110 protein-coding genes, 1 tRNA gene, 1 pseudogene and 1 riboswitch (2 of these 113 cut by a window edge) are annotated in these 112456 nt (G+C 58.6%); of the genes and pseudogenes, 75 read left to right on the top strand and 37 right to left on the bottom strand.

Features of this window, described 5'->3' with window-relative positions; translation table 11 throughout:
• The 4 genes from ABIE13_RS08720 to ABIE13_RS08705 all read right to left on the bottom strand — a co-directional run.
• Window positions 1–1336 carry the 5' portion of an aromatic/alkene/methane monooxygenase hydroxylase/oxygenase subunit alpha gene (locus tag ABIE13_RS08720; RefSeq protein ID WP_354442740.1) on the bottom strand. Its footprint begins 212 nt before the window's first position, so 1336 of the gene's 1548 nt are visible here — the first part of the coding sequence; the start codon lies at window positions 1334–1336; its stop codon lies off the left edge, out of view.
• A gap of 39 nt (window positions 1337–1375) precedes the next feature.
• A complete protein-coding gene (locus ABIE13_RS08715) occupies window positions 1376–1645 on the bottom strand; it encodes an MmoB/DmpM family protein (protein WP_354442739.1) in 270 nt (89 codons plus the stop codon).
• Window positions 1646–1713: 68 nt separating this feature from the next.
• On the bottom strand, window positions 1714–2712 hold the full coding sequence (locus ABIE13_RS08710) for an aromatic/alkene monooxygenase hydroxylase subunit beta (RefSeq protein WP_354442738.1): 999 nt from the start codon (window positions 2710–2712) through the stop codon (window positions 1714–1716).
• Window positions 2713–2781: 69 nt separating this feature from the next.
• A complete protein-coding gene (locus ABIE13_RS08705) occupies window positions 2782–3057 on the bottom strand; it encodes a phenol hydroxylase subunit (protein ID WP_354442737.1) in 276 nt (91 codons plus the stop codon).
• Window positions 3058–3319: 262 nt separating this feature from the next.
• Here ABIE13_RS08705 and ABIE13_RS08700 point away from each other — a divergent pair, with 262 nt between their 5' ends.
• On the top strand, window positions 3320–5005 hold the full coding sequence (locus ABIE13_RS08700; protein WP_354442736.1) for a sigma 54-interacting transcriptional regulator: 1686 nt from the start codon (window positions 3320–3322) through the stop codon (window positions 5003–5005).
• A 43-nt stretch (window positions 5006–5048) separates the two neighbouring features.
• Here ABIE13_RS08700 and ABIE13_RS08695 read toward each other — a convergent pair whose 3' ends face one another.
• Entirely contained in the window at window positions 5049–6050 is a 1002-nt protein-coding gene (locus tag ABIE13_RS08695; protein ID WP_354442735.1) for a LysR family transcriptional regulator, read from the bottom strand.
• 143 nt (window positions 6051–6193) lie between these two features.
• Between ABIE13_RS08695 and ABIE13_RS08690 the strand changes: the two genes are divergently transcribed.
• The 8 genes from ABIE13_RS08690 (at window position 6194) to ABIE13_RS08655 (ending at window position 15063) form a co-directional block, all read left to right on the top strand.
• Window positions 6194–7399 (top strand): muconate/chloromuconate family cycloisomerase, encoded by a 1206-nt coding sequence (locus ABIE13_RS08690; RefSeq protein WP_354442734.1) that lies wholly within the window; start codon window positions 6194–6196, stop codon window positions 7397–7399.
• Between the two features lie 87 nt (window positions 7400–7486).
• Complete coding sequence (catA, locus tag ABIE13_RS08685; protein ID WP_354442733.1) at window positions 7487–8422, top strand: catechol 1,2-dioxygenase; 936 nt, start codon at window positions 7487–7489, stop codon at window positions 8420–8422.
• A 288-nt stretch (window positions 8423–8710) separates the two neighbouring features.
• Window positions 8711–9487: a 1,6-dihydroxycyclohexa-2,4-diene-1-carboxylate dehydrogenase gene (locus ABIE13_RS08680; protein ID WP_354442732.1), complete on the top strand. Its 777-nt coding sequence runs from the start codon at window positions 8711–8713 to the stop codon at window positions 9485–9487.
• An 82-nt stretch (window positions 9488–9569) separates the two neighbouring features.
• Entirely contained in the window at window positions 9570–10397 is an 828-nt protein-coding gene (gene pcaD, locus ABIE13_RS08675; RefSeq protein WP_354442731.1) for a 3-oxoadipate enol-lactonase, read from the top strand.
• A gap of 15 nt (window positions 10398–10412) precedes the next feature.
• Entirely contained in the window at window positions 10413–10691 is a 279-nt protein-coding gene (catC, locus tag ABIE13_RS08670; RefSeq protein WP_354442730.1) for a muconolactone Delta-isomerase, read from the top strand.
• A gap of 95 nt (window positions 10692–10786) precedes the next feature.
• Entirely contained in the window at window positions 10787–12133 is a 1347-nt protein-coding gene (locus ABIE13_RS08665; protein ID WP_354442729.1) for an MFS transporter, read from the top strand.
• A 9-nt stretch (window positions 12134–12142) separates the two neighbouring features.
• Complete coding sequence (locus ABIE13_RS08660; RefSeq protein ID WP_354442728.1) at window positions 12143–13465, top strand: GTPase; 1323 nt, start codon at window positions 12143–12145, stop codon at window positions 13463–13465.
• On the top strand, window positions 13462–15063 hold the full coding sequence (locus ABIE13_RS08655) for a dynamin family protein (RefSeq protein WP_354442727.1): 1602 nt from the start codon (window positions 13462–13464) through the stop codon (window positions 15061–15063). Before ABIE13_RS08660 ends, ABIE13_RS08655 begins: the two co-directional genes overlap by 4 nt.
• Window positions 15064–15338: 275 nt before the next feature.
• On the opposite strand, the gene ABIE13_RS08650 is transcribed toward ABIE13_RS08655, so the two are convergent.
• Window positions 15339–16283 (bottom strand): alpha/beta fold hydrolase, encoded by a 945-nt coding sequence (locus tag ABIE13_RS08650; RefSeq protein WP_354442726.1) that lies wholly within the window; start codon window positions 16281–16283, stop codon window positions 15339–15341.
• Between the two features lie 65 nt (window positions 16284–16348).
• Here ABIE13_RS08650 and ABIE13_RS08645 point away from each other — a divergent pair, with 65 nt between their 5' ends.
• The 4 genes from ABIE13_RS08645 (at window position 16349) to ABIE13_RS08630 (ending at window position 19176) form a co-directional block, all read left to right on the top strand.
• Window positions 16349–17407, top strand: coding sequence for an aldo/keto reductase (locus ABIE13_RS08645; protein ID WP_354442725.1), 1059 nt, complete (start codon window positions 16349–16351; stop codon window positions 17405–17407).
• Between the two features lie 6 nt (window positions 17408–17413).
• Window positions 17414–17905: an aminoacyl-tRNA deacylase gene (locus ABIE13_RS08640; protein ID WP_354442724.1), complete on the top strand. Its 492-nt coding sequence runs from the start codon at window positions 17414–17416 to the stop codon at window positions 17903–17905.
• A gap of 288 nt (window positions 17906–18193) precedes the next feature.
• A complete protein-coding gene (gene plsY / locus ABIE13_RS08635; RefSeq protein WP_354442723.1) occupies window positions 18194–18826 on the top strand; it encodes a glycerol-3-phosphate 1-O-acyltransferase PlsY in 633 nt (210 codons plus the stop codon).
• Window positions 18823–19176, top strand: a complete 354-nt coding sequence (locus tag ABIE13_RS08630) for a RidA family protein (protein ID WP_354442722.1) — start codon at window positions 18823–18825, stop codon at window positions 19174–19176. Before plsY ends, ABIE13_RS08630 begins: the two co-directional genes overlap by 4 nt.
• Window positions 19177–19228: 52 nt before the next feature.
• Here ABIE13_RS08630 and ABIE13_RS08625 read toward each other — a convergent pair whose 3' ends face one another.
• From ABIE13_RS08625 to ABIE13_RS08610, 4 genes are all read right to left on the bottom strand, one after another.
• Entirely contained in the window at window positions 19229–19891 is a 663-nt protein-coding gene (locus ABIE13_RS08625; protein WP_354442721.1) for a retropepsin-like aspartic protease family protein, read from the bottom strand.
• The gene (locus ABIE13_RS08620; protein ID WP_354442720.1) at window positions 19888–20286 is read right to left on the bottom strand and encodes a GFA family protein; all 399 of its coding nucleotides are present in this window, start codon (window positions 20284–20286) and stop codon (window positions 19888–19890) included. The genes ABIE13_RS08625 and ABIE13_RS08620 overlap by 4 nt, the downstream gene beginning before the upstream one ends.
• A gap of 62 nt (window positions 20287–20348) precedes the next feature.
• Window positions 20349–20834: a YajQ family cyclic di-GMP-binding protein gene (locus ABIE13_RS08615; protein ID WP_354442719.1), complete on the bottom strand. Its 486-nt coding sequence runs from the start codon at window positions 20832–20834 to the stop codon at window positions 20349–20351.
• A gap of 21 nt (window positions 20835–20855) precedes the next feature.
• Entirely contained in the window at window positions 20856–21122 is a 267-nt protein-coding gene (locus ABIE13_RS08610; protein WP_354442718.1) for a DUF2164 domain-containing protein, read from the bottom strand.
• A 53-nt stretch (window positions 21123–21175) separates the two neighbouring features.
• Here ABIE13_RS08610 and murB point away from each other — a divergent pair, with 53 nt between their 5' ends.
• The gene (gene murB, locus ABIE13_RS08605) at window positions 21176–22249 is read left to right on the top strand and encodes a UDP-N-acetylmuramate dehydrogenase (RefSeq protein WP_354442717.1); all 1074 of its coding nucleotides are present in this window, start codon (window positions 21176–21178) and stop codon (window positions 22247–22249) included.
• A complete protein-coding gene (locus ABIE13_RS08600) occupies window positions 22203–23174 on the top strand; it encodes a bestrophin family protein (protein WP_354442716.1) in 972 nt (323 codons plus the stop codon). Before murB ends, ABIE13_RS08600 begins: the two co-directional genes overlap by 47 nt.
• A 143-nt stretch (window positions 23175–23317) precedes the next feature.
• Here ABIE13_RS08600 and ABIE13_RS08595 read toward each other — a convergent pair whose 3' ends face one another.
• Together ABIE13_RS08595 and ABIE13_RS08590 are read right to left on the bottom strand one after the other, a co-directional pair.
• Window positions 23318–23635 (bottom strand): pyrimidine/purine nucleoside phosphorylase, encoded by a 318-nt coding sequence (locus ABIE13_RS08595; RefSeq protein ID WP_354442715.1) that lies wholly within the window; start codon window positions 23633–23635, stop codon window positions 23318–23320.
• A gap of 180 nt (window positions 23636–23815) precedes the next feature.
• Window positions 23816–25042 (bottom strand): hypothetical protein, encoded by a 1227-nt coding sequence (locus tag ABIE13_RS08590; protein WP_354442714.1) that lies wholly within the window; start codon window positions 25040–25042, stop codon window positions 23816–23818.
• A 100-nt stretch (window positions 25043–25142) separates the two neighbouring features.
• On the opposite strand from ABIE13_RS08590, the gene ABIE13_RS08585 reads away from it, so the two are divergent.
• The 16 genes from ABIE13_RS08585 (at window position 25143) to ABIE13_RS08510 (ending at window position 40602) form a co-directional block, all read left to right on the top strand.
• A complete protein-coding gene (locus ABIE13_RS08585) occupies window positions 25143–25997 on the top strand; it encodes a GntR family transcriptional regulator (RefSeq protein WP_354442713.1) in 855 nt (284 codons plus the stop codon).
• Between the two features lie 47 nt (window positions 25998–26044).
• Complete coding sequence (locus tag ABIE13_RS08580) at window positions 26045–27211, top strand: ABC transporter substrate-binding protein (protein WP_354442712.1); 1167 nt, start codon at window positions 26045–26047, stop codon at window positions 27209–27211.
• Window positions 27212–27238: 27 nt separating this feature from the next.
• Window positions 27239–28174 (top strand): ferritin-like domain-containing protein, encoded by a 936-nt coding sequence (locus ABIE13_RS08575; RefSeq protein WP_354442711.1) that lies wholly within the window; start codon window positions 27239–27241, stop codon window positions 28172–28174.
• Between the two features lie 38 nt (window positions 28175–28212).
• Complete coding sequence (locus tag ABIE13_RS08570) at window positions 28213–29145, top strand: hypothetical protein (RefSeq protein ID WP_354442710.1); 933 nt, start codon at window positions 28213–28215, stop codon at window positions 29143–29145.
• Window positions 29146–29169: 24 nt separating this feature from the next.
• Window positions 29170–30042, top strand: a complete 873-nt coding sequence (locus tag ABIE13_RS08565) for a branched-chain amino acid ABC transporter permease (RefSeq protein ID WP_354442709.1) — start codon at window positions 29170–29172, stop codon at window positions 30040–30042.
• 3 nt (window positions 30043–30045) lie between these two features.
• On the top strand, window positions 30046–31116 hold the full coding sequence (locus tag ABIE13_RS08560; RefSeq protein ID WP_354442708.1) for a branched-chain amino acid ABC transporter permease: 1071 nt from the start codon (window positions 30046–30048) through the stop codon (window positions 31114–31116).
• Window positions 31097–31867: an ABC transporter ATP-binding protein gene (locus tag ABIE13_RS08555; protein WP_354442707.1), complete on the top strand. Its 771-nt coding sequence runs from the start codon at window positions 31097–31099 to the stop codon at window positions 31865–31867. Before ABIE13_RS08560 ends, ABIE13_RS08555 begins: the two co-directional genes overlap by 20 nt.
• Window positions 31860–32573, top strand: a complete 714-nt coding sequence (locus ABIE13_RS08550) for an ABC transporter ATP-binding protein (protein WP_354442706.1) — start codon at window positions 31860–31862, stop codon at window positions 32571–32573. Before ABIE13_RS08555 ends, ABIE13_RS08550 begins: the two co-directional genes overlap by 8 nt.
• A 252-nt stretch (window positions 32574–32825) precedes the next feature.
• The gene (locus ABIE13_RS08545) at window positions 32826–33758 is read left to right on the top strand and encodes an alpha/beta hydrolase (protein ID WP_354442705.1); all 933 of its coding nucleotides are present in this window, start codon (window positions 32826–32828) and stop codon (window positions 33756–33758) included.
• Window positions 33755–34144: a RidA family protein gene (locus ABIE13_RS08540; protein WP_354442704.1), complete on the top strand. Its 390-nt coding sequence runs from the start codon at window positions 33755–33757 to the stop codon at window positions 34142–34144. The genes ABIE13_RS08545 and ABIE13_RS08540 overlap by 4 nt, the downstream gene beginning before the upstream one ends.
• A 55-nt stretch (window positions 34145–34199) precedes the next feature.
• Window positions 34200–35129, top strand: a complete 930-nt coding sequence (locus ABIE13_RS08535) for an alpha/beta hydrolase (protein ID WP_354442703.1) — start codon at window positions 34200–34202, stop codon at window positions 35127–35129.
• A 154-nt stretch (window positions 35130–35283) separates the two neighbouring features.
• The gene (locus ABIE13_RS08530) at window positions 35284–36057 is read left to right on the top strand and encodes an RNA methyltransferase (RefSeq protein WP_354442702.1); all 774 of its coding nucleotides are present in this window, start codon (window positions 35284–35286) and stop codon (window positions 36055–36057) included.
• A gap of 231 nt (window positions 36058–36288) precedes the next feature.
• A complete protein-coding gene (locus tag ABIE13_RS08525) occupies window positions 36289–37146 on the top strand; it encodes an FAS1-like dehydratase domain-containing protein (RefSeq protein ID WP_354442701.1) in 858 nt (285 codons plus the stop codon).
• Window positions 37147–37175: 29 nt separating this feature from the next.
• Window positions 37176–38366 (top strand): CaiB/BaiF CoA transferase family protein, encoded by a 1191-nt coding sequence (locus ABIE13_RS08520; protein ID WP_354442936.1) that lies wholly within the window; start codon window positions 37176–37178, stop codon window positions 38364–38366.
• Window positions 38367–38382: 16 nt separating this feature from the next.
• Window positions 38383–39225, top strand: a complete 843-nt coding sequence (locus tag ABIE13_RS08515) for an HpcH/HpaI aldolase/citrate lyase family protein (RefSeq protein ID WP_354442935.1) — start codon at window positions 38383–38385, stop codon at window positions 39223–39225.
• A 24-nt stretch (window positions 39226–39249) separates the two neighbouring features.
• Window positions 39250–40602 carry a class-II fumarase/aspartase family protein gene (locus ABIE13_RS08510; protein ID WP_354442700.1) on the top strand — a complete coding sequence of 451 codons (1353 nt, stop codon included), beginning with the start codon at window positions 39250–39252 and terminating at the stop codon, window positions 40600–40602.
• A gap of 234 nt (window positions 40603–40836) precedes the next feature.
• Here the strand turns inward: ABIE13_RS08510 and ABIE13_RS08505 are convergent, their stop codons facing one another.
• Complete coding sequence (locus tag ABIE13_RS08505) at window positions 40837–41763, bottom strand: LysR family transcriptional regulator (RefSeq protein ID WP_354442699.1); 927 nt, start codon at window positions 41761–41763, stop codon at window positions 40837–40839.
• 117 nt (window positions 41764–41880) lie between these two features.
• Here ABIE13_RS08505 and cysE point away from each other — a divergent pair, with 117 nt between their 5' ends.
• On the top strand, window positions 41881–42651 hold the full coding sequence (gene cysE, locus ABIE13_RS08500) for a serine O-acetyltransferase (RefSeq protein ID WP_354442698.1): 771 nt from the start codon (window positions 41881–41883) through the stop codon (window positions 42649–42651).
• 180 nt (window positions 42652–42831) lie between these two features.
• Here cysE and mog read toward each other — a convergent pair whose 3' ends face one another.
• A complete protein-coding gene (gene mog, locus ABIE13_RS08495) occupies window positions 42832–43422 on the bottom strand; it encodes a molybdopterin adenylyltransferase (protein ID WP_354442697.1) in 591 nt (196 codons plus the stop codon).
• Window positions 43419–44102 carry a ribosome biogenesis factor YjgA gene (gene yjgA, locus ABIE13_RS08490; RefSeq protein WP_354442696.1) on the bottom strand — a complete coding sequence of 228 codons (684 nt, stop codon included), beginning with the start codon at window positions 44100–44102 and terminating at the stop codon, window positions 43419–43421. The genes mog and yjgA overlap by 4 nt, the downstream gene beginning before the upstream one ends.
• A gap of 73 nt (window positions 44103–44175) precedes the next feature.
• Between yjgA and pmbA the strand changes: the two genes are divergently transcribed.
• The gene (gene pmbA, locus ABIE13_RS08485) at window positions 44176–45558 is read left to right on the top strand and encodes a metalloprotease PmbA (protein WP_354442695.1); all 1383 of its coding nucleotides are present in this window, start codon (window positions 44176–44178) and stop codon (window positions 45556–45558) included.
• A 155-nt stretch (window positions 45559–45713) separates the two neighbouring features.
• Here pmbA and ABIE13_RS08480 read toward each other — a convergent pair whose 3' ends face one another.
• The 3 genes from ABIE13_RS08480 to rpsU all read right to left on the bottom strand — a co-directional run bounded on the left by ABIE13_RS08480 (window position 45714) and on the right by rpsU (window position 48591).
• On the bottom strand, window positions 45714–47561 hold the full coding sequence (locus ABIE13_RS08480) for a DUF6600 domain-containing protein (RefSeq protein ID WP_354442694.1): 1848 nt from the start codon (window positions 47559–47561) through the stop codon (window positions 45714–45716).
• Window positions 47562–47841: 280 nt separating this feature from the next.
• Window positions 47842–48285, bottom strand: a complete 444-nt coding sequence (locus ABIE13_RS08475) for a GatB/YqeY domain-containing protein (RefSeq protein ID WP_354442693.1) — start codon at window positions 48283–48285, stop codon at window positions 47842–47844.
• 93 nt (window positions 48286–48378) lie between these two features.
• Window positions 48379–48591, bottom strand: a complete 213-nt coding sequence (rpsU, locus tag ABIE13_RS08470) for a 30S ribosomal protein S21 (protein WP_007833691.1) — start codon at window positions 48589–48591, stop codon at window positions 48379–48381.
• 324 nt (window positions 48592–48915) lie between these two features.
• Between rpsU and ABIE13_RS08465 the strand changes: the two genes are divergently transcribed.
• Both ABIE13_RS08465 and ABIE13_RS08460 read left to right on the top strand, forming a co-directional pair.
• Window positions 48916–50058 (top strand): metallophosphoesterase family protein, encoded by a 1143-nt coding sequence (locus ABIE13_RS08465; protein WP_354442692.1) that lies wholly within the window; start codon window positions 48916–48918, stop codon window positions 50056–50058.
• Entirely contained in the window at window positions 50055–52697 is a 2643-nt protein-coding gene (locus ABIE13_RS08460; protein ID WP_354442691.1) for an AAA family ATPase, read from the top strand. The genes ABIE13_RS08465 and ABIE13_RS08460 overlap by 4 nt, the downstream gene beginning before the upstream one ends.
• Window positions 52698–53339: 642 nt before the next feature.
• Here ABIE13_RS08460 and ABIE13_RS08455 read toward each other — a convergent pair.
• Genes ABIE13_RS08455 through ABIE13_RS08440 form a run of 4 tightly spaced genes read right to left on the bottom strand, consistent with a single transcriptional unit; the run spans window position 53340 to window position 56685 of the window.
• Window positions 53340–54602, bottom strand: coding sequence for an NAD(P)/FAD-dependent oxidoreductase (locus ABIE13_RS08455; protein ID WP_354442690.1), 1263 nt, complete (start codon window positions 54600–54602; stop codon window positions 53340–53342).
• 54 nt (window positions 54603–54656) lie between these two features.
• The gene (gene ybiB, locus ABIE13_RS08450; RefSeq protein WP_354442689.1) at window positions 54657–55562 is read right to left on the bottom strand and encodes a DNA-binding protein YbiB; all 906 of its coding nucleotides are present in this window, start codon (window positions 55560–55562) and stop codon (window positions 54657–54659) included.
• A gap of 51 nt (window positions 55563–55613) precedes the next feature.
• A complete protein-coding gene (locus tag ABIE13_RS08445; RefSeq protein ID WP_354442688.1) occupies window positions 55614–55970 on the bottom strand; it encodes a thioredoxin family protein in 357 nt (118 codons plus the stop codon).
• A 19-nt stretch (window positions 55971–55989) separates the two neighbouring features.
• A complete protein-coding gene (locus ABIE13_RS08440; RefSeq protein WP_354442687.1) occupies window positions 55990–56685 on the bottom strand; it encodes a substrate-binding domain-containing protein in 696 nt (231 codons plus the stop codon).
• A gap of 131 nt (window positions 56686–56816) precedes the next feature.
• On the opposite strand from ABIE13_RS08440, the gene tsaD reads away from it, so the two are divergent.
• Window positions 56817–57863: a tRNA (adenosine(37)-N6)-threonylcarbamoyltransferase complex transferase subunit TsaD gene (tsaD, locus tag ABIE13_RS08435; protein WP_354442686.1), complete on the top strand. Its 1047-nt coding sequence runs from the start codon at window positions 56817–56819 to the stop codon at window positions 57861–57863.
• Window positions 57864–57943: 80 nt separating this feature from the next.
• Here tsaD and ABIE13_RS08430 read toward each other — a convergent pair whose 3' ends face one another.
• Entirely contained in the window at window positions 57944–58315 is a 372-nt protein-coding gene (locus ABIE13_RS08430; protein WP_436278396.1) for an Hsp20/alpha crystallin family protein, read from the bottom strand.
• 407 nt (window positions 58316–58722) lie between these two features.
• Between ABIE13_RS08430 and ABIE13_RS08425 the strand changes: the two genes are divergently transcribed.
• A complete protein-coding gene (locus ABIE13_RS08425; RefSeq protein ID WP_354442684.1) occupies window positions 58723–59679 on the top strand; it encodes a DUF2242 domain-containing protein in 957 nt (318 codons plus the stop codon).
• 19 nt (window positions 59680–59698) lie between these two features.
• Window positions 59699–60976, top strand: a complete 1278-nt coding sequence (locus ABIE13_RS08420; protein ID WP_354442683.1) for a branched-chain amino acid ABC transporter substrate-binding protein — start codon at window positions 59699–59701, stop codon at window positions 60974–60976.
• Window positions 60977–61045: 69 nt separating this feature from the next.
• Here the strand turns inward: ABIE13_RS08420 and ABIE13_RS08415 are convergent, their stop codons facing one another.
• The 9 genes from ABIE13_RS08415 to ABIE13_RS08375 all read right to left on the bottom strand — a co-directional run bounded on the left by ABIE13_RS08415 (window position 61046) and on the right by ABIE13_RS08375 (window position 70877).
• Window positions 61046–61969, bottom strand: coding sequence for a LysR family transcriptional regulator (locus ABIE13_RS08415; RefSeq protein WP_354442682.1), 924 nt, complete (start codon window positions 61967–61969; stop codon window positions 61046–61048).
• A 112-nt stretch (window positions 61970–62081) separates the two neighbouring features.
• Window positions 62082–63572, bottom strand: a complete 1491-nt coding sequence (locus tag ABIE13_RS08410; protein ID WP_354442681.1) for a sulfatase-like hydrolase/transferase — start codon at window positions 63570–63572, stop codon at window positions 62082–62084.
• Window positions 63573–64541, bottom strand: a complete 969-nt coding sequence (locus ABIE13_RS08405; protein WP_354442680.1) for a tripartite tricarboxylate transporter substrate-binding protein — start codon at window positions 64539–64541, stop codon at window positions 63573–63575.
• Between the two features lie 101 nt (window positions 64542–64642).
• A complete protein-coding gene (locus tag ABIE13_RS08400) occupies window positions 64643–65059 on the bottom strand; it encodes a Na+/H+ antiporter subunit G (RefSeq protein ID WP_354442679.1) in 417 nt (138 codons plus the stop codon).
• Window positions 65056–65334, bottom strand: a complete 279-nt coding sequence (locus ABIE13_RS08395) for a K+/H+ antiporter subunit F (RefSeq protein WP_354442678.1) — start codon at window positions 65332–65334, stop codon at window positions 65056–65058. The genes ABIE13_RS08400 and ABIE13_RS08395 overlap by 4 nt, the downstream gene beginning before the upstream one ends.
• On the bottom strand, window positions 65331–65822 hold the full coding sequence (locus ABIE13_RS08390) for a Na+/H+ antiporter subunit E (protein ID WP_354442677.1): 492 nt from the start codon (window positions 65820–65822) through the stop codon (window positions 65331–65333). The genes ABIE13_RS08395 and ABIE13_RS08390 overlap by 4 nt, the downstream gene beginning before the upstream one ends.
• On the bottom strand, window positions 65819–67528 hold the full coding sequence (locus tag ABIE13_RS08385; RefSeq protein WP_354442676.1) for a monovalent cation/H+ antiporter subunit D: 1710 nt from the start codon (window positions 67526–67528) through the stop codon (window positions 65819–65821). Before ABIE13_RS08385 ends, ABIE13_RS08390 begins: the two co-directional genes overlap by 4 nt.
• On the bottom strand, window positions 67525–67866 hold the full coding sequence (locus ABIE13_RS08380; RefSeq protein ID WP_354442675.1) for a Na+/H+ antiporter subunit C: 342 nt from the start codon (window positions 67864–67866) through the stop codon (window positions 67525–67527). Before ABIE13_RS08380 ends, ABIE13_RS08385 begins: the two co-directional genes overlap by 4 nt.
• A complete protein-coding gene (locus ABIE13_RS08375; protein WP_354442674.1) occupies window positions 67866–70877 on the bottom strand; it encodes a monovalent cation/H+ antiporter subunit A in 3012 nt (1003 codons plus the stop codon). The genes ABIE13_RS08380 and ABIE13_RS08375 overlap by 1 nt, the downstream gene beginning before the upstream one ends.
• Before the next feature lie 62 nt (window positions 70878–70939).
• On the opposite strand from ABIE13_RS08375, the gene ABIE13_RS08370 reads away from it, so the two are divergent.
• The 4 genes from ABIE13_RS08370 to ABIE13_RS08355 all read left to right on the top strand — a co-directional run bounded on the left by ABIE13_RS08370 (window position 70940) and on the right by ABIE13_RS08355 (window position 77414).
• Window positions 70940–71644, top strand: a complete 705-nt coding sequence (locus ABIE13_RS08370) for a response regulator (protein ID WP_354442673.1) — start codon at window positions 70940–70942, stop codon at window positions 71642–71644.
• 11 nt (window positions 71645–71655) lie between these two features.
• On the top strand, window positions 71656–73056 hold the full coding sequence (locus ABIE13_RS08365; RefSeq protein ID WP_354442672.1) for an ATP-binding protein: 1401 nt from the start codon (window positions 71656–71658) through the stop codon (window positions 73054–73056).
• 70 nt (window positions 73057–73126) lie between these two features.
• Window positions 73127–74656 (top strand): Do family serine endopeptidase, encoded by a 1530-nt coding sequence (locus ABIE13_RS08360; protein ID WP_354442671.1) that lies wholly within the window; start codon window positions 73127–73129, stop codon window positions 74654–74656.
• 391 nt (window positions 74657–75047) lie between these two features.
• Window positions 75048–77414 (top strand): hypothetical protein, encoded by a 2367-nt coding sequence (locus ABIE13_RS08355; protein ID WP_354442670.1) that lies wholly within the window; start codon window positions 75048–75050, stop codon window positions 77412–77414.
• Window positions 77415–77457: 43 nt separating this feature from the next.
• On the opposite strand, the gene ABIE13_RS08350 is transcribed toward ABIE13_RS08355, so the two are convergent.
• Window positions 77458–77745, bottom strand: a complete 288-nt coding sequence (locus tag ABIE13_RS08350; RefSeq protein WP_354442669.1) for a hypothetical protein — start codon at window positions 77743–77745, stop codon at window positions 77458–77460.
• Window positions 77746–77823: 78 nt separating this feature from the next.
• On the opposite strand from ABIE13_RS08350, the pseudogene ABIE13_RS08345 reads away from it, so the two are divergent.
• From ABIE13_RS08345 to ABIE13_RS08230, 24 genes and pseudogenes are all read left to right on the top strand, one after another.
• A pseudogene (locus tag ABIE13_RS08345) lies at window positions 77824–79014 on the top strand (pyridoxal phosphate-dependent aminotransferase); the annotation flags it as partial.
• Window positions 79015–79154: 140 nt separating this feature from the next.
• Window positions 79155–79421: a 30S ribosomal protein S15 gene (gene rpsO / locus ABIE13_RS08340; protein ID WP_354442668.1), complete on the top strand. Its 267-nt coding sequence runs from the start codon at window positions 79155–79157 to the stop codon at window positions 79419–79421.
• Window positions 79422–79629: 208 nt separating this feature from the next.
• Window positions 79630–81915, top strand: a complete 2286-nt coding sequence (gene pnp / locus ABIE13_RS08335) for a polyribonucleotide nucleotidyltransferase (protein WP_354442667.1) — start codon at window positions 79630–79632, stop codon at window positions 81913–81915.
• 73 nt (window positions 81916–81988) lie between these two features.
• Window positions 81989–83008, top strand: coding sequence for an NAD(P)H-quinone oxidoreductase (locus ABIE13_RS08330; protein WP_354442934.1), 1020 nt, complete (start codon window positions 81989–81991; stop codon window positions 83006–83008).
• Window positions 83009–83030: 22 nt separating this feature from the next.
• A complete protein-coding gene (gene tpiA / locus ABIE13_RS08325; protein WP_354442666.1) occupies window positions 83031–83777 on the top strand; it encodes a triose-phosphate isomerase in 747 nt (248 codons plus the stop codon).
• Window positions 83778–83813: 36 nt separating this feature from the next.
• Window positions 83814–84263, top strand: coding sequence for a preprotein translocase subunit SecG (gene secG, locus ABIE13_RS08320; RefSeq protein WP_354442665.1), 450 nt, complete (start codon window positions 83814–83816; stop codon window positions 84261–84263).
• Between the two features lie 126 nt (window positions 84264–84389).
• Window positions 84390–84474: transfer RNA gene (locus ABIE13_RS08315), tRNA-Leu, on the top strand.
• A gap of 48 nt (window positions 84475–84522) precedes the next feature.
• A complete protein-coding gene (locus tag ABIE13_RS08310; RefSeq protein ID WP_354442664.1) occupies window positions 84523–84882 on the top strand; it encodes an NADH-quinone oxidoreductase subunit A in 360 nt (119 codons plus the stop codon).
• 46 nt (window positions 84883–84928) lie between these two features.
• Complete coding sequence (locus ABIE13_RS08305) at window positions 84929–85408, top strand: NuoB/complex I 20 kDa subunit family protein (protein ID WP_231693005.1); 480 nt, start codon at window positions 84929–84931, stop codon at window positions 85406–85408.
• A gap of 2 nt (window positions 85409–85410) precedes the next feature.
• Window positions 85411–86031, top strand: a complete 621-nt coding sequence (locus ABIE13_RS08300; protein ID WP_354442663.1) for an NADH-quinone oxidoreductase subunit C — start codon at window positions 85411–85413, stop codon at window positions 86029–86031.
• A 30-nt stretch (window positions 86032–86061) separates the two neighbouring features.
• Entirely contained in the window at window positions 86062–87312 is a 1251-nt protein-coding gene (locus ABIE13_RS08295) for an NADH-quinone oxidoreductase subunit D (RefSeq protein ID WP_354442662.1), read from the top strand.
• Complete coding sequence (nuoE, locus tag ABIE13_RS08290) at window positions 87309–87842, top strand: NADH-quinone oxidoreductase subunit NuoE (protein ID WP_354442661.1); 534 nt, start codon at window positions 87309–87311, stop codon at window positions 87840–87842. Before ABIE13_RS08295 ends, nuoE begins: the two co-directional genes overlap by 4 nt.
• A complete protein-coding gene (gene nuoF / locus ABIE13_RS08285) occupies window positions 87839–89191 on the top strand; it encodes an NADH-quinone oxidoreductase subunit NuoF (protein ID WP_354442660.1) in 1353 nt (450 codons plus the stop codon). The genes nuoE and nuoF overlap by 4 nt, the downstream gene beginning before the upstream one ends.
• Before the next feature lie 17 nt (window positions 89192–89208).
• Entirely contained in the window at window positions 89209–91389 is a 2181-nt protein-coding gene (gene nuoG, locus ABIE13_RS08280) for an NADH-quinone oxidoreductase subunit NuoG (RefSeq protein WP_354442659.1), read from the top strand.
• Window positions 91386–92462, top strand: coding sequence for an NADH-quinone oxidoreductase subunit NuoH (nuoH, locus tag ABIE13_RS08275; RefSeq protein ID WP_354442658.1), 1077 nt, complete (start codon window positions 91386–91388; stop codon window positions 92460–92462). The genes nuoG and nuoH overlap by 4 nt, the downstream gene beginning before the upstream one ends.
• A gap of 165 nt (window positions 92463–92627) precedes the next feature.
• Window positions 92628–93137 (top strand): NADH-quinone oxidoreductase subunit NuoI, encoded by a 510-nt coding sequence (gene nuoI / locus ABIE13_RS08270; RefSeq protein WP_354442657.1) that lies wholly within the window; start codon window positions 92628–92630, stop codon window positions 93135–93137.
• 35 nt (window positions 93138–93172) lie between these two features.
• The gene (locus tag ABIE13_RS08265) at window positions 93173–93853 is read left to right on the top strand and encodes an NADH-quinone oxidoreductase subunit J (protein WP_354442656.1); all 681 of its coding nucleotides are present in this window, start codon (window positions 93173–93175) and stop codon (window positions 93851–93853) included.
• Window positions 93850–94158 carry an NADH-quinone oxidoreductase subunit NuoK gene (nuoK, locus tag ABIE13_RS08260; RefSeq protein ID WP_354442655.1) on the top strand — a complete coding sequence of 103 codons (309 nt, stop codon included), beginning with the start codon at window positions 93850–93852 and terminating at the stop codon, window positions 94156–94158. The genes ABIE13_RS08265 and nuoK overlap by 4 nt, the downstream gene beginning before the upstream one ends.
• A 1-nt stretch (window position 94159) precedes the next feature.
• Window positions 94160–96193: an NADH-quinone oxidoreductase subunit L gene (nuoL, locus tag ABIE13_RS08255; RefSeq protein WP_354442654.1), complete on the top strand. Its 2034-nt coding sequence runs from the start codon at window positions 94160–94162 to the stop codon at window positions 96191–96193.
• Between the two features lie 16 nt (window positions 96194–96209).
• Entirely contained in the window at window positions 96210–97685 is a 1476-nt protein-coding gene (locus ABIE13_RS08250; RefSeq protein WP_354442653.1) for an NADH-quinone oxidoreductase subunit M, read from the top strand.
• Between the two features lie 10 nt (window positions 97686–97695).
• Entirely contained in the window at window positions 97696–99183 is a 1488-nt protein-coding gene (nuoN, locus tag ABIE13_RS08245; protein WP_354442652.1) for an NADH-quinone oxidoreductase subunit NuoN, read from the top strand.
• Between the two features lie 4 nt (window positions 99184–99187).
• A complete protein-coding gene (locus ABIE13_RS08240; protein ID WP_354442651.1) occupies window positions 99188–99493 on the top strand; it encodes a DUF2818 family protein in 306 nt (101 codons plus the stop codon).
• 15 nt (window positions 99494–99508) lie between these two features.
• On the top strand, window positions 99509–100120 hold the full coding sequence (locus tag ABIE13_RS08235) for an NUDIX hydrolase (RefSeq protein WP_354442650.1): 612 nt from the start codon (window positions 99509–99511) through the stop codon (window positions 100118–100120).
• Window positions 100117–100596: a DUF1178 family protein gene (locus ABIE13_RS08230; protein WP_354442649.1), complete on the top strand. Its 480-nt coding sequence runs from the start codon at window positions 100117–100119 to the stop codon at window positions 100594–100596. Before ABIE13_RS08235 ends, ABIE13_RS08230 begins: the two co-directional genes overlap by 4 nt.
• Window positions 100597–100655: 59 nt before the next feature.
• Here ABIE13_RS08230 and fnr read toward each other — a convergent pair whose 3' ends face one another.
• Window positions 100656–101396: a fumarate/nitrate reduction transcriptional regulator Fnr gene (gene fnr, locus ABIE13_RS08225; RefSeq protein WP_354442648.1), complete on the bottom strand. Its 741-nt coding sequence runs from the start codon at window positions 101394–101396 to the stop codon at window positions 100656–100658.
• Window positions 101397–101909: 513 nt separating this feature from the next.
• Between fnr and hemN the strand changes: the two genes are divergently transcribed.
• Window positions 101910–103292 carry an oxygen-independent coproporphyrinogen III oxidase gene (gene hemN, locus ABIE13_RS08220; protein WP_354442647.1) on the top strand — a complete coding sequence of 461 codons (1383 nt, stop codon included), beginning with the start codon at window positions 101910–101912 and terminating at the stop codon, window positions 103290–103292.
• A 106-nt stretch (window positions 103293–103398) separates the two neighbouring features.
• Window positions 103399–104079, top strand: coding sequence for a sulfite exporter TauE/SafE family protein (locus tag ABIE13_RS08215; RefSeq protein ID WP_354442646.1), 681 nt, complete (start codon window positions 103399–103401; stop codon window positions 104077–104079).
• A 19-nt stretch (window positions 104080–104098) separates the two neighbouring features.
• Here ABIE13_RS08215 and ABIE13_RS08210 read toward each other — a convergent pair whose 3' ends face one another.
• The 3 genes from ABIE13_RS08210 to ABIE13_RS08200 all read right to left on the bottom strand — a co-directional run bounded on the left by ABIE13_RS08210 (window position 104099) and on the right by ABIE13_RS08200 (window position 105939).
• The gene (locus ABIE13_RS08210; RefSeq protein ID WP_354442645.1) at window positions 104099–104917 is read right to left on the bottom strand and encodes a sulfite exporter TauE/SafE family protein; all 819 of its coding nucleotides are present in this window, start codon (window positions 104915–104917) and stop codon (window positions 104099–104101) included.
• A 441-nt stretch (window positions 104918–105358) separates the two neighbouring features.
• On the bottom strand, window positions 105359–105706 hold the full coding sequence (locus ABIE13_RS08205) for a cell division protein ZapA (protein ID WP_354442644.1): 348 nt from the start codon (window positions 105704–105706) through the stop codon (window positions 105359–105361).
• Entirely contained in the window at window positions 105703–105939 is a 237-nt protein-coding gene (locus tag ABIE13_RS08200; protein ID WP_354442643.1) for a DUF904 domain-containing protein, read from the bottom strand. Before ABIE13_RS08200 ends, ABIE13_RS08205 begins: the two co-directional genes overlap by 4 nt.
• A 52-nt stretch (window positions 105940–105991) precedes the next feature.
• Window positions 105992–106246: riboswitch (cobalamin riboswitch) on the top strand.
• Window positions 106247–106335: 89 nt separating this feature from the next.
• On the opposite strand from ABIE13_RS08200, the gene ABIE13_RS08195 reads away from it, so the two are divergent.
• The 7 genes from ABIE13_RS08195 to ABIE13_RS08165 form a co-directional block, all read left to right on the top strand.
• Window positions 106336–108159 (top strand): TonB-dependent receptor domain-containing protein, encoded by a 1824-nt coding sequence (locus ABIE13_RS08195; protein ID WP_354442642.1) that lies wholly within the window; start codon window positions 106336–106338, stop codon window positions 108157–108159.
• A 103-nt stretch (window positions 108160–108262) separates the two neighbouring features.
• A complete protein-coding gene (locus ABIE13_RS08190; RefSeq protein ID WP_354442641.1) occupies window positions 108263–108850 on the top strand; it encodes a bifunctional adenosylcobinamide kinase/adenosylcobinamide-phosphate guanylyltransferase in 588 nt (195 codons plus the stop codon).
• 56 nt (window positions 108851–108906) lie between these two features.
• A complete protein-coding gene (locus ABIE13_RS08185) occupies window positions 108907–109785 on the top strand; it encodes an ABC transporter substrate-binding protein (protein WP_436278395.1) in 879 nt (292 codons plus the stop codon).
• The gene (locus ABIE13_RS08180; RefSeq protein WP_354442640.1) at window positions 109782–110765 is read left to right on the top strand and encodes a FecCD family ABC transporter permease; all 984 of its coding nucleotides are present in this window, start codon (window positions 109782–109784) and stop codon (window positions 110763–110765) included. The genes ABIE13_RS08185 and ABIE13_RS08180 overlap by 4 nt, the downstream gene beginning before the upstream one ends.
• On the top strand, window positions 110762–111562 hold the full coding sequence (locus tag ABIE13_RS08175) for an ABC transporter ATP-binding protein (RefSeq protein ID WP_436278386.1): 801 nt from the start codon (window positions 110762–110764) through the stop codon (window positions 111560–111562). The genes ABIE13_RS08180 and ABIE13_RS08175 overlap by 4 nt, the downstream gene beginning before the upstream one ends.
• 14 nt (window positions 111563–111576) lie before the next feature.
• Complete coding sequence (gene cobO, locus ABIE13_RS08170; RefSeq protein WP_354442639.1) at window positions 111577–112158, top strand: cob(I)yrinic acid a,c-diamide adenosyltransferase; 582 nt, start codon at window positions 111577–111579, stop codon at window positions 112156–112158.
• Window positions 112159–112264: 106 nt separating this feature from the next.
• Window positions 112265–112456, top strand: the beginning of a protein-coding gene (locus ABIE13_RS08165) for a methylated-DNA--[protein]-cysteine S-methyltransferase (RefSeq protein WP_354442638.1). It continues 351 nt past the right edge of the window; 192 of the gene's 543 nt are visible here — the first part of the coding sequence; its start codon is at window positions 112265–112267; its stop codon lies beyond the right edge, outside the window.

The following is a 112456-nucleotide window of genomic DNA, read 5'->3' as shown; positions in this document are numbered from 1 at the left end:
CCGGCTCATAGTCAAAGATGTCCTTGCAGCCGTCGGAGCAGAAGTGATACTTCTGGCCACGCCAGTCGCTTTCGCGGAAAGCGATTTTTGTCGGATCGTCCGGTTCTGTGAAGAACATGGGAATCTGGCAGGTCTGACACAGCATGGGTAAGGTGCTGTTGTAGAAGCGACGTCCTTCCTTCTGTTCCGCTGAGAAGTGTTCCCACAGAGGGCGGTAGTTCTCATCGAATGTGTCGGGATACTTTTCGCTCAGCCATTTCATTTCGCTTTCGCTGGGTGCCCATGTGTGGAAAGGAGCAGCAGCGCCGTAGTTGTAGAACACGTTCCACGCCTGGTGACTCAGGTGGTCTTTCTCCTTGCATGCTTGCTCCCATCCCTTGGGCGGGCGCAAGCCGTAGCGAGCCAGATCGGCGAACAGGGCGCCACCGTTATCTTCAGCGTAGACCTCCCACGCTTCCTTCCAGCTCATCACACGCTTGGGCAGCATGTAGTCCATCATCATGGCGACCAAGGTCAGCACGCGATACCCACGCCAGAACCATTTGTCGATCCAGCGTTGAACAATGGGCAGGTTGTCCGGGTCTTGCTCGAGGATGAACTTGATCATCTCCAGCCCCAGGGTCATGTGGCGCGATTCATCAGACTGCGCCGAAAAGCCGAACGCCATGGCACCCATGTCGCCGTTGTAGGCTGCTCCGCTGATGAACGGCACGAACAGCAAGTTGGTCAACACGTATTCGAACGCGAAGCCAATGGCGATCATGAACTCGAACGGGCCCGAGCTGACGGCGTCGTCAAAGAACGATTTCGGCACGCTGAGGTACCACACGCGGTCGTGCTGATGGCGCCAATGCTGGAAGCCGTTGTAGTGCTTGTTGTAATTGGAAAGAGAATGCAGCTGGGTTTGCGCGTGGCGCATTTCGTCCAGACTCTGCATGAGGCATGCCACGCGGGGACCCGCACCTGCAAGCTGCCTGCCCACATGCGCGAAGCCACGGTGCGCCATGTATTCAAGTGGGCTCACGCCTGTGAGGAAGAGCTTGAGCGCGTTGATGTAGCGCGCATCGGTGACGCCCAAATGGCCGTTGTTCTGCGTGAACGCGTCCATGATCGCGTAGAGCTTGCGCTCTTTCTCTGCCTGGTATTTCCAATAGGCATCCATCGTCATGCGGAACGGGTCTTCGAACTTGTCCCAGTCATGAATCTTGATCCCCTCGTACTCGGTGTACGGAAATACATCATTCACGGCCTGGTAGGTAGGCGTCCAGGCCAGGTCTCTCGTCATCAGGTTGTAGCGGTCTTTCAGACTCAGCTTCTTGTTGACTTTCATATCCATGTTGGTCTCCTTTGATCTGTAATTCAGTACAAGAGTCGGTCAGCTGTTCCAGCTGAGGGTGAACTCATCGTCGGTCTCGTCGATGTAACCAGACAGGGTTATCAGGTTCACCTGCATCTCCTGCAGGTCGAATGCGCGGCCCAGCTCTTCTTCGATGGTGCTTTTGCGGATAACCATGCAGTGAGGCACGTCGATCTTCACCATCGCTGGTTGCTCATTGACGATGGCGCCAGGGTTGTCCGCCACGATGGCGTTGACGACGGCGCGCGTTTCTTCGTTGCGCTGGAAGGCGATGAATACGTTGGACACAGGCACTCCTGTTCAAGCGTTTGGAAATGGGAAATTTGAGGGGGTTGGGCTTGGAACGTAAGCACGTTCTAAGCCGAAACCTGCAAGCCAGCCTTGGCCATGCGCGTATCGAGTGCGGCGGCCACGCGCTCCAGCGCTGCGTTCGCTCCTTCTCCCAGGCCCAATCTGGCAACAGGCTCAAGCGCTTCAAGCGAGCGAGTGCGCCAATGGGCGTACCACTGCAATAGCAGGGTCTTGTTTTCAGGGTTCTCCGCTGCCGCTGTTTTGACAATGGAGTCGACCCACTTGCACGCATCCTGAAACCACTCGGCCTGAAAGCGCGTGAGCATGGCCACTGCCGGGCCTGCTCGCTCAACCAGGGCGTTGTCGACTTCCTTGTAGGCCAGTCCGAACAGCAAACCGTCCAGCACAACGTTTTGCGCCATATAGAGTTCGAACCAATCTTTCACGACCAAGGTGTCTTCCACCAGACGCCGCAGGCCTTGCCATGCTGGAGCTTCCATCCAGGCATGTTTGGCGGCCTCCAGATCGCCCTGTTGGCCAAGGAGCAGACCCAGGCGTGTGAGGTATTGCGCAATGCCTAGTTGGTCCATCGCTGCATAGAGGCAGGGCTGGGTGATGGCGGTGCCATAACCGTAAGCGCATTGGGAGGCGCCGTTCAGATTGGCACCCCAGGCCACATGGCGAAGCGGTACATAGAAGTCCAGCGCAGTGCGGCGTGCGGCGTCATCGTATTGGTCCGCGAGTCCACGTGTTTCGACGAACTCGAAATCAGACTCGGCGGTTTCCTGCATGCGAGCGCGGGCTTGTGTGTAGGTGCCGTAGTAAAGCTGGCGCGGGTCCTTCAACGCGTACCAATCTGTCATGGTGATCCTGGTGCGCGTGGGATCGAAGATCTCGTGTTCTGGATCCCAGGTGGGGCGGTAGTGGAAGTTCGCGCTGGCTTGAACATCCATCGTGCCCTCCAGGTAGCGTGAAGCGGCTTTGTCCGCGCCCAGGCGCTCGGCAATGTTGGCGTAGGTCTGCCGCAAGGGCATGATGCTGACGGTTCTAAGATCGATTTGCATGACAAGATGTCTCCTTCTTTGGTTTTGATGACGGTTCCGATTCAGCAGGGCAGGGCCCTTCGAATCTGTTCACGGCTCGTGGCGAAAATGCTGGTCTCGCGCTTCCCGCAAGCTCCAATCCCATTCGTGCGCAGTAGTGCCAGCAGCGTTTTCTGGAAGAGCGCCCTCGGTTGGCGTCACTTGCTGGTCTTTGCAAAACTGCTCAAACTGCGCCTTCGGAAGCACCAACTCCACGAACAGCTGCGGCTCGCCCAAGGCGAATTCCAGCTCGACCATTCCGTCGGCGCGAGCTTTGATCACGCGAATGAAGCGTCGGTTGGGATTGAATGCAAGGGCTTCGATCATGGTGGTTTGACTCCTTGCCCAGGACAGTTGCATGCCTCATGCCACTGTCGCCATGAAATGAAAAAATATCGATAAATCTAGGGAAAACCATGAAAAGATCAGTGGTCTTGAGGACGATCCCCCTGAGAAACTAACTATCCTGAGAAGCGACTTCCATCTCAAATTCATGATTTGAAGCAATGCTGCTATCCGCATTTCATGATTTGATGAAGTTTTGGGATGATTGATTTTTTGCTTCGTCTAAAAAAATATCGATAAAAATATGGCTACCCCACAATTGCCCAGTGATCGTGACTTGCGTCGGTTGGTTCAGTTTTCAAGCGGCGACGGCCGTATCTGGCTGGCCGGGCAGCGCATGGTGTTGGTACACGCCGCGGCCCTTAGCTCGTTACGGCGAGAGCTGATCAACACGATCGGACCCAATGCCACGCGGAGGTTGTTGCTTCGCGCGGGGTTTGCCGCTGGGGAGCAAGATGCCGCTCTGGCCCGCCAGATCCGCACAGGCCGGCCGTTGCAAGAGATGTTTGCGGTGGGGCCTCAACTACATATGCTGGAAGGATCGGTTCAGGTAACCCCGGAGTTGTTGAACCTTGATCCTGAAGCCGGCAGCTTTCACGGAATTTTTCGTTGGGATCACTCGTGGGAGGTGGAAACCCACGTGCGAGATTTCGGTCCGCAAGCCGAACCCGTATGCTGGATGTTGCTGGGGTATGCCTCCGGATACACAAGCGCTTTTATGGGGCGTCCCATCCTTTATAAGGAGGTGGCTTGTGAAGCCTGCGGCGCAGCGAGTTGCCGCATAGAAGGGCGACCGGTAGCCGAATGGCCTGATGGCGAACAGCTCTCGCGTGATTACGATGCGGACTCCTTGCTGCTCAAGCTGGAAAGCTTGGCATCAGAGGTGCAGTCACTGCGCAGCAGCCTGCAGGCTGCTGATGATCTGGGGCCGTTAGTGGGCCATTCGCGTGCTTTCAATGCGGCCTTGGATTTGCTCCGCAAAGCCGCTGCTACCAACGTCACTGTGCTGCTCACTGGCGAGACGGGGGTTGGCAAGGAGCGCTTCGCCCGTGGCTTGCATGCCATGAGCGCCCGTAAAGATAAACCTTTCATTGCCGTCAACTGCGCCGCGTTGCCAGGCGATCTTATCGAGTCAGAGCTATTCGGCGCAGAGAAAGGAGCCTATACAGGCTCAACAGGCAGCCGGCCTGGCCGGTTCGAGCGCGCTGATGGTGGCACTCTGTTTTTGGACGAATTGGGAGAGTTGCCCCTGCCGGCACAGGCGAAGCTGCTGCGTGTATTGCAAGATGGCGCAGTCGAGCGGCTGGGCGCCACGCAGGTCCGCAAGGTCAATGTGCGCATTGTGGCTGCCACCAACCTCGACTTGGTGGAGGCCGTGAAAAGCGGGCGCTTCCGTCAGGACCTGATGTACCGCATAGATGTCTACCCCATCCCCATACCGGCACTGCGGGAGCGTCCAGAAGACATCGAACCATTGGCCTTGCATCTTCTGCAACGCTTTACGAGCTTGCATGAGAAGGCCGTTCCGGGATTTACAGATCGCGCGCTGGATGCGTTGCGGCACCATGATTGGCCTGGAAACGTACGCGAGCTGGAAAATCTGGTGGAGCGGGGGGTGATCCTGGCCGGTGCTGGTGAGATGGTCGATGCATGTCATCTGTTTCCATCCCTGCCACGCCGCAGCGAGATGACGGTGAATCAGGCGGGGCGGCTGGAGCGGAGCGAGGGAGGGCCGGCTGCCACGGTGGCCCGAGAGGCGCTTGGCAAGGGCGTCAACCTGGAGGATTTGGAGTCAGAGCTGATTCAAGCGGCTATGCAGGCCAGCGAAGGCAACCTCTCTGCGGCTGCGCGCATGTTGGGGCTGACGCGGCCGCAGATGAGTTACAGGCTGGAGCGCATCAAGGCCAGGAATGCAGATTCAGCAGAGTAGTGCGGTCTGCGTCCGACGCCTGGATTGACTCAGGAGTTGGCAGCTACGGTGAAAACGGCGGTGAATTCAATGGAGGGCCCAAAGGTGAGAGCATGTGCTCGTCATTTTTTGCAATCTCTTGAATCGGCGAGAAGCCATTGGTCTCAAAGACGAGCCATGACGGATTTTGAGCGTACATCTCTGCTATGAACTGCTTGATCGCCACCACATACCAGGAGTCATCGTTCAGCCGATGGCTGAGGATGATGGGCGAGGTGGCCTGCTCATCTGCGATCAACCGGTAGACCACGTCCGAGCGTAATCGTGCAGCCGCTGGCACGATGCACACGCCCATTTCCGCTGCGACCAGGCCCAGGGCCGCTTGCAGTTCGCGCACTTCGTGTATTTCAGCCAGCGGTATACCTTGGTCGTGCAGCAGGCTGATGACATGGTCAGCGAAGCTCGGACGTGGCTCTTTCGGGTAGACGATCAGCCTCTGATCTCCCAAGTCCCTCAGAGTCAGGTTCTGCGGCGTGGTCGCCAGTGGTGAGCTGGGTGGCACGGCCAACACCAGCCTTTCTTCGTGCAATACCGTGCGTGCCACCGAGGTGTCGCGGCTGCGGATGCGGCCAAAGCCCAGATCGATGCGGCCAGATTTCAGCTCGGTGATTTGCTGTATGGAGCCCAGCTCTACAAGATGAACGTCGGTCTCCGGGTACCGCTGGCGAAACATCCGGATTAGCATGGGAAGCCCGGCATAGAGAGTAGAGGCAACAAAGCCTATTGAAATGGACTGACGCAGGCTGAGTGCTGACTGCTTGGCACTGTTTTTCATTTGCTCGACACGGTGCAGTACCTGCAACGCCTGCTCGTGAAAAATGCGGCCAGCTTCAGTCAGGCGCACGGGCCGGCTGTTGCGCAATATCAGTTGAATGCCTAGTTCTTCTTCAAGCAACTGGATCTGCCGACTCAGCGGTGGCTGAGCGATATGCATCTGCTCCGCAGCACGGGTGAAGTTCCTCGTGGCGGCCACGGCGACAAAATAACGTAGTTGGCGTAGATCCATAAGGGAAAACCACTAGGACCTGTATCCTGAGATCGCAAGTCCTTGTTCTTTAGATATTAATTGCCAAAGAATACCAAAAAGGTATCGAGCTAGACCAAATTGGTGTTGGATTGCATGCGGGGTGCTGGCGTCCAATTCGCTTCATGCAACAAAATTCATGTCAACCGGAGAATCCAGGCTTTGCCGCCGCTACCGGGTCCGTCGTCATTGACAAGGTCGAAACCATGCTGGTTGACCTGCCCACCATCCGCCCGCACAAATTGTCGATGGCGACCATGAGCGGCCAGACACTGATGCTGGTCCGTGTTCGATGCTCGGACGGCACGGTCGGTATCGGCGAAGGCACGACCATTGGCGGTCTGGCCTATGGCGGCGAGTCGCCTGAAGGCATGAAGCTTGCCATAGACACCTACTTTGCACCGGAAATGATAGGCGCCGACGCCAACCGCGTACCTGCATTGATGGCGCGCCTGCATAAGGGCATACGCGACAACCGTTTCGCCAAGTGCGCCGTTGAGACGGCATTGTTCGACGCGCTCGGCCACCGTACGGGCTTGCCTGTCTCTGAACTGCTGGGCGGGCGGCTTCGTGATCGGCTGCCAGTCGCCTGGACACTGGCCTCCGGCGACACCGGCCGCGATATCGAGGAAGCGATGAACATGCTGGCTACGCGCCGCCACCAGATCTTCAAGCTCAAGATTGGTCGTAAATCTGTACGCGAAGACGTCGCGCACGTGGCCGCCATCAAAAAAGCGCTGGGTGATCAGGCCTCGGTGCGTGTGGACGTCAACATGGCCTGGACAGAGCTGGAAGCCCACCATGGTCTGCCCGGCCTGGTTGATGCCGGCTGCGAACTGGTCGAGCAGCCGGTGGCCAGTGTCGATGCGCTTGCACGGCTGACAGGCAAGTTCCCCATCGCCGTGATGGCAGACGAATCCTTGATGGGTCCGGCCACGGCCTTTGCCATCGCCCGCAACGCTGGCGCAGATGTCTTTGCCATCAAGACCGAGCAATCGGGCGGGTTGCAGGCGGCGCAGCACGTGGCGGCCATCGCCGATGCAGCGCAGATTGAGCTTTATGGCGGCACCATGCTGGAGGGGGCTTTCGGTACCATTTCATCTGCGCACGCTTTCTCGACTTTCAGGCAGCTTCAATGGGGAACGGAGCTGTTCGGCCCGCTGCTGCTGACGGAGGAGATCCTGACGCAGCCCCTGGAGTACAAGGACTTCCATCTGACAGTGCCCACAACGCCAGGGCTGGGCATCCAGCTCGACGAAGACCGCGTGCTGCACTTTCGCCGCGACCGGCCACGCAAGGTGGTTGGACCCGCAGCGACACCGGCTGTCTGAGCGCAGCGGCGCCATTGGACACCGTCCACATCACAGCAGCCGACCTCACGACCTCTCAAGCATTTACCCCACGAAACGGAGACCATCATGACGACTCGAATCTTCAACACACCCGAAGTGCAGGACTTCCTCCGCCTGGCCAGTGGCCTGAAGCAAGACGGCGGAAACCCGCGCACCAAAGAGATCATCCACCGCATCTTGTCCGACCTGTTCAAGACCATTGAAGATCTGAATATCACATCGGACGAATACTGGGCGGGCGTGGCCTACATTAACCAGCTCGGCACGCGCAGCGAAGCAGGACTGCTGTCACCTGGCCTGGGTCTGGACCGCTACTTCGACATGCGCATGGATGCCGAAGACGCAGCGCTAGGCGTTACAGATGGCACGCCGCGCACCATTGAGGGGCCGCTGTATGTGGCAGGTGCCCCGGTCGAGCAAGGCTTTGCACGTTTGGACGACGGCAGCGACAAGCAGGGTCACACGCTGATCATGCACGGCACTGTTTACGCAGCAGATGGCAAGCCGGTGAGCGGCGCCACTGTGGAAGTCTGGCATGCCAACACCAAGGGCTTCTACTCGCACTTCGACCCCACCGGAGAGCAGCAGCCTTTCAATATGCGCCGCACCATCGTCACAGATGCGGACGGCCGCTACAAGTTCCAGAGCATCGTGCCCATGGGCTACGGTTGCCCACCAGACGGCCCAACGCAGGCGCTGCTTAACCAGCTGGGTCGCCACGGCAATCGTCCGGCGCACATACATTTCTTCGTCACAGCCGACGGACACCGCAAGCTGACAACGCAAATCAACATCGACGGAGACCCGCTGGTGTATGACGATTTTGCTTACGCCACCCGGGACGGGCTGGTGCCACCACTGGTAGAGCAAACCGATGAAGCGCGCATCAAGGAAGAGGGTTTGACTGGCCCATTCTCCGAGATCGTTTTCGACATCAAGCTGAGCGCATTGGTCAACGGCGTAGACAACCAGATCGTCGACCGCCCGCGCCTGGCAGCCTGAGGCTGAAGCGGCTTCAACCCGCCGGATTTTTTGGGTCAACCAGGAGCTCGCACGGCCTATCGAAGGTGAGGACTTGTCGCCCGGAAGTGGGCGGCTGGACGCGGCTACGCGCTGCTATCTGATTGCTCAGTAGCTGCGTGTTCACATCTGCCTTCCCTTGTGCGACGGCGGCCCACGGTGTCCTCGGTGCCAAGGGTTTCGAAGTTTCTGAACATCAAACCCGCGCATTTCTCGCTACGACCTTTTTGCCGCCAACGATTCATAGGCGGCCCGAACTGAAGAAAAAATATGAGCAAGACTTTTGAAGGCCAGGTGATGATCGTCACCGGGGCCGCGCAGGGCATCGGACAACGCGTGGCCGAACTCGCCGCCCAGCAGGGCGCACGCCTTGCGTTGGTGGACCGTTCCCCATTGGTGCACGAAGTGCGTTCAAGCCTGGAGAAGCTCACGGACGTGATTGCCATCGAGGCCGACCTGGAGCAGTTCGAAGGCGCCGAGCGAGCGGCAGCCGAGGCCCACGCCAAGTACGGCCGCATTGACATCCTGGTCAACAACGTGGGCGGAACGATATGGGCCAAACCCTATGAACATTACGCGCCAAAAGAAATAGAAGCTGAAGTGCGTCGATCGTTGTTCCCCACGCTCTGGGGTTGCCGGGCAGTGCTTCCCTACATGCTCGAAGTGAACAAGGGTTCCATCGTCAACGTGTCGTCCATCGCTACGCGCAGCGTCAACCGCGTTCCTTACGGTGCAGCCAAGGGGGGAGTGAATGCATTGACCGCATGCCTGGCGCTTGAAAACGGCGACCGGGGCATTCGCATCAATGCGGTGGCAGCAGGCGGAACAGAAGCACCGCCGCGCCGCGTGCCGCGCAACCCGGCCGAGCAGAGCAGCCAGGAGAAGATCTGGTACCAGGAGATCGTGGACCAAACCGTCTCCAGCAGTCTGATGAAGCGCTATGGAACGCTGGACGAGCAGGCCGAAGCGATTCTGTTCCTGGCCTCGGACCGCGCGTCCTATATCACCGGCACCGTGCTTCCCGTGGGCGGTGGCGATCAAGGTTGACCAGGACAAGTGCAGGCGCCTGCCGATGCATTCACCTGCAGCTGTGATCGCTCCGTGAACACTCGCCAAAAGACGGCAAACCATGACGATTGAACAACACGCATCACCTTTCTTCTTGCCCACGGTTCGCGGCCAGTTCCGTGTCGCCATCAATGGCGATGCCTCGTTGCCCACATTAATCCTGAGCAATTCGCTGGGTACGACGCTGGAAATGTGGGAGGCACAGGCTGCGACGTTTGCGGAGAATTACCGCGTGGTCCGCTACAACACACGGGGCCACGGTGGCAGTCCGGTGACCCCTGGGCCCTACAACGTCGACGATCTGGGTGCGGACGTGTTGGCGATTCTCGATGCCTTGGACATCGAAAAGGCTTCGTTTTGCGGCATCTCCATGGGAGGTCACACCGGACTCTGGCTAGGTGTGCATGCGGGCCACCGTTTCGATGCCATCGCTGTCTGCAACAGTGCGGCCAAGATTGGCATAGCTCAGGGATGGAGCGAACGCGCTGCCACGGTACGTGCCAATGGCGCAGGCGCGATGCAAACCCTTGCTGATTCAGCGCCTGGCCGATGGTTCACTGAAGAATTCATACGCAGCCATCCAGAAGTCGTTCGGCTTGCGCAGGGCTGGCTTGGCGGCATCGCGCCAGAGGGTTATGCCGCGTGTTGTGAAGCTTTGGCCTTATCCGATCTGCGGGGCAGCATCGGGCGAATCGCCACGCCAACCTTGCTTCTCGCCGGCGCATCAGATCCGGTAACGACCGTGGCCGACGCCGAGGCCATGTGCGCTGTCATATCAGGCTCAAAGCTTGCCGTAGTACCGGCATCGCATCTCTCAAATCTCGAAGCGCCGCAAGCCTTTGAGCATGCCCTGGCAACTTTCCTCGCCGAATCGGTGCCTTCCATTTAACTACTCAAGACATTCATGCTCTACCTCGTTCACATGATCGTTGACATACCGGCATCTCTGCCGGCCGAAGAAGCCGCGCGCATCAAAGCAGAAGAGAAAGCTTATTCGCAGGCTTTGCAGAAATCGGGCAAGTGGCCACACCTCTGGCGCGTGGTGGGCGAGTATGCCAACTACAGCGTGTTCGATGTGGCCAGCAATGACGAACTGCACGACACGCTGAGCAAATTGCCGCTGTTTCCCTTCATGAAGATCACCGTGACGCCTCTGGCCAAACACCCATCGTCCATCTTGTGAGCGTGGCTTAACCCACACCGCGCCCCCCATCAGCAAGAAAAACTGAACCCCACCCTCTCCAAGGGTGGGCGGCAAACTGTTCTGGAGACTGTTTAATGACCACTGCTTCTCAACTCACCATACCTTCGTTGATAGACAACGAACGCATGGGTGCTTTTCAATGGCGCGTCATCGCGTTGTGCTTTCTCATCGCGCTGTTTGATGGTTTCGACACTCAAGCCATCGCGTTCACGGGGCCGGCCATCCTGGCTGCCTTCAATCTGCCACCTGGCTCGCTGGCGCCTATTTTGACGGCCGGCATCGTTGGCATGACCCTGGGCGCGATGACGCTCGGTATGTTGGGCGACAAGCTCGGCAGGCGGCCGACCATCATGATCAGCCTGGCGATTTTTGGCGGCGCGACGCTGGGCACTGCATGGTCCGCCGATACCAATCACATCCTGATCCTGCGATTTATCGCGGGCATTGGCATGGGCGGTTGCACACCAGTATTGCTGGCGCTGGCAGCGGAATATGGCCCGGCCCGTCACCGCGGCGCGATCATGACTGGCGTACTGCTGGGCTTGCCTGCTGGCGCGATGCTAGGCGGTTTGCTGGCCGCGCGCATGCTGCCCGTGATCGGCTGGCAAGGCATTTTCATCGTTGGCGGCGGCGTGCCGCTGGTCATGTTGGCATTTCTCGCTTTCCTGCTGCCTGAGTCGCTGTACTTCCGTGCATCGCGTGGGGACTCTACGGGCCAGCGCTACATTGCCAGAATTCTTGCGAAGATTGTCAGCCATCCGCTGCCGGCCAACGCGCGGTTCACGGTTCCGGAATCGTCTACAGCACGGGCCAGCGTGCGCGCGCTTTTTGCAGACGGCAATGCGCGCAACACCACTGCCATCTGGGCCATCTACCTGCTGAACTGGGTGGCTTGGTTCATGCTGCTGTCATGGTTGCCTACCGTGCTCAAGGCCGGCGGCCTGCCTGCGTCAGAAGCGCCTTTCGGTACTGTTATTGTCAACGCTGTGTTCATCATCTGTGCCATTCCGTTGTCGTTCCTGTTGCCACGCATCAATACTCGCCGCCTGCTGATGGTGATGTTCGCCTGCGGCATTGCGGTTGCTATCGGCTTGAGCTTCGCCGGTCAGAACTGGCCGCTCGTTTTCGCACTCGCAGGAGCCGCTGGCTTCGGTATAGGTGGCCAGCAGATTGCACTGAACTACCTTATCGCGGGTGCTTATCCCACGGCTTTGCGCGCCACTGCCACCGGTTGGTCCATCGGGATGGGTCGCACGGGCGCCATTGTGGGCTCCGCCATAGGCGGCAGCTTTCTGGCTTGGGGCGGTCCGAATGGGTTCTTCCTGGCGCTGGCCGTTCCGCTCATCGGCGCAGCGATCGCCGTACTGGCCCTGAAGCTCAACCACTCGACCGCGGGCGCCGCTTCGTCGGGCGGGCACTGACATCAACCGATGATGCATTTTCCTGACCGTCCAGACCAAGAACAAACTCGGCGCCTTCTCCAGGACTCTGGGGCTGTCGTAGCAGTGTTGCCGGGGCGCGCACACGACCTGGCGCGGCTGGGTCTTTTGGCGGACAGGACGCGGCCACCCGTGGTCACTGTCATAGGCAAGTACAACCACGGCAAGAGCCGTCTTCTCAATGAGTTGATTGGCCATACCGCTTTTGCAGTTGCTGACAAGCGAGAGACGGTTGAGCTTTCTGCTCACGTGCACCAGGGCGTGCAGTGGTTGGATGCCCCCGGGCTCGACGCTGACGTGGGCTCGGTCGATGATGAACATGCGCTGCAGGCCACCTGGCTGGAGTCGGACATTCGTTTGTTCGTGCACGCAGTCAAGGAGGGCGAACTGGACGCCAGTGAACGTACGCTGCTTGAAGCGCTGCACTGCGACGGCTTGCGCTACGGGCGACAGACGCTGCTGGTGTTGACACAGATTGATCAACTCTCCAGTGACGATCAGTACCGCAAAGTGGCGGATACCATCGGGTCTCAGGCACCCGCTTTCGGGGTGCATCCGGTGTCCAGTACGCGGTATCGACAAGGCGTTGAGGGCGGCAAGACGCTGCTGCTGGAGCGCAGTGGCATCCCCGCGCTGCAGCGGGTTTTGCAGGGTGCGCTGGAACGCGTGCCATCTGCTCGCGCGCACGAAGCGCAACTGCTCTTAGGTGACGTCCGCAGCGAATTGACTCAACTCGTTGATGAACGGCTTGCGCGGGTTTGCGACCTGCGTGCCCAACAAACACAGCAGCGCCAGCGGTTTGATTTCGATTTACTGGCGGTGCTGGACAAAGTCGCGCTTGATATTCGGGCCCTGATCGATGTTCCCGGCCCTGACCATTCTCTGACACCTGATTCCTTTGCCGAGCAGTTCAAGATGACGCCTGGCAAGCGGGAGCGCAACCGGCTGCAGGTGGGCTATTCGAAAGCTTGCATTGAGATCAATGCAGTCCTCATCAAACACGGCGTCTCCGAGCTGCCGCAGGCACAGAGAACCTCTGTGCGCAGCCTGGACAACGTCATGGTTGCCGTGATGGGGGTCTATGTGAAGTACCGCAAGGATCTGAACCAGATATTCTGCGAGGAAGCGGGGCGCGCGAGAATGCAATGCGAGTTTGCGCGCTACTTTGAGTTGTCGCCGGACCGGGTGGAACTGGCTGCAGAAATTTCTGCTGCTGCCGGTGCGGTAGATGCTGCGCAGCGGGCGCTGGTGGCTCTGGAGACGCTCGAAGCACGGGCATCTGCGCTTGAAATGTCTGGTGGATCAACTGCATGAGCCAAGCCAGCGTCAATGAGCTGCGCCTCATCGAAGCGGCGGACGGCATCGAGCTGACCCAGGCTGACCTAAGTGATGTCACGCAAGCGCTGAACAGTTGGTTGTCTTCTCTAGCCAGGGCATTGAACCAGCATCAACTCCAGAGACCAACGTCTTTGCGGGGAGGTCATGCGCTACTGACGCGGATCGAATCCATCAACGCCCTGGTAACGGAGAGTGCCGGAGATTGGAAGAGGCAATGGACGGCGCTGGCACCAGCGCAGAGGCTTAGCCAAGCCTTCGATGACAAGGTCATGCTGCTGGTCTTTGGCAAGTTCAACGCTGGAAAAAGTTCTTTGTGCAATCTTCTGGCTGGCCGCTTCGCCGCGCATGGAAGGTCTGTCGCCTATTTTCATTTGGAAGACGGGCGCGTCGTCTGGACTGCGCAGGCTCTTGATGAGGGTGCGACAGAAACCACAGCCCGTGTGCAGGGCGTGAGTCTGGGACAGCGCCTGGTGCTGCTCGACACTCCAGGCCTTCATTCCGTCACGCCTGAGAACGCTGAACTCACCCAAAACTTCACTGACAGCGCCGATGCCGTTCTATGGTTGACCAGCTCCACCTCACCGGGGCAAGTGCAAGAGCTCGGCGAACTCTCTCGTGAACTGCATCGTCACAAACCTCTTTTGCCCGTCATCACGCGCAGTGATGTCATAGAAGAAGACGAAGTTGATGGCGAGATTGTCAAGCTGTTGCGAAGCAAGACCCCGGCCAATCGCCGGCTGCAGGAAGGTGACGTGCACCTGCGCGCGCAGGAAAAGCTGCGGCAGATGGATGTGGCCACTTCCTTGCTGAAGCCGCCTGTGTCCGTCTCTGCCCACGTGGCGCGTGAGCAGGGTGAGACCGAAGAAGCTCTGGCGCAAGGCGGTTTTACAGATTTCTATGCGGCTTTAGTGGACTTGGTTGAGCCCGCGCTGGCGTACAAACAGCGCAAACCCGCTGAAGTTTTGCTGCATCACCTGGAAGAAAACGTGCTGGGTGCGCTTGGGTCCCGGCTGCTGCCAGAGTTGTCGCAGCTGCTGGGGCAGCTGTTGCAGGAGCGCGAACGCCTTCAGGCCCTTCAAACGCGCATAACGACTTTGGTGTGGCGCCAAGTGGCGTCTGAAGTGCCGCGCCTGCTGGAACAGCATGAGTCTGCGTTGGATGTCCGCGGTTTGTGTGGCGCGCTTCAAGCCTTGTTGCAGGAGAGCTTGGCGAACGAGCTTGCATCCCAGCTCGGTGATTATGAGGTTGAGGCGCTTGGTGTTGAGGACGATCTGGCTATCGAACTACCCCCCGGTTCTGGTTACGTGGTGGTGGATGCCAGCCCGGATCTGCCTGCGGTCGATGGAAGCCCACCAAGTCAGGCGACCAAAGTCGTCAGCCACGAGCACTTGCACGATGCGCTGCAAAAGGCTGTTCACCTGCAATTGACGCACTGTCTTGAAACGGTCTTCACGCGATATGGCAAAGCGCTCGACGGCATCGAAAATTCAACGCATGCACTGCAAGCGCTTGTCTCGCACCACCGTGACACATTGCAGGAGATCAAGGCCAGCCTGCGCGCCGCCAGTGTTTGACGCGCAAGCGGCGGCTCAGGTGCAGTCAAGCGCACATTGACTCATTCGGTCGTTCGACATCGGAGTTTCTCCCTCTCCCGCACGCGGGAGAGGGAGAAGGAGAGGTGGCAAGATCAGACGGCCGCGGAGCAGGCCATGCGGAAGTAGCCGCGGAGCTGGCTCTGCCAGGCCGCTGGCTGCGTCCCCCTGAGGGGGAAGGCGCGTTAGCGCCTCAGGGGGAGTCTCATTCCCCAGGCCGCTGGCTGCGTCCCTGAGGGGGAAGGCGCGTAAGCGACTCAGGGGGGAGTCAGAAATGCTTCAAGCAGCCCCGCCAAAACCTTAGGCTGGTCATGGTGGAGCATGTGACCAGCATCTTGAATTCGCTCACGCTTCAAGTTCGGCACGTGGGCGATGCGCTCATCAAACTCGGCTTGTGTGTAGCGACCTCTCCATGCGTCTTTCAGACTGCCATCAGAGGCTTCCACCATCAGCATCGGGGCGGTAATACGCTTGTATAAGGCCACCATTTCCTCCACGCGGAAAAGCTGCGCGGTGGTGATGCGGTGGGCGCCATCTCCCAGGATCTCCCACCGTGTGCTGCCATCGGCCTGGGTGCGCGGCTCAGACCAGTAGCGGGCTAGCCAGTCGGCTTTGTCCTGGGGCAGGCGTTGGTTGGTTTTCATCAGGCGGGCAGCGACACCAGCCTCGTTCTCGTAGGTTCGCAGCATGTCTTTGCCCGCGTGCAAACTTTTGATCTCGTCAATCCATTTTCCATAGCGAGAAGGGGCCTGGTCCGACTGCGTGGCGGGCATGCCGAAGCCTTCCAGATTGACCAGGCGCCGAATACGGGTAGGGCGTACGCCGGCATACATGGAGGCAACATTACCGCCCATGCTGTGGCCAACCAGGTCTATGGGCTGATCGCCCACATAGTGGTCAAGAAGTACTTCCAAATCGCCCAGGTACTCCGGGAATTCGTAGTGATCGGTGGCTGGGCCGGTGGTCTGCCCAAAGCCTCGCCAATCCGGTGCGATGATGGTGCGGCCCGCGAAAAATTCAGGGGAAAGCGCGTCCACCATGAATTGATAGGATGCGGCTACATCCATCCATCCATGCACCAACACCAGAGGGGGCAGGGCGCTGTTTGGGTCTGAATTGGCGTTGCCCCAACGTCTGACGTGATAGCGGTGAAAACGGACGGGAACGAATTCGCTGCGAGAGGGGCGCGTGACTTGGTACATTGCGCCATTATCCAAATTTGGAAAGCGGTACGATGCCGCCAAGCTTGAACTCAGCTCTCACTTCTATGCAAACCATCACCCTAGGACGCAGTGATCTGCGCGTGACCCCCATCTGTCTTGGCACCATGACCTTTGGCCAACAGGTCGAAGAAGCCACTTCGCATGCCATCATGGACCGTGCGATCGAGCGCGGTGTCAATTTCCTTGATACGGCCGAGATGTACCCCGTGCCGCCAAGCGAGCCTACTTACGGCCGTACGGAAACCTTTATCGGCAATTGGTTGAAGGCCCGACCTGGCATGCGAGAGAAGATCGTGCTGGCCACCAAGGTGGCAGGGCCGTCGCGCGGTATGCCCTGGGTACGTGCAGGGCAGGGCCTGACGGCGGCAGATATTGAAGCATCGTGCAATGCCAGCTTGAAGCGGCTGCAGACGGATGTGATTGATCTCTATCAAATTCACTGGCCAGAGCGCCATGTCCCGGCCTTTGGGAGCATGTATTACGACCCGAAGCGCGAAAAGTCCGCTACGTCCATCGAAGAACAACTCCAGGCCCTGTCCAAGCTCGTCAAGAGCGGGAAAGTGCGTTACATCGGCCTTTCCAATGAAACGCCGTATGGCGTGCACGAATTTGTGCGCCTGGCCGAGCAACATGACTTGCCCCGTGTGGCCACAATTCAAAACCCGTACTGCCTGATCTCACGCGCCTATGACAACGGTCTGGACGAGACCTGCCATCGGTTGGATGTGGCTTTGCTGGCGTACTCTCCGCTGGGGTTTGGTTTACTCAGCGGCAAGTATGACGCCACCGGAATTCACGCCGCAGACGCGCCCGTGGGCCGCATGAGTCTGTTCGAACGCATGAAGAGCCAGCGCTGGGGCTTGCCTGCGGCGCTGGATGCGTCTCGCCGGTACAACCAACTGGCGCGCGACCATGGTTTGACGCCCACCCAGTTGGCGCTTGCCTTTTGCTACCGCTCATGGCGCGTGGCCAGCACCATCATCGGCGTGACCACCATGGCGCAACTCGAGGAAGACCTGGACGCGTGGGACACTCAACTCTCGCCAGAACTGCTGGCGGAGGTAGACAATATCCGTCTGGAAATGCGCGACCCTGCACAATGAGAAGTCATGAGCAAACGCAGCCACGTCAGTGAAACACCCGCTACCGCGCTGCTGCGGGCGCAAGGAGTGGCATTCACGGAGCATCCTTACGAATACCTGGAACACGGCGGGGCAGAACACAGCGCCGAGGTGCTGGGTTTCGATCCGTTTACCGTGGTCAAGACCTTGGTCATGCAGGACCAGGATGCCAAACCACTCATCGTGCTGATGCATGGCAACCGCAAGGTGTCGACCAAGAACCTTGCGCGCCAGATAGGCGCCAAATCCGTGGAGCCCTGTCAGCCAGAAGTCGCTAACCGCCATAGCGGATTTCTGGTGGGCGGCACCTCACCCTTTGGAACGCGGCGCGCCATGCCTGTGTATGTGGAAGAAACCATACTGGCGCTACCCCGAATTGCGATCAATGGTGGACGGCGTGGCTACCTGATTGGCATAGACCCGCAGGTGTGCGTTCAAGTGTTGAACGCCAAGCCTGTCCAGTGCGCTATTGATCTATAGGCTCTGCTTGTAGTTATTATTGGATAAGTGCTATTGAGATCTTCATAAATCATGACAAATACCCGCTTGCGCTGAGCAAACACCCGTTCGGGCTGAGCTTGTCGAAGCCTTGCGCGGCGCTTCGACAGGCTCAGCGTGAACGGTGATAGGTTGGTTGTCATGAATTACGAAAACATCAGTAGGGACATCTCCAGAAATTGAGAAATTGATGCAGGGATGGGAGCAGGCTGATCTGCAGCCTGTATAGGGGCGTTGTAGCCCGTCATAACTTTAGAAATAAGAGAGACTGTGCAAACACTTTGGCCCTTGCTTGCAGCGCTGCTTGCCTATTTGATTGGCTCGCTTAGCTTCGCCGTTATCGTCAGCCGACTCATGGGGCTGAGCGACCCCCGTAGCTACGGCAGCAAAAACCCCGGTGCTACGAATGTGCTGCGCTCTGGGTCCAAGGCCGCGGCCATCGTGACCTTGCTGCTGGACGCCGCCAAGGGATGGTTGCCGGTGATGCTCGTCAAATGGTTTGGCGCGTCCTATGGTCTCGGGGAAGGCACGCAAGCCCTTGTGGGGGTTGCGGCGTTTCTGGGACATCTGTATCCGGTTTTCTTCGGTTTTGCGGGTGGCAAAGGCGTGGCCACAGCGGCCGGTGTTCTTTTGGCATTCGAGCCCTTGCTGGGCGTGGCTACGCTGGCTACGTGGCTCATCATTGCGTTTTTCTTTCGCTATTCCTCGCTCGCTTCCATGGTAGCTGCGTTGTTCGCACCCGCGTACTACTTGATGGGTGACGGCGTGGCGTGGAATTCTGCTGGCGCCAAGACACTGGCGATGGCCGCGATGGGGGTCTTCCTGATCTACCGCCACCGTGAAAACATCAACCGCCTGATGGCGGGCACAGAATCAAAGCTAGGAAAGAAAAGTAAGAAATGAGCGAACTCCAACGCATCGGCATGGGCCCACGCCTTTCAGAGGCGGCTATTTTCAATGGCGTGGTCTATCTGGCAGGCATGGTTCCCGAGAACGGCGCCACAGACATCCGTGGCCAAACGGCAGACGTGCTGGCGCAGATTGATCATCACCTGGCCACCTGCGGCAGCGACAAGACCCGCATACTGCGTACGCAGATCTTTCTGACCGACATCGCAGATATTGCCGCCATGAACGAAGTCTGGGACGCCTGGGTGGCTCCTGGCAACGCGCCTCCTCGCGCGACCGTGCAGGCCCCGCTTGCAGATCCGGCTTGGAAGATCGAGATCGTGGTGACTGCAGCGCAAGCCTGAAGCCTGGAGACCGTCCCTTCCACTGTGGGTAGGGAGGACAAGAGACGTAGAGTCAGCGCCTGCTGAGGGTCATCTGGTCTGCGTCTCTGCGCATATTGAAGCGGTTCAAGAAGCTGTTACCCAGTAGCACGGCGGGCATGGCCATGGGTGTAATGACGGCTTCTACGTCATACACAGTGACATCACCCACCCGGATGCTGTGCAGCCTCATGCGCCAACCTTCTGCCACACCGTTGGCGGTGCTTATGCGCACAGGGTTGCCTGATTTGTAGTCCAGGTTCAGGCGATCAGCCTCAGCTTTGCCCAGTGCCACACTGGAGGCGCCGGTATCCACCAGGAACTGTACCGGCCGGTTATTGATGCTGCCCATGGTCACAAAGTGCCCCCGGCTGTCTGCGGACAGGCTAATGCGGTCACCGCTACCGGTGATGGGTGCACCACCCACGTTGACCGGCGTTTCTCCCACGCGCAGGGTGCGCTCCTGCCCGTTAATGCTGACCACCGCCTGATTGCCACTGGTTGAAATGACGCGCACCCCGCCTACTGAGCTTCCAGGTGCCGCACTGCGCGGTGCCCCACCGTCCACGATAAGCAGCGCCCGATTACCCAGCATTCCCTGCAGCGAAACCGTGGTCTGAGCGAATGCGTTGGCGCCTGGCAGCAACGCGAACAATGCAACAACCGGAGCGCAGCGATGGAGCATGGCCAGAGTCATGCCTCAGGTTCAAACTGATCAAACACTTGCTGACCGGTCAATTTTTTGGTCTCATTCTTCAGCGCATAAAAGGGCGGCTGTTCGTCCACAAAAACCTCATTCGTTAGCTCAAACGCACGGTCCTGAAACAGCCCGGCAGTCAGGATGTATTCGTTGGCCGGCAAGAGGAAATAGAACAGGTGTGTGCCACAGGTGGGGCAAAAACCGCGTTCTGCCCAGTCAGAGGAGCGGTAGCGCACGGGTTCGGCCCCACTGAACTCCACTTGTGATCCGCAGTGGACTGCAAACATGGGGCCGCCCGACCAGCGCCTGCAATTGGTGCAATGGCACAGGCCAACTTCTTGCTGATCATTGGCCACGACTTCGATGGCGCCGCAAAGACACTTGCCTTTCATGGGTTCCCCTGTATCAGTTTTCAGTTGGGCTGAAACACACCTTGTGCAATGAAAAAAACCGATTAATCCCGGAAGTTATCGAAACTCAGCGGCAAGTCGGCCATTTCCTTGCGCAGCAAGGCCATCACGGCTTGAAGGTCGTCTCGCTTGGTACCGTTGACGCGTACCGCATCGCCCTGGATGGAAGCTTGCACCTTCAGCTTGCTTTCCTTGATGATCTTCTGAATTTTCTTGCCGTCTTCCGTGGCAATGCCGTTCTTGACGGTGATCACCTGCTTGACCTTGTCGCCGCCCATCTTGGTGACTGGGCCCTTATCAAGAAAGCGCACGTCCACATTGCGCTTGGTGAGCTTGTTGCGCAGCACGTCCTCGACCTGCTGGAGTTGGAAATCAGCGTCACCCAGGAGGGTGATTTCCTTGTCTTTGAGCTCAATGGCGGCAGAAGTACCCTTGAAATCGAAGCGGGTGCCAATTTCCTTGGCCGTGTTTTCCACCGCGTTCTTGACTTCCACCATTTCAGGTTCGCAGACGGTATCGAATGAGGGCATGTTGGGGTCCTTTTGTTGGGCTTACTTGATGGGGCGTTGGCGTTTGCGCCAATACTGAAATTCGTCCTCGTGCACTTCCAGATCGAGTTCTGAGACACGCTGCTGAAGGCGCTCCTGGACATCTGCCACCGCCTGGTTATAGACCAAAGGGCCGACTTCTTCCAGGAAAAAGCCAAGCAGACCGCTTGCCGCGATGTTGCCGATACACTCTTCCATGTTTTCTTCGAAATAGCGCATGATCGAAGTCACTGCTTGCTTGCGCGCTTCAGGTGCGATCTCAATGGTCATGACTGAATAAGCCGAAATAAGCGACTGTGCGGACGCGATGCGACAATTGTCCCATGTTCGTGGAGCAAAACGTCCCCCTGCAGCCGCTTAATAGCTTCGGCATAGCCGCGCGTGCTGCCACCCTTGTGCGAGTGCGCAATGAAAATGATGTCAAGGCTGTGCTGGCTGATGCCAGTTTGGCCGGTCAACCCAAGTTCGTGTTGGGTGGCGGCAGCAACATTGTGCTGACGGGTGATGTCAAATCGCTGGTATTGAAAGCGGAGGTGCTTGGCCGCCGCGTGGTGCGGGAAACCGAGCGCCACGTGATCGTGGAGGCTGGCGCTGGCGAGAATTGGCACGATTTTGTAACCTGGACGCTGGATCACAACTTGCCCGGTCTGGAAAACCTGGCTCTCATTCCCGGTACGGTTGGCGCTTCACCGGTGCAAAACATTGGCGCCTACGGGGTAGAGTTGCAGGACCGTTTCGATTCACTTGACGGCATCGATCTGGCCACGGGTGAGCTCTTTAGCCTGAACGCCGCCCAATGTGGCTTCGGTTACCGCGATTCCGTGTTCAAGCACCCACCGGCCATTCCCAGCCAAAGTGGCTATGCCCCGCCCAGTATGGGGCTGGGAGGGCGCACCCTCATTTTGCGTGTGCGCTTTGCCCTGCCCAAGGCATGGAAACCTGTGCTGGGCTATCTGGATATCGAGCGGCGCATGCAGGAGGAGGGCGTTCTGAACCCGAGCGCCCGGCAGATCTACGATTGGATTGTGGCCATCCGCCGCGCCAAGCTGCCAGATCCCGCCGTCATCGGCAATGCCGGCAGCTTCTTCAAGAACCCGACCGTCACGCCAGAGCAGTGCCAGGACATCATTGGCCGTGACCCCAAGGTGGTGCACTATCCCATGGCCGATGGCAGCATCAAGCTCGCCGCCGGCTGGCTGATAGATGCCTGCGGCTGGAAGGGAAAGCAGGTGGGTAATGCGGCTGTCTACGAGAAGCAGGCGCTGGTGCTGGTGAACAGGGGTGGCCTGGAAAATCCGGCCACGGGCGGCGAGGTCATGACCTTGGCCAAAGCCATCCAGACCAGCGTTTATGAACGTTTTGGTATCCGGCTGGAGCCGGAGCCGGTGGTGGTGTAGATTGATCTTGCTTGAGCGGCCGAATGCCATCGGCCTTTTCTTTGCTATCAAAGGCTCGGTCCTGCCCCGCATTGCCCCGAGCATTGCTGTCTGCACTGGGCTGGCTGTCCTCGTGACAATCACGCACGGCCTCTTGTTTTCGTGGAAGGTCACGCTGACCCCGGTGCCTTTCACATTGATGGGGCTCGCGCTGGCCATCTTTCTGGGCTTTCGCAATAGCACCGCGTACGACCGCTTTTGGGAAGCGCGCAAACTATGGGGTGAATTGATCCACCAATCTCGCAACCTGGCTCGCCAGCAAGCCTGGGTGAAGATAGATGGGGCGGCGCAAGCCGAGGAGAGTCGTCTGGTCCTTTTTCGCACCGTCGCGTTTGCCCATGCGCTGCGGTGTCAGCTCCGCCGTCTCGATGCCAAAGCCGATCTCACCCAATGGATTGGGGCGCCAGAGCAGGCTCAAGTCACTGCACGGTTCAACCCAGGCAATGAACTGCTCACTTTGAATACGCAGGTTTTTTCTCGCTGGGTCCGTGAAGACCGACTGCCGATTCCCTTGGCAGCTGAAATGGATAAGACCCTGGCTGCTTTGGCTGGTGTACAGACTGGTTGCGAACGTATTGCTTCAACGCCCATACCTTTTGCCTACACGCTATTGCTGCACCGCACGGCCTACATGTACTGCCTGCTATTGCCTTTCGGCCTGGTAGACGTCATTGGCCTGATGACGCCCGTGGTGGTGGCGATCGTCTCGTATACGTTCTTTGGGCTGGATGCCCTGGGTGACGAGATCGAACAACCCTTTGGTGTGCGCCCGCATCACTTGCCGCTGGACGCCATGTGCCGTGTGATCGAGATAGATATGCTGCGCGCGTCTGGGGAGCAGGCGCTGCCTGAACCCCTGAAACCGGTAGGCGGGGTCATCCTCTGAGCGTGAAGCTCACTGTCCCGGTCTCACTGAGCGGCAAAGTTCAACCCCCGTGCTCTGGGCAGTCACACCTGCCAGAGACGGAGCGCTGATTTCGTGATGCCTGGGGTGCAAAGCTTCCGGGAGCCAATGTACAGCCAGTGCGATCAGCCGAAATGGCAGATGTAGTGATACGGCTCGGTCACTCTGATTTCGAATGAAGAATTGGCCGGAATGCTGAACTTTTCTCCTGGGCCGGAATTCTTCCATTCGTTGGAGCCGGCCAGTTTGTATTCGCAATGGCCGCCCACGCATTCCATGATCTCGGCAGCGCCGGTGTTGAATGTCAGCGTTGCGGGCAAGACGACACCCACGCTTTTCTTGGTGCCGTCGGCCAGGGTAAAGCCGTGGGAAACGCACTTGCCGTCAAAATAGACGCTGGCTTTGGTAGTCAGGGTGACGTTGGCGAAGTTTTCAGTGGTCATGATGGAGAGCTTGTAGAACGAAAAACCTTAGGGCGTGTCAGCCCCCTGGCTTGGCAACGCGTGGGGATTTTAGTTGACGCCACGCGCTAGGTCTTCCGCCAGAGCTAGACGGCAGATCACCCTTGTACAACCTCATCAGTCCTGCCGGTATATCTGACCGACGCTCAGGATCCACGTTGTTCAGCGGGCCGGGTAGGTGGGTGCTGTCTCCTTGGCTCGGACGTCATCCAGGAAATCAAAATTTCTTTCCTTGTATGCGAGCTGCAGGGTAGCTCCAGTCAGCCAGGAAATGGACTCAGAGCTAGTGGACTGTGGCTTAGCGTGGCGCAAGATTTCCTCGGAGTTGGCACCGGCAATGAATGCGATAGGTACCACTTCGCGGTTCAGCTCATTGGCCCAGGGCTGCGATTTTTCACGGAGAATCTTCGGCAAACCCTGGCCGCGTGAGATGTCCGCCTCTTCCAGCAACACCAGCACACAAGCGTGACCCATGTGTTCAAACATCACTGTGCCGGTAGATCCAATGCCGTGTTGCACATACGCGCCCAGCGCATGCAACACCTGTAGAGCTGCATTGATCACTCCAACCCGGTCACCATGTTCAAGTTGACCAAAGAACGCAATGTCGGAAAGCTCCTTGAGTAGCGCTGCTTCGGTGGCCTGCAACGCCCGGCGTTTTTGAGATGTCTCCGCCAGTTCTTGACGCAAGGCGCGTTCTCGCTCGGTGACCACGGGACGAGCGCCGACATATCCTGAAACCCTGGCATCCAGCCGCAGGCGTGCGCTGAGGTCGTCAAGTGCATCAACCATCTTGGCCAGGGTTGATGGGCTTATGGTTTCCCGCAATTCCGGAATGACCAGTACCCGGCCCGGATGATGGTATTCATAGACCGCGCAAATTCCGTCGCCGTCAGAGACGGATGCAATGGCCTGTGCCTCGCCGGAGGTGAACGTGGCGCTGGCCACGAAATGCTCGCCGAACGTGTCAAAAAACCGCCGAAATGGCTCGCCTGCGTCACATCTGAGCGCCGAAGGCTTGCACGCTTCATGGTGCAGGTTCCTATAGCCCGGTAGCGCTTCGATCACGTCGAACGGAACCACGTCCTGCACCGTATGCAGACCCATCCTGGTGAAGCCCGGGGCGAGCATCACGAGCGTGCCGCCCCGTGCCAGGAATTCCTCGAACTCGGTGCGCCAGTAACGGATATGGGTGAACACCCGCTGCGAGTCTCGTACATCCAGTACCGGCGTGCCCTCGAAGGAGTCGTCTCTTGAATAGACGCTGGCAATGGCTGCGGGCCGCCAGACCACCAGATCGAACTCGTTCAGTGAAGCAGGGTCTGCGAAGCTCAGTGGGCTCACTCCCTGCAGCGGCGTATTAGGGAAGTCGATAAGTGCAATGGGCATCTAAGCAGCACCTTTGAAGAAAAAAGCTGTTGACACAAGATTGACTGCATATCATGATATCCGTACAAGCTGATGAGTGGAAATTATTTCTTTTATCGTCATGTCAAATCCAGATAGAACACAGGGCCCCGGCCGCCCGGGCAATGCCGATCCAGCCGTGCAAGAACTCGGGCTTGATCGCGATTCCGCTCTGCCGTTGTATGCGCAGCTCAAGCGCCGGCTGCAAGCCATCATCCAGACCGAAGCGCTACCTGGCGGGCGTTTCTATTCCGATCAGGAGGTTGGCGCCATGTTTGGTGTCAGCCGCTATACGGTGCGGCAAGCCATTCAGGAGCTCGTCACACAAGGGCTGCTGCGCCGGGTTCAAGGCCAAGGTACCTTTGTCAATACCGAAAAGTTCGATGAGATCTTTGGTCCTCAGATGGACTTCCAGAATCAGTGGGAGAAGGGCGGACGCCCGCTCACTTTCAGTCTTCGCAGTTTTGCCATCCTGCCTTGCCCTGAGAGTGTGGCCTTTCACCTGGGTGTCAGTGCCGGGCTGGATGTACTTCATATTGAGCGCCAGCGCAGAAGCGGCGACGCTACGGTGTCCTACGACTACCGGTATATCCATCCTGACCTGGCGGGCTCAATTTCCGAACAGGAAGCAACACGGCACTCGCTTCTGGATCTCCTCTCGCGCAGGGTGACCTTGTCTCACGCTCAAAACAGTATCGAAGCGGTGATAGCGGGCAGTGAACTCGGGACTCTGCTTAGCGTTCCGCCTGAATCAGCGGTCATGGTGAGGGAGCTCATCTACTTCTGCAAAGAAGGTCTGCCTGTGATGTGTGGGCGTTCCTACTCGCCTGGCAAGTCTGTACGCCACACCTTCTCGGTTGCACTTTCAAGCGCTCACTTCGCTTCTCATCCCGCCAACACTCTCAGCGGGACGCTATCGACCGAAGTCAGCGATTGATCCCCGGACATCGCTTGCCCATTTCCCACCACCAACCCTCGACTGCCATGAATACATCTTTTTCCAAACGTACGACTCTGAAGTTGCTTGGTCTTTTGATGACGGGTCTGTCCACGTCAGCCAAGGCTCAGTCCACCTACAAGATCGGTTCTGTGCTCTCAGTCACCGGACCTGCTGCTTTTCTGGGTGACGACATGAAAGCGGGGATGGAGCTTGCCTTGGATGAAATCAACGCCAAGGGCGGTGTGAATGGCAAGAAAATCGAGTGGGTCTTCTACGATGCTGAAAGCCAGACGCAGAAGGGACTGAGCGCCACGCGCCGCCTGCTTACCCAAGACAAGGTGGAGATGATTGTCGGCGGGGGCAACATGAGCGGCATGGCCATTGCCATGTTGCAATTGACCGAGAAGGCGCAGGTTCCTTTTATTTCCACTGAAGGAAGCATGCAAATCGTCACGCCTGTGGCCGAACGCCCCTGGACGTTCAAAAGCACGGTGGATGATGACCAGGCGGTTGAACGGATTGCCGACTACTTTGACAAGAACAAAATCAAGAAAGTCGGCATGCTGGCGGATTCTTCCGGCTTCGGTCAGAGCGCAGTCGAGCAATGGAAGAAAGTGGCACCCAAGCGCGGGCTGGATGTGATCTACGAGTCGTTCAACCCGAACGATACGGACATGACGCCTCAGATCAACAAGCTGAAGGCTGCGGGAGTGCAGGCGCTGGTTTGCTGGACAGTCACGCCTGCTGGGGTGGTTGCCATGAGGCAGGCCAAGACGCTGGGCATGGGCAACATTCCATTCATTCATAGCTATGGCTTCGTAGACAAGCGCTACATGGATCTTGCCGGCGACGCAGCCAAGGGCGTTTTGTTGGTCAGCGTGAAGTTTCCGGTGGGAGAAGACCTTCCTGATAGCGATCCCGTCAAGGCTCGAATCCTTACGCTCAACAAGGCGTTCGAGGCACGCTTCAAGCGGCGCCCCAATCAATTCGTTGCGCAGACCTACGACGCCATCTACCTGGCCAAGATGGCTCTGGAAAAAGGCAATGTCGACAAGGCCAAAGTGCGCGATGCCATTCAAGGCGTTCAGAACTACCACGGCGTTGGCGGAACGTTCAATTTTTCCTCTACTCAGCATTCCGGTCTGTCGAAGTCCGATCTTGTCTTGCTGAAGTACGAAGACGGCCGGTTCCGCCTGGCGGACTACAAGTAATCAGGCGCACCCCACAAGGAGATCGACATGAGTGCAATCGCAGCAGCCGCACCCACCATACTGGATGCGCCCGAGAACCGTTTCCCGCTGGAGCTGGATATCGCCGTACCACGCGTGCGCAACTTATTCCACTCGGCAACGAACAACCAGTGGAACCCAGCGACAGATATCGAGTGGTCGCTACTGGACCCATCGCAGTACACGACCGAGCAACTCTACGCAGCCCGCATGTATTGGAGCCGGCGTGCGTGGGGCGAGTACGGAGCCATTTCTGAATCGCCCGCTTTGCAGATCCGCTTTTGCCAGGAAAACTGCCCGCCTGATATGCGGCTCTACTTCTCCATCCGAACGCAGGAGGAGTCACGCCATGCTGAGGTGTGCTTTCGTATGGCGGAGAAACTCGGCGGCTACATCCAGCAACCGGACCAATCGGAGTTCCAAGGTGCGATAGCCACTCATGGAGTGCGCAAGATGGCTCTCGATCCGAGCGTGCCCTTGGAAGGTGTCATTGCTGCGCTGGTGTGTGCGGCCGAAGAAATTGCGTTCGATGTGTTTCGCCACCTGATTGACATCACGCCGAACCCTGTGGCGCGCCAGGTGCTCAAGAGCATCATGCGGGATGAAGTGCGCCACTGCGCCTTCGGCTGGGCGTTCATGGACAACCGTATCCCTCATCTCTCCAAAGCTCAGTTGAAGGCAGTGGAAGACGCGGTTGTGCTGATGATCGAGAAGGTGGAGCTCAATGGCTATCACAGCGCCTGGCTGGCTACCGAGGGCGCGGCCAAGTCAGCAGAGGTGGAGACTGACCGCATCACCTGGCAGGCTGGACTGGGCGCAACGGTGGAAGAGCTGGAAAAGCCCGTGTTCGTGGCTTCCGTTCAAAGGATTCGCCGTCAGATGGAGGAGTCATGGGGCATCCAGCTACCTATGTTCCGCCATCCCAAGATCGACGGGGAATTTTGATCGCCGCGTAGCGCAAGACTTCAGGAGAAAAGCACATCATGCAGGTACACGCACCCGCCGCTGCCCCGGCACCCACGCCGCTCATGGTAGAGCGCCGATTTCCGCTGGATCTTCATCGCTCCATTCAGTCAATCAGGGAACTGTATGAGACCGGAAAGCAAAGACGCTGGAGCCCGGTCAAGGACATCGATTGGAGCAAACTGGACCTTTCCACTTACTCGCCAGCAGCCTTGCAGGCCGCCCAGCAGATATGGAGCCGCAGAGCGTGGCTTGAGTACACGGGTCTGGCAGAAACCCCCGCTTTGCTTATCCGCTTCTGCCTGGAATTGGATAGAGAGTCAGACCCCAAGTACTTCCTGACCGTGCGCAACACGGAAGAAGCCTGGCATGTCGAATGCTTTCACAGCTATGCCAAGGCTTTGGGTGGTTACCAGAGCAGGCCTGCCAATTCCGCTTGGGAGGATGTCATCAACCGCACCTTCTACCGTGATGCATTGAATGCCAGTCAATCCCTGGATGCCTATGTCGCCACGCAGTGCGCCATGGCGGATGGCCTGGAGCTGGAATTGGCTCGCCTTTACGCTGGCAACGCCAGGGAGCCCATCGCTGCTCAGATCCTCGAGCAGGTGGTGCAAGCCAAGGAAAGGCATGCGTCGTTTGGTTGGTTGTACCTGCAAGAGCGGGCCGCGCATATGGATGCAGCCACCAAGGAGATGATCTCCAAACAGATCACTGCCTGGGTCACGGAGGTCGCCTTTTCGGGCTACCACATCCCCACCTTGTCCACACAGATCGATACACGGCCAGATGCCTCTGCTGCCACGCTGGCTGCAGAGGCCGGGCTTGGCGCAGCCACTCCAGAAAGCGAACAGCACGCGTTCAAGCAGTACCTGCAAAACGCGTTCGACCGCCTGGGCCAGCTGGGCTTTGCCCCCACCCGACCGCAGCATCCCGTGCTCGGTCTTTTGTAAGCTGTTCACCAAAGGGACTGGTTTATGAGCGACACCCTCCAGTTGCTGTTCGCAGGCCTCAGCACCGGAAGCATCTATGCCATGGTGGCACTCGGCTTCAACATCATTTTCAAGAGCACCGGCGCGCTTAACTTTGCGCAGGGAGAATGGGTGATGTTGGGCGGCATGGTGGCCGCCACGCTGTATGCGGCCAAGGTGCCTTTGGCCATCGCGTTCCTGGTGGCCGTGGTGGTGGCTATGGCGGTGGGTGGCATTTCCGAACGGCTGATCGTTCGAAAACTCAAGAAGCCCGGCCCCATGTCAATCACGATCTTGACGATCGCTATTGCCATCTGCACCAAGAGCATTGTGATGCTGGTGCTTGGCAAAAGCCCGGCCGGCCTGCCTTCTTTCTCTGAAACCGGTCCCATCTCACTTGCGGGCGCCATGCTGGAGACTCAGTCGCTCTGGATCATTGGCATTGCAGCGCTGGTGATGGCCGGAGCGGGCTACTTCTTCAACCAGACTGTCCTCGGTAAGGCCATGCGCGCTGCTGCGGCACAGCCCGAAGCGGCAGCGCTCGTCGGCATCAGTCCCAAGCTCACCATGAGTCTTTCGTTCATGCTTGCGGCGGCAGTGGGTGCGGTTGCGGGTGTGATTGTCACGCCACTGACGCTCATCTCTTTTGACCACGGAACCATTCTGGGATTCAAAGCCTTCTGCGCCGCCATGCTTGGCGGCCTTGGCAGCCTGCCTGGGGCGATGATTGGCGGTTTGCTCCTCGGTTTGGCTGAGAGCTTCGGAGGGGGGGTGATTTCATCGCACTTCAAGGACGCCGTGGCATTTGTGGTGCTTTTGCTTGTACTTGTGAAGTGGCCCAACGGTTTGCTCGGACGCGGTCAAGTGGAAAAGGTGTAAGCCATGTCTACGCTCTCCACTTCAAATTCCACTTCCACATCTCCGATCGGAGATCGCCGTGCCCGCCATCGGTGGACGCTGGCTGCTGTCTGGGCGCTGGCTTTGTTTTGGCCCTTGCTGGCCCCTAATGAGTATGTGCTCAGCCTGGGGGTGTACTTCTTCATCAACCTCATCTTGATTGCCAGCTTGAACGTCATCATGGGCTGGACAGGGCAAGTGTCGCTGGCCCACGCGGCGTTCTATGGACTGGGGGCGTATGTGAGTGGCGTGCTCAATACCCGCTGGAACATCTCCCCCTGGTTGGGAACGCTTGCCGCCATTTTGGTCGTAGGCGGCGTTGCGGCCTTTGTAGGGTGGGCCACGTTGCGCTTGCGCGGCCCTTATCTCTCCATGGGGACCTTGGGCTTCAGTGGCATTCTTTCCGTGATGTTTGTAGAGTTGGTCCCTCTTACTGGAGGGCCCAACGGGCTTGCCGCCATCGCTCCCTACGAAGTGTTCGGGTATGCCCTGGACACGCCGGGACGGTTCTTCTGGCTTGCGTGGTTGATTGGGGCACTGGTCATGTGGTGTCTCATCAACCTGTTTTGCAGTGTCTCTGGCCGCTCGCTCCGTGCCATAGAGGGAAGTGAGATCGGGGCCAATACGCTTGGGATCAACACTTTCCGCGCCAAAGCGGTGGCATTCAGCATCTCCGCAAGCATGGCAGGTCTTGCAGGTGCCATGTATGCGCACTTCAACCAGTTTGCCTCTCCGGAGACCTTTGGCTTCTTTGGCTCTGTTCTGATGGTTGTGATGGTCGCGCTCGGTGGTGTGGGTTCTCTTTGGGGACCGCTGTTTGGTGCCGCCGTGCTCACGGGGGTGCCTGAGTTGCTGCGGCGCTTTCAGGATGCTGAACTGCTGATCTTCGGTGTCGGCATGATCCTGGTGCTGCTCTATCTTCCGGGTGGTGTGTCTTCTCTGGGGCAGCGATGCATGCGCTGGTACAGGGACAGGTCAACCAAAGTCCATGCCGGTGAAAGCCAACCCTTGCGCAAACCCCAAACGGAGTCTCCTCATGGCACTGTTGGACGTTGAAAACGTACGAGTGAGTTTTGGTGGCCTGCATGCCGTTGACGGTTTGACCATGCGCGTACAGCCCGGGCAGATCAAGGGCATCATTGGGCCCAATGGCGCGGGCAAGACAACCCTGTTCAATGCCATTGCAGGAATTCAGAAGCTGAGCGCCGGCACCATCAAGCTGCAAGGAACGGAAATCCAGACGCTGCAACCTTATGAGCGGGCGGCGTTGGGTCTTGCACGCACCTTTCAGAATCTGCAGATATTTCCTGACCTGAGCCTGATCGAGAACGTCATGATCGGCTACCACCCTAAAGCCCGCACCGGATTTCTCAAGGCGCTACTGGGCTTGCCCAGCGTCCATAAGGAAGAGATCAAGATCGAAGAGGTCGCCTACGAGAAGCTGAAGTTAATGGGGCTCGCTGACCGTGCAACCAGGCTTGCCGGAGATTTGAGTTTCGGAGAGTCGAAGCTTTTGGAGATCGCACGTGCCCTTGCGGCGGAACCCCAGATACTGATGCTCGACGAACCCATTGCTGGCGTGCCTGCATCTGAGCAAGCCCCTGTGGTCAGCATGATCCAGGAAGTGAATAAGTTGGGCGTCACGGTGGTCCTCGTAGAGCACAACATGCGCATGGTGATGAGCCTTTGCCACGAAATTCTGGTGATGCGCAGCGGCTGTTACCTGGCCGAAGGCACGCCTGGCGAGATTTCCTCGAACCCGGAAGTGATCAGTGCTTATTTGGGAGAGGAGGCCGTTCATGCTTGAAATACGTGATCTTCATGCTTCGTATGGGCACGGTGATGTCCTGCACGGGCTGAATCTCAGTATTGAAACCGGCTCGGTGACTGCGCTTCTTGGCGCCAACGGTGCGGGGAAGTCCACTGTGATGAGAGCCATCAGTGGCCTGATGAAGCCCACGCGCGGCGAGATTCGTTACGAAGGGCAAGATATTTCCGGAATGGGGGCTGAGCGCGTGGTCCGCAGAGGCTTGGCGCTGGTACCCGAAGGGCGTAAGGTGTTTGCGCCGCTGAGCGTTGCAGAGAACCTGGAGATGGGGGCGTTTCAGTACTTGATCAAGCGCGATGCCACTCGCTATCACACCCAGCTCGAGTTTGTCCTGGAACTGTTTCCGAAGCTGAAGGAGCGGTTGCCGCAAACCGCTGGAACGCTGTCTGGTGGCGAGCAACAGATGCTTGCGATTGGGCGCGCATTGATGTCAGCGCCAAAAATGCTTCTGCTGGATGAGCCTTCCATGGGGCTCGCCCCTTTGGTGGTCAAGCAGATCTTCGAGACGCTATCCGAGCTTTCAGGCAAGGGCATGACCATATTCATTTGCGAACAGAACAGCGAGGTCACGCTTCGGCATGCCAATTACGGGTATGTCATAGAGAGTGGCCGACTGGTGCTTTCAGGCAATGCCAAAGAACTTCTCGCCGATGCGCGGGTCAAGGAAGCTTATCTTGGAGGTTAGGGCGTGTCATCAATTAACCCCCCCATGCGTTGCCAAGCCAGGGAGCGCCAGGCTAGGCGTGGTGAGGGCGGTGTACTCATGTACACAAGCGAGCCACAACAACACATGGCGCTCCCTGGCTTGGCAACCCTTTGGGCTGGCTCGTCCTGCGGCGTCTACTTTGCCAGCAGCCTTGGCCGTAGATCACTACGGCCTGCGCCTGCCTTCGCGTATCCATCCTCAGGGCGAGTCAGCGCGTGGGGGGGTTAATTGATGACACGTCCTAGTGCACACGGCATTCTGGAGTTGATGCGGCGAGAAGAGCTCAACTACAGCTTGCGTCCTCGGCATCCGGAGCGCGATTCAGTCTATGCTGACTATCGCAGCCGCAGCGAGCAGTTTCGTTCTGAGACAGAAGGCTGGAAAAGCATCTCCTATGGCGAATCCGAGCGCTGCTCGATCGACTGGTTTCCTCCGCAATTAAAACCTGGTGCTGGTGCAGCCGCGCCGCACGCCCCAGCCCCGCTTTTCATCTTCATACACGGCGGGTTCTGGCGTGCGCTGGATCACCGTCTTTTCAGCTTCATTGCACAGGAGTATGTGAAGCGTGGGATCGCAGTGGCCATGCTGGGCTACCAGTTGGCACCTGAAGTCCGCGTGACTGACATCTTCGAGCAGGTTTCCAGCGCCGTCCGGCTATTGAACACTCAGGCTGCCCAACTTGATTTTGACCCACACCGGGTGTGCATTTCCGGGCACTCAGCTGGTGGCCAACTCGCAGCCATGCTGAGCGGGACGCCACCAGAGGACCTCGGTGGATATCCCTTTGTTTCTGTGGTCCCGGTCAGTGGGGTGTTTTCACTTCCACCGCTTTTGCTGACTACCGTGAATCACGACGTTCGTATGACGCCAGATGAGGCGCTGAGCATGAGCCCGAGCGTACTTCCGCACTTTTATTGCGACGATTTTCTGGTGGCTGTGGGTGGGCGGGAGACGGAAGGGTTCATTGGCCAAAGCCGGGACTTCGTCGACATAGTCAAAGGCCTGGGCATTTCCGCAAGCTTGCAGATCGTCCCCGACCGCACCCATTTCGACATTCTTGAAGAGTTGGCGAGCCCCGGCTTTGAACTCTTCGAGCGCGTTCAGCAGCAGTTGCTCGCGCCACTTCTTTCACCTCATCAGCAACTTCAAGGGAGACCATCTTGACTGAATTCCGCAATTCACCCGCCATTGCCCCTCCGGTAGGTGCGTACTCGCACGCCGTTCGTACCAGTGGCCCTGGGCAGTGGCTGCATATCGCAGGGCAAATTGGCGTGGACAAACAAGGCGCGTTGGCGTCAGGCATTCAGGCGCAGGCCGATGCGGCGTGGAGCAATCTGGTTGCCATTCTTGAAGATGCAGGTATGGGGGTTCAAGATCTCGTCAAGATCACCACCTACTTGCTCGATTCGAATGATCTGGCAGCCGTGAACGCGGTGCGCAAGCAATATCTTGGCGAAAGCAGACCCGCGGCCACCTTGATCGTGGCCAAAGAGCTCGCACGGCCAGAATGGCTGTTTGAGATTGAGGCGGTCGCGTTCAAACCGGACTGACCAGGTGCCAGAGCCAGTGCTCAACAAATGGACTGGACAGCCATATGGGCAACATTTGGATACAGAGCTGACACGGCTGCTCGAGAAGCAAGCAGAGGGCGTTGCCAAAGTTGATCGGTATGCCTTGCCTTTTCCGGAGTCACGCAGTCTGCTGGAAGAGGCGCGCAAACGCACGCACGAGAACAGACTCCCCATGCATAGCGTGGTGGATGAGGACATGTTCGCCCACGGCCGACAAATCAAGCTTCGTTGGTACTATCCCAGCGCTGGCTCTGCTGAGTGCACCCCTGTTGTGTATTTGCATGGAGGAGGTTGGTGCGTCGGATCCAACGTGACGCACGACACGGTCTTGCGCCATCTGGCGCGCGCAGCCCAAGCCCCGGTCTGCGGTGTGGAGTACTCGCTGGCGCCCGAACACCCATTTCCCGCAGCGCTTGAAGATGTTCGTGCCGTCATAGATTTGCTCTACCGCCGGTGGAGGAGCCTGGGAATGCGTGGTGGGCTCATCCTCGCCGGGGATTCCGCCGGAGCCAACCTGGCGCTGGTTGAAGCCATGCGGCGAAGGGATGAAGGCGTGGTTTCGGAATTATCGGCCCTGATTCTTTACTATGGCTGCTACGGGCCTTCCCGCGATGGTGGCTCGTTCCAGGCCTATGGGGATGGTCGTTTCGGGCTGAGCAACCAGGTGCAGGCACGCTATCTTGAGGCTTACATGCCCACGTCATCGAGTGAGGATTGGCGAGTATTTCCCATCGCCGGCGAACTCGGCGGTTTGCCGCCCACCTATGTGCTTGCTGCAGAGCTGGATCCCTTGTTTGACGACTCCATAGAGCTGTACCACGCGCTCAAAGAGCGTGGCGTTCCCGCTGAACTTGCCGTCGCCCACGCCTTGCCTCACGGCTTCTTGAATCAAGCCAATGATCTGCCGGCAGCTGCCAGGGCCATAGAGCAGTCGATAGCCTATGTGAATGCGCTTTCGGTGTAGGGTTCGCAAGCGACACCGCACGCAAGATACCAAATCTTCCGGTACGCGCGGAACTCCAGGCATGGCAAGGCATTACCGGAATTAGTGATCGCAGTGGGTAACATTGGGGTGAAGGTGGCTTGTATCTGTAGCCGCCTCGCATTCCATAACTACCATGCAAACCCGTTTCGTCCTTATTGAAAGCAGCCACGCAGGCAATGTGGGAGCCGTCGCACGCGCCATGAAGGTCATGGGCTTCGATGACCTGGTCCTGGTGGCGCCGCGCTGGCCAGACGTTCTTACGCGTTCCGAGACCGTTGAACGCGCCAGTGGAGCGACTGATGTGCTCGAGAAGGCGCGCGTTGTTTCTACACTGGAAGAAGCGCTTGGCGGCTGCACTCACCTGTGCGCCACGGCCATGACTCCCCGTGACTTCGGACCTCCCACTCGCAGCCCGCGGGCGCATTTCGAAGGATTGCTCTCCCCTGAGCAAGGGCCAAAAGATCCGCCGGAAGGCATCGCATTCCTGTTTGGCTCTGAGCGCTATGGCATGAAGAACGAGGATGTCTATCGCTGCCATGTGGCATTGTCCATCCCTACGAATCCCGACTACGGTTCGCTCAATCTGGCCGCCGCCGTGCAATTGATTGCCTATGACTGGCGGCAAGCCTTGTTCGCTCGTTTCGGTGACGCCTGGGCGGCGGCGACCGGCAAAGAGCCGAAATACGCTGATGCCGCGCAGGTGGCCGGCATGTTGACGCATTGGCAGCAAGCTCTTGCCGACATAGGCTTTCTGGATCCGGCTGCACCCAAGAAGTTGATGCCCCGGCTGACGCAGCTTTTCAATCGCGCTGAACTGACCCAGGAGGAGATTCACATCCTGCGTGGCATTGCCAAGGCGATGAGCGAGAGCGCGGCAAAGTCTGATGGGACCGGTTTGCCTGGTTGAGCTAGGCGCGGGGCAGGCGCTCTGCCCATCGGACGCCCGGGTATCAGCTGTCTGTGCGGCGAGCCCTGTGCGCGACCTGCTTGCACTTCAGGACCCGGGACCTCGGTTTCTAATGTTTATTGCATCAATTGATCTGAATGTTGCAATTCACGGATAGCCCTCCGTGACCGACACTTAGGCTCAACCTGACGCTGACAATGACACTGTCAGTCACTCTCCGGAACTATCGAAATGAACACCACAGCTGAATCGTTGACGGCCTGGATCGGGCGTAGCGAGACTCTCGAGGACCACATTACGCCTACGCCTGTCGTGGCGCTGAGCGCCACGCTGGACTACCCCGCCACCGCCTTGCCAACTGGTTCGCCACTGCCTCATTTGTGGCATTGGCTGTATTTCTTGCCCATGTGCAGGCAGTCGGAAATTGGTGTGGATGGCCATGCCAAACGCGGAGGATTCTTGCCGCCAGTGCCGCTGCCACGCCGCATGTGGGCCGGTAGCCAGTTTGAATTTCGCACCCCTATTCGCGTGGGGGACAAGGTAGAACGCACTTCCACCATTGCAGATGTGAGCACCAAGGAGGGGCGTACTGGCAAGCTGGTGTTTGTGAAAGTGCGGCATGAAATTCGGTGCAACGGGGCGAGCGATCCGGCCTTGATTGAGTTTCATGACATCGTTTACCGGGAAGCTCAGCGGCCAGACGATGTGGCGCCGCCCCCCCAAGCCGCGGAGCAGGGGGCCTGGAAACGCGAAATCGTGCCCGATGACGTGCTGCTTTTCAGGTATTCCGCGCTGACCTTCAACGGCCACCGCATTCACTACGACCGAAAGTACGTGACGGAAGTCGAGGGCTACCCAGGCTTGATCGTTCATGGCCCGCTGATCGCCACTTTGTTGATGGATTTGCTGCGCCGCCAACGGCCCGACGCCGATATTGCCAGCTTCAAGTTCAAAGCACTGCGGCCAACGTTCGATCTGAACGCTTTCCATGTGCACGGCCAACCACAGGAAGATGGCAAGACCATCCGCCTTTGGGCATCCGATCATGAGGGCTGGCTGACCATGGATGCCACAGCGGTTCTGCGCTGAAGACATTTAAAACAAGAAAAATTGCCATGCTGCAGCCATTAAAAGGTATTACGGTCGTCACGCTCGAACACGCCATTGCGGCGCCATTCGCCACGCGCCAGCTTGCGGACATGGGTGCGCGGGTCATCAAGATTGAGCGGCCCGGTGTGGGCGACTTTGCGCGTGGCTACGATCAACGCGTGCGCGGTCTGGCCTCTCATTTCGTCTGGACCAATCGCTCCAAGGAAAGCCTGACGCTGGACGTCAAGTCGCCGGAAGCTGCCAAAGTGCTTGAGCGGCTGGTGCTGGAGAAGGCCGATGTGGTGGTACAGAACCTTGCGCCCGGGGCAGCCGCACGGTTGGGCATGGGGTATGAGCGTTTGTCAGAGCTCAAGCCCGAGTTGATCGTGTGCGATATATCGGGGTATGGCGATCATCCGGTGAACCCAGGCCCTTATCGGGACAAGAAAGCCTACGATCTCCTGATCCAGAGTGAATCGGGGTTTGTCTCGGTCACGGGAACTGCTGAGGAGCCTAGCAAAGCAGGCACTTCCATTGCAGACATCGCTGCCGGTATGTACGCATACAGCAACATTCTGGCGGCATTGATTCAGCGTGGCCAGACGGGGAAAGGGCAGCGCATCGATATTTCCATGCTGGAAGCGCTGACCGAGTGGAACAGCTACCCGCTTTATTACGCCTTTGAGGGGGCCGAACCACCCCCACGTACCGGTGCCAGCCATGCCACCATCTATCCCTATGGTCCATTTCCGGCGGGAGACGGGGGCACAGTGATGCTGGGCTTGCAAAATGAGCGCGAATGGGTAAGTTTTTGCGAGAAGGTACTGCAAATGCCCGCATTGGCCGCGGACCCGCGCTTTACAGCCAACTTCAAACGCGTGGCAGAGCGTGTGGCGTTGCGCCAGATCATTGTTGAAGCCTTTGCAACCATGACGGCTGCGGAAGTCGCAGAGCGATTGGAGGCCGCGCAGATCGCCAACGCGCAGGTCAACACCATGCGAGACGTCTGGGCTCATCCGCAATTGCATGCGCGTGGCCGTTGGACTACCGTGGACTCTCCAGAGGGGCCGCTACCAGCACTTCTGCCCCCCGGCAGTTGGGACAGTGAACCGCGCATGGACGCTGTACCCGCGCTGGGCCAGCATACGGATGCCATTCTGGCCGAGTTGGGGTATTCCGGTTCAGAGATTGAAGCTTTGCACACCACGCAGGCGGTTTGACAAACGTTTCATGATGATGAACCGCACTAGCGAACTGCCACCGCGCACCTATCTGTTTGTGCCGGGTACACGAGAAGATCGCTTTACCAAGGCTTTCGCCACCGGTGCCGACTGTGTCATATTGGATCTGGAAGACGCAGTGAGCGCTGATGACAAACCCCAGGCTCGCGAGACCGTCGCCCGCTGGCTGACATCGGCTTCACCGGAGCAGAGGTTGCGGGTTGCGGTACGGATCAACGATGCCGGCTCTTCCTATTTTGCGGAAGATCTTGCCGCGCTTCGGGCTTGCGGTGCGGCGAACGTCGTTTTGCCCAAAGCGGAGAACGCCGCGCAGATTGCCGCTGTGACAGCGGGTGTGCCAGGCGTGCGCGTTCTCGCATTGATTGAAAGCGCCCGTGGCGTCGCTTTCGTGGATGAGATTGCCGGCGCGTCAGGGGTGTCCCGATTGCTGTTCGGCACGCTGGATTTCGCGCTCGATCTGGATTTGGATATTTCGGATGATGCAAGCGGGCTGGCCTATGCCGCCAGCTGCATCGTGATCGCTTCGCGCCTGGCTGATTTACCTGCACCCGTGGCCGGTGTCACGCCGCAGCTCGATGACGATGCCCGGCTTTTGGCTGACCTGGCGCAAGCGCGCAATTTTGGATTTGGCGCCAAGCTGTGCATTCACCCCAAACAGATCGGGATCATCCACGAAGCCTTGCTGCCAAGCGCTCAGGCGCTTGACTGGGCTCGTCGGGTGCTGGCTGCTGACGCCGCATCGCCCGGTGCCGCCCGGCTGGACGGCCGCATGGTCGATAGGCCCGTAGTTCTTCAAGCCCAGCGCGTGTTGGCGCTGGCACGAGATTCACGCTTTTAACGCTTCCGCTTTCAAGGAGACTCCATGGCTTCCACCATCATCGATTCGCGCATCTTCGGCGACATGTTCAGCGACGCTCGCATGCGCGATGTCTGGTCTGACGAAAATCGCACGGCCAAGTACCTGGACATAGAGCGAGCTCTTGCCAAAGTGCAAGGCCAACTTGGAATCATCCCGCAAGAAGCTGCAGACGAGATCGTGCGCAACTGCGAGTTGTCCATGATTGACTGGGACAAGCTCAAAGCGAAGACCGAGCAGATTGGCTACCCCATCATTGCGGTCGTCAACCAGATCAACGCCAACTGCCGTGACAAGCTCGGTGAGTATTGCCATTGGGGCGCCACCACCCAGGACATCACAGACACAGCCGCTGTGTTGCAGATGCGCGAAGGTCTCGCACTGGTAGAGCAGGATCTCAACGAGATTGGTGACGCGCTGGCCGCACTGGCCAAAAAGTACAGAGACACGCCCGTCATTGGCCGCTCCAACTTGCAGCAGGCCACGCCCATCACGTTCGGCTACAAAATGGCCAGCATCCTGGCCGGTATCGATCGGCACCGTGAGCGCCTGCAGCAGCTCAAGCCTCGCGTGCTGATGGGAGAGTTCGGTGGTGCATCCGGCACGCTCTCATCGCTGGAGAAGGGCGCCATGGAAACCCAGGCCGGTCTGATGCAGGAGCTGGGGCTGGCTCAACCACTGATTTCCTGGCACACCGTGAGAGACACCATCGCAGAAGTAGGCGCCTTCCTCGGTTTGGTTGGGGGCTCGCTTGGCAAGATAGCGATGGACGTCAAGCTGATGATGCAGACTGAGGTGGCGGAGGTTTTCGAGCCTTATGCACCCGGCCGTGGGTCTTCTTCCACCATGCCGCAAAAACGCAACCCCATCTCCTGCTTGTACATCCATGCCAACATCTCTGTGGTGCGCCAGCATGCCGCTGCGCTGATGGATGCGATGGTGGCCGATCATGAGCGCTCTACCGGCCCATGGGAAATCGAATGGGTGTCTTTGCCTGAGATCTTCTGCCTGTTGTCCGGTGCATTGAAGCAGACGAAGTTCGTGCTGAAGGGCCTGGAAGTGGATGCCACTCGCATGCGCGCCAACATTGATATCACCAATGGTTTGGTCATGTCCGAGGCCGTCATGATGGGGTTGGGCCCTTACATCGGCCGCGAGTATGCACACGATCTGGTGTATGACCTCTGCCGAGAGTCCATCACAAAGAATCGCCCGCTGATCGATGTTCTTGAGGAGCACCCTGAGATCAACAAGCACGTCACGCGTGCGCAACTCGAAGCCATGTGCGATCCCGCCAACAACCTGGGGCAGGCTGGTGTGATGGTGGACAGAGTATTAGCCTCCCCCCTGAGGCGCTGACGCGCCATCCCCCCAGGGGGACGCAGCCAGCGGCCTGGCAGAGCCAGCTCCGCGGCTACTCACGCATGGCCTGCTCCGCGGCCTTCTGACTTTGAACCCTCTCTCACCGGCGGGCGCCCGGCTAGGGCAGGATGAGGGTAGGGGCTCCTGCGAAAGGTAGCGGCCTGGGATCTGCATAAGGCCTGCCTAGAGACAACTTGAAATGGAAGCTCCGCGGCTAATCTTGCCTGGCGATCAAGCCTTCGCTGACTTGCTTTTTGGCACGCGCTTGCCCTTCATTTCGATAAAGAAGTCGTAGAGCTGTTGGGCTGCAGGCGACAGGGGGCGGCCTTTGCGGCGGATGAGCCCCACCTTCCTGGTGACGATAGGGTCTACAAGTGGCACGCTGACGAGCAGGGGATGATCGGCTCCAGGCATCGCCATGGACGGGACAGCTGCCACCCCAAGCCCAGCTTCCACCAAACCCAGCATGGTGGTCACGTGCTGGGCTTCAAAGAGGCTTTGCGGGCGATTGGTCAGGCCTGCCAGGGCTTGATCTATCAGGAGGCGATTACCTGAACTCTTGCTGGTAGAAATAAAGTCGTGCGCGCTCAATTCGCTCCAGCTCACCTTGCGTGCGAGCGCTAGCGGATGATCGCGCCGGCACGCAGCGACGAAGCGTTCTTCCAGCAGAGGTTTGAACTCGATTTCCGGCTCTTGGCTGCCAATGAAGTTAAGGCCAAAGTCTGCTTCGCTACGCGCTACGGCTGAAAGCACCTCGTTGGCGCCTGCATCGAAGACCTTCACGCGGATCTTCGGATACTGTTCGTGGTAACGGGAGACCACTTGCGATAGGTAGTAATAGACCGTGGAAGGTACGCAGGCGATCGTCACTTCACCCATGCGGGTGGCGGCTACGCCGCGAATGCCCAAAAGCGTGCTGTCCAGATCATCCAGCAGTTGCTTGACCTTGCGGTCGAAGTCGCGCCCCACGGCAGTCAGGCTCACCTTGCGCGTGGTGCGCTCAAGCAGCTTGACGCCCAATGCCTCTTCCAGTTTTTCTATGCGGCGGCTGAAAGCAGGTTGGGACAGGTGCAGTGCTTCCGATGCCTTGCGAAAATTGCCCAATTCCGCCACTGTTCGAAAAGCCTGCAAGTCATTCAGGCTGAAATTGATGGACATTCCACGCTCTCGCAAGTCTGCAATGATCCAAAGTATGCATCAATCGCTTTTTTCGCATTCCAGCAGGATGTCCCTGGCGCTGCCGAAAGTGCCGCCCGCGGGTAGACTTCACGCACCATGTTAGACCGCATCCGCTCCTACTCCCGCGCCATCCTAGAGCGCGATCCCGCTGCGCGCAGCGTATGGGACGTGATTTTTTCGTATCCAGGCTTTCACGCGCTGGTTTTGCATCGCATTGCCCACGCGTTTTGGAAGCGAGGCTGGCTCTGGCTGGCGCGCTGGATCTCGCATTGGGGACGATTTCTCACGGGTATCGAAATCCACCCTGGCGCCACCATTGGCGAACGCGTCTTCATCGATCACGGTATGGGCGTGGTGATCGGAGAAACCGCAGAAATCGGAGATGACTGCACGATCTACCAAGGTGTCACCTTGGGGGGGACCTCCCTGGCCAAAGGCAGTAAGCGCCACCCCACCTTGGGCAAGGGTGTCATCGTGGGTGCCAACTCTCAAGTGTTGGGCGGCTTCACGGTAGGTGACGGCGCCAAGATCGGATCCTCCGCCGTGGTCACCAAGCCTGTTCCGGCGGGCGCCACGGCAGTCGGGAACCCTGCACGGATCATTCAAGCTGCGGGCGATGCCCTGCGCGAAGAAGCCGCTGCCAAAATGGGCTTTTCAGCCTATGGGATCACCCAAAGTGACGACCCGGTAAGCCAGGCTCTGAGGGGTTTGATCGATGGTACGGCTACGCACGACCATCAGATTTCATTGCTGTGGCAAGCAGTTGAGAAACTGGCCTGCAAGCTTGACCCCGACTGTGTGCCGGAAGCGGCTGCCCGCGAGGACAGCTTCGAGGCGAAAAAATTCAACGACCTGGTGGGCAAGTAGCCCACACAAGCAGTTCTAGAGGCAATACTGTTCAGTTAAACCCAGTCCGTTCGCGCTGAGCCTGTCGAAGCGTCGCACCCGGCTTCGACAAGCTCAGCCCGAACGGGTATTTGTGTGCTTAAGTGAACAGCATTGGTTTTAGAGGACTGCTTTTCAGGAGCAAATTACTGGGAGCGCGTCTTATTGCGTTCTTATTGCGCTTTTCGGCCTGAATGCCTTGCAGACGCCATCGTGCGTTTCGAAATAAGGCCCACCTATCAGATCAATGCAGTAGGGCACCGCAGCGAAGATGCCGTGTACCAGGGGTTTGCCTTCAGCATCTTTCAACCCCTCCAGAGTCTCGGCAATGGCTTTGGGTTGGCCCGGCAGGTTGATGATGAGCGTGTTGTCGCGTATGACGGCAACCTGCCGCGAGAGAATGGCTGTAGGGACAAAAGTAAGGCTGATTTGGCGCATCTGTTCGCCAAACCCTGGCATCTCCTTGTGCGCCACGGCCAAGGTCGCTTCTGGAGTGACGTCGCGCACCGCGGGACCCGTGCCACCGGTGGTGAGCACCAGAGCACAACCGGCAGTGGTCAGCTCAATCAATGTCTGACTGATCAGTTCCTTCTCATCGGGGATCAGGCGCGGCTCGAAAGTGATGGGGTTTTGCAGGGCTTTGGTGAGCCAGTCCTGCAAGGCCGGCAAGCCCAGATCTTGATAGCTACCGCTGGAAGCGCGGTCGCTGATCGAGACAATGCCGATGGTGACGGGGTCAAGTTCGTAGCTCATGACTTGTCAAAGGGTTCGTCTTGATCGGTTTCGTCGCTGCTGGCGTCTTCTGAGTCTTCAGAATCCGAGAGTTGCTCGCGCACCAGCTGAAACAATTCGCGCCAAGCCCTGCTTTTGCGCGGTGCCAAGCCCTTGGATTCGGCGGCATTTTCTTCCGCCGCAGGCGGCGCATCCTTGCGGATCTGTCGCACCAATGCGCGCAGCTGCTGCGAGTCGGTCTGCGGGAATTGTTCGATCCAGGCTGCAACGGCGGTGTCGTCCTTGACCAGCCGCTCACGCCAGTTTTCGGCCGAATGCAGCAGTAAGGTGTCCTTGGCAGAGCCTTTGCGTTGCGCTTCCAGCGCAGCGCGAATGGCCTCCACGGTCTCGTCCTCGAGCTTGCGCATGAGTTTGCCCACGAACTGGCTTTGCCGGCGCCGACCCTCAAAATTGGTAATGCGCTTGAGATCTTCCAAAGCTTCAAGCAGCTTGGATGGCAGGTCCAAAGCCTCGAAAAGGTCGCGGCGCAGGCCGAGCAGGTCTTCGCCCAGGCCCTGAAGCTCGGAGCTTTGGGCTTTTAGATCGGTTTTGCTGGGCTCATCGCCGCCTTTGAGCTCGCGCTTGAGCTCCTGATCTAGCTCGCTGCCATCGGCGACAAACTGGCCACGTACGTAGTAGCCTTTCTTGAATTTGCGGGACATGGAATATGGATCTACAAGTTGAGGCGCACAGCGCCAGCAAGAGCGGGGAGCGGCAAGTATGATATCCGCCACCATGAATCAAACATCTGCGGGCGCCGGCCAGGGCGCCGAATCCGGTTTTAGCTACTCTCGTGCGTTTTTCGAGGAATTGGTCGATACCGCCATTAAACATGCAAAGAAGCTGGGCGCCACCAACGCTGGCGCGGAAGCCTCTGAAGGTTCCGGACTTTCCGTGAGCGTACGCAAGGGAGAGCTGGAAAATGTTGAACGCAATCGAGACAAATCTCTCGGCGTGACGGTTTACGTGGGCCAACGCCGCGGAAATGCAAGCACTTCTGACTTCTCTAAAGCAGCCATTGAGCAAACCGTGCAGGCGGCCTACGATATCGCACGCTTTACAGCGGAAGATCCCGTGGCCGGACTTCCGGATGAGGACGATATTGCAACCGACCACCCCGATCTGGACCTATTTTACCCCTGGGCTGTCACCAGCGAAGAAGCTGCGAAGATGGCCATCGAGGCAGAGCGCGCAGCATTTGCCACAGACAAGCGAATTACCAACAGCGAAGGCGCGGGTGTCTCTGCCCAGCAAAGCCATTTTTTCAGTGCACATACCCATGGTTTTCGCGGTGGTTATGCAAGTTCGCGTCACAGCCTCTCTGTAGCGCCCATCGCCGGCAAAGGGGCTGGCATGCAGCGGGACCATTGGTACAGCTCCATGCGCTCGGCCAAGGATCTCGCCAGCCCGGAGGCTGTGGGCCGATATGCGGCAGAGCGTGCCTTGAGCCGCTTGAAAAGCCGCAAGATCGCCACTTGTGAAGTGCCGGTGCTTTTTGAATCGCCTTTGGCAGCTGGGTTGCTTGGAGGTTTCGTGCAGGCCGTCAGCGGCGGAGCGCTGTACCGCAAGGCCACTTTTCTGCTGGATTCACTGGGAAAACCTGTCTTTCCCAAGCATATAGACATCGTCGAAGACCCCTTCATTCGCGGTGGCAAGGGCTCATCCCCCTTCGACGATGAAGGCGTGCGCGTACGCGCACGAAAAGTCGTGAAGGCGGGCCGCTTGGAGGGCTACTTCCTCACCACCTATTCGGCACGCAAATTGGGCATGAAAACCACCGGAAATGCGGGTGGCTCTCACAATCTGTCTCTGACTTCCCGTCTCACTCAGCCAGGCGACGATCTCCAGGCCATGCTGAAAAAGCTGGGCACCGGCCTTTTCGTGATCGAGTTGATGGGGCAGGGCGTGAACTATGTGACGGGCGACTACTCACGAGGCGCCAGCGGCTTCTGGGTAGAAAACGGCCAGATTGCCTACCCTGTCGATGAAATCACGATTGCGGGCAACCTGCGCGACATGTTTGCAGGCATCACTGCAGTGGGTGCAGACGCCTACAACTATGGTGCGAAAACGACCGGCTCTTTGCTGATCAATCGCATGAAGGTGGCAGGTAGCTAGCTAGATCAGGAACACATCCCGCCTGACCGGACCAGGTAGAGCCCCTGGTCGGGGCGGGTTGAGGTCGGCCCTTGCATCCTGCGACGGGCATCAGTGGCCAGAGGCTTTGTGAGCCCCCCGTGACCTGTTTGCGCAGCAGGGCGGTGGGGTGCTTATTAACCTTCGTCGCGAGGTTGGTGCAATTGTCTCGGGAAATCCGGCCGCTCATTGGGGCGCGTGGGCTGCGGGCGAGGCTGCATCTGGCGTTGCTGGTCCATTTGCTGGCGCTGACGCATCTGCTGCTCTCGCCACTGGTTTTGCCGCTGTTGCTCCATATGCTGATTTTGCTCCTGGCGCTGCTGGAACTGCCTTTGCTGCTGCATGGCGCGCTGTTGCTCCATGAGTTGCTGGTGCTGGCCCTCGCGTTGCTGCTGCTCGCGGAGTTGCTGCATTTGACGCTGCTGTTGATCCAGCATGCCTCGCTGTTGCTGCTCCCGCTGCTGGTCAAAGCGCCTTTGCTGTTCCTGCTGTTGCTGCACTCGCCAAGTCTCTGACGATCGGCCGTCACCCATCTGGGGTGGACGGCGATTCTCGAATCCGGGTTGCGGGCGGTCACCGTTTCCCTGCTGGCGGTCTCCCCGCGGAAGGTTGGACCGCACGGGGCCAGGGCCACGATCATTGTCGAATCGTGGGTTGCGCGGGCCGGACATGCCGGGCCAGTTTGGGCGAGGGGGTGGAGGCGCATGGCGGGCACCATCCCACTGGCCGCCAGAGAGCTGGCTGCCAGCTATGAACCGAGGTCTGCGTCCATCCCGAGAGCCGAACTGATCGCGCGAGACGGCGCTGATGGCATGGGGATGGCGTTGGAAGAAGTAGTAGGAGTCGCGCGTAGGTGGGCGTGCATTGGCCCATGGATTGATCCCGCGGAGGTAGCGCGAACTGGCCCGATAACCCGGCTGCCAGTACTCGCCGGGAGCGAGCGGAAACCACGCGGCGCCCGGGCCGCCTGACCCAAGCGAGACACCCCATTGCGTATCGCCACTGGAGCCACCGATGAAGCTCACGAGTGCAGGTGCATACACGGGCCGCCGCACGACCGGGCCAGGCACCCAGGCCCATCGTGGACCGATTTGCGCCCATCGGCCGTAGTGGAAAGGCGCAAAGCCCCACGGTGCGTCATCTACCCAAGTCCAGCCCCAGGGTTCTACCCAGCGCCACTGACCGTTGCGGTACGGGGCCCAATCGCTCACGGTAACCCGTGGGTACCAGACAGCACCGTAATTGGAATCCTGGCCCCAGTCTCCGTAAGCATCCAGTTGCTGATATCCAGGGACACCGGGAGAAACATAACGTGCGGAGGTTGAGCGGTCTTCCAGGGCGTCACGCGCAGCAACCCATTGATCAAAATTGTCGCGGTAAGCGATGGTGCCTTTGGTTGCAACGCCCAGCGAGCGCCCTTGGAGCACCAGTTGCTCGCCGGAATTCACCGTGACCGACTGACCTGCATCGCCATACACCACGGCATTGCCGCTGAAAACAGATATGCGCGTCGTGTCGGCGCGAGGGTCGACATCAAACCGATATTCGCCAGGCTGATTGGCTACCAGGGCGACGTTGGGTGTTCCGACCTCAAAACGTTCACCTTGCTGCAGCTCGCGCACGCGTGCGGTCATAGTGCCGCCGGTGAAAGCCAGACGGGTGCTGTCGTCGTCCAGTTCGGTGATTTCAAGCTCTGACTTGCCGGTCAGCCGGAAGGCGGACCAGCCACTATGCAGCTCGGTGCGTGAACCCACTTCCGTGGACAAGCGGGCGCCAGAGGTGACAGGCATGTTGAGCACGGCCGGAGACCAACTGCCGCTGCCGTCTGCTGCCAACACCGCAGTGCCTTCCTGAAAGCTGATGTAGCCGACCCGATCTGGCGGGTCTATTTGCTCAGCTTGTGCCCAAGCCAGGGCGGAACACGCCAGCAGTAGAGTGGCTAGCAGCCAGTGCCGGGCTTTGAAGGGGGAATTGGATGCTTGCATGGCCAAACTGGGGGCAAGGGGAAGGCGCATTGAGAATGCGGGTCTTGTCCAGTTTACTTAACGCGCAAGCGCGGCGAACGGTTTGCCTGAAAATGAGGCGCAATGCAAAGCTGGGCTGTTAATTGAAACAGCTTGCAAACTGTGGGTCAGTCGCTACGGACTTGGACAAAGCCGGGGATCATTTCCTTGTGCTCGGCCATCCTGATCATTCTGTGGCACTGGCCGGCGCGGCAAGGGCTGCGCCCCCGCTAAAGGCGCGCAACCCCCCTTGCGGGCCGGATCAACCCAAAGCGGCCTTTACAGCTGCTGAAACGGCGCCCATGTCAGCCTTGCCAGCCAACCGCGTTTTTACCGCACCCATGACCTTGCCCATGTCGCCAGGGCCGCTGGCGCCCAACTCGACCACTATGGCTTTGACTTCAGTCGCGACTTCTTCTGCAGAAAGGCGTGCAGGCAGGTAAGCCTGAAGCACCAGCATTTCAGCCTTTTCCTGATCCACCAGATCCTGGCGCTCAGCCTTGGTGAAAGCGTCAATGCTGTCTTTGCGCTGTTTCACCAGCTTGTCGATGATGGCGACGACGGCTGCGTCATCCAGCGTGATGCGTTCGTCGACTTCCTTTTGCTTCATCGCCGCCTGCAGCAGGCGAATGGTGCCCAGGCGGCCAGAATCCTTGGCTCGCATGGCAGTTTTCATGTCTTCCGTGATTTGGTCTTTCAGGCTCATTTTTTCTTTCCTTCCAATACAGATACAGATCCACCAAAAACAAAGGCTCGCCGAGCGTCCTCGGCGAGCCTTTGTTCTGAGACGATGCTCGAATCAGTACAGCTTCTTAGGCAACTGCATGCTGCGCACACGTTTGTAGTGGCGCTTGACGGCAGCGGCTTTTTTGCGCTTACGTTCAGCTGTTGGCTTCTCGTAGAACTCACGGGCACGCAGATCGGTCAGCAGGCCCAGTTTCTCAATGGTACGCTTGAAGCGGCGAAGTGCTACGTCAAACGGTTCGTTTTCCTTAACGCGGATAGTGGTCATTCTTCAGAAATTTCCAGAAGGTGTGGCCAGAGGGTGAGAAGGAAGATCGTGCCTTCGCGCCATGCGCCACTGATATTGCCCCGCCTCTAACTAGTATTTAATTTGGCCGGCGGGGCTATTGCCAGCAAAGCCAAGCATTATATGAGGTTTTTAAGGGGCTTGCAGTTTGCTGATCATAAAAGCATGAAGTTGGGGTTGAACCGGCCCATTTAGCGATTGGAGGTTCTCTGCCCGTTCGGCTTCCCATGGCGCCGCGCTATCCCACCGAATTGATTGATCACGTCATGCAAAATCCATGCTGACAGGAATAATACCGAGGTGGTCATGGCATTGAGATTGCTTCATTCAGCTGACTGGCAGATTGGCAGAATCTATTCACAGTTTGAACCCGATGACGCTGCCGCGTTGTTCGAAGCGCGTTTTACGGTGGTTGAGAGGCTGGCCGCGCTGGCGCGTGAGCGAAGTGCAGACGCTGTTTTGGTAGCGGGCGATGTTTTCGACGCGCAGACGGTGTCGGACAAAACCATACGCCGTCTTTTCAATGCGCTCAGCGGCTATCAGGGGGCCTGGGTGATGCTGCCCGGCAACCATGATGCGGCGCTCGCAGAGTCGGTCTGGACCAGAGCACATCGGCTGGGTGTGGTCTCCTCCAATGTGATCACCTGCCTGGAACCCGCTATTCGCATCATCGGAAACCGCTTTGCGGTGTTGCCGGCCCCTTTGATGCAACGCCATACCTACGGTGACCTCACAGAGTGGTTTTCCTCGGCATCTACCCCCGAAGGCCTGCCGCGCATAGGGCTCGCGCATGGCTGTGTGCAAGGTGTGCTGGCGGATGAGCTGGATTCGGCCAATCCCATCGCCGCCAACCGCGCTGTTACCGCCGGATTGGACTATCTGGCGCTGGGGGACTGGCATGGGAGCAGGCGTCTGGATGAACGCACCTGGTACGCCGGAACGCCGGAGACCGACCGTTTCAGGGCCAATGATTCTGGCCAGGCACTTTGGGTGGAAGTGGCCGCACCGGGCGCAACGCCGGAGGTAGAAGTGCTGCAGACCGGAAGATACCGGTGGCGCCAAGTCGAAGGGCGGTTGGCCGTCTCCAGCGATGTGGATGAAGTGACGCGAACGCTCGCCGGAGTCGGCCCGGAGGACGTGCTGCAACTGCGGGTATCCGGCGTTTGCGACTTGAACGGACAGGAGCGGTTAAGGCAGGCGGTGGAGGCTGCCCGGGCACGGCTGCGGGCCTTGGTGTTGGAGTCGCAGGAACTGAGACTGGAGCCCACTGACGAGGACATTGCTTCCCTGCGGGCCGACGGTTATGTGGGGGAGGCGCTTGCACAGCTGCGAAACGAGCAGACAGGCGATGAATCGGACAAGGCGCGTGAAGCCCTCGTGATCCTTGCACGCATTCTTAATGGACGAAGCAATACTTCTGCGGCGGCCAATACGGAGGCCAGGGTATGAAGCTCAAGCGCCTGCGTATCGAGCACTTCAAGCGGTTTCGTGCGCCGTTTGAAATTGACGGGTTTGCCGATGGGCTCAACCTGTTTGCAGCACCCAATGAATCAGGCAAGTCCACGGTAACTGAGGCCATTCGCGCTGCGTTCTTCGAGAGGCATCGCTCTACCAGAGTAGAGCATTTGCGCCCCTGGGGAGACTCTGCAGCGACACCCACTGTCGATGTGGAGTTTGAAATGGACAGCAAGCGCTACCGCCTCACCAAGGCATTTCTGGGCAAAAAGCGCTGCGACTTGACCATTGAAGGGCAGGCGCCGCTGGATGGCGTGGTCGCCGAAGACCATCTGGCTCAATTGCTTGGTTTCAAGTTCCCCGGCAAAGGGGCAAGTGCTCCGGAACACATGGGCATTCCTGGATTGCTGTGGATTCGGCAGGGCACCTCGCATGAGCTTGCACAAGCTGTCACGTTCGCAGCAGACCAACTTAGGCAGGTGCTGGGCGAATCACTGGGTGAATTGACGTCTTCGGGAGGAGATGCCGTGCTGCAAGCCGTGGAGGCTGAGCGCAACGAGTTGCTGACCCCCGCAACGGGAAATCCCAGAGGGGAATTCGCGGCGGCACTGCAACGAAAGCAGGAGCTGGCAAGCACCCTTTCCTCGCTCGAGCGCGATATAGCGGCCTATCAAGGCAGTGTTGACCGGCTCGCCACGCTGCGCAACGATCACTTGCGCGATGAGCAGGAGCGGCCATGGGCGTCGCTACGTGAGCAGCTTCGAAGTGCGCAAGGTCGGCTTGATGGAGCGCAAGGCTTGCAAACTCGGCAAGAGAGTGAACAAACCGCCTTGCAGCAGTGGCGCATGCAAGCCGCATCTCTTCGTTCCGAGCTTGACGCATTTGCGCGCGACGACGCGGCGGTCACCACGCGTCAAAAAACGCTGGAGCTGCGTGCAAACGCTGAGTCCGCTGTGATCGCTGAAATGCAGTCCTGGGAACGCCGACATGCTGAGCAAGTGGCTGCGGAGGCCCAGGCACGGCGCGTGCTCGAGCGCGTGCGAGCCGTCGGCGCCAGGGTCGAGACATCGCGTGCCGTCGCCGAGCTAGCGAACACAGTCGCCTCAATGACGGACCTGCTCAGCAGGGCGAGAGAAGAACGCACGCGTTTGACACGCCTGCAGGCCGAAGCTGAAGGACTGAAGGTTTCTCCGAATGACTTGGAGAAAATCCTGCAGCTGTCCTCATCATTGAGAGAGGTGGATGTGCGGTTGGAGGCTGCTGCTACGACGCTGGACTTTGATTTGCTGGAAGGCCAGACCCTGCGCATGGACGATGAGCAGGTATCAGGCCGTGAACGGCGCACTGTCGTTGGCCGCACAGAACTGTTTATAGAGGGCGTGGGTCGCATTGCCGTGCAGGCAGGTGGCGAAACCATCGCAGCGCTCATGGCGCAACGTGAGAGCCAATCTTCGGAGATGGGCGCCATGCTGCGTAAACTGACAGTCGCCAATCCGGCCCAAGCGCAAGAGCGTGCTCGCCAGGCCGCACAGCGCTTGCAAGATGCCAGGGCGAGTCAGAAAGTGTTGGCGGCTTTGGCTCCGGAGGGCGTGGACGCTTTGGAGGCTGAGCTTGCATCCCGCACTTTGCGCATGCAGGAAATGCGTGCTGCCTTGGACGAATTGCCGGAACCCGACCAGGCTGATGCTTTGCTCCCCAACCAGGCTGCGGCGTTGGCGGAAGCAGGGCGGGCTCTGGCTGCACTGGAAGATGTGGTCACACAATTGAATCAATCGCGAGTGACGGCGGGCCAGGCGCAGAGTGAACACGCCACCGCTCGCCAGGAGTTGGCTGCCGCTCAGGCCACGGCCGACGATACCCAGCGCGCTGAGCGAATAGCCGCCGCCAGGCAGTCCCTCAGTGATGCACTGGCCAGGGAGGCCGCAGCGGCCCATCGCTTGCAAGCCACGGCAGCGGAACTCCAGAATGTGAACCTGGCACTGTTGCGCCAGGACGTTGACCGCTTGACACGCAGTGCGGAGCAACTGGAGGACGCCCACGAGCGTCGGCGGCAGGACATCATGCGGCTGGAAGTGGATCTGGAAACCAGGGGAGCCTTGGGCCTGGAAGAGCAGAGCGCGGAACTCAGACGCGAGCAAGACGCCATTACCCGTCGAGCGGAGGAGCTGGCTCGCCTGGCCGCGGCGCTGGATCATCTTTTGTCGCTGCTGCGTGAGAAGCGCTCAGCGCTGGCGCGCCGATTGCGCGCACCGCTGCAAAAGCATTCTGACCGTTACCTGGGCATCTTGTTTCCCGGGGCTCGAATGGAAGTGTCCGACGATCTTTCACCCGGCGCAACGACCCGGTTAGGCCCCCATGGCCCGGAAAGCGGCGAGTTTGAGGAGTTGAGCGTGGGAACTCGCGAGCAAATGGGCATCGTGGCACGGCTCGCCTATGCAGACTTGTTGCAGGAAGCTGGGCGCCCGACCTTGTTGATTCTGGACGATGCGCTTGTGAATACGGATGATGAGCGCCTGGGGCAAATGAAGCGGGTTCTCTACGACGCTGCGCAGCGGCATCAGGTGCTCATCTTCACCTGCCATCCGGCCGCGTGGAGGGATCTGGGCGTGGCGCCACGCGCCATTGGGGGCTGACCTGCTTTTTGCCTTTCGCGTTTCAGTTAATCCAGGCTTGCAGAAGCGGGGCGCAAGGCTTCGACAAGCTCAGCCCGAACGGTCTTAGGCAGTTCAAATGCCACTTTTTGCTTGACCACAACCATAGAACCTCAGCCCGAACGGTTTGGTTGTTCCATAGAGCTGTTGCTGCCTGGCGAGAAAAGAGAACTTCCCCCAACCGTTCGCGCTGAGCCTGTCGAAGCCTGTCCTGAGCCTGCCGAAGTGGCGTTACACCAGCCCACTTAGACCTGAAAAGGTGTGAACGATTCCCTCATGCTCGCCTTGACCGCCAAAAGCGTGAGCAGATTAGGGCGTGTTAACACTAAATTCACCCCCGCGCCGGCTTTTTCCGTGCCTATGCCGGCCGCGTCGTAGTGCAAGACGCGCCTGGCAGCCAAGGTGCGATCCTTGGCAAGAGGCGCAACGCAGCAATACGGCCCGGAAAAAACTGGCCCGAAGGGTGAGGCACTGGCAAACCGCACTCTGCGTTGCCTACGCCGGCCGCGCAAACCTCGCCGGGTGTCCAACCCGACTGCGGTTTGCGCCTTGATTGCGGCTCGCCAGTGCCTCACGCGGGGGTGAATTTAGTGTTAACACGCCCTAGGCGCGTCGCTCAGCGTGTTAGTTGGGGTGCTTCTCTATCGCTTGCGCGCAAGCATGGGCGCTGGCCCAGGCCCACTGAAAGTTATAGCCTCCCAGCCAACCTGTCACATCCACCACCTCGCCAATGCAATAGAGGCCGGGCTGGTTTTTCGCCTCCATGGTCTGTGAGGAAAGATCCCGAGTGTCTACCCCACCTACGGTGACTTCTGCTTTTCGATAGCCTTCGGTGCCCGTCGGCACCAACTGCCAGTCGGACAGTTGCTCTGCCAACTGTGCCAAGGCTTTGTCACTGGCTTCGTTGATGGGGCGTTGCCAAGCGGAGTTAAGACTGACCCAGGTGTCGGCCAGGCGTGAAGGCAGCCACGCTGTCAGTTCATTGGCGATCAGCTTGCGCGAGCCACGGGCCTTGGCCGCCAGCAATTCGGTAGCCAGATCCACGCCGGGCGCAAGGTCGATGGAGATAGGTGCGCCTGCTTGCCAGTAGCTTGAGATCTGCAGCACGGCTGGACCGGAGAGACCGCGATGGGTGAACAGCAGGTCTTCATGGAAGGTGATGCGTGATTTCTTCGCCTTCTTCTCGCCTGGTGCTTCGGAGGTGCTGATGGCCACGGGCAAGGCGATGCCCGCCATGCCGGCATAGGGCGCCCAGCCATTGCCGTCAAAAGTGAGGGGTACCAGCCCGGGGCGCGGCTCTATGACCCGTAGCCCAAACTGCCGTGCCAGCCGCCAACCAAAATCCGTGGCGCCAATCTTGGGAATGGAAAGCCCTCCTGTGGCCAGCACCAGGGCAGGGGCCTTGGCCAGTCCGCGGTCGGTTTCCACACTGTACAAACAGGCGCTGGCATCGTGGTCCACGCGGTTGGCCTTGCATGGCTGCCACCGCTCCACCAGACCCCCATGGGCCGAGGCGGTCTGGCACTCTGCCAGCAGCATGTCTATGAGTTCCTGCGCGGAGCCATCACAAAAGAGCTGGCCCTTGTGCTTTTCATGGAAACTGATGCCGTGCTTATGCATCAGTGCTATGAAGTCGCCAGGGGTAAACCGCGCCAAAGCCGAGCGGCAAAAGTGAGAGTTACTGCTCAGAAAATGCTTTTGCGGGGCCGAAGGGTCGAGGTCACGGTTGGTGAAATTGGCGCGGCCGCCGCCAGAGATTCGAATCTTCTCGGCTACCGCCGAAGAATGGTCGATCAGGAGTACTTTTAGCCCTCGTTGTCCAGCTTGCGCTGCACAGAAAAGGCCTGCGGCACCTGCGCCCAGAATGATCACGTCATAGGAAAACATGGCGTGACTGTACCGGCCTCGCGGCGCCTGGGTGGAAGAGCGTCTCGGGAGGGACTACTGATCACCCATGCACGCGCGGGTGATGTGCTCGACTTGTCGGGCAATCGGAGCGGGCACCGGAAGGCTTCCGTCCAGTACGGCCTGCGTGTAGGCGGCTGTACTGGCTGCGTCGATGGCGGGTAAATCCGGCAAGGCCGTGAGTGAGCCGCCTTGCGCTTCTTGCACAAGATGCGTTTGACCATGGCGGAACAGCTCCATGCGGGGCGTGCGCCGGGCGTCAGCCACGGGTTCACCTTCCGTGCCTCTCAGCAACAAGGCAGTGGCGTTGATCAGGCGAAAGGTGGCGGCCATCGAGACGGCATATTCCGGGTGCGTGTAGCTGCCCACCACCAGGCTTTCTCCAGCACAGGGGCTCATCAGCTTGACCAGGCTGTGGGCAGGGTTGCGCAGGCCAATCGCACGACGCACTTCCAGAAGTTGCTTCAGGCTGGGGAGAAGGTTTTCGGTGGGCACCCAGTGCAGGCTGCCTTTTTCGATGGAGCTGGCTGCTGTCTGCGGCCGATGGCCCATGGCTAAAAGCACGTCTCCAGAGGTTACACGGGTGCTTTCAGTGGCGGTTCCATGCAGCAACACGGGCAAGCCCTGGCGTGCCAGCAATAGCCCCAGCAGTGGCGTGAGCACGGGCAACTTGCGGGCGCCGTTATAGCTTGGAAGCACAACAACCGGAGATCCGCCGGGCGGTATCTTGTTGATGCGCGCATCCACCGCATCCAGAAAGCCCGCCATTTCTTCGGAGGTCTCTCCTTTGATGCGCATTGCAATGCAAAATGCGCCCGTTTCAAGGTCCGAGCATTGGCCGTCCAGAACCTGGCCGAAGAGGTCCTGGGCTTGCTCGCGAGAGAGGGGACGGGCGCCCTGCGCGCCGCGGCCGATTTCCTTCAGATAGTGGCTGATTCCCATGGTGTGATTCTGGTCCTGACGGACTCTCCGGGATATTGTTCGGAATCCTGTTCAAATCCCCAGACTTCTCAGAAGTCGGCCTATCTGGCCAGGTTGGGGCAGCACTGGTCCATGAAAGCGCACCGTTTGGGCGTCTCCGATGACCAGGGTAGGGAAGGTTTCTATGTCCAGGTCGCCCAGTGCGTCCGCTTCATCCTCAATATCGACCCAGCGGAACGCGATCTGGGGGTGCTCCAGGGCAGCTTGCTCAAAACCCGGTTGAAATTCGCGGCAAGTACCGCACCAGGCAGCACAAAGGCAAACCACGGCAGCACCCGCAGGTAGAGAAGCGAGTGTGCTCGCAAGCAAGGCGCGTAGATCTGCGTCTTCCATGGGATGGTTGTTCAGCGAGAAATTCGTATGGGACAAATGGGGGGCGGCCAATGGCTCAGGCCGGGTCCATGCCGTTGTTCTTTTTGGCTTGTGCAGCGTCGGCCGAGGCCAGAAATCCAAAAAGCTGGCGCATTGCCTCGGGCTGCCCGGAAGTGGCAGCCAGGCCACCTGAAAATATGGTGGTGATCTGAATGTCGTCAGGCAACGGACCGACTACGTCGATTCCTTCAAGGTGCATGAGCTCGCTCATTTGCTGGAAACCCAGGGAAACATCTCCACGGGCGACCAAGGAGCCAACCGGCACGCCGGGCGGAGCGACGACGAGTTTGCTTTTGATGGCTTCCGCGATGCCCCAGCGCTCGAACAAGAGGGCCAATTGCACCCCGCTGGGGCCGGTGGAGTAGCCCACCGTGGGAGCATCCAATACCGCCTGTTTGATTGCGTCCCCATTGGAGAGATCGGGGCGTGAGGCCCCTGAGCGCACGGCTACAGCCACGCCGGAGCGCACCAGGTCGACGCGGCTTCCTTTCACGATGCGGCCGGTTCCGGCCAGGCGGTCGATAACATCCGCCGCCAGCACGACGCCATCGAAAGCCTCTCCCGCTTCAACTCGCTTGGCAGCTACCTGACCGCCCACAGACTCCACTTTGATGGATAGGCCGGGGTGCTGTTTTTCATAGAGGCTTACCAGATCCACCAGCAGGTTCTGGGTGGCCATGGAAGAAATGATGCTCAAGGTTGGCGAAGTCATGGGGTCCGTCTCAGGTGGGGTCAAGTAAGAAGGTGTGCGCGTATTGTGCCGTTGGACTGCGTCTCTCGCCGACATCACCTCCACAACCCCTTCAATACGGCCTGATCCCGGTAGGCGGATAATCTGCCACCATGGCAAGCTTGGTTTTGGGAATTGAATCTTCGTGTGACGAAACGGGAGTGGCACTGGTGAAAAGTGCCGGGCAGGGCGTGCCTCAATTGCTGGCTCATGCGTTGCACACGCAAATGGCCATGCACGCCGACTATGGCGGGGTGGTCCCTGAGCTGGCAAGCCGCGATCACATCCGGCGTGTGCTGCCCCTGACGCGGCAGGTACTTCAGCAAGCAGATGAGGTGCTGGAAAACGTGGATGTGGTGGCCTATACCCGCGGGCCGGGGCTGGCAGGCGCCTTGCTGGTGGGTGCTGGCGTTGCCTGTGCCCTGGCAGCCGCGCTGGGCAAGCCCGTGTTGGGAGTTCACCACCTGGAAGGTCATCTTCTATCGCCGTTTCTAAGCGCAGACCCGCCAGAATTTCCGTTTATCGCGCTGCTGGTTTCCGGTGGCCACACGCAATTGATGCAGGTCGATGGCGTCGGTCATTACCGTTTGCTGGGTGAAACCATCGATGATGCGGCGGGCGAAGCCTTCGACAAGTCCGCCAAGCTCCTGGGGCTGGGCTATCCCGGTGGGCCTGCGCTTGCGCGTCTGGCCGAGTTTGGTGATCCCACCACGTACAAATTGCCACGCCCTCTGCTGCACAGTGGTGATCTCGATTTTTCCTTTGCCGGGCTCAAGACTGCGGTGCTGACGCAGGCCAAAAAATTTGAAGGTACACCTTGCGATCAAGCGCGGGCTGATCTGGCCGCGTCCACTCAAGCGGCGATTGTCGAAGTTCTGATGAAAAAATCGATCAAGGCGCTGGACCAAACTGGATTGAAGCGACTTGTGGTGGCTGGTGGCGTAGGGGCCAACGCGGCGCTGCGCGAGCAGTTGAACGCGGCCTGCACCAAGAGAGGGGTGCGCGTGCACTATCCCGAGTTGGAGCTATGCACAGACAATGGCGCCATGATTGCGCTGGCAGCCGCCATGAGAATAGATGCCAAGGTCGAGGCACCGCAAGCTCGGTACGCTTTTGACGTCAAACCCCGCTGGCCTTTGGATTTCGCGACTATTGCTTGAAACAAGCAGTAAAGCTCGTTCACGGAGTGTGAACGAGCTTTGGTGAATCTGCCCAGCCTGTGAGCAGGCTGGCATTGACTTTAGTTGATGTTCAACGTCACGGCTTTGGCGGCTGGGGCGAACTTGGCCAGGGTCAAGGTCAATACCCCGTTTTCAAGCTTGGCAGTGCTGGCGGCCGCGTCCACGTTCTGCGGGAATTCATAGGCCTTTTTGTACTGCCGGGGAGCACCCTCGACGGTTTCAATTTTCACGTTCTGAGCATCAATGGCAATGTTGAGTTGCTCACGGCTGACGCCGGGTACGTCCAGCACCAGTGTCCAGCTGGATTCGTCTTCGCTGAACTTCACGCCGGAAGCAGAACGGGCGGTGGTGAATGCTTCATCCAGGAAGCGGTCCAGTGAGCGCAGAGCAGGACCATAAGCAGAGCGGCGGACGGCGGGAGCGGCTGTAATAAACATGGTTGTTCCTTGGTCTTTCAAATGTTGAACCCGGCTAAATGGTGCGGGCTTACTGCAGAAAATGAGCACGCTTGAAAACTTTTCAAGACCCCAAAGTGCGGGAATAAATTTGCCTGCAAGGCCTTGAATATTGGCTGGGGGACCACAACAGGTGTACGGGAATTGGCCTCGTCTGGCGTGGGGAGCCCATCTGATGGGCAGTATCATTGGACGCTTTGCCGAATCACAGGTGTCGTGGCTCGGAGGGTTTTCTGAACCCATTGGCCGATCTTGGCGCCGTGCGGCATTTCGACTCCTTGCCATATCAAGAGGGGCCGCTAAGGTTTGCCTCCGAACGGACATCGATATCGACCAAATTTTGTTTTCATCTCACTTCCAACTTACGACACTCGCAGACCTGGATGCAATTTGATTTCTTTTCGCGCTCAACCTCAGCCTCAGCCTGGTTGCTGGCGCCGGTTCTTTTGCTGGGCGGTTGTGCCGGGCTTTCTCGTACCCCTGAACCGCTGATCAATTACAAGCCTGAAGCCTTTTCAGCCTCTGCGTACTCACGCAGTTTCGCCGCGGAGCCTTCGCAGACGTGTGAGGCCGCGCGGCGTGCATTGTTGGGGCAAGGCTATATAGTGGCTTCGGCTGCGGCTGATCAAGTCACTGCACGCAAGTACTTTCAGCCCAATGCTGATCACCATGTGCAGTTTGAGTTTCGCGTGGTCTGCGCGCGCGATGCAGGCGGGAGTGGCAACTCCATCGCATTTGCAAGTGGCTTGCAGGACCAGTACAGCATTCGAAAGGTCAAGGAGTCCGCGTCACTCGGTGTGGGCGGATTGGGCTCTCTGTCGCTCCCTGTTGAGGGCAGCATGGATTCCCTGGTCAAAGTGGCCAGTGAAACTGTGACAGACAGCGAGTTGTATCAACGCTTCTTTGACTTGCTGGCTGATCACCTGGACAGCGTCATACCGCCTGAGCCCGCAGAAGTGCCTGCCTTGGCTGCACCTGCGGCGGTTGCAGTCCCGGTGCCTTCAACGTCATCGAGTGTGCCACCAGCTGCAGCACCCAGCGCTTCGCCGCCTGCACCGGCACCTCTGACTTCTGCAATACCGGTGGTTCCCGCCGCCACGCCTGCAGCGACCACATCCACTGCTGCGCCCACTGCCCCTGCAGCTCCTGCAGCTCCTGTAGCTCCTGTAGCTCCTGTAGCTCCTGTAGCTCCTGCGGCTCCTGTAGCTCCTGTAGCTCCTGTAGCTCCCGTTACCCCTCCGGCGTCCGCAGTCCCTTTAGCCCCTGCCACGCCTGCTTCAACACCATCCGCAGCGGTTTCAGTCACCCCGGCCTCTGTCGCCAGTGCAGCCGCTTTTTGAGTTCATCTGGAATAGTTTGATGTCACCAATTTCTCGCCGTACAGCGCTGCGCCAGTCTGCGTTAGCCCTATGGGCTGCTGCTCCTTTTGCCGCTTTGGCGCAAGCGTCAGGGCCCATCAAGCTCGCGTTGATTGAATCGACGAGTGGCCCCTTTGCCAACACCGGGGAAGCTGTCTATCGAAATATTGCCTGGGCCGTCGAGCGCGTCAACGGCCGAGGTGGGGTGGCCACATCCAGTGGTCAGAGGCCGCTGGTATTGGAGCGTTACGACAACAAGGGTCAGGTGGAAGAGTCGCTTTCGGCGCTTCGCGCGGCCATTGACAGCGGTGCGCGTGTGATTTTGCAGGGCAACTCATCGGCGGTCGCTGCTGCCTTGATTGACGCGGTGAACAAACACAATCAGCGCGATCCGCAAAGGCAGGTGCTGTTCCTGAACTACTCCGCAGGCGACCCGGCGTTCACGAACGACGCATGCAGCTACTGGCATTTCCGCTTTGATGCGCATTCAGACATGCGCATCACCGCGTTGATGCAGGTCATCAAGGAAGACGCTGAGCTCAAGCGCATTTACCTGATAGGCCAGGACTACAGCTTTGGTCACGCAGTCCTGCGCGAAGGAAAGCGCCAACTGGCTGGGCAGAGGCCAGATGTGGCCGTGGTGGGTGAAGAACTCCATCCGGTAGGGCGTGTGAAGGATTTCCTGCCCTACGCTACCAAGATCAAGGCCAGCGGCGCGCAGGCGGTGCTTACTGGCAACTGGGGCAACGATCTGACGCTGCTGGTGAAAGCGGCGCGCGATGTCGGGTTTGAAGGGCGTTTCTACACCTTCTATGGCAATGCACTGGGCGCACCTGCAGCCATAGGCGATGCTGGCATTGGCAAGGTGGTGGCGGTAGCCGATTGGCTGCCCAATGTCCCGACGCCGGAAAGCGCGGCTTTCTACAAGTCATTTCGGGAACGCTTTCCGAAACCCCAGGACGACTACGTTCATATGCGTATGCAACTTCTCGTGGAAGCGCTTGCGCAGGCGATCGGTCGGGCCAAGAGCGTAGAGCCACGAGCCGTCGCTGCTCAACTCGAACGTGCAGATGTGACGTTGGCGGGACAACGAGGCCAAATGCGCCCAGAAGACCATCAGTTCCAGCAAACACTGGTGGTGGGCGTCATGGACAAACAGGGAGCGCCCGGCGTTCCATTTGACGTGGAAGGCTCAGGTTACGGATTCCGAGTGGTGCGGCAGATCAGTGCTGCTCAGGCTGCGATGCCCACCACGTGCAAAATGGTGCGCCCGGGCTGAGCAGCTACAACCCGCGGACATAGTTTGCTGCAGGGCGGGCCGTGGCTGACGGGCCTGGCCCTGCAATCTCTAGACCAACAGCCTCGCCTTGAGTGTTCCGTCACTGATGAAGTTTGAGACGAGCTCAATCAGCACCTCTCGAACGGCCTGGCCGGCAGGGGTGAGTGGATGGTCTTCCATGGAAACGATGGACTGTGTTCGCTCCAGCACAGGGTTGGTGATTTCGCGCAGGGCAATGTCCTGCAGGTCCGCCACCGGAAACGCATTGCGAGGCATGATCGCAAACGCCAGGCCCTCTCGTACGGCAGCACGCAGGAGTTCCGAGTTATTCAGCTCATAGCGCACATTGATCGCGCAGTTTTGAGCGAGCGCGGTTCGCTCAATTTGCTTTCTCAAGTCCTGGTCGCGGTCCGGCATGACCAGAGGCCGGTCTGCGATCTCGCGGAAATCAATGGTATTTGCCTTGTCGGTGAACAAGCGGCGATGGCCAAAGAGGCAAAAGCGTTCTTCAAACAAAGGCGTTGCCTTCAAGCGTGGCAGTTCGAACGCCGTTGGGAGCAAGGCCAGATCCACGCGCCTGGCTTCCACCATAGACTGCGCTTCGCGCGACATCCCCATGCTGAGTTGCAGATGGATCTCGGGAAAGCGTTCGGTGATCATGCGCAGCAAAGGCATGGCGAGGACCAGGGCCACGGAACTGACCAGGCATAGGCTCACAAGTCCTCTAGGGGGACCATTGGCCTCTCGAACATCATCGGGCAGGCGATCCAACTGGCGCAAGATGGCAGTCGCCCGGTCCAGAAGCAGTTGGCCTTGAACGGTCAACTGCACACCCCGGGCATGTCGTTTGAATAAGCTGACGCCCAACTCCTCTTCCATGGATGCCACGTGGTGGCTGAGGGCGGGCTGAGCTATGTGCAAGGCGTTGGCGGCGGTGGTGATGGAGCCCGCACGTGCAATTTCTACGAAGTATTTGAGTTGCCTGGGGTTCATTCGGACACCATTTTCCTGCTTGAATCGCTGGTCACGGTGCTATTTTGAACTGACCAATGGTCGGATAGGGGCAGCGCTCGCCCCGATACAGGGCGCGCTGCCGAATAAGCTTCTAAAGGGCCGGTGCGACTGAGGCTTGCAGATGATGTTGGGGTACGGGCGTGGCTCCGCCGGCCCCCAGCCGGGCAGCGACTTCAAGACCTCCCAACCCTTCTATCAGGGCTTGCTGGTCGCTCTTGGCCAAAGCATCGACTGCTTCAGGGTCGCAGATGCGCCTTAGCTCCTCCTCCATTTCATGCAGCCTGTCTGCGTACTCAGGGTCGCCAGCGAGGTCGTTCAATTCTTCTGGATCTGCATGCAGATCGAAGAGCTCCGGCTGAAATCTCACGTAGTAATGAAATTTCCATCGACCCTTGCGCACCATAAAGCCCGCCGTATTACTGCCGGCCGCATGGTACTCACTGAACACGATGCGTTCGGGCTGGCTCGGTGCCGCGGCCAGCTCCAGCAAGGATTGACCGGGTCGGTCTCCCATTTCTTGGGCGGGCGGAACGCCTGCAGCCTGAAGAATCGTAGGGAACAGATCCAGCAGATCAACCGGGGTCTCGCACACGCCGTGCTTCACGCCGGGTCCGACCACTATCATGGGCACGCGCACACTTTCCTGATAGAGCGTCGACTTTCCCCACAACCCGCGTGTACCCAAGTTGTCTCCGTGGTCTGAGGTGTAGATGATGGTGGTCTCTTGCGTTAGCCCGGCATCGGCTACAGCCTGGGTAATCAAGCCCACGTTGTGATCCAGAAAACTGCACAGGCCGTAGTAGGCTGCAAAAGCTTCCAGCCTTTCAGTCGGACTTTTGAACTGCTTTTCGTTGTCCATGAAGTCGGCATAGGCTTGTACCCAGGGGTGGCGCATGTAGCCGGCAGTCGGGTGTAGCTTGGGTGTTGGCAAGTTCTCCAGAGGGTAGAGATTGAAAAACTCTTGGGGGGCGAGCAGCGGGAAGTGGGGCGCTACAAGACCAACGTAGAGGACAAAGGACTCTTTTTCCCGCAAACCTGCTTCCCGAATCCACCCCTGCGCCCGGGATGTGACTTCCCTGTCATAGGCCGTGTAGGGCGATTCACCCGCGCCAATTCGATCGCCGAGCATGCGTTTGTCCGATGGGCTGGAAACGTAGGGATCTCTAATGGATGCCCACACCATGCCATGGCCCCCCACCACGTGCATGGGGATGTGTTCCCGGTCGAATCCGGCAGGGTCTTCTTCCGCTCGGTAGTGCAGTTTGCCTATGCTTTCAACCCGGATGCCCTCGCGCTGCAATACATGACCCCAGCCGCTGGGCGTTCCCGCATAAGGCATGGCGTTATCCCAGTGGCGGGTCTGGTGCACACGGCGCCCTGTGGCGAATGCAGCTCTCGCGGGTACGCAGATGGGACTGGGCGTGTAGGCGTTGCTGAAGCGCGTGCCGCGTGCGGCCAGCGAGTCCAGGTGCGGTGTCTTTACGAAATCATGCCCAGCGCAACCCATGATGCGGGGATCATGCTCGTCGGACATGATCACGATGACGTTGCGCCGTGGCGCAGATGAAGCGAAGGAGTTCATTCAATCCTCCGGGGTATAGCCAGCTGTCTTCACGATCTGGCCCCACCGTGCATGCTCTTCACGCAGTTGCCTGTCCAGGGCTTCCGGCGTGGTTGTGCGGGGCAGATACTCCTGCTGCTCGAGCAGGGCCGTGATTTTGCTGGATTTGACGGCTTGTCCAATCGCCTGGCTCAACTGCGCAATGGCCGCTGTGGGCGTACCCGAGCGCGCAAACAAGGCGAAAGATTCGTTGACCACCAATTCTGGGAAACCTGCTGATTTGAAAGTGGGCACGCCGGGCAGGGTGGCCAGTGGCGTGTCATCGGAGATCGCGAGGATTCGCAGTTTGCCTGCTCTGTGCATGGGCAACAGGTTGGGCAGGGTGGTTATGACGGCCGGCAAGGTGCCGCCAATGGCATCGGTCACGGCTGCAGAGCCGCCTTTGTAAGCGACGTGGGTGAGAGGCACTTGCCCACCTTTGGCCAGCAGTTGACCTATGAAGTGCATGGCCGTTCCCGCCCCCGGTGTCCCGTAGGCTGCCAGCGAATTATCCTTGCGAGCCATATCAAGGAACTGGGCCAGCGTCTTGGCCGGGCTGTTGGCCCCCACTGCCAACGCAAAACCCATGGTGCAGACAGTGTTGACGCCTGCAAACTGCTTCAGGGAGTCATAGCGCAAGTTTCTGAACACGTGCGGATAAAGCGTGAGGTTGCCCATGGGAGTCATGAGCAGAGCGGTCCCGTCGGCAGGCGCAGAAATCAGGGCCTCCAGGGCCAGGCGCCCACTGGCTCCCGGCTTGTTCTCAATGATGGCCGTGTATCCGCTGCTTCTAAGGCCATCCGCCAAGGTTCGAGCCACCGTGTCAACGGCGCCGCCGGGGGTGTAGCCAAGCAGTATGCGCAAGGTCCTGTCTTGCGCCAAAGAGGGCGCTGCTGCACACAGCGCAGACGCGCCTAAAACTCCGGCAAACTGCCGACGACTCATGCTCATGGGGTCTCCTGGGACTTTTATAGGGGGACTTGCGGTCCCTTGCTGCCTCTTCAGTATGAAGAAGCGTCCGCCCAAAGAGAAATACTATTTATGCCGCCGAGCTATATGATTTTCTTTATGTCTTCCGCGGGCTGGCTAGGGTCATCAATGCCCGGCTCGTACGTGGTTTTTGGCTGCAACGCAGGCGGCAGGCTGGTGTTGCCAGACTGCCTGCCTCGAAACAGCGCTGCACGGCCCAGTAGCATGGCGGTGACCGGCACCGTGATCGACAGCAGGATGATGATCAGCCAGACGTGCAGAACCAACTCTCCCTGCAATGTTGAAAAGTAGACGATGGAGGCCAGCGTGACGCACCAGGCACTTCCTGTAGACCCCAGCGCGGGGGGGTGCATGCGCTGGAAAAAGTTTTTCAACCTCACCAGACCCCAAGCCGCAGTTACCGCAAAAAGCGCGCTGGTAATCAGCAGGCAGGCGACGACGATTTCTGCCCAGAGGGGCACAGCTTCTTCTGGCGTCATTCGATCACCTCGCCGCGCAGCAGGAACTTGGCCATGGCCGCGGAGCTGACAAAGCCAAACAAGGCAATCAGCAGTGCGGCTTCGAAGTACGTGCTGCTGGCGTACTGAATCCCAATGACCAGGACCACCAGCATGCCAACGATATAGATGAAATCGAGTGCCAACACGCGGTCTTGCGCTGAGGGGCCTCGCAGCACGCGCCACAGAGCAAGCAGCATCGCCACGCCATAGGCACAGAGAGTAAAGAGGATGGAGTAGGAGAGTAATGCGCTCATGATTCAAAAATCTTCAAAAGCGGTGCTTCGTAGCGTTCCTTGAAGAAGTCAATGTAAGTCTGGTCTTCCTCCAGGTCCCATACGTGAAGCAGGACGGAACTGGCGTCTCGCGCCAACTCGCACCACACGGTGCCCGGAACTACCGTGGTAATGGTTGCCAACGCCGCCAGCGCACCGGGGTCACGCAGCTCAAGGGGAATGACGATGAAGCGGCTCTGAGGTGGACGCCGTCCTGAACGCAAAACGCCTCGTAGAACCTCAATATTGGAAAGGAGCACGTCATAACCCACCACCAGGATCAGGCGAGCCAGCAACAATGGGTGGCGAATGTGCGGGCGTCCGGGCCGCAGAGGTTCGAATAGAACGGGCATCAGAACGCCAAACAGTACGGCCAGAATGATCTGTCCGGCGCTGAGCGAGCGGTTCAGTACCAGCCACATGACGATCAGGGCGACGGAGAGCAGAGGGGCAGGAAAAAGTCTTTTCATGGTCGGAGCAAACCTCCTTCGCCAGATGCAGTGGGTGACGGCACGGGTTTCGTCGAGATCACTGTTCCGATGTACTCCTTGGGATCATGCAGCCCGCGTGCGGCCGCATTGGTGTAGCGCAAAACCGCTTCGGCTTGCCACACCAGCACCGCTATCAGGAGCAACATGGCACCGATGGGGATGGTTTCAATCACACGCAGTCTGGGAACGGGGCGATCCTGCGGCGCCCAGAAATACCGGACTCCGGCGCGCGACAGCGCGATAGTGGTCAGCAGGCCGCCGCTGATCAGCAGTATGAGAAGCGCCCACTCCGCCAGTTCGGGCGAGCTGCCCACGCCATGGCCCAAGCCCGCAGGGTTGAGCAACGCGGAGAGCATGATGAACTTGCCGACGAAACCTGAGAGCGGCGGCAGGCCGGCTATGGTCAGGACGCAGGCAATGAATGCGAGGCCTAGAAAGGCCATGGCAGCCGGGATCGCCCGGCCAATGAGTGCGGTTTCGTCATCATCCAGGTTGACATCACGTGCGGGTACCAGGTCAATCGGGTAGCCGAACGCTTCATCCATCTCCAGTTCGCTGACGTAAGCTGGCTTCTCGTCTTCCTCGCGGGAACGCTCAATGAGCTCGATCAACAGAAAAAACGCACTGATCGCCAGGGTCGATCCCAAGGCGTAATACAGTGCGCCACCAGTCACCGCCGGTTGACCGAAGCCCAGTGCGGCCATGAGAGTGCCCGAGGAGAGCACCACGCAGAATGCCGCCATCCGCGTCAGACGCTGTGTCGCCATGATGCCAATGGCTCCAAATGCCAGTGTGGCCAGGCCTATCCATATCAATGCCGAACCGCCAAAGAGAGCCGAAACACCTGCATCCTGAGGGAAAAGCAGCGTCCAGACCCTGAGCACTGAGTAGATTCCCAACTTGGTCATGATGGCGAACAAGGCCGCCACTGGAGCCGAGGCAGATGAGTAGGCAGGTGCCAACCAGAAGTTGAGTGGCCAGGCACCGGCTTTCACCAGGAACGCGATAGCCAGAATGGCCGCGCCTGCGTGCAACAGGCCACGGTCACCTTCGCTGATGGCCGGCACCATGATGGCCATGTCGGCCAGATTGAGTGTTCCTGTCACGCCGTACAGAATGGCCACACCAATCAGGAACAAGGTAGACGCCAGGAGGTTCACGGCGATGTAGTGCAGGCCGGAGCGCACACGTGGCCAGCCTGATCCGTGCAGCAGCAAGCCGTAAGAGGCCGTCAGCATGATCTCGAAGAAAACGAACAGGTTGAACAGATCCGCTGTAAGGAATGCGCCGTTCAGACCCATCAATTGCAACTGAAAGAGGGGATGAAAATGAACACCGGCCTTGTGCCAGCGAGCTACCGCAAACAGCAGGCCCCCCAGGCCCAGAATCGACGAAAGCAGCAGCATCATGGCGGAAAGGCGGTCCACCACCAGCACAATGCCGTAGGGCACCGGCCAATTGGAAGGCAGGTAGACACCCACCGCCTGCGGGCCTCCCATCCTTTGAGCCCAGTAGACCAAGGCGATCGCTACGAACAGTCCCAGCAAGCAGGAAACCACATTGACCACCGCTTTGATCGGTCGACGCGTGTCTCCCAGCAGCAGCATTAAGATGGCCGTCCCCATGGGCAGCAAGACCGGGACGACGATCAGATGCGGCATCAGCCATTCAATCAACCGACTCATTCGCGTTCCTCGCCGTCGACGTGGTCAGTGCCAGACAGACCCCTTGAGGCCATCAACACCACCAGAAACAGAGCAGAGGTAGCAAAGCCGATGACGATCGCCGTCAGGACCAGCGCCTGGGGCAGGGGGTCGGTGTAATTTTCCAGATTGGGCACCAGGCCCGGTGTCACGATGGGCTCCTTATCCAGTGAAAGGCTGCCCATTGCAAAAATGAACAGGTTCACGGCGTAAGAGAGCAGGCTGAGGCCCATCAAGACCTGAAAAGTCCGTGGACGCAGGACAAGCCATACCCCCGAGCCACCCAGGATCCCAATGACCATGGCAAGAATGATTTCCATTAGAGCGCCCTTCCTCTCTGCGCATCGATTCGCCCTGAATTCAATGTCCCTCCGGAGGCGGCCAGGGGACTGCCTTTACCCGGTTCCGACTCGCCGGCTGCCGAAGATCCTGCGCCAGCTTCTGCATCGTCCTTCTTCGCCGGCTTCCTGTGGCTACGAACTGATTGGTGAGCCAGCGCCGTCAAAATGAGCAAGGTGGAGCCGACGACCACTGCAAACACACCCGCGTCGAAGAACAGAGCGCTCGCAATGTGTATTTCACCCACGAGTGGAAGTGTCATGTGGGCGGTGTGCGTTGTCAGGAACGGATAACCGAAGAACAAGGAGCCCAGTCCACAGCACAAGGCCAGGAACATGCCGATGGCAATCCAGCGGATCACCTTCAACTGAAGATTGGCTTCCACCCAGTGCGTGCCTGCGACGATGTACTGCGTGAGGAAAGCAATGGATACGACCAGCCCGGCTACAAAGCCTCCGCCGGGTTCATTGTGTCCGCGCATGAACAGATAGGCGGCAACCAGCCCGGCAATGGGCAGCAGAAGACGCACCAGCGCGGCAGGCACCATCATGTAGCCCAAGGCTGTGTCTTGTGCGATACGTGGGTTGATCAGGTCAGTGGCCAGATCAGGGGGCACCGCCCGCTGCTGCGGGGGAAGTTCGCTGACCTCGCCTGGCGGCCTGAATCTGCGCAGCAGCGCGTATATGGTGAGCGCCACAATTCCCAGCACGGTGACTTCGCCCATGGTGTCAAATCCACGGAAGTCCACCAACATGACATTGATGACATTCGTGCCACCGCCTTCAGGCAGTGCTCGGTCAATGAAGAATGGAGAAATGCTCTGCGGTGCGGGCCGCGTCATCATGGCGTAGGCCAGTGCGGCCATACCGCCGCCGGCCACCAAAGACACCACCAAGTCACGCAGACGCCGCAAGCGCGTACGCACGCTGGGCGAAGCCTCATCTACCGGCAACCGTTTAGGCATCCAGCGCAGTCCGAGCAGGAACAGTATGGTGGTCACCACCTCTACCGCCAGTTGGGTCAGCGCCAGATCAGGGGCAGAAAACCACATGAAGGTCAGGCTGACGATCAAGCCCACGCCTCCTATGAGAATTAAGGCGGCCAGGCGGTGAAACTTCGCCTGATTGGCTGCAGCTACGCCGCAAATGCAGCCCATGATCCATAGCAGGGCCATCGCCACAGTACCAGGCACTCGAGTGCGGTCACCCCAGGCAATCCCATGGCGCAGGGATGCCCAGGCCGCCACAATGGCCGCCAGCACCACCAGCAACATCTGCGGTTGCAGACGGGCAGAGGAAAACAGTTTGAGTAACGCCCGTGCGATCTTGTCCAGCATGACCAGGGTGCGCTGAAACAGTGCCTGCCCATCCAGGCGGTGGATGAGTGGCGGCTGGTCAAACCGTCCTGTTTCAAGTTGCCGGCGCAAAAGCATGTAAAGCACGACGCCGCCTGCCAGCGCGACCAGGCTCATGACCAGTGGCCGATTGATACCGTGCCAAACCGCCAGGCTATAGGTAGGCAGAGCGCCGCCTACTACAGGACGGGCTGCGACATCGAGCGCCAGACCGATGGTCCACTGAGGAAAAATACCCACCAACAGGCACAGCAGCACCAGAACTTCTACCGGAACACGCATCCAGCGCACGGGTTCATGCGGCTCGCGCGGTAAATCGTTGGACGGTTTGCCGAACAGAATATCCCAGGAGAAGCGAAGCGAATACGTGACGGCGAATATGCCCGCCACTGTGGCCGCTATGGGCAAACCGTAGTCGAGCCAGGGTAGGGCGTGCAGGTCGATGGTCTCCGCAAAGAACATTTCCTTGGAGAGAAAACCGTTCATGAGCGGAACGCCGGCCATGGCTGCACTGGCCACCAGCGCTAACGTCCCGGTGATGGGCATCGCCTGATACAGCCCGTTGAGTCGACGTATGTCCCGGGTGCCGGTTTCGTGGTCGATGATGCCGGCCGCCATGAACAGGGAGGCCTTGAAGGTGGCGTGGTTGATGATGTGAAACACCGCCGCCACAGCTGCCAGATCGCGGTTCAGACCCAGCAGAAGGGTGATCAGGCCCAGGTGACTGATAGTGGAATAGGCCAGCAGGCCCTTCAGATCGTTCTGGAACATCGCCGCATAGGCGCCCAGCACCAGGGTGATGAGGCCAGCCCCCCCGACCAGCCAGAACCACTGCTCAGTACCGGCCAACGCGGGCCAGAGCCGAGCCATCAGAAACACGCCTGCCTTCACCATGGTGGCGGAATGAAGATAGGCCGATACCGGGGTAGGCGCAGCCATGGCATGCGGCAGCCAGAACTGAAACGGGAATTGAGCGCTTTTGGTCAGTGCCCCCAACAGCACCAACACCAGCATCGGCGTATAGAGTGAATGCGCACGAATTCGATCGCCTGCCCCCAGGGTGGCGTCCAGATCGTAGCTGCCCACGATATGACCAAGGATGAGCACGCCAGCCAGCAAGCACAATCCGCCTGCACCCGTAATGGTGAGTGCCATGCGGGCACCTCTGCGTGCGTCCTTGCGATGGTGCCAATAGCCGATAAGCAGAAAGCTGAACAGGCTGGTGAGTTCCCAGAAGAAGACCAGCTGAATCAGGTTGCCAGAAATCACCACTCCCATCATGGCGCCCATGAAGGCCAGGAAGAAGGAGAAAAAGCGTGGAACTGGATCTTCCTTGCTCATGTAGTAGCGCGCATACAGCGCCACCAGCAGGCCGATGCCGGTCACCAGGGTGACGAACATCCAGGCAAATCCATCCACCCGCAGCACCAGGTTCAGACCTGCGGAGGGTATCCACGAGACCTCCTGGCGCAGCACTTGGCCTTGCTGCAATTCGGGGAACATCAGGGCCGTGGTAACCAGGGCAGCACCTGCTACAAGCGCGGACAGCGTAGCTGCGGTGTTACGCGCATGGGTGGGTAGCAGGGCGGCAACAATGGCGCCAGCGAAGGGCAGTAGAAGAAGTGTCAGCAAATCCATGTGACTCTCAAGTCTAACGGGCGGTTTGGCACATAGCGGAAAAAAAGGACAAAATAGCGTAGATGCGTATTCTGCTGACCGAAGACGACACGATGATCGGCGAAGTGGTGCTGGACGCACTGCGCATCGAAGGGTGGGCCGTCGATTGGGTCAAAGACGGTGCCATGGCCGAAACGGCGCTGGCAACCACGCACTATGACTTATTGCTGTTGGATCTCGGCTTGCCGCGCAAAGATGGCATAGAGGTCCTGCGGACTTTGCGGGCGCGCAAACAGAGATTACCGGTTTTGATAGCCACCGCGCGCGACTCCGTTTCCGAGCGTGTTGCGGGTCTGGATGCCGGTGCGGATGATTACATTATCAAGCCCTATGACCTGGATGAGCTCCTCGCGCGCATTCGGGCGCTCTTGCGCAGGGCCGATGGGCGGGCTGAACCCGCCTACGAATGGGGTGAGGTGACCATCAAGCCAGCCACGCGGGAAGTCACGTTGGCAGGCGAGCCCGTCACATTGTCCGCCCGTGAATGGGCCGTACTGGAGCCTCTTCTGGCGCGGCCAGGGCGCGTGCTTTCACGTGCGCAACTGGAGGAAAAGCTCTACTCCTGGCGTGACGACATCAGTTCCAACGCGGTTGAGGTCTATATCCACGGTGTCCGCAAGAAGCTGGGTGCTGGCTTGATCGAAAACCAGCGGGGCCTTGGCTATCGGGTGCCGCCTCTCACCACCGCGGGTACGGCCAACACGGCGAACATGGCGAACAGGCTTTGATTCCGGCCTTGATGCCATCAGAACGCACCTCGAAGCCCGCACCTTCGTTGCGCAAGCGCTTGACCAGCCTCCTGCTGCTGGCCGTGCTGGTCATCGCCTGCGTGCAGGCGGCCATGACCTGGCGGACCGCCAGTACGGAAACCGAGGCTGTGTTTGATGCCCAGATGGAGCGCATAGCCCTTTCCTTGACCGGAGGCTTGGCTTCCGCGGTCCTCGGTGACGATGCATTCGCCCAGGGCTCTGGGGCGGATCACCTCATCATCCAGATCTGGCGTGCGGACGGGACCATGCTTTATCGTTCGCGTTCTGCGCGGCTGCTGCCTCAGCAGGCGGTGTTGGGCTTTGCCGACGTGCGCGCGGCTGGGACCATCTATCGGGTTTATGCGTTGCAGACGCCCTTGCAGGTGATCCAGATTGCCCAGGATCTTGCGTCCCGGCGGCAGATTGCGGGAAGACTTGCGCTCCGGGCGGTCATTCCCATTGCAGCTTTGGCACCCTTGCTTATGCTGATTGTGTGGTGGGTGATCGGGCACGCGTTGGCGCCTGTGGAACGATTGCGCCACCAGGTGGCTGCGCGGCGCGCCGATGACCTGGCTTCCTTGGCTATAGACGGCCTGCCGGCTGAAGTACTCCCGCTGGTGACGGAGATGAATGGCTTGCTGTCGCGTCTTGCAGCCGCGTGGGACGCACTGCAGAACTTTACCGGCGACGCAGCGCATGAGCTGCGTTCGCCCCTGGCGGCGCTGCGCTTGCAATTGCAGAGCCTGCAACGCGCTGAAGGATCCGAGGCTCGTCGAGTGGCGAGCGAGAGACTGCTGTCAGGCATCGACCGGGCCACGCGCTTGGTCGAACAACTGCTCGCGCTCGCCAGACAGGAAGGTGGCCAGGGTGACGCAATACCTCACACAACCGTAGATCTGAACCGATTGGCCCAGGCGACGCGGGAGGAGTTCGCGGCCGATGCCGCAGCCCGAGGCATCACTCTGGTCGTACTCCCATCCCCAGATGACGAGACCATCGTCTCCGGCCAACCTCAGGCTTTGGCTGTGCTCCTGCGCAATCTGCTTGAAAACGCCTTGCGCCACACACCACAGGGAGGGCGGGTTCAAGTGCAGGTGGGGCGTGGCCTCACGGACGTGGACGAACCAAAAAGCCCGGGCTCGAAAGCCCTGCAGCCTTGGCTTGCCGTGGAAGACTCCGGCCCTGGCATTCCGCCCGAGGAGCGCCAGCGGGTGCTCGATCGTTTCTACCGGGTTTCTGGTGCAGCAGGGCATGGTAGCGGCCTGGGCCTGGCAATCGTCAAGGCAGTGGCAGACAGGCATGGTGCGCAGGTGCGACTGGAAGATTCGCCTTCCCTGGGCGGCTTGAAGGTCACCGTGACATTTCCTGATCGGGTCCTAAGCCTCGCCTAAGTGTCCTTCGTCATATTCGATGCAACCGTCAACTGGCGGCCCGATTGAATAAACCGAAAAGGACACAGACATGAACACGATCGAGCTGAAGTCAAAAAAACTCGTCATTGCACTTTTGGCTGCCGGCGTGCTGGGCGGCGCAGGTGTGACAGCAGTGGACCGTATGAGCTCACCAGCACAGGCGCAATCTTCGCCCGTGGCCGGCGCTTTGGTAGCTGCCCCCGGCACGGCAGCCACCCAGACCCTTCCAAGTTTTGCCTCGATCACGGCGCGAAATGGCCCTGCAGTGGTCAACATCAGCACCAGTGGCACGCAGAGAGTCTCTGACGATGACGAAGATGAAGCGCCTGCGCCACAAGCGCGGCAACGGCGCGGACAGGAAGGCTCCATGGACGATTTGCTGCGCCAGTTTGGCATTCCTCCTGGTATGTTCGGGCAGATCCCAGGCCAGAGAGGCGGTGCGGCGCCGCAGATGCCCGCACGCGGCGTAGGCTCTGGTTTCATCATCAGTCCGGATGGTCTGATCATGACCAATGCCCACGTCGTGCGAGGCGCTAAAGAGGTCACCGTGAAGCTGACCGACCGGCGCGAATTCCGGGCCAAGGTCCTTGGCGCGGACCCCAAAACGGACGTCGCAGTGCTCAAGATCGATGCCAAAGGACTGCCCACTGTGCCGCTGGGAAGCAGTAAAAACCTCCAGCAGGGCGAATGGGTGCTCGCCATTGGCTCGCCATTTGGCTTTGAGAATACAGTGACAGCCGGTGTGGTCAGTGCCAAAGGCCGCTCGCTTCCAGATGACAGTGCCGTTCCGTTCATCCAGACCGATGTCCCCGTGAATCCGGGCAATTCGGGCGGGCCCCTGTTCAACTCGGTGGGCGAGGTCGTCGGGATCAATTCGCAGATCTACAGCCGCTCAGGTGGATATCAGGGCGTGTCCTTTGCGATTCCCATCGAGTTGGCCGCCAAGGTGAAGGACCAAATCGTGGCGACTGGCAAGGTCGAGCATGCGCGACTGGGCGTGGCCGTGCAGGAGGTCAATCAGGCGTTTGCTGATTCCTTCAAGCTGCCAAAACCCGAAGGAGCTTTGATCGCGAACGTTGAAAAAGGCAGCGCAGCTGAACTCGCGGGGCTGAGGACGGGAGACGTCATCTTGCAAGCCAACGGCCAGCCCATCGTGGCTTCTGGCGACCTTCCTGCGCAGATTGGCATGGCCAAGCCTGGTGACAGCGTCACCTTCGATATCTGGCGTGCGGGCCGTTCGGAAAAGGTCACAGCCCGGTTGAGTGGCAGCAAAGACAAGACAGAGCAGGTGGCTGACGCGGCCAACGTGCAGAAGGGAAAGCTTGGTTTATCGCTTCGCCCGTTGGCACCGCAAGAGAGGCAACAAGCCCAGGTGGAAGGTGGGCTGCTCATAGAGCAAGCCGCGGGACCAGCCGCGTTGGCGGGTGTGCAAGCCGGTGACGTCCTGGTGTCGATCAATGGGCAGCCGGTCAGCAACGCCGATCAGGCTCGCAGCGTGATCGCCAAGGCTGACAAATCCGTGGCCCTGCTGATTCAGCGCGATGGCCAACGCATTTTTGTACCTGTACATATCGGGTAAAGATCGTTGGTCAACTAAAAACCGAGGTGCGCCTCGGTTTTTTTGTTGTGCCGCCGATTTCAATCGAAGCGGCGCTGGTAGTTGTGCGCAAGATCATCTTGGCGTTTTTTCGCCAGATGGAACCTCATCACCATTTTTGTGACTCATTGGCATGGCTGCCAAGAGGTAGTCTGGTTTCGCGCGTGTGCTAGGAGCCTGTCGGACTTGGAGCGCCGAAAGCGAAAATGGGCCGCAGCGGTCCATTTGCAGCCGGCGATTTCCAAGTCCGACAGGCCTCCTGGAGGCACCGCCTTGTTCAGGAGAAGGCATGCCAGGATTCGGGGAGATATCGACCATTTACAGCGGTTGTAGGTCCACATCGCCCGCAAAGACAGCGGATAAAAAAATTGAAATGAGTCGTTCGTGCGAAGGGTTGAAGCGCGACTCCAATTGGATGGCTGAACTCGATCAGGGCCTGATTTTCCAGTCCAGTCCTGCCTCGCCGCAGGTTTCAGCGCCTTCGGATGTATTCGCTTGCGAGCTGGTCCGCTCCAATATCGGCGAGTCTTTCAAGCTGGTGGAGAAACTGACACCGCACGCCAAATCCATCAGAAACTGGTTCCATTCATTTGCGGGCACGCTCAGTCTCCTGGGCAGCAGGGCGTTCAATAAAGAGGAGTTTCGGCAAGATTCCAATCGGTATGAAAAGCTGCTCAAGTCAGAGCTCATGAGAGGGCAGTTGCAGGCAACCTATCGGAGTGGGGATGCGGATCGATTGGACCGCTCACGCTCGCCCCTGGTTCGGGAAGGCTATAGCCGGGCCGTCCGCACTGGCCTCTGGATGGCTGCTGCAGACATGCGCACCGAACAGCTTCGAGACGCGCTCAAGGAAAAAGCACAGCAACTGGACGATTTTCTAGTCTTCCCAGTGAGCCGAGCCGTGGAGTACAAAGGGATGACGCTCACACGCCTTTCTGGCGTGGACAACCTGCACCTCTCGGGTCTTCATAGCGTCTACATCGAGTCCTTGCGTGTGCAACTGATCCTCAAAACGAGCGTCACCCTGGACGAGATGGATGGCCATTTGGGTCGCCAGGGTTTGCGTGCATCACCGAGCGAATGCGCTGAGATCTGTGCCCAGAGCCTGGTGAGAAAAATCAGCGAAGGTGACATCCTCGGGGCGTTGAAATCCCTGAACAACGCGTTCCACGGCGAATCAGCGACGGCGGTTCAACGCGGGCTTTTTGAAACCCATCTGGCGCCCAATACCTTGATGGTTCTGGAGGAGTCTGATCCCCTGGTGGGAAGTTCTCTTGAGCAGCTCAAATGGCTCAGGCAGGCTTATGAGAATTGTTTGAATGCCGGCACTGAAGGACTGCCCTTTTTTTTAGTCCAAAACATTCAGGTCATATCCCATCTGATGGGTGATATTGAGGAGTTTGCGAAACCCAGTCTGCCAGCCACGATTTGTGGGGACCTGACAGACACACTAGAGGATGCCGCACACCTGATATTCAAGGCGGGCATCATGGCAGGCGCGCAGAGCCAGCCGCAAGCCTGGTCCTTGCTGATGGAGCATTTTTATCAGGCGATGCAGGACATTCATAGAGTAATCCTGTTTCAACAGGACTGGGCCGGAAGAGGTCCTGGGCTTCGAAGTTCTGTCGAATCTCTGCTTTTGAGCGCACCTGCAGGCGGGACCGCAGGCTTGTCCATGGATGATGCGCAGGCGCTGAGCAAGCTTTTGACAGTTGAGCGCGCGCCTCACGCCCTGGCCATGCTGGAGCAGATTTATGCTTCTCTGCCGGGGCAGAACTCGGTCGCTTACTTGGCGGGTGGATACTACGAAACGCCAGGTCTTTTCAAAGATCCTGTCTGTTTTGACTGGGTGACAGATCCGGGCTTGATCGAGAAAGACTTCGTTGTCCTGGAGCCGCATCCCAACAATGCGGCTCAGTTCAGTGTGCATGCGCATGACCCTGTTGCGCTCATCCATCATCTCTTTCCCCGCGAACTCAAGAGCGGGTTCGACGGCCCGCGTCAATGCACCGTTGTCATGGACGTCACCCTGAGCCATCTCGGCGAGTCGCAAATCAGAGAGACGCTTCTTGCAGCCAAACCTCACATTGAATCTGGTCGCCTGAATCTGATCTTTCTGCAAAGTGGCACCAAGTTCGTTCAGAACGGAATGGATCTGGTCAATATCGGCTATGCCGCGATTTTCAATCAGCAGCCATATTGGGCTGATTTCCAAGCCAGTATGGTTGACAAACGCATGTATGTCCCAAAAGGTGACGAGGGCTATATCGCACGCATGCTCTCCGGAAAAAATCTGCAGTATTCCCTGGCCTACCTTGAGAAAGTCAGAAGGAATACGGCTTTACTCCGTACCCTGCTCGAGGCAGAGATTGCATGGGGCCACGGCAGGAAAAATGCTTATGAGATATGCGTCAACACGGACGAAAAGACCGTTTATGTGAGTTTCAGGCTCACGGATGCGTATCTGGCCAAAACCTTGAGGAAAACCGAGGCCGAAGTATCCAGCCAAGAGCGAGCAGCGCTCAATGCCGAACTCTATGAGGCCAAATTCCTTCCCGTATTTGAAGATTTGTCCGCGGTTGATCGCTCAAGCTTTGGATTCAATATCACCAATTTTGGTGAGTGTGGAGAAACTGTGCGCATAACCTTGGGCATTGAAGAGCCATCATTGCTGAAGGAGTATGCAAAGCGCATCATCCATGCCGGCGCGACGATCTACTCAGGGCTTGAAGAAATTTAAGGAGCCTCTGCAAAACCGAGAGGCTCCCTGGATCGTTCGACGTTTAAATCCCATACCCCAGGCAAGCCCCGGCATTGGGTCTGCTGCGGCATTCGCGTATCAACCTGCGCTCCTTATCGCGCGCGCTTTCACGGCTCTGGCGCTCAAACTTCACGTGAGGGGACTGGCGTGCGCGTTGCGCGCAGCCTCGATCAAGTTCTTCGGCGCAGGCCTCGGAGCGGGGATCACGCTTTTTGCGAGCAGCGTGTGCGGGAGCGGTGACCATCATGGCGGTCATCAGGAATAAGGCTGCCAAGGTGACAGTAGGGGATGCTCTAGTTGCTTGAGTCATGGAAAATGGAGCCCGCTCCAAGTGGCCTTCCGCTCAGATGCGAGTCCGCTTTGAAGTCAGTCCGAAAAAAAAGTTGAACACGTTACCATGCGCCAAGCCATATTGAAGCTCGAAGAATCCCGCATCCGCGAAGTCGCCAACGCCGGTATGGGGCGGGCCGATGTGCTGCCCTTCTGGTTCGGCGAAAGCGATGAAGTCACGCCGGAAGCCATACGGCAGGCAGGCATTGCCTCGCTGCAGGCCGGGGAGACTTTCTATTCCCATAACTTGGGTCTGCCAGTGCTGCGCGAGGAGTTGTCCCGCTATATGAGCAGTTTGCATGGCCCAATCAGTACAGATCGCCTGGCTGTGACCTCCGGCGGGGTGAGTGCGCTTTTTGTCGCCATGCAGACCCTGGTCGATGCTGGAGACGAAGTCGTGGCTGTCACGCCCGTGTGGCCGAATCTCACAGCGCAACCGCTCATTCTGGGGGCCAAGCTGCGTTGCGTTGCCCTGGCTCCCGATGAAGAAGGTGTCTGGCGCCTGGATGTCCCCGGCCTTTTAGCCGCCATAACCCCCGAAACCCGCCTGTTAATCGTCAACTCGCCCAATAATCCCACGGGGTGGACGCTCTCCAGAGCCGAACAGCAGCAAATTCTCGATCACTGTCGGCAAACCGGCACATGGATTCTTTCAGACGAGGTCTATGAGCGCCTTTATTACGCTGGCGACACCCCCGATGGGGCGGCGCCGAGCTTTCTCGATCTTGCGAGACCAGAGGATAGGCTGGTGGTGGTGCAAAGCTTCTCCAAAAGTTTCTTGATGACGGGATGGCGCCTGGGCTGGTTGGTGATGCCTCCAGCGATGACGCCGCAGGTAGGCAAGCTGCTGGAGTTCAATACCTCCTGCGCCCCGGTTTTCGTGCAACGGGCCGCTTTGGCGGCCATGCAATCGCAAGAAGCCATCACGCCAGCTGTGGTGGCCCACCTGAAGAAATGTCGAGACACCTTGGTGCCGCTGCTCAAGGGGCTGCCCGGCGTCAAGACCAGCCTGGCACCGGGAGGAATGTATGCTTTCCTACGCATAGAGGGCCATGATGATTCGCTGGAGCTTGCCAAGCGTCTGGTGGCGGAGGCTGGTTTGGGCCTGGCACCCGGCGTCGCATTTGCACCTGAAGCCGAAGGCTGGCTTCGCTGGTGCTTCGCGTCAAAAGACATCACCCGGCTGGAGGAGGGGGTTCGGCGCCTTTCCCGATGGCTGGCAGAGCTTGCCTTGACCCAACCCCGGTAAATGAGTCTGTCAAGTCGGTCGGTTCATTCCTTTATCGAAGTGCCGCTATAATCGACAGGTTTTGCATTTCCGCAAAACGCACGTGGCGTGCAGTTCCGGCGCACCACGCAAGTCAAACCATTTGGAACGAAGGTAAGAGAATGATCTCCAAAGAGAACAAGGCCGCAGTGGTCAAGGATAACGCACGCGCTGCCAACGATACTGGTAGCCCAGAAGTGCAAGTGGGCCTGCTGACCGCTCGTATCAACGAGCTGACACCCCATTTCAAACAACACGCCAAGGATCACCATGGCCGTCGCGGTCTGCTGCGCATGGTGAGCCGTCGCCGTAAGCTGCTGGACTATCTCAAGTCCAAGGATGCCGACCGTTACTTGGCACTCATCGCCAAGCTTGGTCTGCGTAAGTAAGCTGCGCTCAATGAAAAACGCCTGAAGCCTTCGCTTGGCTCAGGCGTTTTTTTACTTTTTTTCCGAGAAGTTCGGCTTTGGAGCGAAGCTGTGTCATTCCAACAATCTCCTCTGGTCCTGAGGTGCTTGCTTGAATGGCATCGTGTTCTGAATCGGGCTTCAGCTTCCGCAGCTCCGTTGTGAGCTGCCAATTTACCCAGGAGCAAACATGAGCATGTTCAATAAAGTCACGAAGTCCTTCCAATGGGGTGACAAGACCGTCGTCATGGAGACGGGTGAGATCGCTCGCCAATCCACGGGCGCTGTGCTGGTCAACATCGACGGCACCGTGGTGCTGGCCACCGTTGTGGCAAGCAAGTCGTCCAAACCTGGCCAGGACTTCTTTCCGCTGACGGTCGATTACATCGAGAAAACTTACGCAGCAGGCAAGATTCCCGGCAGCTTTTTCAAGCGTGAAGCCAAGCCCAGCGAACTCGAAACGCTCACCAGCCGCCTGATCGACCGCCCGATCCGCCCACTCTTCCCAGAAGGCTTCTTCAACGAAGTGCATGTGGTCATCCACACCGTTTCCTTGAATCCTGAGGTGGATGCCGATATCGCCGCCATGATCGCTGTCAGCGCTGCTCTGTCAGTGAGCGGTGTTCCTTTCAACGGCCCCATAGGCGCCGCACGCGTGGGCTACATCAACGGTCAGTATGTCCTGAACCCCGCACGCTCCGAGCGCGAGAACAGCCAGATGGACCTGGTGGTGGCTGGTACGGAAAACGCCGTGCTGATGGTGGAATCCGAAGCGCAGCAGCTGCCTGAGGACGTCATGCTGGGCGCCGTGGTGTTCGGCCACGATCAAGGCAAGATTGCCATCAACGCCATTCACGAATTGGTGCGCGAAGCGGGCAAGCCGCTGTGGACTGAAACCGGTGCCTGGGCACCTGAAGTCAAGGATGAGCCTTTTATCGAAAAAGTGGGCACGCTGGCCGAAGGCAAACTGCGTGACGCTTACCAGATTCGCAGCAAGCAAGCCCGTACACATGCCGTACGTGACGCATACGCTTCCGTTAAAACAGCCTTGAAAGGCGAGGGCGCCGAGTTTGACGAGGTCAAGCTCGACAACCTGCTGTTTGAGCAAGAGGCCAAAATCGTCCGTGGTCAGATTCTGGCGGGTGAGCCCCGTATCGATGGCCGTGACACACGTACTGTGCGTCCTATCGAGATCCGCAACAGCGTGTTGCCACGCACGCATGGTTCTTCGCTGTTCACCCGCGGCGAAACCCAGGCTCTGGTCGTGACTACGCTGGGTACAGAACGCGATGCTCAACGCATCGATGCGCTGGCCGGTGAGTTTGAAGACCGCTTTCTGTTTCACTACAACATGCCTCCCTTTGCCACTGGCGAAGTGGGCCGCATGGGCTCTACAAAGCGCCGCGAAGTCGGCCACGGCCGTCTGGCCAAGCGCGCACTGGTGGCCTGCTTGCCGAGCAAAGAGGAATTCCCCTACACCGTTCGTGTGGTGAGTGAAATTACCGAATCCAATGGCTCTTCCTCCATGGCGTCGGTCTGCGGTGGCTGCCTCGCCATGATGGATGCCGGCGTGCCAATGAAAGCGCACGTGGCAGGTATCGCCATGGGCCTCATCAAGGAAGGCAACAAGTTCGCCGTCCTGACGGATATTCTGGGCGATGAAGATCACCTGGGTGACATGGACTTCAAGGTGGCCGGTACGACCAACGGTATTACTGCCCTGCAGATGGACATCAAAATCCAGGGAATCACCAAGGAAATCATGCAAGTTGCTCTGGCGCAAGCCAAGGAAGCGCGCATGCACATCCTTGGAAAGATGCAGGAAGCCATGGGAGAGGCGAAAACCGAGGTTTCCAGCTTTGCACCCAAGCTCTTCACCATGAAGATCAACCCTGAGAAGATCCGCGACGTGATCGGCAAGGGCGGCGCTACCATTCGTGCGTTGACCGAAGAAACCGGCTGCCAGATCAATATCGAAGAAGACGGCACCATCACCATCGCCAGCAGCGATGCCGCCAAGGCTGACGACGCCAAGCGCCGTATTGAAGAAATCACAGCTGAAGCTGAGGTTGGCAAGGTGTATGAAGGTCCAGTGGTCAAACTGCTCGATTTCGGCGCCCTGGTCAACGTGTTGCCTGGCAAGGATGGCTTGCTCCACATCAGCCAAATCGCCCACGAGCGAGTGGAAAAGGTCTCTGACTATCTCCAGGAAGGTCAGATCGTGCGCGTTAAAGTGCTCGAAACTGACGAAAAAGGCCGTATCAAGCTGTCCATGAAGGCGCTGCTTGACCGTCCGGCACGTGATGACCGAGATGACCGTGGCGACCGCGGTGACCGTGGCGATCGTGGCGATCGTGGCGATCGTGGCGATCGTGGCGATCGTGGCGATCGTGGTGACCGTCCACCCCGCGCAGAGCGTGAAAATCGCGTCGCTGAGGACCGCTCGGCTGATCAGCAGCAGCAACAGCAACAGTGATGCCCGTGCCGGCGCGGTTGGAGCAACCGCCCGGCGCCTGCCTCCACACTTGCCTGTGAATGGTCATTCGCGTATGAAATGCATTGAAATCCGAGAGTACGGCGCTCCCGAGGTCCTGGTGCCTGCGGAGCGCAGCGCGCCTGCGGTCGGGCAGGGTGAGGTGCTGATCCGAGTCACGGCGTCCGGCGTCAATCGCCCGGACGTCCTGCAGCGGACCGGAAACTATCCCGTTCCTCCAGGTGCTTCGGATCTACCGGGGCTTGAAGTCGCTGGCGTCATCGAATCGGGAGATTTCGAGGCCATGCAAGCTGCCGGCCTGGCCGTGGGCGATCGCGTTTGCGCGCTGGTTGCAGGTGGTGGGTATGCCGAGCAATGTGTGGCTCCTGTGGCGCAATGCTTACCTGTTCCTCGCGGGCTTTCCGATGTCGAAGCTGCTTCTCTGCCTGAGACCTTTTTCACAGTGTGGAGCAATGTGTTCGACCGGGGGCGTTTGCAGTCTGGAGAAACCTTGTTGATTCAAGGTGGAACCAGCGGCATAGGTGTGACCGCGATCCAGATGGGTAAGGCTGCTGGCGCCATCGTGATTGCGACTGCTGGGTCTGATGAAAAATGTGCTGCCATGCTTGCGCTTGGCGCCGATCACGCCATTAATTACAGGACCACGGACTTTGCCGAAGAGGTCAGGAAGCTGACCGCTGGTAAAGGCGTCGACGTTGTCCTGGATATGGTGGCAGGTGAATACGTTCGCCGTGAAATCGAGTGTCTGGCTGAAGACGGTCGCCTGGTCATCATTGCGGTTCAAGGCGGGGTCAAGGCGGAATTCAACGCTGGTTTAGTGCTGCGCAAGCGTTTGGTCATCACAGGCTCTACATTACGCCCTCGTCCCATTGCATTCAAAGGGGCCATTGCAAAGGCGCTCAAGGCCAATGTATGGCCTTGGCTGGAAAGCGGACGTATCAAACCTGTGATTCACAGCGTATTTCCGGCTTTGCTGGCCGAGGGCGGAATGCCTAGCGGTGCTGCCCGCGCGCATGCGTTGATGCAGAGCAACCAGCACATCGGAAAAATCGTGCTGGACTGGCAGGCATCATGAGAATACTGACAAGGATGGCGATATGAGTAGGAAACTGATCGTCGGTAACTGGAAAATGAACGGCAGCCTGGCCAGCAACGACGCGCTCGTGCGCGAATTGCTGGAAGGTATTGGGCAACCTGCGTGTGACGTCGCCCTATGCCCACCCGGCATTTATGTGGCCCAACTGCAGAACCTGTTGGCCGGCTCGCCTATTGAGCTCGGGGTGCAGAACGTTTCCATGAATGAAAACGGCGCCTACACCGGTGATGTGTCGGCTGAAATGCTGAAAGACTACGGTGTGCGGTATGCCATCGTAGGTCACAGTGAGCGTCGCCAGCACCAGGCTGAGAACGATGTGCACGTCGCGCTCAAGGCCAAGCGAGCGCTGGCTGCAGGCATCACGCCCATCGTCTGTGTGGGTGAAACCCTGCGAGAGCGCGAATCCGGCATGACCGAATTCATCGTCAAGCGTCAGCTGTCGGCCGTGATCCATCTGAATGGTCACTGCATCAGTGAAATAGTGGTTGCATATGAGCCCGTGTGGGCTATCGGAACCGGGCAGACAGCGACTCCTCTGCAAGCCCAAAATGTTCATGCCGTGCTGCGTGCGCAGATCAAAGCCGCTACGGAGCACGCTGACCGGGTGCGTATTCTCTACGGCGGAAGCATGAACGCGGCGAACGCCGGTGAACTGCTTTCACAGCCGGACATTGATGGCGGCCTGATTGGCGGGGCATCGCTCAAGTCTGCTGACTTTTTGAAGATCATTGCTGCTGCACGGGCTTAAGACCCCGTCAGCGAATCCGAATATTGGAGTAATTGAATGAATATCGTTTTGAACTTGCTGCTCGCGGCTCAGATCATTTCAGCGTTGGTCATGATTGGTTTGATCCTCATCCAGCACGGAAAAGGTGCGGACATGGGCGCTGCTTTTGGTAGTGGCAGTTCCGGCAGCCTGTTCGGCGCCAGCGGCAGTGCCAACTTCCTCTCGCGTGCGACCGCTGGCCTTGCCACTGTGTTTTTTGCCTGTACGCTCGCACTGGCCTATTTTGGCGTAGGGGTTCGCTCAACGGCACCTACAGGCGGCAGCGTGCTGGATCGTGCCGCGGTCGTGGCTCCCGCCGCGTCACAGGCAGCATCTGGTGCTCCTGCTGCTACAGGCGCCAATGCCATTCCTGGCGGTAGTTCCACTGCGCCTGCAGCGGGTGCGCAAACCCCCGCTACGCCTCCAGCGCCAGCCGCTTCGGGGGCAGGGCAGATCCCTTCCAAGTAAGCTTCGTGCAAGATGTCTAAAAAACCTTGCGTGCACCCTGGAAGTGATGGTTTTTCAGGGTAAACTCCTAGATTAATTCGGTAGGCATTAAATCCCTTTAAAGAGGAGCTTACCTAAGCAGACTTAGCCGTCGTGGTGAAATTGGTAGACACGCTATCTTGAGGGGGTAGTGGCGAAAGCTGTGCGAGTTCGAGTCTCGCCGACGGCACCATAAAAGTACTGAGGGGTTCGCCCCTCCAGTCGCGAGAGAGCAAACCCCATGAACCTGGCTCAATACCTGCCCGTCCTTCTCTTCATTTTGGTCGGTCTTGCTGTCGGTGCCTTGTGTCTTGGTATGGGGGCTTTTCTCGGTCCCAACAGGCCCGATGCGGCCAAAAACTCTCCTTACGAGTGTGGATTCGAGGCATTCGAGGATGCGCGCATGAAGTTTGATGTGCGCTATTACCTTGTTGCCATTCTGTTCATTCTTTTTGATCTGGAGATCGCTTTTCTTTTCCCATGGGCTGTGGCGCTCAAGGATGTCGGGCTCACCGGCTTTATTGCTGTGGTGATCTTCCTGGCCATTCTTGTCGTCGGCTTTGTTTACGAGTGGAAAAAGGGCGCGCTGGATTGGGAGTGACAGTGCACGTGATCCACGCAATCCCACAATACGCAGGATAACGGCCATGATCGAAGGCATGATGGAAAAGGGTTTCGTCACCACGAGTTTTGACTCGGTGATGAACTGGGCCAAGACGGGTTCGCTTTGGCCGGTGACATTCGGTTTGGCGTGCTGCGCGGTCGAGATGATGCACGCGGCAGCAGCGCGTTACGACATCGGCCGTTTCGGCGCCGAGGTGTTTCGCGCCAGCCCCCGGCAGTCTGACTTGATGATTGTTGCCGGTACTTTGTGCAACAAGATGGCTCCGGCCTTGCGTAAGGTTTACGACCAGATGGCCGAACCGCGCTGGGTTATCTCCATGGGCTCTTGTGCCAATGGCGGTGGCTACTATCACTACAGCTATTCAGTGGTTCGCGGTTGTGATCGCATCGTGCCGGTGGATGTGTACGTGCCTGGTTGCCCTCCGACGGCTGAAGCTTTGCTCTACGGCATCATCCAGTTGCAGCAAAAAGTACGCCGCACCAACACCATTGCGCGGGTTTGAGCATGGCAGATAAATCAATTGACTATGCAATCACGCCAGCAGCGCTGAAGGACAGAATCGTTTCTGTCCTTGGTGAGCAGGCTCTGAATGTGGCCATTGCTCTGGGCGAAGTCACGGTAACCGTGGGCCCATCCGAATACCTTTCGGTCATGAAATTGTTGCGCGACAGCGAAGGCTGCCGCTTTGAGCAGCTCCTGGATCTGTGTGGCGTGGATTATTCTGCCTACGGCGATGGCATCTGGGAAGGCGCGCGCTATGCGGTGGTCTCCCATTTGATCTCTGTGAGCTTGAATCAGCGCGTGCGTGTCCGTGTGTTCTGCGCTGACGATGACTTTCCGGTGGTTCCATCCGTCAATGAGTTGTGGAACTCGGCCAACTGGTATGAGCGTGAGGCATTTGACCTCTACGGCATTCTTTTTGAGGGTCACACCGACCTGCGTCGCATCCTGACAGACTACGGCTTCATTGGTCATCCGTTCCGCAAGGATTTCCCACTTACAGGTCATGTCGAAATGCGCTATGACGCTGAGCGCAAGCGCGTGATCTACGAGCCTGTCAGTATTGAACCGCGCGACGTGACGCCTCGCATCATTCGCGAAGAAAATTATGGGGGAGTGCACTAAGGGCGCTTAGCGTCTTTGGCTTATTGACTCATGGCTGAGATCAAGAATTACACCCTGAACTTCGGGCCGCAGCATCCTGCTGCGCACGGCGTATTGAGGCTCGTCCTGGAGCTTGATGGTGAGGTCGTGCAACGTGCCGATCCTCATATCGGGCTGCTCCATCGCGCCACAGAAAAACTCGCAGAGCACAAAACCTTCATCCAGTCGCTGCCTTATATGGACCGGCTGGATTATGTGTCCATGATGTGCAACGAGCATGCCTACTGCCTGGCTATTGAAAAGCTGCTGGGCATTGAGGTGCCTATTCGTGCGCAATATATCCGTGTGATGTTCTCCGAGATCACTCGGTTGCTCAATCACCTGATGTGGCTCGGCTCGCACGGTAACGATTGCGGCTCTTCTACCATTTTGATCTACACCTTCCGTGAGCGGGAGGATTTGTTCGATATCTACGAGGCGGTTTCTGGTGCCCGCATGCATGCGGCCTATTTCCGTCCCGGTGGCGTTTATCGCGATTTGCCGGACACCATGCCTCAGTACCGCAGCAAGATCCGCGGCACCAAGTCGCTGGAGCAGCAGAACGCGGCCAGGCAAGGTTCCTTGCTGGACTTCATTGACGATTTCACCAAGAGATTTCCTGGTCTGGTGGATGAGTATGAAACTCTGCTTACCGATAACCGCATCTGGAAGCAGCGCACGGTCGGAATCGGCGTTCTGAGTCCGGAGCGTGCGCTCAATCTTGGTATGACCGGCCCTATGTTGCGGGGTTCTGGTATTGCCTGGGATTTGCGCAAGAAGCAGCCCTACGAAGTCTACGATCGCGTTGATTTCGATATCCCGGTCGGCAAGACCGGCGACAGCTACGACCGCTATCTCGTGCGTGTGCAGGAGATGCGTGAATCCAACCGCATCATCAAGCAGTGCGTGGATTGGTTGCGCGCCAATCCTGGTCCGGTGATTGTGGACAACCATAAGGTCGCTCCGCCAAGCCGCGTGGCAATGAAGACCAACATGGAAGAGCTGATCCACCACTTCAAGCTCTTTACCGAAGGCATGCATGTGCCCGCAGGTGAGGCTTACGCGGCAGTGGAACATCCAAAGGGTGAGTTCGGCATCTACCTTGTCAGCGATGGTGCCAACAAGCCCTACCGCTTGAAGATTCGTGCGCCTGGCTTTGTGCATTTGGCGGCACTCGATGAAATGGTGCGGGGCCACATGCTGGCTGACGCCGTTGCCATTATTGGCACGCTGGATATCGTGTTTGGAGAGATTGATCGATGATCTCTGATGTATCTTCTCAGGTGACCGCCAAGGCGGCGCCGTTTTCCGCTGCGACGCTCGCGCGTTTTGCTCGCGAAGTTTCCAAGTACCCTGCCGATCAGAAGCAATCTGCCGTCATGGCCTGCCTGGCCATCATCCAGCAGGAGCAGGGCTGGGTCAGTCCTGAAAGCGAGCAAGCCTTGGCCGGCTACCTGGGCATGGCGCCCATTGCCGTGCACGAGGTCAGCAGCTTCTACAACATGTACAACCAGCGCCCGGTTGGTCGCTACAAGCTCAACGTTTGCACCAATCTTCCATGTCAATTGCGAGATGGTGCCAACGCGCTGGCCTACCTTGAGAAAAAGCTCGGCATTGCCGCCGGTGAGACAACGCCTGACGGCATGTTCACCTTGCAGCCAAGCGAATGCCTTGGTGCTTGTGCTGATTCACCCGTCATGCTGGTCAATGATCGTTCCATGTGCAGCTTCATGAGTGAAGACAAGCTCGACCAGCTGATCGATGGCCTGAAGAACGCGGAGGGCAACCAATGAGAGCCGATCAGGTCTTATCGCAGTTTGCCGCTACAGGTGTGCAAACCTGCTTCCATGGCCGCCACATCAATCCTCAGATTTACGCAGGACTGGATGGTGCGAACTGGAGTCTGAAAGAATACGAAGCTCGCGGAGGCTACCAGGCGCTGCGCAAGATTCTGGGAAAAGACGGTGGTGAAGGGCTCACGCCAGATCAAGTGATCGCCACGGTCAAGGAGTCCGCGTTGCGTGGTCGTGGCGGCGCGGGTTTCCCTACAGGCTTGAAGTGGAGCTTCATGCCGCGCCAGTTTCCGGGTCAGAAGTACCTGGTCTGCAATTCCGATGAGGGTGAGCCTGGGACATGCAAGGACCGTGACATCCTCATGTACAACCCGCACATCGTCATCGAAGGCATGGCCATTGCTGCCTATGCCATGGGCACCAGCGTGGGTTACAACTACATCCACGGCGAGATTTTCCAGGTTTACGAGCGTTTCGAAGAAGCTCTGGCTGAGGCGCGTGCCGCGGGCTACCTGGGTGATGGCATTCTCGGCAGCGGATTCAACTTCCAGTTGCATGCCCATCACGGGTTTGGCGCTTACATCTGCGGTGAGGAAACTGGTTTGCTGGAATCGTTGGAAGGCAAAAAAGGCCAGCCACGCTTCAAGCCGCCTTTTCCTGCCAGCTTCGGCATGTATGGCAAGCCGACCACCATCAACAACACCGAGACTTTCGCTGCTGTTCCGTGGATCATCCGCAATGGTGGCCAAGCCTACCTGGAGTGCGGCAAACCCAACAACGGCGGCACCAAGATCTACTCCATCAGCGGTGATGTCGAGCGGCCTGGCAACTACGAGATCCCCATGGGAACTCCGTTTTCCACATTGCTCGAGCTCGCAGGTGGCGTGCGCGCTGGCCGCCAGCTCAAGGCGGTGATTCCGGGTGGGTCTTCATCCCCCGTCTTGCCTGCGTCCATCATGATGGATTGCACCATGGACTACGACTCCATCGCCAAGGCCGGATCCATGCTGGGTTCGGGTGCGGTCATCGTCATGGACGATTCACGGTGCATGGTGAAATCCCTGCAGCGCCTCTCGTACTTCTACATGCATGAGTCTTGTGGCCAATGCACGCCTTGCCGTGAGGGTACAGGCTGGCTCTGGCGCATGGTTGACCGCATCGAGAGTGGGCACGGTAAACCCAGCGACATGGATCTGCTTGATTCCGTCGCCGGCAACATCATGGGCCGCACCATCTGCGCACTCGGAGATGCAGCCGCCATGCCGGTGCGAGCCATGCTCAAGCATTTCCGCCACGAATTTGAACACCACGTCGAGCATAAGACCTGCATGGTCTCTGCTCACGTTTGATCCGGCTAAGAAGCGCCATGGTTGAAATCGATATCGACGGCAAAAAGGTCGAGGTGACCGAAGGCAGCATGATCATGCATGCTGCGGACAAAGTCGGCACCTACATTCCGCATTTTTGCTACCACAAGAAGCTGTCCATTGCTGCCAACTGCCGCATGTGCCTGGTGGATGTGGAAAAGGCACCCAAGCCTATGCCTGCCTGCGCCACACCTGTGACGCAAGGCATGATCGTGCGTACCAAGAGTGATAAAGTGGTTCTGGCGCAGAAGTCCGTCATGGAGTTTCTGCTCATCAACCACCCACTTGATTGCCCCATCTGCGACCAGGGCGGTGAGTGCCAGCTGCAGGATCTGGCTGTGGGTTACGGCGGCTCTGGCTCGCGCTACGAGGAAGAAAAACGCGTGGTCTTCCACAAGGATGTGGGCCCATTGATCTCCATGGAGGAGATGACGCGTTGCATCCACTGCACCCGCTGTGTGCGCTTCGGCCAGGAAATCGGCGGCATCATGGAGTTGGGCATGTCCAATCGTGGCGAGCATGCCGAGATTGGAACCTTTGTCGGGCTGTCGGTGGACTCCGAGCTCTCCGGCAACATGATCGATATTTGCCCGGTCGGCGCGCTCACCAGCAAACCGTTCCGCTACAGCGCCCGTACCTGGGAGCTTTCCCGACGCAAATCTGTCAGCCCACACGATTCGACCGGCGCCAACCTGATCGTCCAGGTCAAGAACCATCGCGTCATGCGCGTGGTCCCGCTGGAAAATGAGGCGGTCAATGAATGCTGGATTGCAGACCGAGATCGTTTCTCCTATGAAGCGCTGAACGGTCCTGAGCGTCTGACATCTCCCATGCTCAAGCAGGGCGGTGAGTGGAAAGAAGTCGATTGGCAGACCGCACTCGAATATGTGGCTACTGGTCTGAACAATATCAAGTCCGAGCACGGTGCCAATCGTATCGGGGCGTTGTTCAGCCCTCACAGTACCTTGGAAGAACTCTACCTGGGCGCCAACCTGCTGCGCGGCTTGGGTAGTGAGAACATTGACCACCGGTTGCGCCACACAGAGTTCGCGCCGGCAGAAGGCGTGCGCTGGCTCGGAACCACGATTGCTTCGTTGTCCAACTTGCAATCCGCCCTCATCGTTGGTTCCAATCTGCGTAAAGATCATCCGCTCTTCGCGCAACGTATTCGCCAGGCCACCCGAAATGGCGCCGCCGTTGCTGCCATTACCTCTCAAGCGCTCCTGACATCCGCAGATGCATGGGCGATGCCGCTCAAGCATTGGATGGTAGGCACGCCTGGAGAGTGGATTTCGGCATTGGCCGACGTAGCAGGTGCCATTGCTGCAGAAAAAGGTGTGACCGCTCCTGGCGTGGCCCCTGCTGCAGAGCAAACCAGCGACGGCGCGAAAGCGATCGCACGCATGCTGGCCTCCGGTGAACGCAAAGCCATCTTGCTGGGCAATGCTGCTGCCCATCATCCTGATGCATCCAGCTTGCTGGCGCTTGCCAACTGGATCGGTGAGCAGACCGGAGCGAGCGTTGGCTACCTGACAGAAGCTGCCAATACAGTGGGCGCTCAGTGGGTCAATGCTTTGCCAGGGCAGGGCGGCCAGAATGCCAGCCAGATCCTGGCCGGCAACATGAAAGCTACGCTCTTGTTCAACTGCGAACCCGCATTTGACGCTGCAAACGGGTCTACCGTATCCCAAACGCTTCAAAACAGCGAAATGGTGGTGACGCTCAGCCCGTTCAAGGCCAATATGGACGTCAGCGATGTGCTGTTGCCCATCTCTCCGTTTACTGAAACGTCCGGTACTTTCGTCAACGCCGAAGGACGTGTGCAGAGCTTCCACGCCGTGGTTCGGCCGCTTGGCGACACACGCCCTGGCTGGAAAGTGCTTCGCGTTCTGGCCGACATGCTGGGCGTGCCCAACATGGCTTTCGATTCGTCTCAAGAGGCTTTGGAGCGCGCACTCGGTGCAGCAGGCGTCAACGCTCTGCCAACTGAGCGCTTGAGCAATGCCACCAAGGCGACTGCCAAAGCCAGCGCAGTGCCATCTGCAGCAACAGCAGCGGCGGACGCCATGAAGCCTGTGGGTATCTATGAGCTCGACGGCATCGTACGCCGTGCGCCATCTCTGCAGCTGACTGCAGATGCGCGCCAATCTGCTCACGTTCTCGAGGGAGCCACGTCATGATCGACGCACTCTACAACGGGGGCTTGAATCTTTTTGCAGCGACCTGGTGGTCTCAGCTGGCGTGGCCAGTGATCTGGATCATGATGAAAATCGTCGTGATCCTGCTACCTCTGATGGGCGCTGTGGCTTATTTGACGCTGTGGGAGCGAAAGCTTCTTGGCTGGATGCAGGTGCGTCACGGACCTAACCGTGTGGGGCCCTTCGGCCTGCTGCAGCCTATCGCCGATGCAGTCAAACTGCTCACCAAGGAAATCATCCAGCCGACAGCTGCCTCCAAAGGCTTGTTTCTGCTGGGCCCATTGATGGCCATCATGCCTGCGCTGGCAGCCTGGGCCGTGATTCCCTTCGGTCCCGAAGTGGCGCTTGCCAATGTCAATGCCGGCTTGCTGCTGGTGATGGCCATCACTTCGATCGAGGTCTATGGTGTGATCATTGCCGGTTGGTCATCCAACTCCAAATACGCCTTCCTCGGAGCATTGCGTGCTTCGGCGCAAATGGTGAGCTATGAAATTGCCATGGGCTTTTGCTTCCTGGTGGTGCTCATGGTCTCCGGTAGCATGAACCTGACCGAGATCGTGTTGGCGCAGGGGCGCGGCATGGCTGCTGACGGCGGTGTTGGCTTGCTCTCCTGGAACTGGCTGCCACTGCTGCCCATCTTTGTGGTCTACCTGATTTCCGGTGTGGCCGAAACCAACCGCCACCCGTTCGACGTTGTTGAAGGTGAGGCTGAGATCGTCGCTGGCCACATGGTTGAATACTCGGGCATGGGCTTTGCCGTCTTCTTCCTGGCGGAATACGCCAGCATGTGGCTGGTGTCCATTCTGGCAGTGATCATGTTCCTCGGTGGTTGGTTGTCGCCTTTCGCTGCGTTGGACTTCATCCCCGGTTGGATTTGGTTGGCGATCAAAACCTTCGCCGTCGTCTCCATGTTCATCTGGATCCGCGCGACTTTCCCGCGGTTCCGCTATGACCAGATCATGCGTCTGGGATGGAAGATTTTCATTCCAGTCACACTGGTGTGGCTGCTTGTCGTCGGGGCGTGGATGCACACACCCTGGAATATCTGGCACTGAACCTGGAACCGGTAGTTGACCGCTTGTAATTTTCATGAGGGCCGCATGACCGCTTTCTTTTCTGGCTTTCACCCAAGAGGTGAGGGTGCCGTATATCTGATCGGTTCGCCACTGGGTGAGCCGGCGACGTTCACTTGTCGCTTCTAGGTCGGACGGAGAATGACCATGGCTTCCGTAGCTGCTTCACCTTTTTCAGTTAAAGACTTCCTCAAGAGCTTCATGCTCGTGGAACTGCTCAAGGGCATGGCCCTGACCGGCCGTTACGCCTTCAGTCGCAAGGTTACGGTGCAGTACCCTGAGGAAAAGACACCTCTGTCCCCGCGCTTTCGGGGTCTTCATGCGCTGCGCCGTTATGAAAATGGCGAAGAGCGTTGCATCGCATGCAAATTGTGTGAGGCTGTTTGTCCCGCCGTTGCCATCACCATTGAGTCTGATGTGCGCGCGGATGGATCGCGCCGCACTACGCGCTACGACATCGACCTGACGAAATGCATTTTCTGCGGCTTCTGCGAAGAAAGCTGCCCGGTCGATTCGATCGTCGAAACGCACATCTTCGAATACCACGGAGAAAAGCGGGGCGACCTGTACTTCACCAAAGAGATGCTGCTTGCAGTGGGCGACCGGTACGAACCCGAAATCGCCGCTGCCAAAGCAGCTGATGCCAAGTTCCGCTGATCCGGCCCGGCTCGCTTACTAGAACGATACGATCCATGGACGTCACGACTGGTTTCTTCTACCTGTTCTCGTTAGTGCTGCTTTTTGCGGCCTTTCGAGTGATCACTGCGCGCAACCCTGTGCATGCAGTGCTGTACCTCATGCTTGCGTTTTCGCAGGCATCTGGCATCTGGCTATTGCTCAGAGCTGAGTTCCTGGCCATTGTGCTGGTGCTGGTTTACCTGGGCGCCGTCATGGTGCTGTTCCTCTTTGTCGTGATGATGCTGGACATCAACATCGACAGCATGAGGCAAGGCTTCTGGAAGCATTTCCCGCTGGCGCTGGGTGTGGGTGCACTCATTTCTCTTGAAATGGCTGTGGTGTTGATCGGCGGTTTCCGCTCTGGACAAGCCCCTGTGATCCCAGAGACCGTTCTCAATGCAGCAGGGCAGGCCGTTCAGTACTCCAATACCAAGGCTCTGGGCACACTGCTCTATACGAAGTACCTCTATCCGCTGGAAATCGCAGCCGTTATTTTGTTGGTGGCCATGGTTGCAGCCATCGCTCTCACCCTGCGCCAGCGCAAAGACAGCAAGGCTCTCAATCCTTCCGTGCAGGTGAAAGTGCGGGCTCGTGATCGGCTTACGGTGGTGTCCATGGCGCCCACTCAAGACGCGCCTCCTCCAGCACCTCCCGCTGACGAAGTGCCGCCTTCCGCTGAAGGAGCCAAGAAATGACTTTGACACTCGCGCATTACTTGACACTGGGCGCCATCTTGTTCGCCCTTTCGGTGGTGGGTATTTTCTTGAACCGCAAGAACCTCATCGTGCTCCTCATGGCCATTGAGCTCATGCTCCTGGCCGTGAACATGAACTTCGTGGCGTTCTCCCACTATCTGGGGGATATGCATGGTCAGGTCTTCGTGTTCTTCATCCTGACCGTGGCTGCCGCTGAGTCAGCCATCGGTCTTGCGATTCTCGTGCTGCTGTTCAGAAACAAGAACAGCATCAACGTAGACGAACTCAATTCGCTCAAGGGATAAGATGAGTCAGACCCTTTCCGCTTCCACGCTGCTCGCGGTGCCTCTTGCTCCGCTGGTGGGCTCGGCGCTGGCAGGCATTCTTGGTACGGCTTTTGGCGGCAATCGCATCGGTCGTACAGCATCGCATACAGCGACTATTCTGGGCGTTTTCATTGCCTTGGTGATCTCCGTCATGACGCTCAAGAGCGTCGTCATGGATGGTGCCTACTTCAACGAAACGCTCTATGAGTGGATGGTTGTTGGCAACTTGAGAATGGAAGTGGGCTTCCTCGTGGACAGCCTCACTGCCATGATGATGTGCGTGGTGACCTTCGTGTCGCTCATGGTGCACGTCTACACCATTGGCTACATGGCAGAAGATGACGGCTATGACCGTTTCTTCTCCTATATCTCGCTGTTCACTTTCTCCATGCTGATGCTGGTGATGAGCAACAATTTCCTTCAGCTGTTCTTCGGCTGGGAAGCTGTGGGTCTGGTCTCCTATCTGCTGATTGGCTTCTGGCACAACCGTCCTACGGCGACCTTCGCCAACATGAAGGCGTTCCTGGTCAACCGTGTGGGCGATTTCGGCTTCATTCTCGGCATTGGGCTGATTGCAGCTTTTGCCGGTACGCTCAGTTATTCAGAGACCTTTGCCAAGGCTGCAGAACTTTCGGCCATGCAATTGCCTGGGTCTGACTGGGCGCTCATCACGGTGATCTGTATTTGCCTGTTCATTGGTGCCATGGGTAAGTCGGCCCAGTTTCCCTTGCACGTGTGGTTGCCCGACTCCATGGAAGGCCCAACGCCCATTTCTGCGCTGATTCACGCCGCCACGATGGTGACGGCAGGGATTTTCATGGTCGCGCGCATGTCGCCGCTGTTCGAGCTTTCTGATACAGCGCTCAACTTCATCCTGATCATCGGGTCGATCACGGCGCTCTTCATGGGCTTTCTGGGCATCATCCAGAATGACATCAAACGCGTTGTGGCGTATTCGACACTCTCGCAGTTGGGCTACATGACAGTGGCGCTGGGCGCATCCGCGTACCAGGTTGGCGTGTTCCACCTGATGACGCACGCTTTCTTCAAAGCCTTGCTCTTCCTTGCTGCAGGCTCCGTGATCATGGGACTGCACCACAACCAGGATATCCGCTGGATGGGCGGCGTTCGCAAGTACATGCCCATCACCTGGATCACGTTCTTGCTCGGCTCGCTGGCACTGATTGGCACCCCGTTCTTCTCCGGTTTCTATTCCAAGGATGCCATCATCGAAGCGGTACACGCCAGCCAGTTGCCTGCTGCCGGATTCGCCTATTTTGCGGTGCTCGCAGGTGTGTTCGTCACGGCGTTTTATTCGTTCCGCCTCTACTTCCTGGTGTTCCACGGTAAGGAGCGCTACGACCAGAATCCTGATGCTCACCACGACGACCACCACGCGCATGATGACCACGGTCATCACGGGCATGACGAGAAACCGCACGAGACTCCATGGGTGGTCTGGCTGCCTCTGGTAGCGCTGGCCGTTCCCTCGGTGCTCATCGGTGCGATGACGCTGATGCCCATGCTGTTCGGTGATTTCTTCAAGGGTGTGATCTACGTGGACGGTGCGAAGCACGGTGCCATGGGTGAGTTGTCTGAAGTCATTCATGGCTGGCTGCCGATGGCGCTGCACGGCTTCATGACGCCTCCCTTCTGGCTGGCTCTGGCAGGCGTTGCTCTGTCGTACTACATGTACATGATCAACCCGGCCTTGCCTGCTCGTATTCAGCGCATGTTCCAACCAATTTACACCCTGTTCGAGAACAAGTACTACCTCGACTGGTTCAACGAAAATGTGATCGCCAAAGGCGCTCGCGTCATCGGAACAGGACTGTGGAAGGGCGGGGACCGTGCCATCATTGACGGTGCCATCGTCAACGGCTCATGGAAGCTCGTGGCCTGGATTTCCGGCGTGGTACGCCGTCTACAGACCGGTTATCTCTACCAGTACGCACTGGTAATGATCCTGGGTATCTTCGTGCTCATGACGTACTTCGTCTGGCTCAACAAATAATAGGAACACCAAGAAAATGGGTTGGTTGAGCCTTGCCATCTGGACGCCGATTGTTTTCGGCGTGGTTCTGCTGGCGTTCGGCCGTGAAAGTCAGGCGCAAATGGTGCGCTGGTTGGCTTTGATCGGATCGATCATCAGTTTTATAGTGACACTGCCGCTGTACACGGGCTTCAAGCTCGGAACGGCCGCGATGCAGTTTGTCGAGAAGTCGCCCTGGATCGAGCGCTTCAATGTCAATTACCACCTGGGCGTAGACGGAATTTCTGTCTGGTTCGTGTTGTTGACAGCTTTCATCACGGTGATCGTGGTCATTGCAGCCTGGGAAGTCATTGAGCGCAAGGTCAACCAGTACATGGCGGCCTTCCTGATTCTCTCCGGGCTGATGATCGGCGTGTTCTCCGCGCTGGACGGCCTGCTGTTCTATGTCTTCTTTGAAGCCACTCTCATCCCGATGTACCTCATCATCGGTATCTGGGGCGGCCCGAACAAGATTTATGCGGCCTTCAAGTTCTTTCTGTACACGCTGCTGGGCTCCTTGCTGACGCTGGTGGCATTTATTTATCTGTACACCCGCTCCGGTGGCAGCTTCGATATCCTGACCTGGCACGCTCTGCCTCTGTCGGGCACGGCTCAGACCTTGATTTTCTTCGCCTTGTTTGCTGCCTTCGCGGTCAAGGTGCCTATGTGGCCTGTTCACACCTGGTTGCCTGATGTGCACGTGGAGGCGCCTACGGGCGGCTCGGCAGTGCTGGCGGCCATCATGTTGAAACTGGGTGCCTACGGTTTCCTGCGTTTCTCATTGCCCATTACCCCGGACGCCTCTCAGGAGTGGTCGGGACTCATGATCACGCTGTCATTGGTGGCTGTGATCTACGTGGGCCTCGTGGCGTTGGTGCAGCAGGACATGAAGAAGCTGGTGGCTTATTCGTCTGTTGCTCACATGGGTTTCGTGACGCTGGGCTTCTTCCTCTTCAACGACCTTGGAATTGCGGGCGGCATCGTGCAGATGATTGCCCACGGCTTTGTCTCTGGCGCCATGTTCCTGTGTATTGGCGTTCTGTACGACCGCGTTCATTCGCGGGAAATCTCGGCCTACGGCGGCGTCGCCACCACCATGCCTCGTTTCACGGTTTTTGCACTGCTGTTCTTCATGGCCAACTGCGGTTTGCCAGGTACTGCAGGCTTCGTGGGTGAATGGATGGTGATCCTGGGCGCAGTGCAAGCCAACTTCTGGATTGGCCTGCTGGCGGCTACAGCTCTGATTTCTGGCGCAGCCTACACCTTGTGGATGTTCAAGCGCATCTACTTTGGCCCTGTGACCAATGACAACGTGCGCGGTCTGACCGACATCAACTCGCGCGAATTTTTCATGCTGAGCCTGCTGGCATTGGCGGTGTTGGGCATGGGTATCAATCCCAAGCCATTTACCGATGTGATGGACGCGTCTGTCGCGAACCTGATCAAGCAGGTTTCGGTGTCCAAACTGAATTGAGGGCCAGGAGATGATTGACGGATTCAGTTGGATTTCGATTTACCCGGAGATTGTTCTGCTGGCGATGGCCTGCGTGATCGCCCTGGTTGATTTGCTGGACAGCAGCGAGCGTAGAACCGCGACCTACATCCTCTCTGTTCTGACCTTGCTTGTGTTGTCTGTGCTGACGGGCATTTATGCCTACGGTGGTCAGACCATTTACGGTTTCGGCGGTATGGTGGTGAGCGACTCGCTTGCCAACTGGTTGAAATGCTTTGCTGCATTGGCCAGCGCTGTGACCTTGGTCTACGGCCGCACCTACATGCGTGAACGAGGTGTGCTCCGCGGGGGAGAGTGGTTTGTTCTGAGCCTGCTGTCCTTGCTGGGCGTCTTCGTGATGATTTCCGGCAACAATTTCCTGCTGATCTATCTCGGCCTGGAGTTGCTCACGCTGGCCAGTTACGCCATGGTCGCGCTGCGGCGTGACCACACAGTGTCGGTGGAAGCGGCCATGAAGTATTTTGTGCTGGGCGCCATGGCTTCGGGTTTCCTGCTGTACGGTCTGTCCATGCTTTATGGCGCGACCGGAACGCTTGATATTGGCGCTGTCTACAAGGCTGTGGCCTCCGGTCAGATTCGGCACCAAGTGCTGATATTTGGTCTGGTGTTCCTGGTGGCAGGTCTGGCTTTCAAGTTCGGCGTGGTGCCGTTCCACATGTGGATACCCGATGTCTATCAAGGTGCTCCCACAGCGGTGACTTTGACCATTGGTGCGGCGCCCAAGCTCGCCGCCTTTGCAATTGCCATTCGCTTGCTCGTGGAGGGCTTGTTGCCCCTTGCGTTCGACTGGCAGCAGATGCTGGGCTTGCTGGCTGTGGCCTCGCTCCTGATTGGTAACCTGGCTGCTATTGCGCAGACGAACCTGAAGCGCATGCTGGCCTACTCGACCATTGCGCAGATGGGCTTCGTTCTCTTGGGCCTGACCGCCGGCGTAGTCAACGGAAATGCGCTCTCGGCTGCCAACGCTTACAGCTCTGCGATGTTCTACATCGTGACCTATGTGCTCACCACACTCGCGACCTTCGGCATCATCATGCTGCTCTCGCGTGAAGGATTTGAGAGCGAGGAAATTGTCGACCTGGCCGGTCTCAACCAGCGCAGCCCGCTGTATGCCGGCATCATGGCCATCTGCCTGTTCTCATTGGCTGGCTTGCCTCCCATGGTGGGCTTCCAGGCCAAGCTTTCTGTTTTGCAAGCTCTGGTGAGCACGGGCCAGTCGATTTACATCGGTTTGGCGGTGTTCTCGGTGATGGTCTCGCTGATTGGCGCGTTCTACTATTTGCGCGTTGTGAAGGTCATGTACTTTGACGACCCCGTATCTGATTCGCCTATTTCCGCTCCGGCTGACATGCGCGCCGTGCTGACGCTCAATGGTGCCTTGGTCCTCGTGCTGGGCATTGTGCCTGGCGCCTTGATGGCACTTTGTGCCAAGGCCGTTGTGCAGATGCTGGGAACATAAAGGGATGTCCCAGACCTTCTCGATCTGGTTCCTGATTGTGGCGGCGTTCATTGGCGCCAATCTACCGTTTGTGAACCAGCGTCTGATGTTGGTGCTTCCGCTGCCCGGTGGCCGAAAATCCCTGGGCTGGCGTCTGGCGGAGCTGATCGCCTGGTTTTTCATCGTAGGCGGTGTAGGTATGGCGTTTGAACAGCGGGCCGGACAGATCGCTCCACAGGGGTGGGAGTTCTACGCTATTACGGGTTCATTGTTCTTGACTTTCGCCTTTCCGGGCTTCGTGTACCGCTACATGTTGCTTCGTGGCCGTTGATCCCGCTGGTTCGTGATGAGCTCCGATACGAAGCTTAAAGAGACCCGGATCAGCAGCGAAGAAGTGCTGCAGGGCGACTTCTTGCACGTCTTTCGCGATACCGTGCGATTGCCGGATGGTGAGCAGGCCAGCCGAGAATACATTGTGCATCCGGGCGCAGTCATGGTGATTCCGCTGATTGATGCAGAGGATGGCTCGGTGAGGGTACTCATGGAGCGCCAGTTCCGCTACCCGGTAGGGCAGGTCATGATTGAGTTTCCGGCAGGAAAGCTTGACAAGGGTGAATCGCCGCTGTCTTGCGCGCAACGTGAGTTGCGCGAGGAAACTGGTTACTCTGCGACGCATTGGGCACGCGCCGGTTTATTGCATCCTGGCATTTCATATTCCACTGAATTTATAGAGATCTGGTTTGCCCGTGGTCTTTCGGTTGGTGAATCGCAACTGGATGCTGGGGAGTTTCTCGAGGTATTCAGCGCCACACCCCAGGAAATCTTTGAAGGCTGCCATAATGGTTGGATCACCGACGGGAAAACCTTGACAGGCGCGTTGTGGTTGCAGAATGTCCTGGCGGGAAATTGGACCCTGCATTGGCAGACTCTCCAAACTGGCGACAAGGGGGCAGTATGAAAGTATTTGATCTGCAATGTGCCCATGGCCACGTTTTTGAAGGCTGGTTCTCGTCGGAAGATGATTATCAGAACCAGATTTCCAGTCACTTGCTGGCGTGTCCCATGTGCAGCGAGACATCCGTTACCAAGTTGCCAAGTGCGCCCCGCTTGAACTTTGGTGCCGCTGGTACGGACTCACCCACAGCTGAAAGTGTCAAAACGCCATCTGCGGACGCCACTGCGGAGTCTGTGGCGGCGCTTCCAGCGGCTGCTCTGCAGGCTGCCTGGATGCAAATGGTGCGCAGGGTGGTCGCCAATACAGAAGATGTGGGCGAGCGATTTGCTGAAGAAGCCCGCCGTATTCATTACGGAGAGGCAGATGAGCGTGGTATTCGAGGGCAGGCCAGCAAGGAAGAAACTGAAGCCCTGCTGGATGAGGGCATTGCAGTCGTGCCGCTCCCGGTGCCGCATGGCTTCAAAGAAACCTTGCAGTAACTACTCAGGCTCGGCAGTCTGAGAAGTCACTAATAGCGTAGCCGCAAGCAGCGTGGGTCTTACGCGCAGCGCTTGAGTGCTGCGCCAGCTTCGTGAGGAGCCACAACCGCACGCAGCGCATCCGTGTCAAGGATGCGAACGTGCCGTTGCTTGACTTCGACCAAGCCTTCTTCTGCGAACTTTGAGAAAGCACGGCTCACGGTCTCAAGCTTGAGGCCGAGATAGCTGCCTATTTCCTCGCGCGTCATTCGCAAGACCAACTCCGATTGGGAAAAGCCCCGAGCGTGCAAGCGTTGCACGAGGTTGAGCAGGAAAGTGGCCAGACGTTCTTCGGCTCGCATGCTGCCCAGCAGCAGCATCACACCATGTTCACGCACGATTTCCCGGCTCATGATCTTGTGCACGTGGCTTTGCAATGCAGGTACTTCTCGGGAAAGCTCTTCAATGCGGTCAAAGGGCAGGACGCACACTTCGGCGTCTTCCAGGGCGACGGCGTCGCACGTGTGATGGTCTCCCACAATGCCATCAAGGCCAATGATCTCGCCGGCCATTTGAAAGCCGGTGACTTGGTCTCTGCCGTCTTCGGTGGCGATGCAGGTCTTGAAAAAGCCGGTACGGATTGCGTAGAGTGCGGTAAAGCGTTCACCGTTGGAAAACAGGGGAGCACCCCTGCGGATCTTGCGGCGAGTGGCGACCAGTTCGTCGAGCCTGCCCAGATCTCCGACGGACAAGTCCATGGGCATGCACAACTCTCGAAGGTTGCAGTTGGAGCACGCGACTTTGATGGCTTGAGGAGTCATGGTTCCCAGCGACAGTAGGCTTAGTGCCCCGACCCGGAGGTATCGGACCAAGATGAAAGTGATGGATTCGTTCCCAGGCCTGGGCGCACACCGCAGCCATAGCCGTAACGGCGAGGGGGTGCAACGACGTCATGGGGGCGAAGACGCGCTTTCATGTTTCGATACCTCCGGGTCGGGGCACTAATGGTCTAGCGTGGTGAGTTGGAGGCTCGCTCTGAGCGCTGAATCTATAGGAATCGGTGTCAGCAAGGAAAACATGGGTAATACCTATCAAATGGCGAGGCCATTCCAAACGGCAACGATCTTATGCGGCACGGTGTGCGCCTGGATCTCCCTGGTTTCTTTAAAGCGAACTTCCAATTCAAGACACTAGCATTGGAAAGTTCATTGTAGGCCACGAAACAGATTTGATATGTGGCAATTTGCCCCAGGCCGTCTCGATCTCTTGATCCTGGTCAAGGACATTCATTTCTTCGTGCGTCACCATTGTCACTGCTGCAAAAGGATGCTCAGATGACAATCGCCACCCCCGAATTACTTGAACGTTTCGACGTGCCTGGGCCACGGTATACCTCCTACCCGACAGCAGACCGATTTGTAGAAGCATTTGACGAAGTGGCCTATACCCAGGCCTTGGAGCAAAGGCGCATGGGGCCGGCTGCGCTGGCGTTACCCCTGTCGCTTTATGTGCACATCCCATTTTGCGAGTCCCTTTGCTACTACTGTGCCTGCAACAAGATCATCACCAAACATCATGAGCGGAGCGCGCCCTACCTGCGCTATCTGGCGCGCGAAATTGAGTTGCATGTCGCGCGCATAGGTTCGGGCGTCAGTGTCAGCCAGTTGCATTTGGGTGGGGGCTCCCCCACGTTCCTGAGTGACGATGAGCTGACCGAACTCATGAGCATGTTGCGGCGCCATTTCAATCTGGCGCCAGGGGGTGAATACTCTATTGAGATCGACCCGCGGACGGTGGATGAGGAAAGGTTGAAGACCCTGGCACGCCTTGGATTCAACCGCCTGTCGTTTGGTGTGCAGGATTTTGATCCACAAGTGCAAAAAGCCGTTCACCGCACGCAACCAGCCGAGCAAGTCTTTGCGTTGGTGGAGGCTGCCAGGCGCATTGGGTTCGAATCGATCAACGTGGATCTGATCTACGGTCTGCCAAGGCAAACTCCCACGTCCTTCAATCGCACGCTGGAACAGGTGGCCGAACTCAGGCCCGACCGGATTGCTCTCTACGGCTACGCCCATTTGCCCGAGCGCTTCAAACCTCAGCGGCGCATCATTGCCATCGACCTGCCGGGCGCTGGCAATAAAGTGACTATGCTCTCGCGCGCTTTGGCTGCTTTTGAAGCTGCTGGGTATGTGTATGTCGGCATGGATCACTTTGCCCTCCCCAACGATTCGCTTGCGGTGGCCAAACGCCAAGGGCGACTGCATCGCAACTTCCAGGGCTACAGTACGCAGCCCGATTGTGATTTGATTGGCCTGGGGGTGTCTGCCATCGGCAAGGTGGGCGCCACTTATAGCCAGAATGCCAAAACCCTGGCCGAATATCAGGACGCGCTGGATCATGGTCACCTGCCCATTGCGCGTGGCCTGGCGGTTTCGCGCGACGATCTGGTGCGGCGGTCCATCATCATGGCTTTGATGTGCCAGGGCCGGTTGCAGTTTGAGTCCATTGAAATCGCACATCTGATCGACTTCAGGAAATCATTCGCGGCTGAGCTGGAGGCCTTGCGAGACATGCAGGAGCAAGGGCTGGTAGAGTTGTCCGACACAGGCATAGAGGTGACTTCCATGGGGTGGTTCTTTGTACGCGGTGTAGCCATGGTGTTCGACAGGTATTTGCAGGACGACCGTACGAGAGCGCGTTTCTCGAAAATCATCTGAAACCCGGTGAGCTTTCAGGATAAAACCCTGCGTCGCTGATTCAGATCACGCTATCTTCCCGATCCACTTGGCCTGATCAGTCGTTACATACAACTCTCTCCTAGTCATGTTGGCCTCCCTTGCATTCACTGCCTTCCTGATGGGATTGGCTGGTGGTCCGCATTGCCTTGCCATGTGCGGTGCCGCGTGCGCGGGTATCGGGCAGACCGCAGGCGATAGGCGCACCTCTGCCATGGGGTTGTTTCAGCTGGGGCGGGTTGTGGGTTACTCAGCCCTGGGAGGGGTCGCCGCTGCTTCGCTTCAGGGTATTGGCTGGCTGACTACGCAAAGCGCCGCCATCCGGCCTGTCTGGACTCTTTTCCACGTGGCGGCGGTGGTTTTAGGGCTGCTGCTGGTGGTTCGGGCGCGGCAGCCGATTTGGTTGGAGCAGGGGGCACGTCGCGTTTGGGCAGCCGTCCGTGGATTTCAACAGCGCCGCGGTCGCAGCGCTCCTCTTGCCATCGGCGCGCTTTGGGCGTTCATGCCCTGTGGCTTGCTTTACTCAGCGTTGATGGTGGCTGCACTTGCAGGCAGCATCGCAGGCGGCGTGGTAACCATGGCCCTCTTTGCGCTCGGCAGCAGTGTATCGCTCATGATTGGGCCGTGGCTCTTGCTGCGGCTTCCGGCTGGCAGCCGGGGGGAGTGGGGCATGCGCGCCGCTGGATTGGCGCTGCTGCTGGCTTCAGGCTGGGCGCTCTGGATGGGGTTGGCACATGATCAAGCGCCTTGGTGCATTACCCCCACCTGAGTTGGCTTGGAGTGTGATCCTACAGCGCCGAAAGCCCTTTGTAGAGCATGTAGGCAGCCAGCATATACAAGATGGTGGCCAGAGCCCGCTTGAGCTTCTTCACCGGCAAAGCATGGGCGGCGCGCGCTCCCAGCGGGGCCATCAGCACGCTGCATGAGGCGATGATGATCAGGGCTGGTAGCCACAGGTAGCCGAAAGAATAGGGCGGCAGACCGTCTATGTGCTGGCCGGCCACGATGTACCCCGCCACGTTGGCCACTGCGATAGGGAAGCCGAGCGCAGCGCTGGTGGCCACCGCATTGTGAATGGCCACATTGCACCAGGTCATGAACGGTATGCTCACAAAACCGCCTCCTGCGCCGACCAAGCCCGACAGAAGGCCGATGAAGCCACCCGCGCCCAGCAGACCCGCAGGGCCCGGAATTTGCCGTGTGGGCTTGGGCTTCTTGTCGAGAAACATCTGTGTGGCCGAAAACCCGACGAAGGCGGCAAATACCAGGGCCAGCACGGATCCCTTGAGCAGTGAAAAAATGCCAAGGCTGGCAGCCATGGCACCGAGCACGATGCCTGGAGCAAGGCTCTTGACGATGTCCCAGCGTACGGCCCCCCGCTTGTGATGGGCGCGAACACTGCTGATGGAGGTGAAGATGATGGTGGCCATGGAAGTGGCAATAGCCATCTTCACTGCCAATCCGGGGGCGACCCCGCGGGCCCCCAGGATCGCGGAGATGAACGGCACCATGATCATGCCGCCGCCAATTCCCAGCAGACCGGCCAGGAAACCGGTGGCGATACCCAGTAGGGCAAGTTGGAATATCAGCAGGGGTTCTAAGGGCATGGGCCAAATAGTCGAAAAAATGCCAGACGCCCCCGTAGGGCCGTCAATCATCGACATTGCTGCTTTGATGGAGGGGGTTCAGAGCGCGGGCGCTTGGACGCTTGAAAATAGGTGTCTGCGAATGCCACCGAGCCGTCATCCTGAACGCAGGGTTCAGGTGGGCGAGGTCAGACTGATCTTGGGTTCGTCTAACGCGAGACGATCACGCTGACCAGACGATGTTCCAAGCCCTTGCTCAGAGAGCATTGGTTCAAGGAAGTATAAAGCCCGGCATGCACCGCAGACATGGCTATTTTAGCTCCCTTGCTGACTTAAAGATGCCCTGTGCGATAGAACTCGATGCAAGAAGTAAATTCATGCGGTCCGCCGTGGACGTCCATCTTTTAGGATGCTGCGTGGATGGGCACCCTCGGCAGAAGGGTCACCCAACTGCGCAGCCTCCTAAAGTAGGCGTCCGTCGTCGCCCAGAGCTTGGTCAAGGCGGGTAAGCAGCGCGTTCAGCGTGGCTTGCTCGGCGATGCTCATGCCGGGTTCGAAATCTCCCTGGCGTGATTGATCGGCAGCCGAGGTTGTTTCGCCCGGTACGGGTTTCGGGTCTGTCAATTCGAATGCCAGATTCAGGGCCGCCAGCACGGCGATGCGGTCCCGTGCCTTGATTTTTCCGGCGTCCCGGATCTTGCACATGGCGGCGTCCAGGTGTTGCACAGCTTCGTGCAAGCGCTCTTCTCCGCCTTCGGGGCAGCCCAACAGGTAGCCCTGGCCCAGGATTTTGACTTCCACCTGTTTCATAAGGTCCCTTTATCCTCAGGTGAGAGCACGCCAGCGGCCGCTGGCAGCCGGTCGATCAGCGAGTCGACCCGGGCGCGGGCGGCCATCAGGCGCGACTTGAGGCTGTCGCGTTCGTGCGTGAGCGATTCAACTTGCTGCAACAGCAACTCATTGGTACGGCGCAATTCCTCATGGCGCACGAGTAACCGCTCTACGCGCTCGGAAATCTGTTCGATCAAAGGAGGGTTGGTCATGACGCGGCGGCAATGGCAGACTCCCTGATTGTAGGTGCATAGGGGCCTTGCACCTTACAATCTCCCTGTTGGTGCTCGCGTTCGTGGTTCGCACGACGCAGTTCAACGGGAAGCAGGGGGGTGCCGCGCAGCGTGCGTGGAGAGCCTAACCTGCGCTGCCCCCGCAACGGTAAGCGAAGGGAGTGTTGCCTTGCACACTCCCGCCCGTGCTTCATACAGCCACTGAATGCCCTGAACAAGCACTCGGGAAGGCGAAGCAGGGGAGACCTTCGCCAGCCCGGATACCGGCCGACAAGGAGGGAGGGCGCGTTGCCATCGGGCAATGCGCACTGCTAGTTCGCCCCATATTCCGGCGGGGAAGCCGGTAGGGGGTTTGTGTCACCCACGTTCATTCTCATGAGATACCCGCTCCCGTACAAGCAGGCACTGCTGCCGCTTGCCTTGGCCTGCGCCTTCACTGCGCAAGCTCAAACACCCCCTCAGACAGCCACAAACGCCACGTTGGGCGAAACCATGGTGACCGCCGCTCGCACGGCTCAGCCTTTGACGGATGTGCTGGCCGATGTCACGCTGATCGACGCTGAACAAATCCAGCGCAGTGGGGCAGTCAGCATGACCGATCTGCTGGCGCGCCAGCCGGGGATCGAGCTGTCGCGCAATGGCGGTCCAGGCTCCACGAGTAGCGTGTTTTTAAGGGGTGGCGAGAACCGGTTTACCGCCGTCTACATCGATGGCATACGGGTCGACTCCCAATCAACCGGTGGCGCACCTTGGGAGTCGATTGCTCTTGGACAGGTCGAACGTATCGAGATCGTCCGAGGGGCAGCGGCTGCTGTATATGGCTCTGATGCCGTGTCTGGCGTGATCCAGATCTTTACCCGCAAAGGTGAGGGTGCATTCGCTCCCTATGTGGGCGTTGCAGTGGGCAATCACGGTCGCAAGGTCGTCGAGGCGGGCCTTTCCGGCAAGGCAGATGCTGTGGACTATGCCCTGGGCATCACCCGCGACACCAGCCGTGGTTTTGACAGCCGTCCAGGCACCAACCCAGACATTGACGGTTACCGCAACACGAATGCCAGTGCCCGGGTGGGCTGGCAGATCAACAATGCTCACCGGCTGACGGCCAGCGGTACGTACAGCGACATGGACGCTCAGTACGATGGCTTCACCCCCAATCTTGACGACCACGGATTGAACCGCTTGCGCACGGGCGGGCTGACCTGGTCCGCGCAGTGGACCAAGAACTACAGCACACGTTTGTCCGTGAGTGAGTCCCGGCAGGTCTATGAGACCAAGCCCAGCGTCTATCGCACCGAAACCACCTTGCGCGACTACCTCTTTCAGAACGAGTGGCGCAGTGGTGGCCATCTGGTGACCGCTGGACTTGAGCGCCGCACGGACCACCTGGTCAACAGCCCTATCGATCAAGGTCGGCACCAGAACGCTCTGGCGCTTGGCTACGGCTACACGGGCGGCGCCCACACGGTTCAGGTCAATGTGCGTCGTGATGATGACAGTGAGTTCGGTGGCCAGACGACGGGCGGTTTGTCCTACGGCTACAGCTTTGCTCCTGGCTGGCGTGTCACAGCGGCTGCAGCCAGCTCTTTCCGTGTGCCTACGCTGTACCAACGTTTCTCCCAGTATGGCCAGCCTGCGCTGCAGCCAGAGAAGGGCCGCAGCATGGAGTTGGGTGTGCAGTGGGCCCAGGGCGGCAGCCGCCTGGGCGCTACGGTCTACCGCAACCGCGTGCGCAACCTCATCACATTCGGCTCTCCCGGCCCTTGCCAGGATGCCTTCGGATGCTATGAGAACACGGGTCGCGCCGAATACATGGGCATCACGATTTCTGGTGCGCACAGGCTGGGTGCCGTCAATCTGAGTGGCTCGCTTGATCTGCAGGAACCCAAGGATCTGAACACCGACAAAGTACTGGCACGCCGGGCACGGCAACTGCTGAAATTGGCCGCGGATACACGCGTTGGTGAATGGACCTTGGGCGCCGAAGCGGTGGCTTCTTCCATGCGCTTCGATAATGCATCCAACACCAACAGGATGGGCGGTTACGGATTGGTCAACCTCTATGCTACGACCACGATCGCACGCGAATGGACTCTGCTCGCGCGCATCAACAACCTGGCCAACAAGGAGTATCAACTGGCACGGGGCTACGCCACGGCAGGGCGCGAGCTCTACGTTGGTTTGAAATGGACGCCGAAATAAGCTGTCCTGCGACAGAAGGGGGTGGCCCCCCCTCGTTGCGCTATCGCACCTTTCCTCCGGCTCGGGGGGAGGGCGCTGGAAGCGGCTTACACCTATCTCACACATGACTGAGCTGAAGCTTGCACGCAGCGAACTGATCATTGGGGGTCAGAAGAGTGGGAAATCACGCCGAGGTGAAGATCTCGCCATCGCCTGGTTGCGGGCCAGCGCGTCTCACAGCGCCGTGCTTATCGCCACCGCACAAGCGTATGACGATGAAATGCGCGAACGGATTGCGCGCCACCAGCGGGAGAGGGCCCTGCGCGTACCAGGGCTGCGTACACTTGAAGCCAGTAAAGACTTGGCTGCAGTTCTTCAGCAAGCTGGAGGAGCCGAGACACTTCGGGTGATCGATTGCCTGACCCTTTGGCTGACCGGATTGCTCATGCCGATGGAGACCGAGAATCAGGCCGTTGGCGCATTCGAAATCCCGGAGCAAGCTATTGATCGCTTGCTTGCTGCCATCGAGTCTTCGCCCGGGCCCGTCGTGCTGGTCGGAAATGAAATCGGTCTAGGCGTGATTCCAATGGGCCGCGAGGTCAGGGCCTTTGTGGATGCACTGGGCGTGCTCAATCAGCGCGTCGCGGAACGGTGCGAACGGGTGGTGTTGATGGCAGCCGGGCTGCCGTTGTATTTGAAGGGGTCACCGTGAACGTCTGGTGGTTTTTGAAGAACAAAGTACTCGGTTCAAGTTCGCGTCGGGTTCTTGTGACCGCGCTTTGTCCATTCATAGCGCTAGGGGTACTTTTTGCCGCCCCGGCGGTTCATGCCTATCAGGTGGCTGACGATCAAGGCACCGTTATTCAGTTGGCTGCGCCGCCGCAGCGCATCGTCAGCTTGTTGCCCTCACTGACTGAAACCGTTTGCGAACTGGGCGCTTGCTCGCGCTTGATCGGCGTGGACCGTTATTCCAATTGGCCAGCCGATGTGCGGAAGTTGCCGCAAGTGGGAGGCGGGCTGGACCCCAACATTGAAGCCATTGTGGCGCTCAAGCCTGATCTGGTTCTCATGGCGACGTCTTCGCGTGCAGCCGAGCGTTTGCGGGCACTAGGTCTGAAAGTGGCGGCACTGGAGCCCAAGACCGGTGCGGATGTGCGCCGGGTCATAGACAAGCTGGGACAGATTTTGCAGGTGTCTGGCGCGGACAGGGTAGCGCGAAGCATCGACGAAGGCATCGCAGCGGCTGCGCGTTCTGTACCGGCTCATCTGCAAGGACAGCGGGTTTATTTTGAAGCCAGCCCTGGCCCCCACGCGGCAGGGCCCTCGTCGTTCATTGGCGAAATGCTCAAAGCCTTGGGCATGCGCAATATCATCGAACCCGAACTGGGACCGTTTCCAAAAATCAATCCTGAGTACGTTTTGCGTGCTGATCCCGATCTCATCATGGCTGGCGAGCGAAGTTCTTCCGAGCTTGGCAAGCGTCCCGGTTGGCGCAATCTGCGGGCGGTACGAGGCCAGCATATGTGCATATTCGATGCCGCGCAGGTGGATGCCTTGCTGCGGCCTGGGCCACGCATGGCTGAGGCTGCGCGTCTCATGGCCCGCTGCGTGACCGAAAAAGGGCCGACCGTGGGAGCCACTCGTTGAATGCTCGAGCCGCCTGGCTGGCGCTTTCGTTGCTCGGCCTTTCAGTCCTGGCCGTCGCGGTGGGTGCTGGCATTGGCAGCACTGGCTTCGAAAGCGTATGGCGCATGAGGGACGATCCCGTGGCCTGGCAAATCGTGACCGAAGTTCGCCTGCCGCGCACCGTAGGAGCCTGGTTGATTGGAGCCTTGCTGGGTCTGGCCGGGGCCGTGGCCCAAGGGCTTTTTCGCAATCCTCTGGCTGACCCTTTTCTTCTTGGCAGTGCCTCCGGTGCCATGCTGGCCGTGGCGATTGCCTTGGCGTTGATGGGCGGCGGTACGGTTACTGCCACATGGGTTGGCAAGATGGGTCTGACCGGTGCCGCCTTTTTGGGTGCGTTGGGCGGGGTTCTGCTGACGCTTTTGCTGGCAAAAGGTGTACAGCACACCATGCGCCTGCTGCTGGCTGGCGTGGTCGTGGGCTATGTGCTGGGTGCACTGAAGGATCTCGTCACTCTTTCCGCACCAGAGGTGCTGTCTGCCATGGTGGGCTTTGTGCTCGGCAACACTGCCTTCATCGGTTGGAGTGCGTGTGTGGTGATGGCGGTCGTATTGCTTCCGGCCATGGCGTTGGCATGGGTGCTGGCACGTGTGCTCGATGGACTGAGTCTGGGAGAGGCGACTGCGCAAAGCCTGGGCTTGCCGCTGGCGCCCATGCGCGCTGCCCTGATCGGTGTATTGGCGCTGGCTACGGGCACCGCAGTGGCACAGGCAGGCCTGATTGGATTTGTAGGGCTGGCCGCGCCTCACCTGGTTCGGCCGTTGGCGCGCGTCACTCATGGCCCCTTGGTTTTACTCTCCGCGATGATGGGTGGCGTGCTGCTGATGCTGGCTGACATCGCAGCGCGTGCCCTCATCTGGCCCCAAGAGTTGCCCGTGGGAGTGCTCACGGCTGTGCTGGGGGGCGGTTACCTGCTCTGGCTCATGTACCGGAGAACCAGATGAACTCCGTGAGCGCTTCCGCAAAATCAGCAGCCATTTCAGTCCATTCGTCAGAAACGAGAATCGGCGCAACGCCCATTCTTCACGAGATGGACTTGGCACTTCCCCCCAAGCGGTGGACCAGTATCGTTGGCCCCAACGGCGCAGGAAAGTCCACGCTCTTGCGTGTCCTGGCGGGGCTTTTGCCTACCGCCGGTCAGGTTCAGTTGCAGGGCCGCCCGCTCAGTCAGTGGCCTGCACGTGATCGAGCCTGCCAACTGGCATGGCTGGGGCAGGGCGAAGGAGGGGGCGAAGATCTCACCGCCTACGACGTCGCCCTGCTGGGGCGTCTGCCTCATCGCAGCTGGCTCGCGCCGGCATCAGCAGCCGACCACAGTGCAGTGGCACGCGCACTGCATAAGACCCAGGTCTGGGAACTGCGAGATCGTCGGTTGGGCGATCTTTCCGGTGGTGAGCGACAACGCGTTCTGCTGGCTCGCGCTCTGGTTGTCGAAGCACCGGTATTGTTGATGGATGAGCCCCTGGCTCACCTGGACCCGCCGCATCAGTCGGACTGGTTGACCATCGTACAAGGCCTGGTAGCAGCCGGGGGAGCGGTGGTCAGTGTGCTGCACGAGTTGTCTATCGCTTTGCAAGCCGATGATCTCGTGATTGTGCGCAACGGCCGGATTGTTCACTACGGCTCTTGCGCAGATCCCAAGACCCACGCTGCACTTCAGGCTGCTTTTGAAAATCGAATCACCATCCACGCCCTGGAAGGCGGATGGGTGGCACTGCCGCGCGCGCCGCGGCCAATGTGAGAAAAGGCTCAACCATGCAAATTGAAACACCACCTACCGAGAAAAGGTATGACAAACCCGCTGGAGAGCGGCGCGGCCTCATCATCGTAAATACCGGGGACGGCAAGGGCAAAAGTACCGCGGCGTTTGGCCTTGCGCTTCGCGCCTTTGGCCGGCAACACGTGCATGGCAAGCAGGTCGTGATTTATCAGTTCATGAAGGTGCCTTCAGCTCGATTTGGTGAGCACCGCATGTTTGAGCAGATTGGCTTGCGCATTGAAGGCCTGGGCGACGGGTTTTCCTGGAAGAGCAAGGACCTTGATCATTCCGCGCAACTGGCTAGAGACGGCTGGGAAAAGGCCAAGGCGGACATTTTGGGCGGCGAGCACTTTCTGGTGGTGCTCGATGAAATCACCTACCCGCTTATCTACGGCTGGCTGCCGCTGGAGGATGTAGTGCAGACGCTCAAGGATCGCCCTGCGGACGTCCACGTATGCCTGACCGGCCGGCGCTGCCCGCCTGAACTCATTGAGTTGGCGGACACTGTGACCGAAATGACTCTGATCAAACACGCCTTCAAAGCAGGGGTGCCCGCCCAGCGTGGTATTGAGGACTGAGAGGGTTGGAACGACCCTATCGTGTCCGCCTTGACGGCATACTGAGCGCGGAGCTCCATTTCAACACCAGCGACAATGGTTCAGATGTCCCGCTGGAAAAATCAATATGTCCGACCTGACGATGCACACCTATCCCACTCCTGTGGGCGAAATGATCGCGGTGTTTACGTTGAAGGGTTTGCGATTGCTTGAATTCGCAGGGCAGGCGCGTGTGGACCGCGAGATGGCTCAGGTCGAGTCTGCAGCGGGTGGGCCTGCGGTACTCGGTCAGAATGCCTTGACAGAACAAATGGGCAAC

It is taken from the genome of Ottowia thiooxydans (assembly GCF_040548795.1).
Classification (GTDB): Bacteria; Pseudomonadota; Gammaproteobacteria; order Burkholderiales; family Burkholderiaceae_C; genus Ottowia; species Ottowia thiooxydans_A.
Note: the sequence above shows the minus strand (reverse complement) of the source record. Positions and strands in the feature narration are given on the sequence as shown.

Excerpts from the sequence above, each read along its gene's own strand:
- ABIE13_RS08710 (WP_354442738.1), bottom strand. The coding sequence starts at position 2,712 with ATGCAAATCGATCTTAGAACCGTCAGCATCATGCCCTTGCGGCAGACC.
- ABIE13_RS08705 (WP_354442737.1), bottom strand. The coding sequence starts at position 3,057 with ATGATCGAAGCCCTTGCATTCAATCCCAACCGACGCTTCATTCGCGTG.
- ABIE13_RS08700 (WP_354442736.1), top strand. The coding sequence starts at position 3,320 with ATGGCTACCCCACAATTGCCCAGTGATCGTGACTTGCGTCGGTTGGTT.
- ABIE13_RS08695 (WP_354442735.1), bottom strand. The coding sequence starts at position 6,050 with ATGGATCTACGCCAACTACGTTATTTTGTCGCCGTGGCCGCCACGAGG.
- ABIE13_RS08690 (WP_354442734.1), top strand. The coding sequence starts at position 6,194 with ATGCAACAAAATTCATGTCAACCGGAGAATCCAGGCTTTGCCGCCGCT.
- catA (WP_354442733.1), top strand. The coding sequence starts at position 7,487 with ATGACGACTCGAATCTTCAACACACCCGAAGTGCAGGACTTCCTCCGC.
- ABIE13_RS08680 (WP_354442732.1), top strand. The coding sequence starts at position 8,711 with ATGAGCAAGACTTTTGAAGGCCAGGTGATGATCGTCACCGGGGCCGCG.
- pcaD (WP_354442731.1), top strand. The coding sequence starts at position 9,570 with ATGACGATTGAACAACACGCATCACCTTTCTTCTTGCCCACGGTTCGC.
- catC (WP_354442730.1), top strand. The coding sequence starts at position 10,413 with ATGCTCTACCTCGTTCACATGATCGTTGACATACCGGCATCTCTGCCG.
- ABIE13_RS08665 (WP_354442729.1), top strand. The coding sequence starts at position 10,787 with ATGACCACTGCTTCTCAACTCACCATACCTTCGTTGATAGACAACGAA.
- ABIE13_RS08660 (WP_354442728.1), top strand. The coding sequence starts at position 12,143 with ATGATGCATTTTCCTGACCGTCCAGACCAAGAACAAACTCGGCGCCTT.
- ABIE13_RS08655 (WP_354442727.1), top strand. The coding sequence starts at position 13,462 with ATGAGCCAAGCCAGCGTCAATGAGCTGCGCCTCATCGAAGCGGCGGAC.
- ABIE13_RS08650 (WP_354442726.1), bottom strand. The coding sequence starts at position 16,283 with ATGTACCAAGTCACGCGCCCCTCTCGCAGCGAATTCGTTCCCGTCCGT.
- ABIE13_RS08645 (WP_354442725.1), top strand. The coding sequence starts at position 16,349 with ATGCAAACCATCACCCTAGGACGCAGTGATCTGCGCGTGACCCCCATC.
- ABIE13_RS08640 (WP_354442724.1), top strand. The coding sequence starts at position 17,414 with ATGAGCAAACGCAGCCACGTCAGTGAAACACCCGCTACCGCGCTGCTG.
- ABIE13_RS08630 (WP_354442722.1), top strand. The coding sequence starts at position 18,823 with ATGAGCGAACTCCAACGCATCGGCATGGGCCCACGCCTTTCAGAGGCG.
- ABIE13_RS08625 (WP_354442721.1), bottom strand. The coding sequence starts at position 19,891 with ATGACTCTGGCCATGCTCCATCGCTGCGCTCCGGTTGTTGCATTGTTC.
- ABIE13_RS08620 (WP_354442720.1), bottom strand. The coding sequence starts at position 20,286 with ATGAAAGGCAAGTGTCTTTGCGGCGCCATCGAAGTCGTGGCCAATGAT.
- ABIE13_RS08615 (WP_354442719.1), bottom strand. The coding sequence starts at position 20,834 with ATGCCCTCATTCGATACCGTCTGCGAACCTGAAATGGTGGAAGTCAAG.
- ABIE13_RS08610 (WP_354442718.1), bottom strand. The coding sequence starts at position 21,122 with ATGACCATTGAGATCGCACCTGAAGCGCGCAAGCAAGCAGTGACTTCG.
- murB (WP_354442717.1), top strand. The coding sequence starts at position 21,176 with ATGTTCGTGGAGCAAAACGTCCCCCTGCAGCCGCTTAATAGCTTCGGC.
- ABIE13_RS08600 (WP_354442716.1), top strand. The coding sequence starts at position 22,203 with ATGAACGTTTTGGTATCCGGCTGGAGCCGGAGCCGGTGGTGGTGTAGA.
- ABIE13_RS08595 (WP_354442715.1), bottom strand. The coding sequence starts at position 23,635 with ATGACCACTGAAAACTTCGCCAACGTCACCCTGACTACCAAAGCCAGC.
- ABIE13_RS08590 (WP_354442714.1), bottom strand. The coding sequence starts at position 25,042 with ATGCCCATTGCACTTATCGACTTCCCTAATACGCCGCTGCAGGGAGTG.
- ABIE13_RS08585 (WP_354442713.1), top strand. The coding sequence starts at position 25,143 with ATGTCAAATCCAGATAGAACACAGGGCCCCGGCCGCCCGGGCAATGCC.
- ABIE13_RS08580 (WP_354442712.1), top strand. The coding sequence starts at position 26,045 with ATGAATACATCTTTTTCCAAACGTACGACTCTGAAGTTGCTTGGTCTT.
- ABIE13_RS08575 (WP_354442711.1), top strand. The coding sequence starts at position 27,239 with ATGAGTGCAATCGCAGCAGCCGCACCCACCATACTGGATGCGCCCGAG.
- ABIE13_RS08570 (WP_354442710.1), top strand. The coding sequence starts at position 28,213 with ATGCAGGTACACGCACCCGCCGCTGCCCCGGCACCCACGCCGCTCATG.
- ABIE13_RS08565 (WP_354442709.1), top strand. The coding sequence starts at position 29,170 with ATGAGCGACACCCTCCAGTTGCTGTTCGCAGGCCTCAGCACCGGAAGC.
- ABIE13_RS08560 (WP_354442708.1), top strand. The coding sequence starts at position 30,046 with ATGTCTACGCTCTCCACTTCAAATTCCACTTCCACATCTCCGATCGGA.
- ABIE13_RS08555 (WP_354442707.1), top strand. The coding sequence starts at position 31,097 with ATGGCACTGTTGGACGTTGAAAACGTACGAGTGAGTTTTGGTGGCCTG.
- ABIE13_RS08550 (WP_354442706.1), top strand. The coding sequence starts at position 31,860 with ATGCTTGAAATACGTGATCTTCATGCTTCGTATGGGCACGGTGATGTC.
- ABIE13_RS08545 (WP_354442705.1), top strand. The coding sequence starts at position 32,826 with ATGACACGTCCTAGTGCACACGGCATTCTGGAGTTGATGCGGCGAGAA.
- ABIE13_RS08530 (WP_354442702.1), top strand. The coding sequence starts at position 35,284 with ATGCAAACCCGTTTCGTCCTTATTGAAAGCAGCCACGCAGGCAATGTG.
- ABIE13_RS08525 (WP_354442701.1), top strand. The coding sequence starts at position 36,289 with ATGAACACCACAGCTGAATCGTTGACGGCCTGGATCGGGCGTAGCGAG.
- ABIE13_RS08515 (WP_354442935.1), top strand. The coding sequence starts at position 38,383 with ATGAACCGCACTAGCGAACTGCCACCGCGCACCTATCTGTTTGTGCCG.
- ABIE13_RS08510 (WP_354442700.1), top strand. The coding sequence starts at position 39,250 with ATGGCTTCCACCATCATCGATTCGCGCATCTTCGGCGACATGTTCAGC.
- ABIE13_RS08505 (WP_354442699.1), bottom strand. The coding sequence starts at position 41,763 with ATGTCCATCAATTTCAGCCTGAATGACTTGCAGGCTTTTCGAACAGTG.
- cysE (WP_354442698.1), top strand. The coding sequence starts at position 41,881 with ATGTTAGACCGCATCCGCTCCTACTCCCGCGCCATCCTAGAGCGCGAT.
- mog (WP_354442697.1), bottom strand. The coding sequence starts at position 43,422 with ATGAGCTACGAACTTGACCCCGTCACCATCGGCATTGTCTCGATCAGC.
- yjgA (WP_354442696.1), bottom strand. The coding sequence starts at position 44,102 with ATGTCCCGCAAATTCAAGAAAGGCTACTACGTACGTGGCCAGTTTGTC.
- pmbA (WP_354442695.1), top strand. The coding sequence starts at position 44,176 with ATGAATCAAACATCTGCGGGCGCCGGCCAGGGCGCCGAATCCGGTTTT.
- ABIE13_RS08480 (WP_354442694.1), bottom strand. The coding sequence starts at position 47,561 with ATGCAAGCATCCAATTCCCCCTTCAAAGCCCGGCACTGGCTGCTAGCC.
- ABIE13_RS08475 (WP_354442693.1), bottom strand. The coding sequence starts at position 48,285 with ATGAGCCTGAAAGACCAAATCACGGAAGACATGAAAACTGCCATGCGA.
- rpsU (WP_007833691.1), bottom strand. The coding sequence starts at position 48,591 with ATGACCACTATCCGCGTTAAGGAAAACGAACCGTTTGACGTAGCACTT.
- ABIE13_RS08465 (WP_354442692.1), top strand. The coding sequence starts at position 48,916 with ATGGCATTGAGATTGCTTCATTCAGCTGACTGGCAGATTGGCAGAATC.
- ABIE13_RS08460 (WP_354442691.1), top strand. The coding sequence starts at position 50,055 with ATGAAGCTCAAGCGCCTGCGTATCGAGCACTTCAAGCGGTTTCGTGCG.
- ABIE13_RS08455 (WP_354442690.1), bottom strand. The coding sequence starts at position 54,602 with ATGTTTTCCTATGACGTGATCATTCTGGGCGCAGGTGCCGCAGGCCTT.
- ybiB (WP_354442689.1), bottom strand. The coding sequence starts at position 55,562 with ATGGGAATCAGCCACTATCTGAAGGAAATCGGCCGCGGCGCGCAGGGC.
- ABIE13_RS08440 (WP_354442687.1), bottom strand. The coding sequence starts at position 56,685 with ATGACTTCGCCAACCTTGAGCATCATTTCTTCCATGGCCACCCAGAAC.
- tsaD (WP_354442686.1), top strand. The coding sequence starts at position 56,817 with ATGGCAAGCTTGGTTTTGGGAATTGAATCTTCGTGTGACGAAACGGGA.
- ABIE13_RS08425 (WP_354442684.1), top strand. The coding sequence starts at position 58,723 with ATGCAATTTGATTTCTTTTCGCGCTCAACCTCAGCCTCAGCCTGGTTG.
- ABIE13_RS08420 (WP_354442683.1), top strand. The coding sequence starts at position 59,699 with ATGTCACCAATTTCTCGCCGTACAGCGCTGCGCCAGTCTGCGTTAGCC.
- ABIE13_RS08415 (WP_354442682.1), bottom strand. The coding sequence starts at position 61,969 with ATGAACCCCAGGCAACTCAAATACTTCGTAGAAATTGCACGTGCGGGC.
- ABIE13_RS08410 (WP_354442681.1), bottom strand. The coding sequence starts at position 63,572 with ATGAACTCCTTCGCTTCATCTGCGCCACGGCGCAACGTCATCGTGATC.
- ABIE13_RS08405 (WP_354442680.1), bottom strand. The coding sequence starts at position 64,541 with ATGAGCATGAGTCGTCGGCAGTTTGCCGGAGTTTTAGGCGCGTCTGCG.
- ABIE13_RS08400 (WP_354442679.1), bottom strand. The coding sequence starts at position 65,059 with ATGACGCCAGAAGAAGCTGTGCCCCTCTGGGCAGAAATCGTCGTCGCC.
- ABIE13_RS08395 (WP_354442678.1), bottom strand. The coding sequence starts at position 65,334 with ATGAGCGCATTACTCTCCTACTCCATCCTCTTTACTCTCTGTGCCTAT.
- ABIE13_RS08390 (WP_354442677.1), bottom strand. The coding sequence starts at position 65,822 with ATGAAAAGACTTTTTCCTGCCCCTCTGCTCTCCGTCGCCCTGATCGTC.
- ABIE13_RS08385 (WP_354442676.1), bottom strand. The coding sequence starts at position 67,528 with ATGAGTCGGTTGATTGAATGGCTGATGCCGCATCTGATCGTCGTCCCG.
- ABIE13_RS08380 (WP_354442675.1), bottom strand. The coding sequence starts at position 67,866 with ATGGAAATCATTCTTGCCATGGTCATTGGGATCCTGGGTGGCTCGGGG.
- ABIE13_RS08375 (WP_354442674.1), bottom strand. The coding sequence starts at position 70,877 with ATGGATTTGCTGACACTTCTTCTACTGCCCTTCGCTGGCGCCATTGTT.
- ABIE13_RS08370 (WP_354442673.1), top strand. The coding sequence starts at position 70,940 with ATGCGTATTCTGCTGACCGAAGACGACACGATGATCGGCGAAGTGGTG.
- ABIE13_RS08365 (WP_354442672.1), top strand. The coding sequence starts at position 71,656 with ATGCCATCAGAACGCACCTCGAAGCCCGCACCTTCGTTGCGCAAGCGC.
- ABIE13_RS08360 (WP_354442671.1), top strand. The coding sequence starts at position 73,127 with ATGAACACGATCGAGCTGAAGTCAAAAAAACTCGTCATTGCACTTTTG.
- ABIE13_RS08355 (WP_354442670.1), top strand. The coding sequence starts at position 75,048 with ATGAGTCGTTCGTGCGAAGGGTTGAAGCGCGACTCCAATTGGATGGCT.
- ABIE13_RS08350 (WP_354442669.1), bottom strand. The coding sequence starts at position 77,745 with ATGACTCAAGCAACTAGAGCATCCCCTACTGTCACCTTGGCAGCCTTA.
- rpsO (WP_354442668.1), top strand. The coding sequence starts at position 79,155 with ATGATCTCCAAAGAGAACAAGGCCGCAGTGGTCAAGGATAACGCACGC.
- pnp (WP_354442667.1), top strand. The coding sequence starts at position 79,630 with ATGAGCATGTTCAATAAAGTCACGAAGTCCTTCCAATGGGGTGACAAG.
- ABIE13_RS08330 (WP_354442934.1), top strand. The coding sequence starts at position 81,989 with ATGAAATGCATTGAAATCCGAGAGTACGGCGCTCCCGAGGTCCTGGTG.
- tpiA (WP_354442666.1), top strand. The coding sequence starts at position 83,031 with ATGAGTAGGAAACTGATCGTCGGTAACTGGAAAATGAACGGCAGCCTG.
- secG (WP_354442665.1), top strand. The coding sequence starts at position 83,814 with ATGAATATCGTTTTGAACTTGCTGCTCGCGGCTCAGATCATTTCAGCG.
- ABIE13_RS08310 (WP_354442664.1), top strand. The coding sequence starts at position 84,523 with ATGAACCTGGCTCAATACCTGCCCGTCCTTCTCTTCATTTTGGTCGGT.
- ABIE13_RS08305 (WP_231693005.1), top strand. The coding sequence starts at position 84,929 with ATGATCGAAGGCATGATGGAAAAGGGTTTCGTCACCACGAGTTTTGAC.
- ABIE13_RS08300 (WP_354442663.1), top strand. The coding sequence starts at position 85,411 with ATGGCAGATAAATCAATTGACTATGCAATCACGCCAGCAGCGCTGAAG.
- ABIE13_RS08295 (WP_354442662.1), top strand. The coding sequence starts at position 86,062 with ATGGCTGAGATCAAGAATTACACCCTGAACTTCGGGCCGCAGCATCCT.
- nuoE (WP_354442661.1), top strand. The coding sequence starts at position 87,309 with ATGATCTCTGATGTATCTTCTCAGGTGACCGCCAAGGCGGCGCCGTTT.
- nuoF (WP_354442660.1), top strand. The coding sequence starts at position 87,839 with ATGAGAGCCGATCAGGTCTTATCGCAGTTTGCCGCTACAGGTGTGCAA.
- nuoG (WP_354442659.1), top strand. The coding sequence starts at position 89,209 with ATGGTTGAAATCGATATCGACGGCAAAAAGGTCGAGGTGACCGAAGGC.
- nuoH (WP_354442658.1), top strand. The coding sequence starts at position 91,386 with ATGATCGACGCACTCTACAACGGGGGCTTGAATCTTTTTGCAGCGACC.
- nuoI (WP_354442657.1), top strand. The coding sequence starts at position 92,628 with ATGGCTTCCGTAGCTGCTTCACCTTTTTCAGTTAAAGACTTCCTCAAG.
- ABIE13_RS08265 (WP_354442656.1), top strand. The coding sequence starts at position 93,173 with ATGGACGTCACGACTGGTTTCTTCTACCTGTTCTCGTTAGTGCTGCTT.
- nuoK (WP_354442655.1), top strand. The coding sequence starts at position 93,850 with ATGACTTTGACACTCGCGCATTACTTGACACTGGGCGCCATCTTGTTC.
- nuoL (WP_354442654.1), top strand. The coding sequence starts at position 94,160 with ATGAGTCAGACCCTTTCCGCTTCCACGCTGCTCGCGGTGCCTCTTGCT.
- ABIE13_RS08250 (WP_354442653.1), top strand. The coding sequence starts at position 96,210 with ATGGGTTGGTTGAGCCTTGCCATCTGGACGCCGATTGTTTTCGGCGTG.
- nuoN (WP_354442652.1), top strand. The coding sequence starts at position 97,696 with ATGATTGACGGATTCAGTTGGATTTCGATTTACCCGGAGATTGTTCTG.
- ABIE13_RS08240 (WP_354442651.1), top strand. The coding sequence starts at position 99,188 with ATGTCCCAGACCTTCTCGATCTGGTTCCTGATTGTGGCGGCGTTCATT.
- ABIE13_RS08235 (WP_354442650.1), top strand. The coding sequence starts at position 99,509 with ATGAGCTCCGATACGAAGCTTAAAGAGACCCGGATCAGCAGCGAAGAA.
- ABIE13_RS08230 (WP_354442649.1), top strand. The coding sequence starts at position 100,117 with ATGAAAGTATTTGATCTGCAATGTGCCCATGGCCACGTTTTTGAAGGC.
- fnr (WP_354442648.1), bottom strand. The coding sequence starts at position 101,396 with ATGACTCCTCAAGCCATCAAAGTCGCGTGCTCCAACTGCAACCTTCGA.
- hemN (WP_354442647.1), top strand. The coding sequence starts at position 101,910 with ATGACAATCGCCACCCCCGAATTACTTGAACGTTTCGACGTGCCTGGG.
- ABIE13_RS08215 (WP_354442646.1), top strand. The coding sequence starts at position 103,399 with ATGTTGGCCTCCCTTGCATTCACTGCCTTCCTGATGGGATTGGCTGGT.
- ABIE13_RS08210 (WP_354442645.1), bottom strand. The coding sequence starts at position 104,917 with ATGCCCTTAGAACCCCTGCTGATATTCCAACTTGCCCTACTGGGTATC.
- ABIE13_RS08205 (WP_354442644.1), bottom strand. The coding sequence starts at position 105,706 with ATGAAACAGGTGGAAGTCAAAATCCTGGGCCAGGGCTACCTGTTGGGC.
- ABIE13_RS08200 (WP_354442643.1), bottom strand. The coding sequence starts at position 105,939 with ATGACCAACCCTCCTTTGATCGAACAGATTTCCGAGCGCGTAGAGCGG.
- ABIE13_RS08195 (WP_354442642.1), top strand. The coding sequence starts at position 106,336 with ATGAGATACCCGCTCCCGTACAAGCAGGCACTGCTGCCGCTTGCCTTG.
- ABIE13_RS08190 (WP_354442641.1), top strand. The coding sequence starts at position 108,263 with ATGACTGAGCTGAAGCTTGCACGCAGCGAACTGATCATTGGGGGTCAG.
- ABIE13_RS08175 (WP_436278386.1), top strand. The coding sequence starts at position 110,762 with ATGAACTCCGTGAGCGCTTCCGCAAAATCAGCAGCCATTTCAGTCCAT.
- cobO (WP_354442639.1), top strand. The coding sequence starts at position 111,577 with ATGCAAATTGAAACACCACCTACCGAGAAAAGGTATGACAAACCCGCT.